The 115,343-nt window shown below is 51.4% G+C and carries 103 protein-coding genes, 2 pseudogenes and 1 riboswitch (2 of these 106 only partly in view); of the genes and pseudogenes, 23 read left to right on the top strand and 82 right to left on the bottom strand.

Going from position 1 to position 115,343, the window contains the following annotated elements; genetic code table 11:
* Positions 1-122: the final stretch of a winged helix-turn-helix transcriptional regulator gene (locus tag H581_RS34180; RefSeq protein ID WP_051250832.1), read on the top strand. 292 nt of this gene lie to the left of the window's left edge; 122 of the gene's 414 nt are visible here — the last part of the coding sequence; its start codon lies off the left edge, out of view; it ends in the stop codon at positions 120-122.
* 182 nt (positions 123-304) lie between these two features.
* Here the strand turns inward: H581_RS34180 and H581_RS37925 are convergent, their stop codons facing one another.
* From H581_RS37925 to H581_RS0115630, 3 genes are all read right to left on the bottom strand, one after another.
* Complete coding sequence (locus H581_RS37925; RefSeq protein WP_156889592.1) at positions 305-466, bottom strand: NUDIX hydrolase; 162 nt, start codon at positions 464-466, stop codon at positions 305-307.
* A gap of 129 nt (positions 467-595) precedes the next feature.
* Complete coding sequence (locus H581_RS0115635; RefSeq protein ID WP_028610833.1) at positions 596-1,513, bottom strand: NADP-dependent oxidoreductase; 918 nt, start codon at positions 1,511-1,513, stop codon at positions 596-598.
* Between the two features lie 88 nt (positions 1,514-1,601).
* Positions 1,602-2,972 (bottom strand): MFS transporter, encoded by a 1,371-nt coding sequence (locus tag H581_RS0115630; protein ID WP_028610832.1) that lies wholly within the window; start codon positions 2,970-2,972, stop codon positions 1,602-1,604.
* A gap of 183 nt (positions 2,973-3,155) precedes the next feature.
* On the opposite strand from H581_RS0115630, the gene H581_RS0115625 reads away from it, so the two are divergent.
* Positions 3,156-4,040: a LysR family transcriptional regulator gene (locus H581_RS0115625; protein ID WP_028610831.1), complete on the top strand. Its 885-nt coding sequence runs from the start codon at positions 3,156-3,158 to the stop codon at positions 4,038-4,040.
* A 77-nt stretch (positions 4,041-4,117) separates the two neighbouring features.
* Here the strand turns inward: H581_RS0115625 and H581_RS0115620 are convergent, their stop codons facing one another.
* From H581_RS0115620 to H581_RS0115610, 3 genes are all read right to left on the bottom strand, one after another.
* Entirely contained in the window at positions 4,118-4,447 is a 330-nt protein-coding gene (locus H581_RS0115620) for a hypothetical protein (RefSeq protein ID WP_028610830.1), read from the bottom strand.
* Position 4,448: 1 nt separating this feature from the next.
* Positions 4,449-6,683 (bottom strand): PrsW family glutamic-type intramembrane protease, encoded by a 2,235-nt coding sequence (locus H581_RS34175; protein WP_245600042.1) that lies wholly within the window; start codon positions 6,681-6,683, stop codon positions 4,449-4,451.
* A gap of 175 nt (positions 6,684-6,858) precedes the next feature.
* Positions 6,859-8,139, bottom strand: a complete 1,281-nt coding sequence (locus H581_RS0115610) for an adenylosuccinate synthase (RefSeq protein WP_028610829.1) — start codon at positions 8,137-8,139, stop codon at positions 6,859-6,861.
* 108 nt (positions 8,140-8,247) lie between these two features.
* Between H581_RS0115610 and H581_RS0115605 the strand changes: the two genes are divergently transcribed.
* Positions 8,248-9,132: a LysR family transcriptional regulator gene (locus H581_RS0115605; protein ID WP_028610828.1), complete on the top strand. Its 885-nt coding sequence runs from the start codon at positions 8,248-8,250 to the stop codon at positions 9,130-9,132.
* 92 nt (positions 9,133-9,224) lie between these two features.
* Positions 9,225-10,361, top strand: a complete 1,137-nt coding sequence (locus tag H581_RS0115600) for a copper amine oxidase N-terminal domain-containing protein (RefSeq protein ID WP_028610827.1) — start codon at positions 9,225-9,227, stop codon at positions 10,359-10,361.
* Between the two features lie 141 nt (positions 10,362-10,502).
* On the opposite strand, the gene gndA is transcribed toward H581_RS0115600, so the two are convergent.
* The 5 genes from gndA to zwf are packed head-to-tail and all read right to left on the bottom strand — an operon-like array spanning position 10,503 to position 17,538.
* A complete protein-coding gene (gene gndA / locus H581_RS0115595) occupies positions 10,503-11,921 on the bottom strand; it encodes an NADP-dependent phosphogluconate dehydrogenase (protein ID WP_028610826.1) in 1,419 nt (472 codons plus the stop codon).
* A 23-nt stretch (positions 11,922-11,944) separates the two neighbouring features.
* Complete coding sequence (locus tag H581_RS0115590; RefSeq protein ID WP_028610825.1) at positions 11,945-13,291, bottom strand: glucose-6-phosphate isomerase; 1,347 nt, start codon at positions 13,289-13,291, stop codon at positions 11,945-11,947.
* A 44-nt stretch (positions 13,292-13,335) separates the two neighbouring features.
* Entirely contained in the window at positions 13,336-14,001 is a 666-nt protein-coding gene (fsa, locus tag H581_RS0115585; protein ID WP_028610824.1) for a fructose-6-phosphate aldolase, read from the bottom strand.
* Positions 14,002-14,039: 38 nt separating this feature from the next.
* Positions 14,040-16,034, bottom strand: coding sequence for a transketolase (gene tkt / locus H581_RS0115580; protein WP_028610823.1), 1,995 nt, complete (start codon positions 16,032-16,034; stop codon positions 14,040-14,042).
* Positions 16,012-17,538 carry a glucose-6-phosphate dehydrogenase gene (zwf, locus tag H581_RS0115575; RefSeq protein WP_028610822.1) on the bottom strand — a complete coding sequence of 509 codons (1,527 nt, stop codon included), beginning with the start codon at positions 17,536-17,538 and terminating at the stop codon, positions 16,012-16,014. The genes tkt and zwf overlap by 23 nt, the downstream gene beginning before the upstream one ends.
* 185 nt (positions 17,539-17,723) lie before the next feature.
* Between zwf and H581_RS0115570 the strand changes: the two genes are divergently transcribed.
* Positions 17,724-18,602 (top strand): LysR family transcriptional regulator, encoded by an 879-nt coding sequence (locus H581_RS0115570; protein ID WP_028610821.1) that lies wholly within the window; start codon positions 17,724-17,726, stop codon positions 18,600-18,602.
* Between the two features lie 113 nt (positions 18,603-18,715).
* On the opposite strand, the gene H581_RS0115565 is transcribed toward H581_RS0115570, so the two are convergent.
* Positions 18,716-19,660 carry a helix-turn-helix transcriptional regulator gene (locus tag H581_RS0115565; RefSeq protein WP_028610820.1) on the bottom strand — a complete coding sequence of 315 codons (945 nt, stop codon included), beginning with the start codon at positions 19,658-19,660 and terminating at the stop codon, positions 18,716-18,718.
* 55 nt (positions 19,661-19,715) lie between these two features.
* Between H581_RS0115565 and H581_RS34170 the strand changes: the two genes are divergently transcribed.
* Complete coding sequence (locus tag H581_RS34170) at positions 19,716-20,306, top strand: imine reductase family protein (RefSeq protein ID WP_245600041.1); 591 nt, start codon at positions 19,716-19,718, stop codon at positions 20,304-20,306.
* A gap of 99 nt (positions 20,307-20,405) precedes the next feature.
* On the opposite strand, the gene H581_RS36485 is transcribed toward H581_RS34170, so the two are convergent.
* The 16 genes and pseudogenes from H581_RS36485 to H581_RS0115475 all read right to left on the bottom strand — a co-directional run bounded on the left by H581_RS36485 (position 20,406) and on the right by H581_RS0115475 (position 39,914).
* Positions 20,406-24,170 (bottom strand): OmpL47-type beta-barrel domain-containing protein, encoded by a 3,765-nt coding sequence (locus tag H581_RS36485; protein WP_156889591.1) that lies wholly within the window; start codon positions 24,168-24,170, stop codon positions 20,406-20,408.
* A 581-nt stretch (positions 24,171-24,751) separates the two neighbouring features.
* Positions 24,752-26,719, bottom strand: coding sequence for a hypothetical protein (locus tag H581_RS0115545; protein ID WP_028610819.1), 1,968 nt, complete (start codon positions 26,717-26,719; stop codon positions 24,752-24,754).
* Between the two features lie 154 nt (positions 26,720-26,873).
* Entirely contained in the window at positions 26,874-27,986 is a 1,113-nt protein-coding gene (locus H581_RS0115540; protein ID WP_028610818.1) for a sensor histidine kinase, read from the bottom strand.
* Entirely contained in the window at positions 27,979-28,677 is a 699-nt protein-coding gene (locus H581_RS0115535) for a response regulator transcription factor (protein WP_028610817.1), read from the bottom strand. Before H581_RS0115535 ends, H581_RS0115540 begins: the two co-directional genes overlap by 8 nt.
* 13 nt (positions 28,678-28,690) lie before the next feature.
* Positions 28,691-29,194: a VanZ family protein gene (locus tag H581_RS34160; protein WP_051250829.1), complete on the bottom strand. Its 504-nt coding sequence runs from the start codon at positions 29,192-29,194 to the stop codon at positions 28,691-28,693.
* Positions 29,195-29,237: 43 nt separating this feature from the next.
* A pseudogene (locus H581_RS37920) lies at positions 29,238-29,351 on the bottom strand (D-Ala-D-Ala carboxypeptidase VanY); the annotation flags it as partial.
* Between the two features lie 410 nt (positions 29,352-29,761).
* Positions 29,762-30,835 carry a Gfo/Idh/MocA family protein gene (locus H581_RS0115520; protein ID WP_028610816.1) on the bottom strand — a complete coding sequence of 358 codons (1,074 nt, stop codon included), beginning with the start codon at positions 30,833-30,835 and terminating at the stop codon, positions 29,762-29,764.
* Between the two features lie 4 nt (positions 30,836-30,839).
* Positions 30,840-31,838: a Gfo/Idh/MocA family protein gene (locus tag H581_RS0115515; RefSeq protein WP_028610815.1), complete on the bottom strand. Its 999-nt coding sequence runs from the start codon at positions 31,836-31,838 to the stop codon at positions 30,840-30,842.
* 50 nt (positions 31,839-31,888) lie between these two features.
* A complete protein-coding gene (locus H581_RS0115510; RefSeq protein WP_036718672.1) occupies positions 31,889-32,698 on the bottom strand; it encodes a phytanoyl-CoA dioxygenase family protein in 810 nt (269 codons plus the stop codon).
* A gap of 534 nt (positions 32,699-33,232) precedes the next feature.
* Entirely contained in the window at positions 33,233-33,556 is a 324-nt protein-coding gene (locus tag H581_RS0115505; RefSeq protein WP_028610813.1) for an ArsR/SmtB family transcription factor, read from the bottom strand.
* Positions 33,557-33,661: 105 nt separating this feature from the next.
* Positions 33,662-34,171: a GNAT family N-acetyltransferase gene (locus H581_RS0115500; RefSeq protein WP_028610812.1), complete on the bottom strand. Its 510-nt coding sequence runs from the start codon at positions 34,169-34,171 to the stop codon at positions 33,662-33,664.
* A 242-nt stretch (positions 34,172-34,413) separates the two neighbouring features.
* A complete protein-coding gene (locus tag H581_RS0115495; RefSeq protein ID WP_028610811.1) occupies positions 34,414-35,301 on the bottom strand; it encodes a TIGR01777 family oxidoreductase in 888 nt (295 codons plus the stop codon).
* Between the two features lie 317 nt (positions 35,302-35,618).
* On the bottom strand, positions 35,619-36,035 hold the full coding sequence (locus H581_RS0115490; RefSeq protein ID WP_028610810.1) for a VOC family protein: 417 nt from the start codon (positions 36,033-36,035) through the stop codon (positions 35,619-35,621).
* 102 nt (positions 36,036-36,137) lie between these two features.
* Complete coding sequence (locus H581_RS34155) at positions 36,138-36,413, bottom strand: hypothetical protein (protein WP_028610809.1); 276 nt, start codon at positions 36,411-36,413, stop codon at positions 36,138-36,140.
* 74 nt (positions 36,414-36,487) lie between these two features.
* A complete protein-coding gene (locus H581_RS0115480; RefSeq protein ID WP_028610808.1) occupies positions 36,488-38,044 on the bottom strand; it encodes an ABC-F family ATP-binding cassette domain-containing protein in 1,557 nt (518 codons plus the stop codon).
* Positions 38,045-38,132: 88 nt separating this feature from the next.
* Positions 38,133-39,914, bottom strand: coding sequence for an SgrR family transcriptional regulator (locus H581_RS0115475; RefSeq protein ID WP_028610807.1), 1,782 nt, complete (start codon positions 39,912-39,914; stop codon positions 38,133-38,135).
* A gap of 159 nt (positions 39,915-40,073) precedes the next feature.
* On the opposite strand from H581_RS0115475, the gene H581_RS37915 reads away from it, so the two are divergent.
* A complete protein-coding gene (locus tag H581_RS37915; protein WP_156889589.1) occupies positions 40,074-40,247 on the top strand; it encodes a hypothetical protein in 174 nt (57 codons plus the stop codon).
* Between the two features lie 63 nt (positions 40,248-40,310).
* Here the strand turns inward: H581_RS37915 and H581_RS0115465 are convergent, their stop codons facing one another.
* The gene (locus H581_RS0115465) at positions 40,311-40,718 is read right to left on the bottom strand and encodes a tellurite resistance TerB family protein (protein WP_028610806.1); all 408 of its coding nucleotides are present in this window, start codon (positions 40,716-40,718) and stop codon (positions 40,311-40,313) included.
* 181 nt (positions 40,719-40,899) lie between these two features.
* On the opposite strand from H581_RS0115465, the gene H581_RS0115460 reads away from it, so the two are divergent.
* Positions 40,900-41,751, top strand: coding sequence for an alpha/beta hydrolase (locus H581_RS0115460; RefSeq protein WP_084134594.1), 852 nt, complete (start codon positions 40,900-40,902; stop codon positions 41,749-41,751).
* A gap of 73 nt (positions 41,752-41,824) precedes the next feature.
* On the opposite strand, the gene H581_RS0115455 is transcribed toward H581_RS0115460, so the two are convergent.
* From H581_RS0115455 to H581_RS0115420, 8 genes are all read right to left on the bottom strand, one after another.
* Complete coding sequence (locus tag H581_RS0115455; protein ID WP_028610804.1) at positions 41,825-42,334, bottom strand: hypothetical protein; 510 nt, start codon at positions 42,332-42,334, stop codon at positions 41,825-41,827.
* A gap of 122 nt (positions 42,335-42,456) precedes the next feature.
* Positions 42,457-43,899 carry a bifunctional 2-methylcitrate dehydratase/aconitate hydratase gene (locus tag H581_RS0115450; RefSeq protein ID WP_028610803.1) on the bottom strand — a complete coding sequence of 481 codons (1,443 nt, stop codon included), beginning with the start codon at positions 43,897-43,899 and terminating at the stop codon, positions 42,457-42,459.
* Between the two features lie 23 nt (positions 43,900-43,922).
* The gene (prpC, locus tag H581_RS0115445; protein ID WP_028610802.1) at positions 43,923-45,044 is read right to left on the bottom strand and encodes a bifunctional 2-methylcitrate synthase/citrate synthase; all 1,122 of its coding nucleotides are present in this window, start codon (positions 45,042-45,044) and stop codon (positions 43,923-43,925) included.
* Positions 45,044-45,931, bottom strand: a complete 888-nt coding sequence (prpB, locus tag H581_RS0115440; RefSeq protein WP_028610801.1) for a methylisocitrate lyase — start codon at positions 45,929-45,931, stop codon at positions 45,044-45,046. The genes prpC and prpB overlap by 1 nt, the downstream gene beginning before the upstream one ends.
* A 27-nt stretch (positions 45,932-45,958) precedes the next feature.
* Positions 45,959-47,095 (bottom strand): acyl-CoA dehydrogenase family protein, encoded by a 1,137-nt coding sequence (locus tag H581_RS0115435; RefSeq protein WP_028610800.1) that lies wholly within the window; start codon positions 47,093-47,095, stop codon positions 45,959-45,961.
* A 25-nt stretch (positions 47,096-47,120) separates the two neighbouring features.
* On the bottom strand, positions 47,121-47,984 hold the full coding sequence (locus tag H581_RS0115430; protein ID WP_028610799.1) for a 3-hydroxybutyryl-CoA dehydrogenase: 864 nt from the start codon (positions 47,982-47,984) through the stop codon (positions 47,121-47,123).
* A gap of 16 nt (positions 47,985-48,000) precedes the next feature.
* Positions 48,001-49,170: an acetyl-CoA C-acetyltransferase gene (locus H581_RS0115425; RefSeq protein ID WP_028610798.1), complete on the bottom strand. Its 1,170-nt coding sequence runs from the start codon at positions 49,168-49,170 to the stop codon at positions 48,001-48,003.
* A 14-nt stretch (positions 49,171-49,184) separates the two neighbouring features.
* A complete protein-coding gene (locus tag H581_RS0115420; RefSeq protein ID WP_028610797.1) occupies positions 49,185-50,312 on the bottom strand; it encodes an acyl-CoA dehydrogenase family protein in 1,128 nt (375 codons plus the stop codon).
* Between the two features lie 253 nt (positions 50,313-50,565).
* Here H581_RS0115420 and H581_RS0115415 point away from each other — a divergent pair, with 253 nt between their 5' ends.
* Positions 50,566-52,335, top strand: a complete 1,770-nt coding sequence (locus tag H581_RS0115415; protein ID WP_028610796.1) for a glycoside hydrolase family 2 protein — start codon at positions 50,566-50,568, stop codon at positions 52,333-52,335.
* Positions 52,336-52,399: 64 nt separating this feature from the next.
* On the opposite strand, the gene H581_RS0115410 is transcribed toward H581_RS0115415, so the two are convergent.
* The 4 genes from H581_RS0115410 to nirB (H581_RS34150) form a co-directional block, all read right to left on the bottom strand.
* Entirely contained in the window at positions 52,400-53,308 is a 909-nt protein-coding gene (locus H581_RS0115410) for a TIGR03943 family putative permease subunit (RefSeq protein ID WP_028610795.1), read from the bottom strand.
* Positions 53,305-54,174 carry a permease gene (locus H581_RS0115405; protein WP_425414619.1) on the bottom strand — a complete coding sequence of 290 codons (870 nt, stop codon included), beginning with the start codon at positions 54,172-54,174 and terminating at the stop codon, positions 53,305-53,307. Before H581_RS0115405 ends, H581_RS0115410 begins: the two co-directional genes overlap by 4 nt.
* 157 nt (positions 54,175-54,331) lie before the next feature.
* Positions 54,332-56,464, bottom strand: coding sequence for an assimilatory nitrate reductase catalytic subunit NasC (nasC, locus tag H581_RS0115400; RefSeq protein WP_036718669.1), 2,133 nt, complete (start codon positions 56,462-56,464; stop codon positions 54,332-54,334).
* Complete coding sequence (nirB, locus tag H581_RS34150) at positions 56,445-58,601, bottom strand: nitrite reductase large subunit NirB (protein ID WP_051250827.1); 2,157 nt, start codon at positions 58,599-58,601, stop codon at positions 56,445-56,447. The genes nasC (H581_RS0115400) and nirB (H581_RS34150) overlap by 20 nt, the downstream gene beginning before the upstream one ends.
* 419 nt (positions 58,602-59,020) lie before the next feature.
* On the opposite strand from nirB (H581_RS34150), the gene H581_RS34145 reads away from it, so the two are divergent.
* Positions 59,021-60,256, top strand: a complete 1,236-nt coding sequence (locus tag H581_RS34145) for a nitrate/nitrite transporter (protein WP_051251028.1) — start codon at positions 59,021-59,023, stop codon at positions 60,254-60,256.
* 103 nt (positions 60,257-60,359) lie between these two features.
* Here the strand turns inward: H581_RS34145 and H581_RS0115385 are convergent, their stop codons facing one another.
* The 3 genes from H581_RS0115385 to H581_RS0115375 form a co-directional block, all read right to left on the bottom strand.
* A complete protein-coding gene (locus H581_RS0115385; RefSeq protein WP_028610792.1) occupies positions 60,360-60,914 on the bottom strand; it encodes a GrpB family protein in 555 nt (184 codons plus the stop codon).
* Between the two features lie 29 nt (positions 60,915-60,943).
* On the bottom strand, positions 60,944-61,477 hold the full coding sequence (locus H581_RS0115380; RefSeq protein WP_028610791.1) for a hypothetical protein: 534 nt from the start codon (positions 61,475-61,477) through the stop codon (positions 60,944-60,946).
* 104 nt (positions 61,478-61,581) lie between these two features.
* Positions 61,582-62,391 (bottom strand): alpha/beta fold hydrolase, encoded by an 810-nt coding sequence (locus tag H581_RS0115375; protein WP_028610790.1) that lies wholly within the window; start codon positions 62,389-62,391, stop codon positions 61,582-61,584.
* Between the two features lie 229 nt (positions 62,392-62,620).
* On the opposite strand from H581_RS0115375, the gene H581_RS0115370 reads away from it, so the two are divergent.
* A complete protein-coding gene (locus tag H581_RS0115370) occupies positions 62,621-62,911 on the top strand; it encodes a hypothetical protein (protein ID WP_028610789.1) in 291 nt (96 codons plus the stop codon).
* A gap of 52 nt (positions 62,912-62,963) precedes the next feature.
* Here H581_RS0115370 and modB read toward each other — a convergent pair whose 3' ends face one another.
* The 6 genes from modB to H581_RS0115340 form a co-directional block, all read right to left on the bottom strand.
* Complete coding sequence (modB, locus tag H581_RS0115365; protein WP_028610788.1) at positions 62,964-63,641, bottom strand: molybdate ABC transporter permease subunit; 678 nt, start codon at positions 63,639-63,641, stop codon at positions 62,964-62,966.
* On the bottom strand, positions 63,638-63,832 hold the full coding sequence (locus H581_RS0115360; protein ID WP_028610787.1) for a hypothetical protein: 195 nt from the start codon (positions 63,830-63,832) through the stop codon (positions 63,638-63,640). Before H581_RS0115360 ends, modB begins: the two co-directional genes overlap by 4 nt.
* 142 nt (positions 63,833-63,974) lie before the next feature.
* Complete coding sequence (locus H581_RS0115355; RefSeq protein WP_036718666.1) at positions 63,975-64,481, bottom strand: DUF1854 domain-containing protein; 507 nt, start codon at positions 64,479-64,481, stop codon at positions 63,975-63,977.
* On the bottom strand, positions 64,481-66,670 hold the full coding sequence (locus H581_RS0115350) for an ABC transporter ATP-binding protein (RefSeq protein ID WP_028610785.1): 2,190 nt from the start codon (positions 66,668-66,670) through the stop codon (positions 64,481-64,483). The genes H581_RS0115355 and H581_RS0115350 overlap by 1 nt, the downstream gene beginning before the upstream one ends.
* A 27-nt stretch (positions 66,671-66,697) precedes the next feature.
* Entirely contained in the window at positions 66,698-66,964 is a 267-nt protein-coding gene (locus H581_RS0115345) for a CD3324 family protein (RefSeq protein ID WP_028610784.1), read from the bottom strand.
* A 595-nt stretch (positions 66,965-67,559) separates the two neighbouring features.
* Entirely contained in the window at positions 67,560-68,294 is a 735-nt protein-coding gene (locus H581_RS0115340; protein ID WP_028610783.1) for a sigma-70 family RNA polymerase sigma factor, read from the bottom strand.
* A 199-nt stretch (positions 68,295-68,493) separates the two neighbouring features.
* On the opposite strand from H581_RS0115340, the gene clpP reads away from it, so the two are divergent.
* Positions 68,494-69,078: an ATP-dependent Clp endopeptidase proteolytic subunit ClpP gene (gene clpP, locus H581_RS0115335; protein ID WP_028610782.1), complete on the top strand. Its 585-nt coding sequence runs from the start codon at positions 68,494-68,496 to the stop codon at positions 69,076-69,078.
* Between the two features lie 32 nt (positions 69,079-69,110).
* On the opposite strand, the gene H581_RS0115330 is transcribed toward clpP, so the two are convergent.
* The 3 genes from H581_RS0115330 to H581_RS0115320 form a co-directional block, all read right to left on the bottom strand.
* The gene (locus H581_RS0115330) at positions 69,111-70,046 is read right to left on the bottom strand and encodes an NAD(P)/FAD-dependent oxidoreductase (protein ID WP_028610781.1); all 936 of its coding nucleotides are present in this window, start codon (positions 70,044-70,046) and stop codon (positions 69,111-69,113) included.
* 165 nt (positions 70,047-70,211) lie between these two features.
* Positions 70,212-71,150 (bottom strand): EamA family transporter, encoded by a 939-nt coding sequence (locus tag H581_RS0115325; protein WP_028610780.1) that lies wholly within the window; start codon positions 71,148-71,150, stop codon positions 70,212-70,214.
* 83 nt (positions 71,151-71,233) lie between these two features.
* A riboswitch (purine riboswitch) is annotated at positions 71,234-71,341 on the bottom strand.
* Between the two features lie 75 nt (positions 71,342-71,416).
* Positions 71,417-72,043 carry an SGNH/GDSL hydrolase family protein gene (locus H581_RS0115320; RefSeq protein WP_028610779.1) on the bottom strand — a complete coding sequence of 209 codons (627 nt, stop codon included), beginning with the start codon at positions 72,041-72,043 and terminating at the stop codon, positions 71,417-71,419.
* A gap of 202 nt (positions 72,044-72,245) precedes the next feature.
* On the opposite strand from H581_RS0115320, the gene H581_RS0115315 reads away from it, so the two are divergent.
* Positions 72,246-74,306, top strand: coding sequence for a molybdopterin-containing oxidoreductase family protein (locus H581_RS0115315; RefSeq protein WP_028610778.1), 2,061 nt, complete (start codon positions 72,246-72,248; stop codon positions 74,304-74,306).
* A 47-nt stretch (positions 74,307-74,353) separates the two neighbouring features.
* On the opposite strand, the gene H581_RS0115310 is transcribed toward H581_RS0115315, so the two are convergent.
* The 3 genes from H581_RS0115310 to H581_RS36480 form a co-directional block, all read right to left on the bottom strand.
* Positions 74,354-75,322, bottom strand: a complete 969-nt coding sequence (locus H581_RS0115310; protein WP_028610777.1) for a 2-hydroxyacid dehydrogenase — start codon at positions 75,320-75,322, stop codon at positions 74,354-74,356.
* Between the two features lie 119 nt (positions 75,323-75,441).
* A complete protein-coding gene (locus H581_RS34140) occupies positions 75,442-76,290 on the bottom strand; it encodes a hypothetical protein (RefSeq protein WP_028610776.1) in 849 nt (282 codons plus the stop codon).
* An 8-nt stretch (positions 76,291-76,298) separates the two neighbouring features.
* On the bottom strand, positions 76,299-77,336 hold the full coding sequence (locus tag H581_RS36480; RefSeq protein ID WP_051250824.1) for a hypothetical protein: 1,038 nt from the start codon (positions 77,334-77,336) through the stop codon (positions 76,299-76,301).
* A gap of 228 nt (positions 77,337-77,564) precedes the next feature.
* Here H581_RS36480 and trhO point away from each other — a divergent pair, with 228 nt between their 5' ends.
* Positions 77,565-78,455, top strand: coding sequence for an oxygen-dependent tRNA uridine(34) hydroxylase TrhO (trhO, locus tag H581_RS0115295; RefSeq protein ID WP_028610775.1), 891 nt, complete (start codon positions 77,565-77,567; stop codon positions 78,453-78,455).
* Positions 78,456-78,517: 62 nt separating this feature from the next.
* Here the strand turns inward: trhO and H581_RS36475 are convergent, their stop codons facing one another.
* The 3 genes from H581_RS36475 to H581_RS0115280 form a co-directional block, all read right to left on the bottom strand.
* A complete protein-coding gene (locus H581_RS36475) occupies positions 78,518-79,120 on the bottom strand; it encodes a hypothetical protein (RefSeq protein ID WP_028610774.1) in 603 nt (200 codons plus the stop codon).
* A 210-nt stretch (positions 79,121-79,330) separates the two neighbouring features.
* Complete coding sequence (locus tag H581_RS0115285) at positions 79,331-80,044, bottom strand: DUF4367 domain-containing protein (RefSeq protein WP_028610773.1); 714 nt, start codon at positions 80,042-80,044, stop codon at positions 79,331-79,333.
* Positions 80,041-80,673 (bottom strand): sigma-70 family RNA polymerase sigma factor, encoded by a 633-nt coding sequence (locus H581_RS0115280; protein WP_245600040.1) that lies wholly within the window; start codon positions 80,671-80,673, stop codon positions 80,041-80,043. Before H581_RS0115280 ends, H581_RS0115285 begins: the two co-directional genes overlap by 4 nt.
* A gap of 102 nt (positions 80,674-80,775) precedes the next feature.
* Between H581_RS0115280 and H581_RS38390 the strand changes: the two genes are divergently transcribed.
* Positions 80,776-80,922: a hypothetical protein gene (locus tag H581_RS38390; RefSeq protein WP_169507509.1), complete on the top strand. Its 147-nt coding sequence runs from the start codon at positions 80,776-80,778 to the stop codon at positions 80,920-80,922.
* A gap of 65 nt (positions 80,923-80,987) precedes the next feature.
* On the opposite strand, the gene H581_RS0115270 is transcribed toward H581_RS38390, so the two are convergent.
* The 5 genes from H581_RS0115270 to H581_RS0115250 all read right to left on the bottom strand — a co-directional run bounded on the left by H581_RS0115270 (position 80,988) and on the right by H581_RS0115250 (position 85,547).
* Positions 80,988-81,509: a hypothetical protein gene (locus H581_RS0115270; RefSeq protein ID WP_028610771.1), complete on the bottom strand. Its 522-nt coding sequence runs from the start codon at positions 81,507-81,509 to the stop codon at positions 80,988-80,990.
* Positions 81,510-81,555: 46 nt separating this feature from the next.
* Entirely contained in the window at positions 81,556-82,626 is a 1,071-nt protein-coding gene (locus H581_RS36470; RefSeq protein ID WP_051250822.1) for a glucosaminidase domain-containing protein, read from the bottom strand.
* A gap of 376 nt (positions 82,627-83,002) precedes the next feature.
* Entirely contained in the window at positions 83,003-83,473 is a 471-nt protein-coding gene (locus tag H581_RS0115260; protein ID WP_028610770.1) for a VOC family protein, read from the bottom strand.
* A complete protein-coding gene (locus tag H581_RS0115255; RefSeq protein WP_028610769.1) occupies positions 83,466-84,128 on the bottom strand; it encodes an FMN-dependent NADH-azoreductase in 663 nt (220 codons plus the stop codon). Before H581_RS0115255 ends, H581_RS0115260 begins: the two co-directional genes overlap by 8 nt.
* 411 nt (positions 84,129-84,539) lie before the next feature.
* Positions 84,540-85,547 carry an SDR family oxidoreductase gene (locus H581_RS0115250; RefSeq protein ID WP_028610768.1) on the bottom strand — a complete coding sequence of 336 codons (1,008 nt, stop codon included), beginning with the start codon at positions 85,545-85,547 and terminating at the stop codon, positions 84,540-84,542.
* Positions 85,548-85,678: 131 nt separating this feature from the next.
* On the opposite strand from H581_RS0115250, the gene H581_RS0115245 reads away from it, so the two are divergent.
* From H581_RS0115245 to modA, 5 genes are all read left to right on the top strand, one after another.
* Entirely contained in the window at positions 85,679-86,194 is a 516-nt protein-coding gene (locus H581_RS0115245; protein WP_028610767.1) for a PCYCGC motif-containing (lipo)protein, read from the top strand.
* Between the two features lie 152 nt (positions 86,195-86,346).
* Entirely contained in the window at positions 86,347-87,126 is a 780-nt protein-coding gene (locus tag H581_RS0115240; protein WP_028610766.1) for an SDR family NAD(P)-dependent oxidoreductase, read from the top strand.
* 21 nt (positions 87,127-87,147) lie between these two features.
* Positions 87,148-87,933 (top strand): SDR family NAD(P)-dependent oxidoreductase, encoded by a 786-nt coding sequence (locus H581_RS0115235; protein WP_028610765.1) that lies wholly within the window; start codon positions 87,148-87,150, stop codon positions 87,931-87,933.
* A gap of 46 nt (positions 87,934-87,979) precedes the next feature.
* Positions 87,980-89,371: a mandelate racemase/muconate lactonizing enzyme family protein gene (locus H581_RS0115230; protein WP_036718661.1), complete on the top strand. Its 1,392-nt coding sequence runs from the start codon at positions 87,980-87,982 to the stop codon at positions 89,369-89,371.
* A 202-nt stretch (positions 89,372-89,573) separates the two neighbouring features.
* A complete protein-coding gene (gene modA, locus H581_RS0115225; RefSeq protein WP_028610763.1) occupies positions 89,574-90,377 on the top strand; it encodes a molybdate ABC transporter substrate-binding protein in 804 nt (267 codons plus the stop codon).
* Between the two features lies 1 nt (position 90,378).
* Here the strand turns inward: modA and H581_RS38385 are convergent, their stop codons facing one another.
* The 5 genes from H581_RS38385 to H581_RS0115200 all read right to left on the bottom strand — a co-directional run bounded on the left by H581_RS38385 (position 90,379) and on the right by H581_RS0115200 (position 94,834).
* Positions 90,379-90,543 (bottom strand): hypothetical protein, encoded by a 165-nt coding sequence (locus H581_RS38385; protein ID WP_169507508.1) that lies wholly within the window; start codon positions 90,541-90,543, stop codon positions 90,379-90,381.
* A gap of 150 nt (positions 90,544-90,693) precedes the next feature.
* On the bottom strand, positions 90,694-91,689 hold the full coding sequence (locus tag H581_RS0115215; protein ID WP_028610762.1) for a mannonate dehydratase: 996 nt from the start codon (positions 91,687-91,689) through the stop codon (positions 90,694-90,696).
* 27 nt (positions 91,690-91,716) lie between these two features.
* Positions 91,717-93,054, bottom strand: coding sequence for an ABC transporter substrate-binding protein (locus tag H581_RS0115210; RefSeq protein WP_028610761.1), 1,338 nt, complete (start codon positions 93,052-93,054; stop codon positions 91,717-91,719).
* A 35-nt stretch (positions 93,055-93,089) separates the two neighbouring features.
* Complete coding sequence (locus H581_RS0115205) at positions 93,090-93,920, bottom strand: carbohydrate ABC transporter permease (RefSeq protein ID WP_028610760.1); 831 nt, start codon at positions 93,918-93,920, stop codon at positions 93,090-93,092.
* Entirely contained in the window at positions 93,917-94,834 is a 918-nt protein-coding gene (locus tag H581_RS0115200; RefSeq protein ID WP_028610759.1) for a carbohydrate ABC transporter permease, read from the bottom strand. The genes H581_RS0115205 and H581_RS0115200 overlap by 4 nt, the downstream gene beginning before the upstream one ends.
* A 327-nt stretch (positions 94,835-95,161) precedes the next feature.
* On the opposite strand from H581_RS0115200, the gene H581_RS0115195 reads away from it, so the two are divergent.
* On the top strand, positions 95,162-96,067 hold the full coding sequence (locus tag H581_RS0115195; RefSeq protein ID WP_028610758.1) for an RraA family protein: 906 nt from the start codon (positions 95,162-95,164) through the stop codon (positions 96,065-96,067).
* 65 nt (positions 96,068-96,132) lie between these two features.
* On the opposite strand, the gene H581_RS0115190 is transcribed toward H581_RS0115195, so the two are convergent.
* From H581_RS0115190 to H581_RS0115155, 7 genes and pseudogenes are all read right to left on the bottom strand, one after another.
* Positions 96,133-97,302, bottom strand: a complete 1,170-nt coding sequence (locus tag H581_RS0115190) for a helix-turn-helix domain-containing protein (RefSeq protein ID WP_028610757.1) — start codon at positions 97,300-97,302, stop codon at positions 96,133-96,135.
* A 42-nt stretch (positions 97,303-97,344) separates the two neighbouring features.
* Positions 97,345-97,992 (bottom strand): GntR family transcriptional regulator, encoded by a 648-nt coding sequence (locus H581_RS0115185; RefSeq protein ID WP_028610756.1) that lies wholly within the window; start codon positions 97,990-97,992, stop codon positions 97,345-97,347.
* A gap of 223 nt (positions 97,993-98,215) precedes the next feature.
* Complete coding sequence (locus tag H581_RS39470) at positions 98,216-98,599, bottom strand: zinc ribbon domain-containing protein (protein ID WP_169507507.1); 384 nt, start codon at positions 98,597-98,599, stop codon at positions 98,216-98,218.
* Between the two features lie 523 nt (positions 98,600-99,122).
* Positions 99,123-99,716 (bottom strand): annotated as a pseudogene (locus tag H581_RS0115170) (D-alanyl-D-alanine carboxypeptidase family protein); the annotation flags it as partial.
* Positions 99,717-99,853: 137 nt separating this feature from the next.
* The gene (gene alr, locus H581_RS34120) at positions 99,854-100,960 is read right to left on the bottom strand and encodes an alanine racemase (protein ID WP_036718658.1); all 1,107 of its coding nucleotides are present in this window, start codon (positions 100,958-100,960) and stop codon (positions 99,854-99,856) included.
* Positions 100,961-100,965: 5 nt separating this feature from the next.
* Entirely contained in the window at positions 100,966-102,042 is a 1,077-nt protein-coding gene (locus H581_RS0115160; protein WP_028610753.1) for a D-alanine--D-alanine ligase family protein, read from the bottom strand.
* 236 nt (positions 102,043-102,278) lie between these two features.
* Complete coding sequence (locus tag H581_RS0115155) at positions 102,279-102,701, bottom strand: GNAT family N-acetyltransferase (protein WP_028610752.1); 423 nt, start codon at positions 102,699-102,701, stop codon at positions 102,279-102,281.
* A gap of 188 nt (positions 102,702-102,889) precedes the next feature.
* On the opposite strand from H581_RS0115155, the gene H581_RS0115150 reads away from it, so the two are divergent.
* Together H581_RS0115150 and H581_RS36465 are read left to right on the top strand one after the other, a co-directional pair.
* Complete coding sequence (locus H581_RS0115150) at positions 102,890-103,729, top strand: sugar phosphate isomerase/epimerase family protein (RefSeq protein WP_028610751.1); 840 nt, start codon at positions 102,890-102,892, stop codon at positions 103,727-103,729.
* Between the two features lie 94 nt (positions 103,730-103,823).
* Positions 103,824-104,627, top strand: coding sequence for a hypothetical protein (locus H581_RS36465; protein ID WP_028610750.1), 804 nt, complete (start codon positions 103,824-103,826; stop codon positions 104,625-104,627).
* 298 nt (positions 104,628-104,925) lie between these two features.
* Here H581_RS36465 and nasC (H581_RS0115140) read toward each other — a convergent pair whose 3' ends face one another.
* The 6 genes from nasC (H581_RS0115140) to H581_RS0115115 form a co-directional block, all read right to left on the bottom strand.
* Positions 104,926-107,067 carry an assimilatory nitrate reductase catalytic subunit NasC gene (gene nasC / locus H581_RS0115140; protein ID WP_028610749.1) on the bottom strand — a complete coding sequence of 714 codons (2,142 nt, stop codon included), beginning with the start codon at positions 107,065-107,067 and terminating at the stop codon, positions 104,926-104,928.
* Positions 107,068-107,071: 4 nt separating this feature from the next.
* A complete protein-coding gene (gene nirB, locus H581_RS34110) occupies positions 107,072-109,441 on the bottom strand; it encodes a nitrite reductase large subunit NirB (RefSeq protein WP_051250820.1) in 2,370 nt (789 codons plus the stop codon).
* 103 nt (positions 109,442-109,544) lie between these two features.
* Positions 109,545-110,723 (bottom strand): MFS transporter, encoded by a 1,179-nt coding sequence (locus H581_RS0115130; protein WP_028610748.1) that lies wholly within the window; start codon positions 110,721-110,723, stop codon positions 109,545-109,547.
* A 33-nt stretch (positions 110,724-110,756) separates the two neighbouring features.
* Positions 110,757-111,092 (bottom strand): nitrite reductase small subunit NirD, encoded by a 336-nt coding sequence (nirD, locus tag H581_RS0115125; RefSeq protein WP_028610747.1) that lies wholly within the window; start codon positions 111,090-111,092, stop codon positions 110,757-110,759.
* Between the two features lie 16 nt (positions 111,093-111,108).
* Positions 111,109-113,526, bottom strand: a complete 2,418-nt coding sequence (nirB, locus tag H581_RS0115120) for a nitrite reductase large subunit NirB (protein ID WP_028610746.1) — start codon at positions 113,524-113,526, stop codon at positions 111,109-111,111.
* Positions 113,527-113,981: 455 nt separating this feature from the next.
* Positions 113,982-115,343: the 3' portion of an ATP-dependent DNA helicase gene (locus H581_RS0115115; protein ID WP_028610745.1), read on the bottom strand. Its footprint extends 582 nt past the window's final position; 1,362 of the gene's 1,944 nt are visible here — the last part of the coding sequence; the start codon falls outside the window, past its right edge; it ends in the stop codon at positions 113,982-113,984.

Below are 115,343 nucleotides of genomic sequence, written 5' to 3'. Positions count from 1 at the left end.
CAATCATTTTACTTATGAAGGACTGGGGGGAGAAGCATAAAAACAGAGTTAATGGGGTAGCGCCACATGCCCATCAAGCTAAGATGAATCTATATGCTTCCGAGGAACAGTCAACGACCTGACTGAGCTGGAGCTTTCCTATCCTGGGTTTTATGAAGATATTCAAGCTTGGGCACAAATGTCACGCAATCGAATGATTAAAGTTGGCAAGACTCAAAGCGGTATGATTGAAGCTTACTTAAGTAAAGGAAGCCCTTTTGTTCCTTCTGCATCTGATCCGGCAGCAACCCGTTCAGACGACAGCTCAATGGTTGTGTTCAGCGGCGATCTCGACAAAGCCATCACCAGGTAATGACCAACTTGAGGAGTGAATATTTCTAACGATTAATACCTTGTCTTGCTCCTCATTTGTAATTAATGAATATGCAACATCAACTCTATTAGTAATTTTATTCGCTAGATTCATGGATTCCTCCTTACAGCATTTCACTCATTGTACCATATATTGGCACAATGAGTGAAAGATAACTGCGCTATACTGCCCGATAATTGAGATAACGGCAGCAGGCCAAGCTGACCGGTTACATGAAATGCGTTAATCCATCTTAAGAACGATTTTCCCGCGGCCGTGCCTGGTTTCCAGAGCCCGGTGCGCATCTTCCGCACGTTCCAGCGGGAAGCTATCCCTGATGTGAATATGAAGTCTGCCCTTGGAATGAAGCTCCACCAGCTCCGCAAGGCGGGACGCCGAGCGTTCGCCGCGGACGACGCGAAGGCCAAGCTCCTCAATGAGATCGTAGGCGAAGAACGTGCAGATACGGTTTTTGTCTTGTACCAGCTCCACCGCCGCCTTAAGCCCTTCGCCCCCTGCCGTATCGAAAGCGGCGTCGACGCCGTCCGGTGCAAGCTTCCGCACTCGATTGGCCAAACCTTCCTCGTACGTAACCGGTATTGCTCCCAACGAACGGATATAATCGTGATTATTCACGCTGGCTGTGCCGATGACGGTCTTGGCCCCCCACTCCTTCGCCAGTTGGACAGCGAATGCGCCCAATGATCCGGCTGCGCCGTTGATCAAGACGGTATCGCCCGGCTTGATGCCGATCGCTTTCAAAGCGATATAAGCACCTTGACCGTTGCCGGTCAATCCGCCGGCTTCTTCCCAAGACATTGCACTGGGCTTGCTCACGATTTGGTCGGCGCCGATGACCACATATTCGGCGTAACAATTCAACAAAGCGAAGCCAAGCACTTCACTGCCTACGGAGATGCCGGTTACACCGTCTCCGACCTGATCCACGATCCCTGCGAATTCGTTGCCCGGAATTTGCGGAAGCTTCACCTCGATCCCATAGGCAGGCGTCCAGCCATTGCGCACCGCGCAGTCGAAATGCTGCACGCCGGCTGCTTTTACCCGGACACGAACTTGACCCGGACCGGCCTGTGGGTCCGGAAACTCCATCACCCTCATGACCTCAGGTCCTCCGAATGCTGTTATAGCAGCTGCTTTCATATAATATCCTCCTTCATTTCTGATTCATTGGTAAAATCTCAAAACTCCGCCTCGGTACGTCAAGTTCCCAATCGGGAAAGCATTGAAATCATGACGCCTTCCTCTTCCGCTCAGCTCTGCCGAATTGATAATAATAGAGCAGCAGAATCGCCGCATGCAGAATGGCAAGAACGAAATAAATATTGCTGTACACGAATGCGACAGGAAACGAATTCACCGCATTCCAATTCATACTCGTGCCTTGGTCAAGCGTCAAGCTGTAAACACTGGACGAAACGGCCGCTGCAATAAAGTTGATCATCGCCAGCAGTCCCATGCCGACTCCGGTCTGATCCTTCGGCAGCGTCCTGGAAATCGTATTCGATAAGGCAATCATGATGAACGATTGGCCCACATTGCCGAAGATCAGAAAGATGGCAATATAGACGGGAGACACTCCCGCAAAGGATGACAAGAGAACAAAACAAAGCATTAAGAGTACGGATGCCGTGCAAAAAAGATACGGATTCCCTTTTGCATCCGCAAGCTTGCCGGCTTTACGACCTAGAATCGCAGTGGTGACGGCTGCCGGTACCATAGCTAAGCCGACGAGTCCCGGAGCCAGATGATTAGCCTCCGTTAAGAGCTGCGGGATCAGAAACGCAATCGAGTAACCGATCCCGCTTGTCAGTAATGCAATAGTGAGCCCCAGGGTATAGTTTTTATTACGAAACAATCCAGGATGAATGAACGGTTTCGCCGCGGACCTGATTCTCATCACGAATAAGAGGAAGAACATCAGGCAGCCTGCAGCCGGTATCCATGCCTTGTTCGTAATGGCAAGCAGCAGCATCGCAACTGTTCCGGCTAGAAGACCGCCGCCCAACCAATCGATGTTCCCTGTATTGCCGCTTTCATCATCCAAATATTTGCGGTAATAGGGCAAGGTGAGCAAGGTTAAGATCGGAAAGCAGAACAGCCACCGCCAATGAACGGCACTAACCAGGAAAGAGGCGACGACAGGGCCGATTGCACCGCCGATCGCCAGACCGGTCATCGCAATCCCCAAAGCTCTTCCGCGGCTCTCCGGAGGAAAATAACGAACCGGTATTATACCGGCCGTTGCCGGAATTACCGCCGCTCCTGCTGCTTGCATTATTCGGCCGAGAAGAACCATCCAGAAAGCGTGGGCGACGAGACCGATCATGGAGCCGAAGGCAAAAAAGATCAGGCCGAACGTGATCAGATTTTTAAGCTTGTAGATGTCGGCCAGTTTCCCATAAATCACGGTACCGATAGCATAGATTAACAAAAAGGCGGACGTAACTGAGCTCACTTGCACGAAGGAAAGCTGGAATTCCGCGCGGATCTCGGGCAGCACGATATTGAACATCGTCGCGCTCATCACGGAGATGATCAGCGTGAATGCGAGAATTCGAATCAATTTTTCACTGGGTTGCTGTTGAACTTCGGCTTCCACTTCTTCATCCCGCTTTCACATGGTGGAGATCCCCCTCACACCAAATCGAATGGCAAGCCCCTTCTTCCAGGGAAGTTTATATTCCGCTTGCATAGATTTATTTTATATCGGATAATTGATAAATAAAAATACATCTTACTCTATAACATACATTCCGTTGAGTATATAAGAGGAGGAGCATCGATGGAGCTGCTGCAGCTGCAATATTTTCGCACGGTGGCCAGAATGGAGCATATGACGAAGGCGGCGCAAGAGCTGCGGATCGCGCAGCCCGCTCTCAGCAAGACGATCGCCCGGCTGGAGAAGGATGTGGGGGTTCCGCTGTTTGACCGAGACGGTAGGCAAATTCGACTCAATCCGTTCGGTAAAGCGTTCTTGAATAAAGTGGATGCGGCGCTTACCCTATTGGAGGAGGGCCAGAAAGAAGTATCCGATCTTGCGGGTTTGGAGCACGGGAGCATTCATTTGGCGACATCAACGCTGGATCGATTGTCGGAGCCTTTGAAAGCTTTCCTTTCCCTTCATCCGACAGTCAACTTTCGGATCACACAGGCTTCTTTAAGTGAGATGGCTCATCTCATGGAAGCCGGTGAAGTGGACATCTGTTTTACTCCTATGCCTATGGAAAGGCCGGATTTCAGTGCGGTGACCGTACTAAACGAAGAGGTGTATCTGGCTGTTCCCCCCTCGCATCGTTTGGCAGGCCATTCGAGCGTCCTCTTAAACGATATCGCGGATGAGCCTTTTATCGGATATAAAGAAGGGTTTCATTTTCAGAAAATGAATGAGGATTTCCTCTATAAGGCGGGGATATCGCCCAATTACGTCTGCAGAGTAGACGAACCCGGCGCGATTGCCAATTTAGTCTCCGCAGGTCTGGGCGTTGCGCTGGTCGGCAATTGCGGAGGACCGAATTCCCCCCTTCATCTGCTGAGCATCGAATATCCCGTTTGCCAGCGGAACTTCAAAATCGTATGGCATAACAAACGATACCTTTCCATGGCGGCTCGCAGTTTTAGGGATTTTGTCATTCAGTATTTAGATCAAAATCGCATACAAGGCAGTTAATAGAGCAATGAAAAATAACTCTCATCAACGAGAGTTATTTTTCTTTTTCATTTGCATGATCCGGCCTTAACCAACAGCTACCCGATATAGACGACCGCGGCTCCGCGCCGAAACGCTTTGGGAAGCTCGCTCTCCAGCAGATCCAGCCTCCGCAGCATATGCTCCTGTTCGTCTCCGTCCATCCTGGATCGCACCCAATCCTTCAACCGCGTGATCTCCTCCAGGACCGAAGGCACATCCTCTCTCTCCACATCCGTCCCGCCCTGGAACAGAGCGGTCCACTGCAGGCCAAGCTCTTCAATAGCCGGCTCCCAGTACTTTTTATAGAAGGACTCTGTCGCGATCGGCAGCATGAATGAGCGTTCGAATTCATCCTCGGGATCGATGATAATGGCGCTAATCGACATCTTACTTCACTCCAAATCTTATGGTAAATGTGTAATCCGGGAATTCCTGGCGCAGGCGGTTCAGACTATTCTCAGCCGCGGCGCGAAGCTCCGGCGAGTCGCCGTCCAGCTGGAACTGGAAGTTGCGGATCCCCTTGATCTCCTCCAAGCTCGGAATGTCCGATGTCCCATCAGGCGTTGTCCTCGTCCCTACCGCCTTTTCCATCAGGTTGTTGATGCGGGTCCGCGTTTTCTGGTAGAGCTGTTTATCCGTAAATTGCTGCGGCGTCTGCTGCGGCTTGCCGGTTTTGGGATGAATGCGATTCAACCCTTCGGCTGACTTGGCTTCATAGAAAATGCCGTTCTCGACATCGATACCGTCGAACTCTCCGAGCGCTCCATTACGGCTGTCGTACAGCTCAATACCTTTGTACTTTGCTTTACTCCAGTGTACATAATCGTCAGACTCTTTCGGCGGAGCTTGCTCTTCGGGATCGGGTTTCTTGTCCGGTTCGTCTATATCCGGCTTATGGGATACGTCCGGATCAGGCTTGGTCCTGCGCTTGAACAGCTTATCCAGCCAGTCCTTGAGCCGCTTTCCGCCTTTCTTGACGAACTCATCCGCCAGACGCCCGAAAGGAACGCGGCTTAGCGCCAGAGCCAGCAAAGCGGCGATGGCATTCTCGGGCGTGAGCAGCCGTTTGGGATCCCGGATGGTTTTAGCAATCTCGTGACCGCTCCCCGGGATGCTCGCGGCAGTCAACGCGATGCCCAGCGCCGGCCAGAAGCCGACAAACAGCAGGGATAGAGCGAACGCTCCAAGCACGATTGCCCCCTTCTCCCCGAAGCTGAGCCGGTCCCACCAATTCTGAAGCGAGTCGAACAAGCAGGAGAAGCATGCGCTGTCTGCAGGATGAACGGCTGCCTGCGAGTATGCGGCGAAGCCCGCGATCAGGCCTGCGACAAGCAAGATTGCGGTAAGGCCTGCCGCCATTCGGTAGTGGCGCTGCATACGAACGTTCAACTCTTCCCGGACGGACATTGCCTCGGCATTGCCGTACAGCAAGGAAAACCCCATCTCCCTGCGCTCTCTCGTCCAGGCCATTACGCTGGAGAAGCTTTCACGCCTCTGCGCGAAAGCAGCCGTCATATGCCACAGCTCACTAAGCGGATCAATGAACCGCTCGCCCGCCATCATCGGGAGCCGGCTCTTCACAAGGTAGAGCGCGATATAATCCAGGATAAGCCCCAGGATCAGCATCAGCAGGAAGAAACTCTTCGCCTGATAGCCGCTTCCGGTCCAATCGTTGAGCTTCATGATCCAGTCCGGCAAAGAGTTCTGCCCGTTGTATGCGGCATGCTCCAGAATCGACCAGGCCAGCAGCAGCGCAGGCAGGGCGTAGACAGCGTTCGTCAGCCGCTTACGGCTTCGAATGGCTAACCCAAGTCCAAGAGTGACCATCGCCGTATGTACCGGATGGCTGACCATCATGAGACTCGGCAGGAAGCTCTCCTCGAACCGGCCCGGAAAAAGCGTCCAAAAATCCCAGTGGATCGTCTCTCCTCCCAGCAGCGTCGTGCTGTAACCGTACGTCCGTCCAATCAATCCTGAGTTCAGCCATCTGCGGCTAAGCTCTTCCATGAGCTGGAAGCCGACGCCTGCGGCCGCTCCCGCCAACGTATAGTCGCTCAAGCTCATCGATGACGCCCTGCGCGAGAAGAGCAAATACATCCCCAGAGGGAGCAGCTTCCAAATCTCTTCGAAGATGGGAGTGAGCACCGCGACCGACCAGGTATTCGACGTCCGTCCGCCGAACAAACCGTGTGCCGTCAACAGCGTCCATGCCGTAACCGGGATCACGAGGAAGACTCCGAGCAGCATGAATGCCGCGGTTTTTTTCCATGTAAACGTCTTACTTCGGCATAACAGCCAGAACTGCAGCATCACATAAAACGACCATAGATACTGCACCAGCATAGTTCGCGAATCCCGGAACAGGAATAAGCCCGCGATGAACAGCAGCAGCGACAGCCAGCACCATATCGCGTAGATCGTTTTGAGCCACGGATAACGCTGCGGTATTTTCCGTACGAATAAGTAAGCTGCTTCCGCGTAGTCTCTGATTCCGTTTCGGATCCGCCATATCGTATTCGTATCGATCCCTCCCCAACCGAATTTCCATGTGAAAGCCGGGAAATCCATGATCGTTCCGGTTATCCATTTCGGAGTTAAGATCGTGGTGTCTCTACAAATCATACTCGATAATCCGGGCGTTGACCCATAAAATAGATCGATCGAACAAAAATTGGACTTTTTTCCCACCCCCATCGAACCATCATCGATATAAAAAAGGAGTTCTCCAAAGGTCACAGGGTCCATGACTTGGAGAAATCCTTGTTTGATCGATCCGCTTAACTATCGATGGGAGAGCTTATCTTCTATCAATTATCTGGTCTCGTTTAGGACCGACTGAAATTCGGCGAATCGGTAGGCCGATTTGCTCTTCAATGAATTGAACATATTTTCGGGCATTAACCGGCAGTGTGTCAAAGCTGCGAATTTCGGAAATATCCTCTCTCCACCCGGGAAGCTTTTTCCACACAGGTTTAGCGCGCTTCAACATAGACGATACGGGAAAATCCTCTGTTATCCTGCCATCGATTTCATATGCTGTGCACACCGGGATCTCATTTAGATACCCGAGTACGTCGAGGTTTGTAAGCGCCGCTTCCGTTGAACCCTGCAGCATGCACCCGTATCGGGTAGCGATGGCGTCGAACCATCCCAACCTTCTGGGACGTCCGGTCGTTGCGCCGTATTCGCCTGCATCCCCTCCCAGCTTGCGAAGCTCATCGCCGGGACCGCCTTCAATTTCCGATATGAACGGTCCTGCGCCGACGCAGCTCGAGTACGCTTTGACGACGGCTACGATCTCATGGATCGAATATGGGGGTACACCCGCGCCAACCGCCGCGAATCCCGCAAGCGTCGATGAAGAAGTGGAGTATGGATATATGCCGTGATCCGGGTCCCGCAATGCGCCAAGCTGACCTTCCAGAAGAATTTTCTCTCCGCGAGCCAATGCTTGGCGCAACAGAACGGTTGTGTCACAAATAAATGGCTTCAACCGCTCGGCACTCGACGTCAAATTCTCTAATAACGCATCGATTGAAATGATCGGCCTCTTATAAAGATGTGTCAGCAGCGTATTCTTCGGCGCCAGCGATGCTTCCAATCTCTGCCTAAGCCTCTCCGGATCATATAAATCCGCTACCTGTATGCCAAGCTTCAAATATTTATCCGCATAAAAGGGGGCAATTCCCGATTTCGTTGAACCGAATTGCCGCTCGCCCAGCCGCTCCTCCTCCAAGGCATCCAGCAGCTTGTGATAAGGCAGTACAACCTGTGCCCGGTCGGACACGCGGATAATCGGATTTGGCACCCCCCGGGAAATCAGCTCATCGTACTCGCGAAGCAAATCCTCGGCATTTAATGCGACTCCGGGGCCGATTACATTGACCACTTTCGGATAAAAAACGCCTGACGGCAGCAAATGAAGCGCGAATTTACCCATCGGATTAATAATCGTATGCCCTGCGTTGCTCCCGCCCTGATACCGCACCACATAATGGGCTTCCGCCGCCAGCACGTCCGTAATCTTGCCTTTTCCCTCATCGCCCCAATTCGCTCCGACAACAGCCGTAATTCCCATAATCACTGTCCTCTCACTTGAAATCGTTTCCTACAGCTAATTATAATGAGGATATAACTATAAATGAAATTAATATTGATAATACATGATATAAAGGAGATTGATGACATGGTCGAAAACATGGAGTGGTATCGCGTATTCTACTTCGCTGCTAAAGCGGGCAATTTGTCCAGAGCCGCGGAAGAACTGTACATCACACAGCCTGCAGTCACTCATTCCATTAAACAATTGGAATCGAGGCTTGGAGGGCAATTGTTCTTCCGGACCTCCAAAGGGGTCAAGTTGACGCATGAAGGTGAATTGCTTTTTAAATATATTGATCAAGCCTTCAATTTCATTAATACCGGAGAAAGAAAAATGGCCGAGTTACATCAGTTGTCGGGAGGCGAAATAAAAATCGGAGCCGGCGATACGTTATGCAAGCATTACCTGCTTTCCTATATGGAAGCTTTCCATCAGACATACCCGGCAATTAAATTTCAAGTGACCAACCGTACCACGCCCGAGACGATTAACCTTTTAAAACAAGGAAAAATCGATTTCGGTATCGTAAACCTGCCCGTACAGGATCCTAAAATCGACATCCGGGAAAGTATGCGAATTGAAGATTGTTTTATTGCAGGCGAAAAATTCAGACATCTGACGGAAGTGCCGGTTTCGATCGAAACATTGGCGGGTTACCCGATTCTACTGCTGGAGAAGGGCAGCAGTACGCGAGCATACATCGACGGGTTCACCAGCCGCAATGGCGTCACGATCAAGCCTGAAATCGAGCTTGGCAGCAACGACCTGCTCTTGGAGTTCACAAGGACCGGATTTGGTATCGCATGTGTCATCAAGGAATTTATTACAAAGGAGCTTGATCAATCGTTGGTTTATGAAATTAAACTGACCAATCCGATTCCTCCAAGAAAAATCGGCATCATCAAGCTGAAGGACGTCCCTCTAGCGAAAGCCGCGAGCCGTTTTATCGAGTTGCTGCCAGATGCCTGAAATGCGCAAGTAACCGTTTTGCAACCTTTTCAATCGGCTTGGCGTTAAGAATGCTGTACACACCACCAACGATATGAAAGCAGGTGCATCTAATGACAAACTTTAAGATGAAGAATAAAAGAAAAGGTATCGTTGCAATGGCTGCAGCTGCAGCTCTGACTGCGGTCCTTCCAATCACCACGGTGTTCGGCGCGGATGAGAACGACTTACCGTCCGTTCAATTTCAGATTGGCAGTCTGCAGGCTATCGGCAATAACGGAGCCATGAAGCTCGCCGTCGCGCCATATATGGAGAAAGGGACTGCAATGGTACCCGTGCGTGCTCTGGCTGAAGGCTTGGATGCGGCTATTGACTGGGATCCATTGGAGAAGACGATCCATCTGACTAGAGGCGGATTGACCGTCGCGCTTAAAGCGGGCGATGACACCGCAGCGGGCACTTTTGTGAAAAATACCAAGCTCCCGGCAAAAGTTACCGTTACACGCGGACATGCCTTCGTCCCTGCGAATAGCGTTGCGCAATTGCTTGGCTCAAGCACGAATTGGGAAGCGGCTACGAAAAAAGTAACCGTTAAAGTGAATGGCGAAGAAGCCGGCGTTATCTCGGAAAGCTATTCGTTCGATCGCGGCGATGAGGGCTGGTTGGGCGGATTTGCCGATCTGCCCGTAGAATACGACCCTTCGATTTATGAGCTTTCCTATGCCAGGGAGTTGATTGCAATTGAGGGTAACACAACCAATTATGCGCTGAAGCTGAACGGAATGAACCGCAGCGACGACTTGTTTATGTACACGACGCAAAAAATAAGCGGTTTAAAGCCCGACACCGTTTATGATGCCGCACTGTCGTTCAGCTTGTACACGAATCAAGCCGGCGACATGATGGGCGTAGGAGGCGCTCCCGGAGAAGCTGTCAGCATAAAAGCGGGCTTTGCTTCGAAAGAGCCGGAGGTTACGAAGGAACGTGATGGGGAAAATACGTACTTCAAGCTCAACCTGGATAAAGGAAACCAATCCACCGAGGGGGACGATTTGAAAATCGTCGGTAATATGGTTAAACCCGATAGCGATACGGAAGGTTTCCAGCAAAAGACGATGAGTCACGCAGCGACGCTAAAGACTAATGCTTCGGGAGAGCTGTTCGTCATTATCGGCAGTGACTCCGGTTATGAAGGTCTAACCACCTACTATGTTGATGATATTCAGGTCACCTTAACACCGGGAACCTAAACCTTCCATCTACTGATTTAATTACAGAAAAAGCACTTCTGCAATGGATAACAATGAAGGTTGATCCTTCATGGCCATACGCAGAAGTGCTTTATTCTTTTAATTCAGGATGAGGCTGCGTTAAAGCCCGCAACTATCCTGTTATTCGTTATTTTCCATCCATTGGAAGTGGAACGATCCTTCTTTATCGACGCGCTTGAACGTATGCGCGCCGAAATAGTCGCGCTGCGCTTGAAGCAGGTTGGCAGGCAGACGCTCCGTGCGGTAGCTGTCGAAATAAGCGAGCGCGCTTGAGAAAGCGGGCATCGGAACTCCGTTCGTGACGGCCGTCGCAACAACCTCGCGCCATGCGCCTTGATACGTTTCCACGATGTTTTGGAAGTAAGGGTCCAGCAGCAGGTTGCGCAAGTTAGGATCGCGGTCGTACGCGTCCTTGATGTTCTGCAGGAAGCGGGCGCGAATGATGCAGCCGCCGCGGAAGATCATCGCGATATCGCCATAGCGGAGATCCCAGTTATACTCCTCGGATGCCGCGCGCATTTGGGCGAAGCCTTGCGCATAGGAGCAAATTTTACTCGCGAACAACGCTTTGCGAACCGCTTCGATGAAAGCGGCCTTGTTGCCTTGGAAAGGAACTTTCGTCGGACCGTTAAGCACTTTGCTGGCAGCAACACGTTCTTCCTTCATGGCGGACAAGAAGCGGGTAAATACCGATTCGGTAATGATCGAGAGCGGCACGCCCAGGTCGAGCGAGCTTTGGCTTGTCCATTTGCCCGTGCCTTTCTGGCCCGCGGAGTCAAGAATCACGTCTACCATCGGCTTGCCGGTCTCCGGATCGTATTTGGAGAAGATGTCTCTCGTAATCTCGATCAGATAGCTGTCTAGCTCGCCTTTGTTCCATTCGGCGAAAATTTCGTGAAGCTCTTCCGTGCCTACGCCAAGCACGTTCTTCAGCAGGTCGTACGCTTCGCAGATCAGCTGCATGTCGCCGTATTCGATGCCGTTATGGACCATTTTGACATAATGGCCGGCGCCGTCCGGTCCGATGTACGTGCAGCAAGCGTCGTCGCCCACCTTCGCGGAGATCGCCGTCAGAATCGGCTCGACGAGCTCGTAAGCGGATTTTTGGCCGCCCGGCATGATGGAAGGACCTTTAAGCGCGCCCTCTTCGCCGCCGGAGACGCCCGTTCCGATGAAGCGGAAGCCTTTCGCCTCGAGATCCTTGCTGCGGCGAACCGTGTCCGGGAAATAAGCGTTGCCGCCGTCGATAATAATGTCGCCCTCGGACAAGTGAGGCACGAGCGAATCGATCGTCGCGTCGGTTCCCGCGCCGGCTTGGACCATGATCAAAATTTTGCGGGGCGTTTCAAGGGATTGCACGAACTCCTCAATCGAGTAAGCCGGAACGAGATTTTTGCCGGATGCTTCCTGCATAAGGTCGTCCGTTTTCTCGCGGGAACGGTTGTATACCGATACCGTGAAGCCTCTGCTTTCAATATTAAGAGCCAAATTTTTACCCATGACGGCTAAGCCGATCACGCCGATTTGTTGTTTTTCCATCGTCTCTCTCTCACTCCTAGTCTTTATTGTCCTTTTCCGGATAAACGCTTAATAAGCTCGGCCTTCTGCGCTTCAAAGCCAGGCTTGCCCAGCAGCGCGAACATATTGACCTTGTACGCCTCGACGCCCGGCTGATCGAACGGGTTCACCCCAAGCAGCAAGCCGCTGATGCCGCATGCCTTCTCGAAGAAGTACACCATTTCGCCGTACGTATATTCATTAAGCTCATCCAGCTCGACAATCAGATTCGGGACGCCGCCGTCAACATGGGCAAGCCGCGTGCCTTCGGCAGCTTTCTTGTTCACTTCGTCCATCGTCATGCCCGCGATAAAATTCAAGCCGTCCAGATTGCCCGCGTCCTCTTGAATCGTCAGCTCAATCCTCGGTTTTCCGATGGTTAGAACCGTCTCGATCAGGTCCCGGCGGCCTTCCTGCACATACTGCCCCATCGAATGCAAATCGGTCGTGAAATCAACGGAAGCGGGATAAAGTCCCTTCTGGTCCTTGCCTTCGCTTTCACCGAACAGCTGCTTCCACCATTCGGAGACATAGTGTAAGGACGGTTCGAAGTTAGCCAGCAGCTCGATCGTTTTTCCTTTGCGGTAAAGGGCATTGCGCACGGCCGCATATTGATAGCTCTCATTGGAGGCAAGATCGGGATTATTGTATTTCTTGGCGGCGGCAGCCGCTCCCGCCATCATTTGATCGATATCGAGTCCGGCAACGGCAATCGGCAGAAGTCCAACCGCCGTCAGAACGGAATAGCGTCCGCCTACGTCGTCGGGAATGACGAACGTTTCATACCCTTCTTCATCGGCAAGCTTCTTCAGAGCGCCTTTGGATGAATCGGTCGTTGCAAAAATACGTTTTTGCGCTTCCTCTTTGCCGTATTTCTTCTCCATGTAATCGCGCAAAATACGGAATGCGACGGCAGGCTCGGTCGTTGTGCCCGATTTTGAAATGACATTGAGGGAAATATCCTTACCTTCCAGCAGCTCCAGCAAATGCGTGATGTACGTTGAGCTTATATTTTGCCCGGCAAAATACACTTGGGTATTCCCGCTCATCTGATTGTGGAACGTATGGGACAAAGCTTCGATCGCCGATCTTGCGCCGAGATAGGAGCCTCCGATGCCGATGACGATCAAGGCTTCGGACTGGCTGCGAATACGCTTCGCAGCCTCCTTGATTCTCGCAAACTCTTCTTGATCATATTGAAGCGGCAAATCCACCCAGCCGAGATAATCGGATCCAGGGCCTTGCTTCTCGTGAAGCATGCGGTGAGCCGTATTCACAAACTCGCTGAAGTAATCCACTTCATGCTGCTGGATAAAAGATAGTGCATTCGAATAATCAAACCTAATCGCCATCTGTAAGATCTCCTTTATGCCCGCATCTTGTCAAAGGCTTCTTATTATTGAACGGTTTTTTTCCAATCGGCTGCGAATTTCTCCATGCCTTGATCCGTCAACGGGTGCTTGGAGATTTGTTCGATAACCGAGAACGGAACCGTTGCAATATGCGCGCCTGCCATCGCCACGCGCGTGACATGATCCGGATGGCGAACGGAGGCGGCGATAATTTGCGCATCCAGGTTATGCGTACGGAACAATTCTGCGACTTTCGCGACTAACAGCACGCCGTCTTCCGAAATGTCATCCAAGCGGCCAAGGAATGGCGATACGTAGGTAGCGCCTGCACGGGCGGCCAAGAGAGCTTGATTGACCGTAAAGATCAGCGTTACGTTTGTTTTTACGCCCTTCTTCGTCAAGTAACGGCATGCCTCAAGACCGGCAAGCGTCATCGGAAGCTTGATGGTGATGTTTTTATCATTATTATTGATTTTGATTAATTCGTTCGCTTGCGCGATCATCTCTTCGGCTGTGAGCGCATCCGGCGTTACTTCGGCAGAAACGGATTCAACCTCGGGCACTTCACGCAAAATCTCGGCAATGCGGTCCTCGAATTTCACGCCTTCTTTGGCAACCAAAGAAGGGTTTGTCGTAACGCCGGAAAGGACGCCGACTTTATACGCTTTTCTGATATCTTCCACATTTGCCGTATCGATAAAAAATTTCATAGTTATTACCTCCATTTATTTGGTTAAATTATAATTACTTACTTCAGTAATTCTTTCGCTATACGAACCACATTTCCTGTGGAGAAGCCAAAATACTCCATAACCTGATTTCCGGGTCCCGATGCGCCGAACGTATCGATCGACAATACTTTGCCGCCTAGTCCAGCGTAACGTTCCCAGCCAAGTGAAATGCCGGCTTCGATTGCCACCCGATTCTGTACGGAATCCGGAAGCACGCTTTGCTTGTAAGCTTCCGGCTGACGGTCGAACAGCTCTCTGCTTGGCATAGCCACGACGCGTACGGACACGTTATCTTGCTCCAGCTCCGCTTTCGCATTCACGGCGAGCGATACCTCGGAACCGGTAGCGATCAAGATGACATCCGGTTGGTTGTCGGTTTCCGTCAACACATAAGCGCCCTTCGCAACGCCATCGATATTCGCCTTAGTCGCTTCGTATATCGGCAGATTCTGTCTGCTCAGGATCAGCGCTACCGGACCTTCATTTTGCTGCAGCGCGTATGCCCATGCGTTTGCCGTCTCATTGGCATCGGTCGGCCTGATAACCGTAAGGCCCGGAATGGTGCGGAGCGCAGCCAGATGCTCGACGGGCTCATGCGTAGGTCCGTCTTCCCCGACGGCAATGGAATCATGGGTGAAGACATAGATGACAGGCAGCTTCTGCAGCGCAGCGAGTCGAATGGACGGGCGCAAATAATCGCTGAATACGAAGAAGGTGCTGACGAACGGTTTCACGCCTCCGTGAAGCGCCATGCCGTTGCCGGCGGCGCCCATCGCATGCTCGCGGACGCCGAAGTAAATATTGCGGCCGGCATAAGACTCGGTAGCGAAAATTTGTTCGCCTTTAATGTCCGTCATCGTCGAATGCGATAAGTCGGCGCTTCCTCCGAAGATCGAAGGAACGGTTTTCAAATAATGATTGATCGCTTCTCCGCTTGCCACGCGGGTCGAAACGGTTTTGGAAGCATCGAACGTCAGGATGTCTGCAGCATCAATCTTTACGGTGCCGTCGATAACTTGCGTAAATTCCTTACCTTGTTCAGGATATTGCGCCGCGTAGGAAGCGAGCAAATCTTTCCATGCTTCTTCTTTTGCCGCGCCTAGTTGTTTGAGCTGTTCGAAATGAGCTCTGACTTCGGCGGGAACGGTGAATTCTTCTTCGTAAGGCCAGCCATAAACTTCCTTCGTGGCCTTCGCTTCTTCTTTGCCCAGCGGATTGCCATGAACCTTGTTCGTTCCTGCCGCCTTGCTGCCGTAACCGATAATCGTCCGGATTTCGATGATCGTAGGCTGCGAATCATTGTGCTTGGCAGCAGCGATCGCTTCGGCAATTCGAGAAATATCATTGCCATCCTCGACCCTTAAATATTCCCAATTCGCCGATTCCGCTCTTTTCTTGATATTCTCCCCAAAGGAAAGGTTTAAATCTCCATCCAATGAAATGTCGTTCGAATCATATAATACGATTAATTTGCCAAGCTTCATATGTCCGGCCATGGACATGGCCTCATAAGAGATCCCTTCCATCAAACAGCCGTCACCGACTAGCGCATACGTGTAATGATCCACTACCGGGAAGCCGTCTTGGTTGAATTTCGCGGCCAGATGCGCTTCGGCCATCGCCATTCCGACCGCATTTGCAACGCCTTGCCCCAAAGGACCGGTTGTTGCATCTACGCCATCCGTGTGGCCGAATTCGGGATGTCCCGGCGTCTTGCTGTTGAGCTTCCGGAATTGCTTGAGATCGTCAATCGATACTTGGTAGCCTGACAAATGCAGGAGGCTGTATAGCAAAGCCGAACCGTGACCCGCCGACAATACGAAGCGGTCGCGGTTGAACCACTTGTGATGGCCGGGATTGTGGCTTAGAAATTGGGACCAGAGCGTGTATGCCATCGGCGCGGCGCCCATAGGCAGACCCGGATGGCCGGAATTGGCGCTGTTAATGGCATCGATGGACAAGGTTCTGATCGTATCGATCGCTAACTGTTCAATGGTTTGTGTTGTAGGCATAATGTTTTCCTTCCTTTTCTATAATTTCAAGTTCCGGCTTGGCATCGAACCACCAATGGAAGCCGTCCTGCGCAAGCAGAGCATCGGATTCGGCAGGTCCGTAAGTCCCCGCTTCATACAGATGCAGCGGAACCAGATTTTCTTTGAAGGCATCCAGGATCGGCTGGGCCCATGCCCACGATAATTCAACCTCGTCCCAATGGGCAAAGAACGTAGAGTCACCGCGCAAGGCGTCGTGAATCAAGTTCTCGTAAGCCTCAGGCTGCTCTTCCTGGTTAGGATGCAGATCGATCTGAATCGGCTTGAATTCCCCTTTTTGCTGGGAATCCTTCGTATTCAATTGGAGCATGATTCCTTCGTTGGGGCTCATTTCAATGACGAGCAGGTTAGGCGTCGCTTGATCCTCATTCCCCGATGGGGACTGCTTCGTCGGTTCCTTAAATTCAATGACGATCCTCGTCGATTTCTCCTTCATTCGTTTGCCCGTCCGGATATAGAACGGAACGCCGCGCCAGAAGTAATCATCGATCTGCAATTTGGCCGCTATAAACGTATCGTTCATGGATGTGGCCGCAATGCCCGGTTCGGAGGTATAGCCGGTGACCGGCTTGCCTTGGATGCTGCCCTCTTTGTACTGCCCGCGGATGACGCTCGCGCCGACATCTTGTTTTTGCAGCGGCTCAAGGGCTTCCATCACCATCTTCTTCTTAAAGCGCACCTTCTCGGAGTCGCTCCTGTTCGGAAGCTGAATAGCCGTCATCATCAGCAGCTGCAGCATATGGTTTTGGAACATGTCACGTACGGCTCCGACATGATCGTAATAACCGGCTCTCTCTTCCACGCCTACGGTTTCATTCGCGGTTATCTGCACGTTGGCGATGTATCGGTTGCTCCATAATGCCTGAATGACCGGGTTGGTCTGCTGCAAAGATTCCAGCCTCTGGACCATCGGCTTGCCGAGGTAATGATCGATACGGTAAATCTCTTCCTCCGCGAATGCATTGCTCAGCTTCTCGTTAAGATGCCGGGCGGATTGCAGGTCATGGCCGAAAGGCTTCTCGATCACGAAGCGTTTCCAGCCCGCCGCGGAACCAAGCCCGCTGTCCAGGATCCCCGCTGCGATCGTCTCGAAAAATTCAGGCCCTACAGATAGATAGAACAAACGATTCGGCGGAAGCTGAAGCGCCTCTTCCCGCTGTTCGATGATGAGCAGCAGCTTCCGGTAATCTTCCAAGCGGCCAATATCCAGCACGCTGTAACGGAATGCCCGCAGGAAGTCATTCACTAGAGCAGGATCCTTCGCTTGGCGTCTGGAGAAATCACGGAGCGATTTCTCGACATTCGCCCGAAAGGCTTCATCAGACAGTTCTCTTCGGCCAAGGCCGATCAATGAAAAGGATTTCGGCAGCTTGTTGTCGATGAATAAATTAAACAGGGCAGGGTAAATTTTTCTTTTGGCTAAATCCCCTGTCGCTCCAAACAAAACAAACGTGGTTGGCTCCATCCTCCCAATCTCCTTCCAACAAAGCCCGCTAGACCATCCGTTATGGTCGGCGACGCTGCCGTAATAGGCAGCTATGACCGTTTTCCGATCTGCAAGCTATGGTTTCTTTTTCTTATTTCCACTATAATACGTTTAGGAGTCATACAAGTAATTAATATATTTCACAGGAGCCATAGACCACATCTATGAACAATAACTACGAGCTGTATAAAGTTTTTTATTGGGCTGCGAAAACGGGAAGCTTGACCCAAGCGGCGAAGGCCTTGTATCTTACGCAACCGAGCGTCAGCCATGCCATCAAGCAGCTGGAGGACAGCTTCGGGATTACGTTGTTTTACCGGAATTCCAAAGGCGTCGCTCTCACGCAAGAAGGCGCCATTCTGTATTCGTATATTGAGCAGTCTCAGATTTTAATCTCGCGGGCCGAAGAGAAAATGGCCGCCCTCAAAAATCTGGACAGCGGCGAGCTGCGGATCGGCGGGAGCGATTCGCTGTTTAAGCATTACTTGCTTCCGTTCCTGGAAGAATTTCATCAGATCTATCCCGGCATCCGGCTGCATCTGAATCATGGCACGACGCCTGAAGTGATTTCCTTCCTGAAAGAAGGCAAAATCGACCTGGGCGTCGTCCGCATGCCGATCGTTGATCCCCAGCTGGAAGTGAAAGAAAGCATTCAGTTGAAGGATTGTTTCGTGGCGGGTGAGCATTACGCCGAGCTTAAGGACGAGATTCTAACCTTGGAGAGGCTGCTTCAGCATCCCGTCATCCTCTTCTCCCGGAATAGCCGGGCGCGAATGGCCATAACGGAGCTGTTTGAAAGCTACGGCTATAAATTGAAGCCTGAAATTGAGGTCGGAAGCGTCGATCTGCTCATTGAATTTGCGCGGAGAGGACTCGGGATTTCTTACGTGACGAGGGAATTCGTGACGAAGGAGCTGGAAGAAGGCTCCCTCTTCGAGATCCAATTAGACGTGCAGCTGCCTCCCTCCCATGTCGGCCTTATGATTATGCGGAACATGCCGCTTTCCAGCACGGCAAGCAGGTTTATCGAGCTGGTTCAATAATGATTTTCCCGTACCGAGATCATATTTAATGCGGCATGCCTTAAAGAAAGGGTTTTAGAAATCGCGGGTCTTAGAGGAATGCTGCTTTTGTTGTCGTCTCGAATGCACATCCTCTAACATTCGTATTGTCTCATGAGCTCACGGAGCTTTCCTTGTATTTGTTCGCGCACCACATCGGGACGTTTCACGTTCGCCTCTATGCCAAAGCCGAGGAAAAAATGTACCGCCCATGGCGCATACGATGCGCTCATCTTTGTACGAATCGTACCTGAGCCGTTCTCCCGCAAATCGATCCATCGGGATAACCATAAGTCCGATTGGCATCGTCTCACGCCCTCCGGCGTCAATTCCACCTCAAGATCCAATGCTTCACTCTCATCCATTCGCATGATCCATGTCTGAATGTGCTCCTCGTCTGTATTCAATTTCATGCTTTGGTTAGCCTCATGCGAGAAATCCTTCACTCGATCCACACGAAACACTCGATAATCATCTGCCAAGAAGCAGTAAGCTTGGCAGTACCACAATCCATTCATCGTATAGATCCCAAGCGGTTGAATCATTCTTTCTCGACGCGAAGATGCTTCGTAAATAATCGTGATAACTCGCTGCTCCAAAGCAGCCTCGAGCAGTTCCTTCAAGAAAGGAACTTCCAACTCATGCGGAGGTACCCAAAATACAAGCCTTTGCTGCATGCGTTCGATCTTTTTCTTTAACTCGCTCGACAAGTAATGAAAAAACTTGTGCAACGCTGCATCCGCTTCATTTTTGAAAGGGAGAGCTTTGTAATTGCGCAACGATTGGCAGGCAAAAAACAACGCGATCGCCTCATGTTCCGTAAAGCTGATGGGTGGCAGCACCTTTTCTCGCAGAACGCGATAACCGCCGCTAGGCCCTGCTTCGGAATAGAGCGGCACACCCAGTTCACTCAACTCCATCAAGTCGCGAACCATCGTTCGGCGCGAAACACCGCATTCGTCTGCCATCTCCTGTATCGTAAACTTCTTGCGTTCATTGACCTTCATAATAAGTTGAATGAGTCGCTGCGCTTTGTGCATGAACAGCTCCTCCTTTTAGGTTAAACTTGCCCTTTCCGGTCGTGTTCTTATCCAGTTGACCACTGGGAGCCCCCAGCAAGCACGCGACAATGAAGCATGGGCTCGCACACACAATGCGGAGTATCTCGACGGCGCAATAGCGGCATCACCAACCCAGATAGGTAACCCGGCAGCTACCATCTTCACATCAGGTTCCCTAACCGCTTTTCAACAAAGTGAACCGTTTCTTAAATATCTGGCCGGAAACTCACCTTATCTAGGTGAACAGGTTAGTGCAGCATCTTCGACGGAATTGGCGTTTCTTTCATACTTATTTGGATCGTATATCGGATTTTTTCATGCGGCACGCATCCTTGAATCCGATGGCCTACGCGTGGATGCTTTCGGGTCGATGATCTCTCATGTCTCGCAGGTTGTCGGTGATGTGATCAAATATGAGAGTGAAGTGATTCAATCCGAAACTTACGATAATCCGCAGAGTTCCGTAAATATGTGTATGACGACAGTGGATCTCCTCATGGAACAAGCTCGTGAAGCCGGCATTAACAAGGAATTTCCGATGTTTGCCCATGGGCTTTTTAAGAAGGCCTTGAATGCCGGTTATGGACATGAAGAACTAGGTGCCCTTATTAAAGTACTGAGATAGGACAGGGATGGGTACATTTCCTATTTATTGAACAAACGAAGCGGCTGTTTCCCATTTCATGCAATGGGGAACAGCCGCTTTCGGATTCGTTTTAAACCGTTATTGGCTTGCTTGCTCTTTCAGATACACGAGATCCGCCAGAAGATTTAGCGCGAAGTCGGAATCCAACTGTTTGCCTGCCTGTGCGGACATTTCGTTCTCTAGAGCATGCAATGCGCTAACGATTTTTGTTGCGTCGGTTTCATTCTGAATCAGGGTTACCTTCGCAAGCAAGCTGTTCAATATGCCTTGATTCGAGATTTTACCCTGGTCATACGCCCCTCTCAATGCTTCATCCAGGTAGCCGCGATCCATAATAACTTCAAATACGTATTGCTGAACCGAGACGTTGCCTGCATGATCCGCTGCCGTAATGACAATCGTATGCTCGCCGATCGATAAGGCGTAAGGCTCCGCCGTTACGGGTAAGCTTACCTCCTCGCCGTCCAGCGTCGCATCCACTTGGTCTATGCCGCTTAACGTATCCGTTGCTGCGAACGGGAAGCTCACGGCGTCCGGGCGGTATACCTTTTCCGTTATGGAGGGTGAAATTGCCGGCCCGGTGAAGTCGATGCTTATCGTTGTTGATTGGACCGCTTCCTTGTTCCCAACCGCATCTATACTGTAATACCGGAGCGTATGAACGCCTTCCTCGCTGAGAATCGCCTGATTGCCCGCTTTGAAAGGAGCATCATTAACGCTGTAATAGGTCGTTGTCATCGAGCCTTCCGCGTCATTTGCGCTCAGGTTAATAACTTGAGCCGTATTATGCCAGCCTGGCTCGGCATCGGTCTTCGTAACGGGAGGCGTTACGTCCTTAGGTGAATCGAGCGTTCGGACCGAGATGGAATTGGACGGTTCCGATTCTCCGCTGGCATTTAGGGCTTTGATATAGTAGGTGTATTCCACTCCCGGTTCTACTGTGCGGTCGTAGTAGGTATCGACCTTCGCGTACCCAACAAATTGGACCGGTTCGCCAGCGGATTCCCTGTAAACTTGGTATCGGGTGGCTCCGCCATGGGAGGTCCAGACGAGTCCGACGAACGATTCCCCAACCAATCCGGCAAAAAGATTCGTAGGGATTGCCGGTAACGGCATGGCAATGTCAATCGCTTCGGAAGGAGCGGACTCGCCCATCTCGTTCTCAGCCGTTACTTTATAGCTGTACCCGGTACGGTCTGCCCCTACGCTATCGTCAGAGTAGCGAGGTACAGTTGTGCTTCCGATCCGGGTATAATCATTATCGCCATTCCCTTTTCTGTAAATATGATAGCTTTCTGCATGGTCAACCGGATTCCACTCGATTTCGAAAACATTTGTCGCAACCGTTCCTGCGGACAAGCCTGCAGGCACATGCGGGATCGGCACCGGCGGTTTCGTCGTCGCGCCGACGCTGCCGGACGATGCGGATTCCCCGCCGACCGACGTTGCGGTCACATAATAGTGATACGTCATCGAAGGCTCCACATCCTTATCCGTATAGGATGCGGAAGATGTACTGCCTATCTTTGCATAAGGCCCATCGGCGGCAGCAGACCTATAGATCCCATAGCTGACGGCGTCGTCGGCAGGCGTCCATGCCAGCGTGACGGAAATGCTTTTTGCCGCAGTGACCTGCAATCCGATCGGTGCCGATAGTACCGGTTTCGATGGATCATAGGCCAGAACTTCCACTGGACCGGAGTGCGGGGATTCGCCTCCCGCATTCACTGCGGATATTTTGTACTGATAGGTAACGCCCATGACGGCGGCAGAATCCGTATACGTCGTGCTGTCTGCGCTTCCTATCACTTTAAAATAGGGATCCAATGACGTTGAACGGTAGATGAGATAAGCATCCACCCCGCTTACGGGCGCCCAGTTAAGCGATACCGCAGGACCGTCCGCGAGCTGCCCCGTCAATCCCGATGCGGCTTCCGCAGGAGGGGCCGTTTCCCGACTTGTCGGTTTCAGGATGACAAAATAATTCATTTTAGAGGTGCTGTTATTGGCCCCCATGACAACATGCGAGCCCGCGGAATAATGTTTCTTATAAAGTTTGAACTCCACCGGTTGGTTATCGGCGATGATCAGCCCCGTATCCTCGTAGGAGGATGCCAGCCACTGAGGCAGCTCCGTTATCCTCGAATCGTGGGCGACATACACGTCTGCGTCGGCTGCCAAGTAGAAAGAGAGCAAATCCGGACTGGTAGCGCTTCTGGAGCTCACCGCTGAGCGAATCCATTCCAGACCCTTCATTTCATCCGGGATTGAAACGAAGGTATACGCTTTGCTTCCGGTCATACGGTCTCCTGCCACGAAGTCCCCCGGCTGGAGATTCTTTTGTGCCGACCAGTTTGCCGCATTGACGCTTCCGCTGCCGCTGTCATCATTGATAACAACATTCCTGACGGCCTCTCCGTCCATACTGGGCACCGGCTCGAATTCAGGCTCCGGCGTCGGTACGACCGGCGGGATAAACGGCGATCCCGTCCATGCCGGAGGAGTAGTTGGATAATTCGAGGGAAAGCCCGGCTCCGCGAGCTCATTCAAGTATTCCTCGAGATTCGTGTAACCGTCTCCGTTTCGATCGCCGTTTCGGTCTTCCGGGTTGTCCGGGTTCAATTCTCTCGCCGTCTCCCATGCGTCGGGCATCCCGTCGAGGTCCGTATCAAGCGGCCCCTTTTCTTGCTTCAGCTGCGGAAATCCGCCGACGTCGTTCTCATGACCGATGATGACGCCGGTTTGATTACGCACGCTATCGATCACGCGCTGATCCACCTTATCCCGAAGGAGCGACGCGCCGGCGTAATCCAGAACATGCTCGTAGGCGGTCTCCGGTTCATGCGTATGAACAGGCGGGTATTCGAAACGTTCCGGAACCAAAAGGCTCGGTCTTTCTGCCTCCATCATTTCGGTTCCCGTATCCGTTCCGTCGAGAATGCCGTTTTTGTTGCCGTCGATGCGGTTGTTCGCAAGATATAGGCTATAGTTCTCGTTACCGCGAACGACCGCGTACTCGGGACTTGCCGAGTTCAAGCCCGCGACGAAATAATTGCCGACGACGTTTCCGTAGCCTTTGGTGCCCGATTCGCCGCCGGCCACGTAGGGATATCCGCCCCAGTTATAGACGATGTTGTTGACGAAATCAATTTGGCCTTTGGTTTTCGGATTGCGGTCATTGTTATGGGCGTACAGGTTATGATGCATGGTGATCGTATTCATTTCGATTAGACCGCCCATGGAGTGGGTAAGCAGCCCCTCTGAAATAACCGACCACTGCACCGTAATATTTTTAGACTCAGGATGGTCGTAGTCTTTGCTCTTGATCGATAACACTTCGTCGGTCCCCCATGAGAAGGAGGAGTGGTCAATGATCACATTCTGGCAATCTTCGAAATACATCGTGTCGTCATTAAAGTTCTGCACGCCCATACGGAAGCGCAAATAACGAATGACGATGTCGCTGCTATTGATAAATCGGATATTGTTGCCCCGGATCGTCACTCCGTCACCTGGCGCGGTCTGGCCCGCAATGGTGATCTTGGACTTGCCCTTCACCACGATCTTGGGAATCGTGATTTCACCCGAAATATCAAATACGATCGTTCGCGGCGTCGACCCTGCCGTTATGAGCGCATCATGGAAGGTTCCGGGACCGGTGAGCTCATAGCTGGTCACACGGTATACTTCGCCTCCCCGGCCGCCTGAGGCGGCATAACCGAAACCTTCCGCCCCCGGAAACGCCGGCAGCGCATCATAACTCGCATGCGCGGCAGGAATCGGCATTTGGAATACAGATAAACCAAGCACAAAACATAAAATGAGCGCGAACCTTTTCTTCATGTCGTACCTCCTCTTTTTCATAAACTCCTTCGCTTTATGCCCGCAAGCGTTTGTAAGTGCTTACAATTCTGCGGATGCGGTTCTTTCGTCACCTTGGTCATAATCCCTCCCTTGTCTGCGTGTAACGTTATCTTACTCAGCCAGGGTTCCTCATTCAATGGTTCAATCCTCTACTTCATGCACAAAAACGGGATGTTCCTTGCACCGCTTCAAATGGCGTTTCCATGGCAATAAAAACCAGAATGGTTCATGCGCTGGCGTATTTGTACATGACCAAATGAAAGCGATTCCCGCGTCCTCCTGCGTTAAATGAACCTTACGCAGCCCACAAAAAAACAAGCTGGAGCTCATGCCTCCGGCTTGTTTTCTGCAAAGTCGATTATCTTTATTTTCCCGTTAACAGTCTGATAGCACGAAAACAACCGCCAGCATCATGAATGCTAATCCTCTCACTGCATTTCCTCTCCTTTATACCATATGACGAACTGCAAAGGATTAAAGTTCCATGTCGTCTTCAGACCTCCGAACGCTCCTGCAAACAAAGAAGGCTGCCGCCGGCAGCCTTCCTACTTTGAATGGATCTAATCCTTCGTGAGTTCCTTTCTTCGCGCTTCGCCGATATCGTTCCAGATATAAGCCGGAATCTGCTCGCGCTTCAGCCGGGTTAGAACATTGTAGCCGCCCTCTGGCTTCAGATGAATATCCGAGGCGTTCGGAGAACCTACCTGGGCCTTCCCTGCTCCAGGATGCCCATGCACCACGAAAGTAGCAGCATTCATGCCGTTCCCGTTCACGGTGCATACGAGCTCCTTCGTATAAAGCTTACCGCTCAGGGTGGTAACATTGCCATAGCTAATTGTGTGATAGTTCTTCTCCAGGAGAACGGCCAGCATGTTGATCCACTTCGCAAATTGATTGTTTTTATTGACATTCGTCAACATTTGGCTTTGGATGGCAAGCTCCAGCGCTGCCGCGTTCGCGCCGTTTGGCCATGAAATTTGCTCCTGAAGGATCCGCGCCGCATCCCACTCCGCCTTTTCGCACAGCTTCAAAGCGGCAAGCAGATCATCCGCCGTATTCGCTTTAACGGATAGCGTAACCAGCAAATTCATCTTGTTCACGTCGGGAATTCTGCAAGGGGGAGCCGCATCCAGCAGTTTTACGATCTGGTCAACCGTATAGCCTTGAACGAGTGCAACAAAATGACCGACAGCCGCCTGGTTCGTGCAGTAAGCATGAAACTTTCCGATGCACTTGGCAAGCTCCAGCAGTCTGGCGCCGGGAACCTGAACGAAAAGCGTATGGAGAAACGTCATGTAGCTCTTATAGGTCATAAAAGGCGTTAGCCCGGTTATATTGAGCAATTGCAGAAGATGGCCGATCTGCCCTGGCGTGAAGGTATCCCTCAAATCTATAAGTTTATCGATCGGCTGACTCGATTTCATAACCAGCGCTTCCCCTTCGCTGCCCAGCATTACAATTTCCATTACCTTAACGGCCTGGTTGAACGAATTGGAAGCCATCGTCAATACCGATTCGGCATGGGGGTGGAAGCTGACCGCTTGATAATAGGCCGCATATTTATCTTTCAGTTCCCCGTAGACCTGCTGGTAGCTCGGTCCCTTTGCTTCTTCACGCAGCTTCTCCGCTGCCAGCGAAATCTCGTCCTGCTTCGGTTTTGCTCTTTTTTTCTGCTCTTCCTCCAGCATCTTATTTTTCTTGAACTCGGATTTTTCTTTCTTTATTTTAGGGACTTGGGAAGCAGCCTCCTTCTGATCGTCAAAGGTTTGATTTTTTTGTTTCGTTTCATCCGACTGGATAGCATACAGTGTGTCCTGCAAATCCGAATCCGCAACCTTCTTCACCGCTGTATCCACACGCTGTTCCAGCTTCTCATTGAAGTTGAACTTCTTGATCTGATCCAGCTTCTTCCGCGCGTCATCCAAATGATCCGATTTCGCAACGGTGGAGACCACAACCTTTAAATGACTCTTGTTCTCGCCGATCTCATCCGCATGGGAGCAAATAACATCGAACTGGGCAGCGGACAAAGCAATGGAGCCCGCTTCCGCCTGAGCGTTTAACAGCAGCTTGAGCAATTTCAGGTATCCTTCATTCTGCGCTCCCGCCTTCCGGTCGGCGATGGCTGCAAGCCCTAGGCTGGTTCCGGGCTGTTCGAGGAACTGCATGGTCATCTCGGCCCGATCCTCGCTGGCGAATGCTCCTTCCAGTTCCAATACGACAATCCTTACTTTAGACAGCCCGTATCTCTCTATCATCTTGCGCACAATATCCGCTCTGGCAGCATCGCCCTTGGCTAAATCGAGACTAACCGCTCCCATAGACATCAGACTATCCACCCGCTGGATCGGAGTTTGGGCAGGGCCGGCTACCTTCATCAGCTGTGCGACCGCTTGGTTGCCTGCCGTACGTTGCAGCGTGATGATCCCTTCCTGCGAACGAGTAAGATTCGATTGGGTAGTTACACGCTGCCTGGCTTGCGCCGCTGCCGGCTCTTTTATCTTAGACGCGGAGTCACTCTTCTTCATCCTATGTCCCCTTAATCTTTCATTTGCCTCTATCATAAGCGGTATGGTCGATCAATTCAATCCGCTTTACGCGTATAAAACTTTCTGCCGGAAACTGTGATTTTCAGCTAAAAGCCGGCTGTCCCGAAGCTTTTGAGGAAGCAGGACTGCATTCTCATGCCGAGACCCCTGCCGTGTTTTGCGTCGGCAAACGGACTTCGAAGAGCGTACGGATGACATCGCTTTGTGCCGTAATAACGCCTTCATGCTGAGCCACTATATTTTTGGCGATAAACAAACCAAGACCGGTACTGCCCTCGCGATGCGTGCGCGACCTGTCACCGGTGTAGAACATCTCAAAGAGATGCGGCAGCTCCTCCGGGGGAATGGCATCCCCGTAATTGACGATTTGAACGACCACATCATCTGACTCCATGTAACCGCAGATATCGACATACCGGCCGTCTTTGCCATAACGCGCAGCATTCGTCATCAGATTCTCAAATACGCGCGCCAACAGGTCTCCATCCCCCCAAGTCATCAAATGCGGAGCTATATCCACACGGGTCGTTAATTGGTTTTTCTCAAAAACCGGATAAAGCTCCTCGTTTAATTGGATGAGCAGCTCGTTCATATAGATGGGTTGTTTCTCCGCGATCGTCAGCTTTCCATAGTTCATTCGCGTGATTTCGAATAATTCGTCTATGAGCTTCTCCAGCCTTTGCGATTTCGTGTAAGCGATGCCTGCGTAGTGTTTCGTCTGTTCGGCCGTCAATTGTTCATCCTGAAGAATAAAATCCAAATAACCTAATACCGAAGTGAGCGGGGTGCGTAAATCATGCGCCAGGTTGAGGACCAGCTGATCCTTGCTGTTCTCTGCGAAATCCCCTCTCTCCACCGCCTGCTGAAGCTTCTCGCTTGCCATGTTGATGTCTCTGGCAATATCCTCGAATTCATCCCTGGAGCGGATCTTCACGAGGTGGTGAAACTCACCTTTGGCAAGCTGATTAATCCCTCTGGAAATTTCATTGAAATAAGCAACATAACGTTTGGTAAGCAGAAAGAAAAACAAGATGGAAAGCGGAATGAAAATAATCAAAAAAAAGTTGATATCCCCATTTTCTCTCATAAAGTAGCGTACTTTCGTCAATGGGTCTTCAACCTTCATTGTATGGTAATACATTTGAAGCGCTTTATAGAGCGAATAGGTAACCGTACCGGAGAACAGCATGCTCAAACCAAACAGAAGAACCATTTTAAACCGGAAGCTTCGAATCATTTTATCCATGGAAGGAATATCCCACTCCCCATACGGTCTTGATCAGTTTGTTTTTATTCTTATCGTCGCCAAGCTTTCTCCGCAAGGTACGGATATGGACCATAACCGTATTGCCGGAGCCTTCGTAATAAGCCTCGCTCCACACCTGCTCAAAAATATTTTCCGAGCTGTATACCCGCTTGGGGGAGCGGACCAGCAAACATAAAATATCAAATTCCTTGGGCGTTAGCTCAAGCGGCTCGCCGTAGAGAAAGGCGGTGCGGTCTTCGGGATAAATGACCAGTCCGCCCGCTTCCAGAGCAGGCTTGCTCGCTTGCGCCGGCTGATTGAACTGCAACGAACGCCTTAGCTGAGCATTCACGCGGGCAACCAATTCCATCGGATTGAACGGTTTAGTGACATAATCGTCTGCCCCTCTTATCAGTCCTTCAATCTTGTCCAGGTCGGACGCTCTGGCGCTCAAAAAAATAATCGGCATATGCTGCCCGTCCCGAATGTAATGAGTCACTTCATACCCGTTCAGCTTCGGCATCATAATATCTAAGATAACTAAATCAACGGTATTCTTCTTCACCGCGGCTACAGCTTCCTGTCCGTCATATACTTTCATGCAGCGATAGCCTTCTTTGGCCAAATGAAGCTCGACCAAATCGGCAATTTCCGGCTCATCGTCTGCGATCAGAATCGTAATTGTCCTCATATTCCCTCCTAGTTTAGTTAACTTTCGACGGTGCTGTCATAAATGAAGCACATAATAAGAATATAATGAAACCAAGCAAGCCGCCGCCGGAATTAAGGATCAGGTCATCGACGTCGAAGCGTCCGATCGCGAATATAGCCTGGGCGCTTTCCAAGATCAGGCTTAATCCGAATGAATACACAATAACGCTCATTCCGGATAACTTTTTATTTTTTGACATTAAACCACGAAAAAAACCGAACGGTATGAAAATTACAACATTTCCAATCAGGTTGAATAAGCTATGATTCGTTGCCTTCTGCATGGTTCTGGTTATTTCATAAAAAGGAATCAGGTTGCCTCCTTGTATTCGACTGACGACATCGGCGGGATGATCGAGACTTTGTTGAAACTGCTGCCCGAGAAAGGTGAAGTCGACCGAGCTGAATTTAAATAAAATAGCTTTGCATAATCCGTACATATAAAACGCAATTAACGCGTAAATGTGAATATTCTTCAGTATACTCTTCTGATTCATTGCCACTCCGCTCCTGACTAAAACTCATTTTCACCGATCAGCCCTATGAAGTCACGATGACTCCGTCCACATTGTTTCCTGAGATCTCATAGCGGCCGTTTGCCGGCACGCGGATATCCGTGTTTTTGGAAATGGGATAATAGGCGATTTCATAGGATTGATGATCCATCGTCCACGTCGTCTGATCCAATACTTCGAATCCTTGGGTTAACTCCTTAACTTATCATTCATCCTTAATAGGATAAGGAACACAATTTAAGTAAACGTTTGTTAAAGGTAAAGTTTTTCTTAAACTTTTTTGCAGCTGCTTCTTGGTGCAATGATCAAATAATCGGAAAAAGGGATTTTTTTGCGTGGTTATGCAGAACCAATGGATCATCCAACGCAATAATATCTCCGTCAAGAATATGAGTTTCATCGTCCGCATGAAACTGGGCTGCAAATATGATGGTAAAGGATTTCCACTTCGCGCATTATGATGTTATTTCAAATTAGCAATATCAAGCACAAAAAAACCCGCAATATCTGCAGGTTCTTTGTCTTTCGAATGCTTATCAAGCGGCATATTCAATCGAAGTATACGGGTTTGCCGGTTTCGGCAGATATGTAAACGGCCTCCAATATGGCCGATACCACCATCGCCTCTTTAGGCTTGACGAGCGGTTCCGTGTTATTTACGATACTGCCGATCCACTGCTTGGCTTCATACTCGAAATCGGACATATGTTCCCCCCGGAAGTGCTCGCGCGCGTTCGGGTCCACGTCTATGACATTCAAGTATAAGCTGCCGTCCCTCTCGCCGTTAATGCGCAGGCCGCCGTTAAAGTCGGCTCCGCCCTTGGTGCCGCACAAATACGAGCCTTCCGGCTTGGCAATATTAAGCGCCCAGCTTGTTTCAATCGAAACTACGGCACCGTTCTTGAACTTCACATAACCAAAGGCGGAATCTTCCACTTCGAACTGCTTGGGGTCCCAAGAACCCCATTCATTCGCGGCATTTTCCGTATCCTTCAACTTCTGAAAGACGCTTCCCACAACGCTCTCCGGTTCATAATTGTTCATCAGCCAAAGGATGAGGTCGAGCGAATGGGTGCCAATGTCGATCATGGGTCCTCCGCCCTGCTTCTCCTTATCGAGGAATTCTCCCCATGTGGGAACGCCTCTCCGTCTTACCGCAACCGCTTTGGCAAAATAGATCTCGCCGAGCTCGTCGTTCTCGATCATCTTTTTTAACAGCTGCGCCTGCGCTCTGCTCCGGTTCTGGTAACCGACCGTCAACTTCTTCCCGGTCTTGAGATGCGCTTCGTACATGGCTTTCGCTTCCGCGCCGGTCTTAGCCATCGGTTTCTCGCACATGACATGCTTGCCCGCCTCCATTGCGTTAATGGAAATGACGGCATGGGAAACATTCGGCGTCAGCACATGGACGACTTCAATTTCTTCCACGGCGAGCAGCTGCTTGTAATCTGTAACAACCAACGCATCGGGAACGCCGTATCTCTCGGCCGCTTCTTGCGCTCTTTCCTCGATGAGATCGCAGAAGGCAACCATTTCCACATTCCCTGCCTTCGCCAGGCTTGGCATATGTTTGCCGTTCGCAATCATTCCGCATCCGATAATTCCAACCTTGACTGTCCGCATCGGCTTATTTCCCTCCCGGCTGCTTGAAATCAACGGTTCTTTTCTCGCAATGAGCGATATATGCCGTCTCCAGCAGCTCCGTGAGCTTCGTGCCTTCCTCCAGCCCGAAAGGCATCGGCTGGTCGTTCAGAATGCCATCAACAAATTGCGTTAAAGGAAGCGGCTGCTCCTTCGGAAGCTGGCGGGGAGAAATCCAGCCCTGGAACGGCGAATTCGTATGCCTGGACGTGAATTTGACGCTGTCTCCGGAGATGATCAACGTTCCCTCCGTGCCGTACAGCTCGAACGCCGGCGGCGTCTGATAAGTGACCAGACTTGTTTCCAGCAGCGCGACTGCATGGTTCGCAAACTCAATGGAGCATTGCGCATTATCCTCTACGGTCCGGCCTGTAAAATAATTAAACATGGACGTGATCCGTTTCGGCTGCCCGAGCAGCCAGCTGGCCAGATACATCGGATGGCATCCAAGATCCATCATCGCTCCGCCGCCTGCTTGCTTCTCGTCATACCAGTACTCAGGCAGCCAGTTATTTAAGGCGCCGTCATGGCCGTTGCGAATGCGCAGCAGCGTGACGGCTCCGAGTAAGCCGTCATCCAGCAGCTGCTTGGCGAATAAGTGATGCGTTCTCGTCCGGGCGGGGAAAGAAATGCAAAACTTGACGCCCGCTTGCTGCACAGCCGCCGTTATTTGCTCGCATTCCGCCACGGTAAGCGCCATCGCTTTCTCCGTGAAAATATGTTTTCCCGCTTGCGCCGCGGCAATCATCACTCCGGCGTGCATGCTGGTAGGCGCATCGACCACGACGGCATCCACGTCATTTCTGCGGAGCAGCGTGTCCAGATCGGCTTCGAAGTCGGCTCCCAGCTCAGCCGCCCAGCCGCGGCCCCTGTCTGCTATTTCATCCCATACGGCTGTAATGTTTACGTTTCCAAGCGATTGCAGGTGTCTGGCGTACCCGTCGGCATGAACATGCCACTTGCTAATCATCGCGACATTCAACATTTGGGATAACCCTCCATATCGGTATAATGAGATTGGCTATAAGGGGTGTTCTATTCATCCTCGAAAACGACAGCCGGGTATCCGGCGCCGAACGGCGCGTCAGGCCGCTCGTATTCCCCCGCCAAATAACGGCGTACGGGAGTGGTGCGCATCAAATAGTCCTTGTCGTTCTCAAACCGGTCGGAGAATCGAACCCAAGGCGGACTGTATATATAATGTGCGGTATATCGATCGTAATCTCCGTCATGCATGTAAGTGCGGTGCCATACGGCGTTATGGAAGAGCAATACGGAACCGGCCGGCGCGCAAATAACGTGTCCGATCGGCAGATCGCTTTTGTCGCGCCGAATGTCATCCGGAAGCGGCGCCTGCGAGCGATGGCTGCCCGGTATCATTTCCATATTGCCCATCCTCGGCAGGGATTGGTCGGTGAGCAGATACGAGGCACGCAGCTGCAGCAGCGGAATCGGATAACCCAGATGCTTGAAATCATAGGCTCCGGAGCCGTCTTGATGCCAGCCGCCCACTCCTCCAAAAGCCGGCTGTTTCGTACACCAGGCGGATTGAAGGATGAAACGGTCACCATATAAGGCTCTTACCTTCGGCAGCACGGCCGGATGATCAATCAAATTGTCCAGTGCCTGCTCGGTCTCAAAACCCCGGCCAACCTGGGCCCATCCCGTTGTCCCCGCTTTCCCGTGAAGGCGCTTTGCCGCCTCCAGGCATTCTTGCGCCTCGTCCGCCGACAGCACATTCGGAATGATAAGATAACCCCACGATTCAAACATAAAACGGTCAAGCTCTGTGAATGCACCCGGATGGGAAATGGCATTTAATCCTTGGTATTGCTCAGCAGTCATCCGACAACCTCCTGACTTCATTCAGTCATTCGAAGCAATTGACGCCAATTCATAAAGAGTTCCGGCAAATCGTCATGACCAACCGCGTAACCGCGAATCCGTGTAACCCGAAGATCCTCACCTCCAAACTGTTACAATCGGCCTAAATATATCATACATATAAAATATGTGCAATCATAAATGTGCTAGCAAAATAGAGCTGGATTATTCTCTATAAGTGCAAAGCTTATTCCTTATTTTCATGTTAAAAAGCAGCATTTAAGCTTGAATCGGCAAATTTCTGTATGAAGTGGTCATTTATTCGTTTTAATAAAGATAAGCCCTTCATTTTAATATATATTCAATATATTTTAATTTCATACAACGGATGGCTGCTAACCGCTTCGCTATGATTGTAAGAGCCAAGCCATCGCGGTTATTGCTTCCGGAACGAATCTTCGGGCAAAAAAAAAGCTCCTGCATAAGCAGAAGCTTTCGTTGCTGAATATGGCGATCGGCTTGCGCGGGTATCTCCGAGTGTGTGTCGATGTCAAGCTATTGCTTTCCATCTTTCTGAATTTCCTTTAAATAATCGTCAAGCCGGTCGAAACGGTCTTCCCACAAGGCGCGAAACGCGTCCAGCCAGGAATCCATTTCTTGAAGAGGCTCAGGCCGCAGCCTGTAGAACCGGCGATTGGCATCCGGCCTCACTTCGACGATTTGGGCTTCATTAAGGACTTTCAAATGTTTGGAAACCTGCGGCTGCCGCACATGGAGCCTGTCTGCGATTTCCCCTACGGTCAACGGTCCGTCAAGAAGCAATTCGACCATTTGCAAACGGGTGGGTTCGGCAAGCGCACTCAAAGTTGTTGTATTCATATCTACCCCTCCGATCCTGTTTGCTTGCAAGCGACGGATGCCCTTCTAAACGTTTGATGAACAAAATGTACCATTCGGGGAATATTCCCGTCAAGGAACTTTTCCTTATTCTTGCTTTTTATAATAAATTACAGTAGCATGAAGCTCGCCGTTTGCGGATTTCGCATAGTCCGGGATCTGCCCTGCCTTCACATAATCCATGGAGGCATAAAGATGATTGGAAGGGTCGCCTTCCCTTGTATCCAGAACCAATAAAGACCGTCCTTCCTGCTTCGCCTTTTCTTCAGCCGTCTGCATTAATGCGCGTGCGATGCCATTGCGCCGGTATGACGGGTGTGTCATGAGCTTGGCGATTTCGGCCCGATGATCCCCGTTCTGCTTCATGCATAACTGTAGCTGCACGCTCCCGACGATTTGACCGTCTATGTAAGCCGCGAATAAGATTACCTCGGGGCTCAATACCTTTTCCCAATAACCGGCTGCCTCCGACCGGTTTAACGGCGGTATAAAACCAATCGACGCCCCGTCATCGACGACTTGAATCAACAGCTCCGACAGTTCATCAAGATGTTCGCTAATAGATGATAATTGATCGATTATGACATCGCTAGCCACTTAAATCCCCTCCAACAAATCTAAAGCAAATAAGAACATCTCCTATTTTATCCAATCCGAATCACTGATGCTAGTCTTCCTGTACATCAGTGACATTATCCGTCAAATATCGATCCTGCTTATCTATCCGTTCCTCCAGCGTGTTTTTGTCAAAGGCATCGTTCCATGTTCCGTCAAAGAGTAAAATGCAAAAAAAAGAAGCTGCGATCTCAGCTTCTTTCGTTATTTGCAAGTTTCTTACGTCAGACGATTAAATCTTGTAAAGCTGTGTCCAAATGTTCATAAACAAAAGTAAAGCCTTCGCGCTCTAGTCTCTCGGGAATGACCCATCGGCTCTTCAAAATCAATTCGGTCTCCGTGCGCAGCAGTACGGCGCCAATTTCAAGCATCCACCCGGCTGCGGGTAAGCCGGCCCTTACGTTCATGATAGTCCGCAGCTTCTGCATCAGCTCGCGATTCGTAACCGGATTTGGCGCCGAGCAGTTAAATATGCCGCTAAGGTCTTCTCTTTCCTGGAGAAATCGGATGATCCGAAAGAGGTCCTCCACATGAATCCAGCTGAACTTCTGGTTCCCCGTGCCTTGAACGCCGCCGAGTCCGAATTTGACCAGATTCCGGTATGGCGTCATTACCCCTCCATGCCCGCCTAAAGCGATTGCGATTCGCAGCGCAGCCTGCCTCGTATTCGGCAATTCGAAGGAGAAGAAGGCGTTCTCCCACGCTTTGGCTACGTCAACGGAGAAACCCGATCCGATATCGCCGCTTGCTTCTGTCATCGGGCGGTCGTCTGCTTGCCTGTAGATGGTTGCCGTGCTGGAATTGATCCATAGAGGCGGCGGATTATCGCAAGCCGATAGAGCTTCTCCAAGAATGGCGGTCGTATCCGTTCTTGATGTTATGATTTCTTCCTTATTCCTGCGATGGTAACGGCAGTTTACAGATTTTCCGGCCAAATTAATCAGCAGGTCGGCACGCTCCAGCGCATTTGTGATTTGACCGCGGTCATTCCAGCTCAAATGATTAGCTTGTCTGGAAATGATCATGACCTCATAATCAAGCGCATGATATTTCTTTGCTAGAAAGCTGCCTATGAACCCGGTTCCCCCGGCGATTACTATTTTTTTCTTCATGATGCTACCTCATTTCGGTTGATTGCGGCTTTTATCTATGGTGATCTTATCAAACCTTCATGGAGAGAGGCAGTTCTATCTTTTGTAGAACCTAAATTATTCACCTGCCACTTTTCTGAACAGATCGTGAAATACCTCATCCCGCCGAATGAATTGGACCACTCGGACGCCCAGCTCGGTAAGCGTCATCAGATGTGTCGCTAACGATTAGCGGCACGCCGCAATCGAATACGAGCCGGATCCCTCTCTATTATAAAAAAGCCGAACAAGATTTAGTGATCTTGTTCGGCTTCATTGATCAAGTAGGATTAAGACGTCTAGCCTTGCTCGACCGCGCTTTGATCCATATATATGATTTCCCACAGATGGCCGTCGGTGTCCTGGAAGCTGCCTGTATACATGAAGCCCTGATCGGAAGTTTCGTTCGACGGCTTTCCGCCCGCGGCAAGCGCCTTACTGACTACCTCGTCGACCTGCTCCTTGCTTTCGGCGGAGATGGACACGATCACCTCGGCGCTTCTTGTCGCGTCCGCTATTTCTTTCTTGATAAACGTTTGGAAAAACGGTTCAACGAGCAGCATAACAAAAATATTGTCGCCGACTACCATGCATGTCGCGTTCTCATCGGTGAATTGCGGATTAAACTCAAAGCCGATTTTCGAATAAAATTCGATGGATTTATTTAAATCCTTAACCGGTAAATTGACATAAATTTGTTTTGCCGTGAATGCCATGATCGATCACCTCAACGTTATATTTTGAAACAACCAAATTATAGCATGTTTAATAGGTGGAAACTTCTTCTCGATTGCTGTTTTGGACAAGCAAACCGGCTATTATAACGCGGTTGAAGCTTGATCCATGTCATATCGGTTGATGAGCTCCTTCGCCAGATCAGGCACGCCGTCCAAGGTACGGGCTTGGTGCATGAGCTGAAAGAATGGCGCACCTCCTTGATCAAGTATGTCTAATGCCAACATTCGAATACGCTCAAGCGGCGTGCCGCTCTTTCGATTGACGTCCTTCATCGCCTGCCGTGAACCGTCCACCGCCGCTTGAACGAGTGTAACAAATTGAACTTTTCCTATGATCAATATGTTTATACGCTGCACGGTTCAGCTGCTCCAAGCGGCAAAAAAAAAACGACCTAACCCTCAGGATTAGATCGTTTCTATCAGCTTCCTTCTTAAAACACCTTCGTCGTCCAGGATTCGCAATTCCATGTTTCCGTAACGACGTCGCGGTAAAACTCCGGTTCGTGGGAAATAAGCAGGATGCTGCCTTTGTAAGCCTTGAGCGCGCGCTTCAGCTCATCCTTCGCATCGACGTCCAAGTGATTCGTCGGCTCATCGAGCACGAGCAGATTCGTTTCGCGGTTGATCAGCTTGCAGAGGCGCACCTTTGCTTTCTCGCCGCCGCTGAGCACGGCAATTTTGCTCTCGATATGCTTTGTCGTGAGACCGCATTTGGCCAGCGCCGCGCGTACCTCGAACTGGGAATAGGACGGGAATTCATTCCATATCTCCTCGATGCAAGTATTATAGTTCGCATCCTTCATTTCCTGCTCGAAGTAACCGATGTTCAGGTTCTCCCCGCGTTGAACGGAACCGGCAAGCGGCTGAATCTCGCCAAGAATGCTGCGCAGCAGCGTCGTTTTCCCGATGCCGTTCGCGCCGACGAGCGCGATCTTCTGACCGCGTTCCATTCGGAGATCAAGCGCTTTGGACAGAGGGCTGTCGTAGCCGATGACGAGCTCCTTCGTCTCGAAGATCAGCTTGCCCGAAGCCCTTGCATCCCTGAAATTAAATTGCGGCTTCGGCTTCTCCTTCGCCAGCTCGATGACTTCCATCTTGTCGAGCTTCTTCTGTCTGGACATCGCCATATTGCGCGTCGCGACACTCGCTTTGTTCCGGGCAACGAAATCCTTCAGTTCGGAAATCTCTTGCTGTTGACGCTTAAAGGCAGATTCCAGCTGCTGCTTCTTCATCTCGTAGACCTGCTGGAAATGCTCGTAATCCCCTACATAGCGGGTTAATTCCTGGTTTTCCATATGATAAATCAGGTTAATGACGCTGTTCAGAAACGGAATATCGTGCGAGATCAGAATGAACGCATTCTCGTATTCCTGCAGGTAACGCCTCAACCATTCGATATGCTGCTCATCGAGATAGTTCGTCGGCTCGTCAAGGAGTAAAATATCCGGCTTCTCGAGGAGCAGCTTCGCTAATAGAACCTTCGTACGCTGCCCGCCGCTTAGATCATTTACGTCCTTATCCAAACCGATATCGGTAAGCCCCAGGCCGCGGGCGGTTTCTTCGATCTTGGCATCGATCAGGTAGAAGTCCTGATTCGTGAGCGTGTCCTGGATCGTTCCGACATCCTCGAGCAGCTGTTCCAGCTCCTCCGGCGTGACGTCGCCCATCCGGGCATACATGTCATTCATTTCCCGCTCCATGTCGAACAGGTACTGGAAGGCTCCCTTCAGGACATCGCGAATGGTCATCCCTTTGTTCAGCACCGCATGCTGATCGAGATAGCCGACGCGCATCCGTTTGGACCACTCCACCTTGCCGTCGTCCGGCTGAAGCTTGCCCGTAATGATATTCATGAAGGTTGACTTCCCTTCGCCGTTCGCGCCGATCAATCCGATATGCTCGCCCTTAAGCAGACGGAAGGATACGTCGTTGAAAATCGCGCGGTCGCCGAAGCCGTGGCTTAATCGTTCTACGTTTAAAATACTCATGTATGACACCTTTTCTCTCGTTTTTTCTCGTTTTATTATATAGGTTTGACGTGAACAACTCAATGCGGAATTCGGCCAAAACCGCTGCTTAATCGAGCCAAATGTCTTTGAAATCGATCCAGCCGAGCGAATTGACGCCCACTCCTTTAATGTTCGGGTTATAGAACGTGTTCAGCTTCTTGTGCAGAAGAAAAATAACATGCGTCTCATCCCTGATCTTATTCTCAATGTCAAAAAGCAGCTCCCACCGGTCCTCTGCCCGCTGGCAGGCTAACGCAGCATCGATTTTTTGCTTCACCCAATCTAGCAGGCGAGGATCCATGTGTTCTCTTAGAAAATTACCGGTTTGCTCATACATCTCGATCAGGCACACTTCATCTTCTGCGAACACGACGCAATAAATGAGGCAATCCGCGTTTTGACGCACGCCCGGTTCCCTGATGGTGTCCCAGGTTTCGATTTGCACTTGAATGTTGATGCCGAATGCCCTCAGCTTCCGCTGTATCCACAAAGCATCCTGCTCATGGATGCCATAGGTGCTTATTTGGACAGGCTCGCCTTTATAGCCCGATTGCTCAAGTAAGGAAAGGGCAAGCCCGGCTTCGCAGCTGTCCTGAAAGCGGCGCGAGGCTTCGCTCGGATGGAATCCAAGCGCCGGATATATCCGGTCTTCGCCGAGATCGCGGATCATTCGCGTGCGATCCATCAGCAAATCGACAGCCTTGCGAAATTCCGCCGACTGCTGCGGCCCCTCTTTTCTCATATTCCATGTGAGCATGCTGCAGCCGTTGCAGATCGACTCAATTTTTTTCCAGCCGTTTTCCGGTTGGATATCCCGCAAATCGTGATCAACGAGCAGCTGGTCCCAGCTTTTGGAATAAGCGATCGTATCCTCCGGCATGGTTACGATGACAACGCCGTCCAGGTGAGCGCGACCTTGAAAATAAGTCGGATTCGCATCCATCGTGAAGCGGTCAACCGTCCAATCCACGAACCGGAACGGACCCGTACCGACGGGATGCTGCCAGAAGAGCTCATCCTGCTCCACCAGATCATGAGGTACGACCGATAAGCCCGGCGAGCACATGAATCGGGCAAACAGCCAGTTCGGTTCGGCCAGCTTGATGTGGACCGTCCGCTTACCCATCGCTTCTATCTGAACGATCGAACGGACAAACCATCCCGATGCGCCGCTTCCTTTCAGACGCGTCAAGGAATAGACGACGTCATCTGCAACCAGCTCCCTGCCGTGATGGAACATGACTCCTTTGCGGAGATGAAACGTCCACTCCCTGCCTGTTTCATCATGCTCCCACGCATGCGCCAAGGAAGGAACGATCTTGCCGGCGTCCCGGTCGTAACGAAGCAGGCAGTCGAATATTTGCTTGATCATATGCGCGCTGAACGCGTAATACAGATCCTTGGGATCGAAGGACAGAATCGGCCTGTAAACGGGAAGGCGTAGAATATCCGCTTCGATATCGTTTAGTTGAACCGTCCGGTAGCCGAAGTGATCATTCAGCCATTCCACGAACATACTCCTTACCGTCGTTCCTTCCCCGTATTGCCGGATCAGCTCGAATGCGTATTTATATTCGCCTTTCAACGCGCATTGCTGCGCGAGCTCGAGCAGCTTCTTATCTAGAGCAACCTGGAACGTCAGCTTCGACCGGTTGCCGCGGCCGCGGCCGGCGCTCCACTTGATCAGTTTTTCTTCCTCCAGCTTCCGGATAATAAGCTTCACGTTCCGCGACGTGCAGAATAAGGCATCCGACAGTTGATCCAGCGATACTTCAATTGCATTCCCCGCCGCACCTGCGGATTCGCCAAACTTCGAGAATAACATCAAATACCGTTCATCCGTTAACAAAAAGCATTCCTCCTTACCGCCTAATCCGGCGTTTTGATAAAAGGGGAAATATATAAATCAGATTATACTCTTTTTATCCCCTTTTTGCGACCGCATAATGAAAACAAGAAATACAATTTATTGAAGTCGAGCGGAAAGCTCGCAAGGAGGAGTTTTATTATGTTATTCCATCCCTACGCAGCTGAGAAATTATGGGAAGACCGGCAGATCGAATGGGAAAGACGTGACCGTCGCGGTGATTTTGTCAAGCAAGAGCCGCCTGCGCGCAGCAATAAGAAATCGGCGCCTTCCCTGATGAAATGGATCAATAAAGTGAGAAAATACTCGCCTTAGCTGACATGAAAAATGGAGTGCTTAGCGGCAATAGCCGTTGCACTCCATTCGTTCACGTTTTTACTATATGTCTAATATCAGCTTAAGTCCTTCGATTTTGAGGGTATCCATACGAATGACCCAGTCTTTGAACGATTCGTAGGCTTCGTCCGAGAAGCCGAACTGCCGCTTCAACTCTCTTGCGATTTGCTTCTCCTCGTCGTTATAATCGCCGTCGGCGAATATGAGAAGCAGGATTTCGGCAAAAAAGATGTTTTTGACCTGCTCATCCTTCAAGCCTCCGATGATGTCAGACAACTGCCGGTCTGCAGATAAGGCAATCTCCGATTGCGTCATCCCCATCTCGTCCATAAAGGACTTTAAATATTGCTCTTCCTTCCGATTGACGAATCCGTCCGCGCGGGCAACGACATGCGCCAATTCCAGAAAAGCTAGCTTATGTTCTTTTGACTGCAGAAAATGCAAAAACAAAACGGTCCACTCCCCAAATGTTTGTGATGATTGTGCTCGTTACTTTTTCGACATCCGTTTGATTATTCCTTTCCCCGATACAGGAAATCATTCATTTAAACCGCGAATAACGCTGCGCGTTTAACCTCTTGAGCGATTAGGCATATGCTGAAGAATCTAATCTTGAGAGGAAAATGAATCGATGCGGCATTTCACAAATACGAATCCTTCCGGTTGGCGCTCACTTCCGGGGTACCTAAATTACAAGCTGCCCGTATGGCCGCAGCATACGATTTCGCATTGGATCGAGAAGCAGCTGCCGCTATCCTTTGTCCTAGTCCATGGAGCTTGGGCTGACGCAAGCTTCTGGGATGAAATCGCCGATGAATTGCGTAAAATGGGGCATATCGTCTATATCCCGGAGTATCCCGGACACGGCGCCGATCCGAATAAGGCGGTTACTCATGCCATGCTGACGAATGCTCTGACGGACTATATCCGTATGAGAAATTTGTATGATATCGTGCTTGTCGGCCACTGCTTTGGCGGCAGTCTGATCCAGAAGGCGGCCGAGCTCGTGCCCGACCGGATTAAGCGGCTTGTGTTTCTGAACGCGTTCGTCCTGAAGGACGGACAAAGCGTGGCGGACGAATTCGCTCCCGCTTCCCTGCGGCTGTTCAAGCAGCTGAGAGAAAGCTCGGTAGACGACACGATCATGCTGCCATTTACGCTGTTCCGTGAATCTTTCGTCAATCTGGCAAGCTTGGGGCTGGCGGAGCAATTGTATAACAACATAACGCCGGAGCCCGCGCGTCCGGCGTACGAGAAGCTTGATCTGAAAGCTTTTTACAGTTTGGATATTCCAAAGAGCTACGTATATCTAACGGAGGACAATGTGCTGCCGTTTGGCAGCAGCGAGTACGGCTGGCATCCGCAAATGTCCGGCAGGCTTGGTTTCTTCCGGTTTATCCAAGGCAGCGGCGACCACTTGTCAACGGCAAAGACGGAGCCTCGAATGGTGGCGCAGAAGCTGTACGCGGCAGGAAGAGATTAGAAAAAAATGTCCGCGAGCACGCGGTCTTTAGGCAGAAATAAAAAAGCCGCGGCAGCCGCGGCTTCTCATTCATTTATGGCACATATTGCTGCACGATACGGACGATCTCCCCGTCTTTCACCGTCAGGTGGTAAGGAAAGCCTTTTAATTGAAGATCATCCTCTATATTCAATAGCTCAATGAATTTATCTACCGTTATTTGTTCATCCCATTGGATTTCGGCTTCTTCGATGTTGCCGGTCCGATTATAGATCTGCATAAGCACGATCGCATCTTCCGCAATCGGCAGCTCACTCAGTTCTTCCTCGTCGTTTATGATGTAGTAGCCGTCCGGAGGCCCATCCATCCCGGCATCGCCTTCATGCTCCGCGAACTTTTGAACGGCCTGCTCCCCCTCGTACCAATGGATCGGATCGAAGGAGATGACGTAACGCTGCTCCTTCTTCCCGATATGATCGATGTAGCCTGTTTGCAGATCCGGCGTTACGGTTACCGGCACATATTCCCGGACGCCCGTCGGCGCAAAGTTGAAGGCGGTTAGACAGGCTATTGCAACGACAGCCACCATGGCGTATTTTTTCATCGCGCAGACGCTCCTTCTTAACTGGGAGTATATTCTTATTCTCTCTATGTATAGAATATAACGTCCGCTATGCCCGATAAGTTACAAAACGGCTACAAAATATTTTTGCAGCCGTTCAAGACTTAAATCATGAACAGATCCATAAATCGTTGAACCGGCATCCGCTCCAAGGCCGCTTGATCCTGAAGCTGCTCCACTATCGCACGGGCTTGCTTGCCGGGAAAACGGCTCCTAACGTTCGCTTCAAACTTTCGCTGCAGAAGCGGGACGGCTTCCGAGCGTCTGCGGCGATGCCCGATCGGGTACTCGATTTCCACTTTACCCGTCGCCGTCCCGTCTTTGAAAAAAATTTGAATCGCATTGGCGATCGATCTTTTCGCCGCATCCAAGTAATCCTTGGAATATCTGCGGTCTTCGACCGTGGCCATCTTCCGGCGAAGGCTGTCGATTCGCGGGTCTCGGGCGGCTTCATCCTCGTAATGATCGGCCGTCAGCGTTCCGTGCAGCAGTCCGATCGCCGTCATATACTGCAGGCAATGATCCCGGTCGGCGGGATTATGAAGCGGTCCGTTCTTATCGATGATGCGTAAAGCGGACTCATGCGTAGTCAGCACGATTTTATCGATATCGTCCACTCTGTCCTTGACGAGCGGGTGCAGCCGGATCGCGCATTCGACCGCGGTCTGCCCGTGAAATTCCGCCGGATATGAAATTTTGAACAAAATATTTTCCATGACATAACTTTCGAAAGGCCTCGAGAAGGAGAACGATCGGCCTTTGAAAAGCACGTCATAAAATCCCCAGGCAGGCGCCGATAAGGCGGACGGATACCCCATCTCGCCCATCATGGCCATCAGCGCCAGCCGGACGCCGCGGCTCGTCGCGTCGCCGGCAGCCCAGGATTTGCGCGTGCCCGTATTCGGCGAGTGGCGGTACGTCCGCAGCGGATGCCCGTCGATCCACGCATTGGATACCGCTTGAATGATTTCGTCCCGCGTTCCTCCGAGCAGCTTGGCAACGACGGCCGTCGTTGCAACCTTTACGAGAATCACATGGTCGAGACCAACGCGGTTAAAGCTGTTCTCAAGCGCGATAACGCCTTGAATTTCATGGGCCATAATCATGGCCGTAAGTACATCGCGCATCGTTAACGGCGGCTTTCCCTCGGATATATTTTTCCGGCTTATATAGTCGGCAACCGCAAGGATGCCGCCCAAATTATCGGAGGGGTGCCCCCATTCCGCCGCAAGCCAAGTATCGTTATAGTCCAGCCAGCGGATCATGCAGCCGATATTGAAAGCCGCCGTAACGGGATCGGTCTGGATGGATGTGCCCGGCACGCGCGAGCCGTTCGGGACAACGGTGCCGGGCACGATCGGGCCAAGCAGCTTCGCGCATTCGGGATAACGAAGCGCAAGCAGGCCGCAGCCGAGCGTATCCATCAGACATAACCGGGCCGTCGCATACGCTTCCCCGCTGTCAATATTGTAGTTCAATACATAATCGGCGATTTCGGCCAGTACCTGATCCGGCTCCGGCCGAATGTTATTGCCAGGCGCAGACATGAGCTTCCTCCTCTCGATTTTCGTCAAGAACGGCTGCTAATCGGTTCCCAAGGCAGCGGCTCGGGACCGGTGTATTCGGCGCTCGGACGAATGATACGGTTACCCGCCCGCTGCTCGATAATATGGGCGGACCAGCCGCTTAAGCGCGAGATGACAAAGATCGGCGTGAAGAAGACTGTCGGAATGCCTAACATCCGGTAGGCCGACGCGCTGTAAAAATCCAGGTTCGGAAACAGTTTTTTCTCCCGCTGCATGACCTGCTCGATCCGCTCGGAGATTTGATAGAGCGTCATGCCGCCGTTCTTCTCCGACAAGGTCTTCGACCATCCTTTAATAATGTCCGATCTCGGGTCCGAAACCGAATAGACGCGATGGCCGAAGCCCATGATCAGCTTTTTGTCAGCCAGCATTTGCAGAACGGCGGCCTCCGCTTCGTCAGGATCGCCAAAGCTTCCGATCAGCTCCATCGCCGCTTCGTTCGCCCCGCCATGCAGCGGCCCGCGGAGCGTGCCGATTCCGGTGACGACCGCCGAATAAAAATCGGATAAGGTGGAGGCCGTCACGCGGGAGGCGAAGGTGGAGGCGTTATATTCATGCTCCGCATACAGAATAAGCGAGGCGTCCAGCGCCCTCTCCTGCAGCTCGCTTGGCTTGTGCCCGTGCAGCAGCTGCAGGAAATGACCGGCGACGCTGCCGTTGTCCGTCACCGTCTCTATTCGGCTGCCGCTCGTATGATAATGATGCCAATACATAATGACCGATGCGCAGCATGCAATCAGCCTGTCGGCGATTTCGAACTGGCTCCGTCCTGCCGTTTCCGGCTCGAAGGAGGCAAGCGCGGACATTCCGGTCCGCAGAACGTCCATCGGATGCGCATCTCCGGGCAGCAGCTCCAGCAAGCCGCGAACGCCTTCCGGCAGCCGTCTCAGACCGGCGAGCCTGATCTTATACTGCCGTAATTCCGTTTCGCTCGGCAATTTACCGTAAATAAGCAAATAAGCGGTTTCCTCGAAGGTTCCGAATTCCGCCAGATCGTGAATGGAGTAACCTCGATAGGTTAATCCTTTGCCTTCCTTCCCTACCGTGGAGACCGCAGTCAGCCCGGCAATGACTTCGGCGAGCCCGCCCGTTTTTTTGACCGCCATCAGCTTTCTCCCCCTTCCTCTCCAAACAACTGATCCAACTTGCGTTCATAGTCGAAATAGTGAAGGAAATCATACAGCTCAGAGCGGGTCTGCATGCCGCTCACGACGGCCTGCTGCGTTCCCTCCCGGCGAACGGTCCGATAGACCTGCCATGCCGCGGCGCTCATGGCGCGAAAGGCCGAGAGCGGATACAGGGCAAGGCTGACGCCGGCGGAGCGCAGCTCCTCCACCGTGAAGAGAGGCGTCTGCCCGAATTCGGTGATATTGGCAAGGATCGGCACTTTGACCGCTTCGGCGAATTTCGCGTAATCTTCAAGCCGCTTGACCGCCTCCGGGAAAATCATATCCGCTCCTGCCTCGACGTATGCGCAAGCCCGCTCGATCGCGGCTTCCAGGCCTTCGGCGGCGATCGCGTCGGTTCGAGCCATCAGAACGAACCGCGCATCCGTCCGGGCATCCGCGGCCGCTTTCATTCGGTCAATCATTTCTTCCGGACTGACAATCGATTTATTCGGCCTGTGGCCGCATCTCTTGGCGGCAATCTGATCCTCGATATGGATGCCGGCCGCTCCCGCGCGAATCATTTCCTTCACGGTCCGCGCGATCTGGAAGGCGCCGCCGAAGCCCGTGTCCGCATCGACGAGCATCGGCAGCTCCGTTGCGCCCCCGATGCGGCGCACATCCTCAAGCACGTCGTTTAACGATGTCATCCCTAAGTCCGGCAGTCCGAATGAAGCGTTCGCCACTCCGGCTCCGGATACGTACAACGCGCGAAAGCCCGCACGTTCCGCCATCATCGCCGAATAGGCGTTGACCGCGCCGGCTACCTGCAGAGGCTTCTCCTTGCCCAGCGCCTTGCGCAGCCGTTTCCCGGGAGAGTCCCCCATTCGTTCCCCTCCTCTGCATGAGTCTTCTTATTTAAACAGCTGTCCGCTGATGACGATGCGGTGGATCTCGTTCGTTCCTTCATAGATTTGCGTCACCTTCGCATCGCGGAACATCCGCTCGGCCGGCTGTTCCCGGATCCACCCCTGCGTGCCAAGCAGCCTTACGGCAGCGCCCGCCGCTTCGACGGCCGTGTCGGACGCGAACATTTTCGCCATGGACGATTCCTTTGTGCAGGACCGCCCTTCCTGCCGCAAATAGGCGGCGCGGTAGACCAGAAGTCTGGCCGCTTCCGCTTTCGCGGCCAGTTCAGCCAGCTGAACATAATAAGGCGGCAGCTTGCCTTTCCGCTTGCCGCCGGAATCCTTCATAAACCGGCCTTCGAGCAAGCGGAGCGCGGCTTGCGCGATGCCGAGCGCTTGAGCGCCTATTCCGATTCTTCCCCCGTCCAGTGAAGCTTTGGCAATAGCGAAGCCCTCGCCTTCGCCCCCGAGCCGCCGGGCGGCCGGCACCTTCATCTGCTCAAAGATCAATTCGCAGGTGTTCGAGCCGTGAAGGCCCATCTTTTTCTCCTTTTTCCCGATATGCAAGCCTTCATTGCCGCTCTCGATAATAAAAGCCGTAATTCCTCCGGCGCCTTTGTCCGGGTCGGTAACGGCGAAAGTAATATAAACCTGCGCGGCTCCGGCGTTCGTAATGAATACCTTCGCTCCGTTCAATATATAATGGTCGCCGCGCCGCTCGGCCGATGTCCTGATCGATGCCGCATCCGAACCGGCATGGGGCTCCGTTAAGGCGAACGCCCCTAACCATTCCCCCGAAGCAAGTCTGCGGACGTATTTATCCCGTTGTACGTCCGTACCGTAATACCAGATCGGGAACGTGCCGACCGACGTATGGACCGACAGGATGACGCCCGCCGCCGCGCTAACCTTGGAAAGCTCATTGATCGCAATAATATAGGAGATGAAATCTCCCCCGGCTCCGCCCCATTGCTTCGGAATCGGGATCCCCATGAAGCCCAGCTGTCCCATTCTGTTCACCAACGCGGAGGGAAATTCGTCGGACCGTTCCATCCCAGGCACGGCCTGCGCAACTTCCGTCTCCGCAAAATGCCGGACCGCTCTCTGCAGCTCTTCCTGTTCTTTCGTAAACCGGAGCTCCACCGACAGGCACTCCTTTCAGGTTAACCTATCCCCGCTCTCCCTCATAAAGGTAAAAACCCCGGCCCGACTTCCGTCCCAGCCAGCCGGCCTGCACATATTGGCGCAGCAGCGGGCAAGGCCTGTATTTCGAATCGCCGAAGCCTTCATGGAGCGTCTCCATAATTGCCAGACACGTATCGAGTCCGATCATATCGGCCAAGGCGAGCGGTCCCATCGGATGGTTCATCCCGAGCTTCATGACCTGGTCGACCGCCTCCGGGTCGGCAACCCCCTCGAATACGGTATAGACCGCTTCATTGATCATCGGCATGAGAATGCGATTGGACACAAACCCCGGGCAATCGCGGACCGACACGGCGGTTTTGCCGATCGCTTGCGCCAGTCCGGTTACGGTGCTGTGCGTTTCATCCGACGTTCTTAATCCTCGTATAATTTCAACCAACGGCATGACGGGCACCGGATTCATAAAATGCATGCCAATGACGTTCTCCGCCCTCTTGGTCGCAGACGCAATTTCCGTTACCGGCAGCGATGAAGTATTCGTCGCCAGAATGGCTTCCGGCTTGCAGAGGCGGTCAAGCTCCATAAATATCGCTTTCTTCGTGCTCATCAACTCCGGGATGGCCTCCACGACAAAGTCCGAGCCGCAGACCGCAGCAAGAGACGTCGTGATCTTAACGCTGTCGACGATACGCCGGCTTTGTTCCGCGTTCATATATCCTTTATTCACGAAGCGGGCCAATGAAGCCTTGATCTGGTCCAAACCGCTCTCCGCACTCTCTTGGCTGATATCATACAAGGTGACGCCGTAACCGTGCTGAGCAAAAACCTGGGCGATGCCGCTCCCCATTTGACCGGCTCCCAGCACCGCAATTTCTCTGATTTCCATCGCTATCACCCCGGAATTAAGCCTCAACCTGAATCATGATCGCGTCCCCCTGCGCGCCGCCGCTGCATATTGCCGCAATCCCGATGCCGCCGCCCCTGCGGATAAGCGCGTTCATTAACGTGAGCACGATTCTTGCGCCGCTCGCGCCGATCGGATGGCCAAGAGCGATAGCCCCTCCGTTCACGTTCACCTTATCCGGATCCCATCCGAGCATTTGACCGCAGGTAAGCACAACGGCGGCGAAGGCTTCGTTCACTTCAAACAAATGCACATCCTTCAACGCGACGCCCGTTTGCTGCAGAAGCTTGCGGATGGCCAGCGCCGGGGTCGATGCCAGATACGGGGCTTCCGCGCCGACGCAGGCATGCCCGATAATATTGGCCAGCGGTTTATGGCCGCCGCGCAGCGCTTTGTCCTTCGACATGACGACCAAAGCGGCTGCTCCGTCGTTAACGCCGGGCGCATTGCCGGCCGTAATGGTCCCGTCAGCGTCAAAGACCGGACGCAGCAAGGCCAGCTTCGCGGCATTCGTATCAAGCCGGGGGCCTTCGTCGGTAGCAAGCGCAATCCCCGCGCGCTGGTACGTGACGATTTCTTCCGCGAATAGACCCTGCCGGCTTGCCGCCGACGCGCGTACATGGCTCCGCAGCGCCCATTGATCCTGTTCGGCCCTGCCGATCCCGTTCTCCGCGGCAGCCCGGCTGCCGTGAACGGCCATATGAACATTGGCGAAAGCGCATGATAACCCGTCGTGAATCATCAGATCGGTCAGCTCCGAGCTCCCCATCCGGGCTCCCCAGCGGGCGGAAAGCGCCGCATACGGCGCGCTGCTCATGCTCTCCATCCCGCCTGCAACCATAATGTCCGAATCGCCGGAGCGGATCATTTGATCGGCCATCGTAATCGCCCTCATGCCGGAGGCGCACACTTTATTGATCGTATCGGAAGGCACGCTCCAATCGAGTCCTGCCAGCCTGGCCGCCTGCCGCGATGGAACCTGCCCAGCCCCGGCCTGCAGCACCATGCCCATTATAACGCCGTCCACCTTCCGGGGATCGACGGCGGTTTTTTGCAGCGCTCCTTTGATGGCCGCCGCTCCCAGTTCAACGGCCTTTACGTCTTTGAACATGCCTCCGAATTTGCCGAACGCCGTTCTTGCGCCGCCGATGATGACGGTTTCGCCCATAGCGGCATCTCCCCCTATTTCATCAAAATGCGAGAGTGGATGTCCGTATCCATGCCTCCTGTTCCGATGCTCGTTTCCAAGCATTTGGCATCTCTTGAAAAACGCTCCATCCGATATTCCCTCATATAGCCGTATCCGCCAAACACCTGAATCGCCTCCAGGCAGGCGTTTATAGCCGTCTTCACCGCATATGAACTTGCAATCGCCGCATCTTTGGCGAAGGATAAACCCTCATCCTTGCGCCATGCCGCTTGATAAGCGAGCAAGCGCGCCGCCTCGATCCGGGTGGCCATGTCGGCCAATTTGAACGAGATGCCTTGGCGCCGTCCGATCAGCAGGCCGAACTGCTTGCGCTGCTTGGCGTATTCGGTAGCCGCTTCAAGGGCCCCCTGCGCGATGCCTAACGCCTGCGCCGCTGTTCCAAGCCTTGCGATGTCGACCAGCGATTCGGCGATCCTGCTTCCCTGCCCCGGTTTGCCGATTATGTTCCCGGCCGGAATCCGGCAGTTCTCGAGTACAACCTCGGCCGTCATCAACGAGCGCAAGCCGAGCTTTTGCACTTTATTTCCGGTTCGGAAGCCGGGAGTTCCGCTTTCGATCAGAAAAGCGGTCAAGTCCGCCTTGGATTGCCGCCGCTCTAAGGATGCGAACAATACATAATCATCGGCAGCGCCGGCGTTTAATACCAAGGGGTGTTTGCCGCTTAACACATATCCGTTTTCATCGGCAGCGGCGACAATTCCGTTATCTTGTTTGCCTTGTGAAGGCAGACCGCCGGCCGCCAGCCGCCTTCCGCCGGCAAGTACGGTCAGCGCTTTACGCTTCAGACTCTCGCTGCCGAATTGCAGAATAGGCCACGCGCTGAAGGCGGTGTGCGCAGCCAGAACGGCCGCCGTCGAAGCGCACACCCGCGCCAGCTCCTCTAAAGCGACGACGTAGGTTAAAAAACCACTGCCGGCCCCGTCATACCGCTCAGGTATGACAATGCCGCATAAGCCAAGCTCGCCCATCTGGGCGAACAGCCCCCGCTCAAATCGTTCCTCCGAATCACGTTTTACGGCATTCGGTCCGGCTTCCTTTTCGGCAAAATGCCGGACGGCCTCACGCGTCATTTCCAGCTCCTCGGACAATTGAAACCGCATCTCCCCCCTCCTCCCCACAATGTGGACAAAGTTCGACGCTATCTGCGTTTAATGTATTATATGAAGGGCCGCGAATGAAAAGTATCTCTTCTAATCAGTAATCCAAAAGTTAATTATTCCATGAATTGTTTTATGTTTATTTGCTTATTGACAATCGTTTATCTGTTTTTTATACTCTCATTGAAGCGAATAGATTTTCTTCGCTATTAATTATTAACTTTATACTTAACCTTATTGAAAGAGGTGGATGATGATGACAGCAGGTACACCGTCAATCCCGCGCCCGGAATACCCGCGCCCCCAAATGGTGCGCTCCGCGTGGATGAATTTGAACGGCCAATGGGAATTTGAGATCGATCACGGCCAGAGCGGCAAGCAACGCCGATTATTCGAGGCAGCCGCTTTAAGGGACAAGATTACGGTGCCGTTCTGTCCGGAGAGCGAGCTGTCGGGCATCGGGAACAAAGATTTCATGCAAGCGGTCTGGTACCGCAAAGAAGTCGATATTCCGTCCGACTGGGACGGAAGCCGCATCCTGCTTCACTTTGGCGCGGTTGATTACGCGGCGGAAGTGTGGGTTAACGGCAAGTCGGCCGGAACGCACCGCGGCGGCTATTCTTCCTTTTCCTTCGATATTACGAGCCTGCTCGAGCCTGGCGTTAATGTAGTCATCGTTTGCGCGGAAGACGATCTCCGCTCCGGACTGCAGCCCCGAGGCAAGCAGTCGGGCTTGTATCATTCGCACGGCTGCGACTACACCCGGACGACGGGCATTTGGCAGACCGTATGGCTGGAATCCGTCCCGCGGCAATATATCCGCTCCTTCAAGCTCACGCCGGACGCGGAGAACGATTGTCTTCATATCGAAGGCGAGCTCGTCGGTGCCGACGGATTAACCTTTACGGCGGAAGCGCAATTTAACGGTAGAATAACCGGATCGCATTCCGCTGTCGTATCGGGCAGTCAGGTCCGCATGACGGTCAACCTTTCCGAGCGCCATCTGTGGGAGGTCGGATCGCCGAAGCTGTACGATTTAACTCTTTCGCTCCAGAGCGGCGGGAATACCGTCGATACCGTCGAAAGCTACTTCGGCCTTCGCTCCGTCAAATGGGATAACCATGCGATTCTCATTAACGGCAAGCCGGTCTTTCAGCGCCTGGTGCTGGATCAAGGCTTCTACCCGGACGGCATTTATACCGCCCCATCGGATGAAGCGCTTCGGAGAGACATTGAATTGTCGATGGAGCTCGGTTTTAACGGCGCCCGCCTCCATGAGAAGGTGTTCGAGGCCCGGTTCTTATATTGGGCGGATCAACTCGGCTATATCGTTTGGGGAGAGCATGCGAACTGGGGACTGGATATTACAACCGCCCAAGGGCTGCAGCAGTTTTTGCCGGAATGGACCGAAATCGTCAAGAGAGATTATAACAGTCCGGCGTTAGTCGGCTGGTGTCCCTTCAACGAGACATGGAACAACGGCAAGGGAACCCGTCAAGATAATGAAGTGCTGCGCAATATCTACCATGTGACCAAATTACTGGACGCTACCCGGCCGGTCATTGATACAAGCGGAAATTTCCACGTCGTCACCGATATTTTCGATGTGCATGATTACGAGCAGAACCCCGAGAAGTTCGCGGAACATTATGCGGCGATGCGTAGCGGCGGCGAACGTTATGTCACCTTCCAGGACCGCCAAAAGTACGAAGGGCAGCCTTATTTCGTCAGCGAATACGGCGGCATCTGGTGGAATCCGGGGCAAGCCGATGAGAAAAGCTGGGGATACGGCGATCGTCCGAAGACCGAGGAGGAATTCCTGTCCCGCTATGAAGGCTTGACGCTTACGCTGCTGGAAAATCCTTATATTTGCGCGTTCTGCTATACGCAGCTCTACGATGTCGAACAGGAAGTGAACGGCCTGCTCACTTATGAGCGCAAGCATAAATTCAATCCGGATGCGATTCGCCGGGTTAATGCAACGTTCGCCGCAATCGAGAAGCAATACGCGAACGCGGAGAAATAATAAAGTCTAAGGAAAAGGGTTGCCTCGAAAGCAGATGGATCTGCATTTCGGGCAACCCTTTATTTTATAACGATCTGTACACATACGGATCTTCAGGCGCCTCGATCGGCTCCCACTTGTCCGCTTTTAGAACGGGTATCGTTTGCTTAAACGGCTGATAAAGCTCAAAGGTCAGCTTTCCTTCGACATGGACCCAGTCATCATCGCTTAAATGCGTATTTTGGGGAAACTCGACCAGCATGCCGAAGACGCCGGAATCCGCGACGCAATGAATGAAGCCGAACCGGAATACGAAATAATGGTTGCCGTCTACCTGCTGCCCCTTGTAGACGAACCCGTCAAAGCCAATTTTTCTCCCTGTAAACGAGCCCGGCGAATTATAGATGGCTTCCATTCCCATTAAGTAGTCGCGATCCGTCAGCATGACGGCCTGCCTATTCAGAAATTCCGCCAGCTCCCTGTCCTTTATATCCGAATAATCGTCAGGCCTATAAAAAACGCTGGAATCCGGCTTCAAAAACTGATGCGCGCCGGGATTGCTTTGAATATTCTCGTCAAATCCCGGGAAGGAGAAGCCCTTCGCCTTCACGAAGCTTGAATCAAGCGCCGCCGCCGGCAGGAAGAGTCCCGTTACAATCGGCACGAATAGAATCACGCAGCTTATAATGCGTTTAAGCTTGCTCTCCTTCCCATGCGAATGCCCGTGATCATGGAAATGCCCTGCGCCGTCATCATCATGCCGCGGACACCCGCACTCGTGTTGATCGGCCAATCCTGCAGCCTGCCGCTTCTCTTCGGCGATTTGCTGCCGCGAGACGCGTACGAACTCGAAGATGCTTAGCAGTCCCATAATGACGATGGCGCTTATCGATAAATAAGCGTATTTCATATTAATGTATTTCTTAATTTCTCCCGTATAGTGAAGCATGAAGAACATAAAAGAGAATCCGAACAGGATAAAGTAACGAATCAATCAAATAACCTCCCTACGATCAATGAACCCGTTAGCGTAAATACGGTAATAAGCCCGATCAGCACTATTACGAATTTGGCGCGAAATACGGCGAGCAGCATCAGCGTATTTTTAATATCGATCATGGGTCCGAATACGAGAAAAGCCGACAGCGAGCCTGTTGAGAACGTGCTTCTGAAAGAGGCCGCGATGAAAGCATCCGCTTCCGAGCATAAGGAAATAATAAAGGCGAGCGCGATCATGACAAGCGAGGCGGTTATCGGATTGCCGCCAATGTGCAGCAGATAGGATGTCGGCACAAAAGTCTGCATGCACGCCGCGATAAAAGCGCCTAGTACGAGATATTTGCCTACCGAGAAAAACTCCTCAATCGCATGGACGACGACATCGTAAAGCTTTCTGCCGGTAGAAATTCGTTTGGCCGGCAACTGAGCGCCATGCTCCAAACCGGCGGCATGCTGCGGCAGCGGAATCCGGAACGGAGGTTCCTTGACGAAAAGCGCAATCGTCATGGAAACGGCAAAGGCAACCGCCAAGGCCAGACCGGCCCGAATCGCCGTCATGCCCCAGTCATTGCCGAAGGCGATATAGGTCGAGAACAGAACGATCGGATTGATGATCGGTCCGGTCAGCATGAAGGCGATTCCGGCGTGAAGCGGCATGCCCTTGCCGATTAACCGCTTCGTGACGGGTACGATGCCGCATTCGCACGAAGGAAACAGCATGCCTATGCCGCAGCCGCATAGGGTTGACAGTACACGGTTTCTCGGCATTATGCGGGCGATCCAGCTCTCCTTTACAAAGATCTGGATCAAACCGGAAATAAGAACGCCGACCAGTACGAACGGTATGGCCTCCATGACCATGCTGATAAATATCGTATTTAATTGATAGATTGTCGTCACTCGGCTCATCCCCAGCCTTTATTTAATGATAGATTCGATATAAAAATGCTAATACTTAATATAGCACAAAAAAGAGCCGCAATTGAACGGCTCTTCATTACTTGCAGTTTTTGTCCTGCTATTGTAAGCGTAAAGGGATAATGGCTACCGTTGACGTTTTAAAGCCGGGCATTTTACAATTCGGATCCAGCTCCGGGCTCGTTGCCTTATTCACGTTCTGCGCCCCGCCCCAATGCATGGGTACGAACAGGCTGTCTTCTCTTATTTTATCCGTATAGCGGCTCTTCGCATGGAAGCTGCCTCTGCGGGAGCGGACCTCCACCCATTCGCCGTCTTCGATTTTATATTTCTTCGCCGTGAGAGGGTGCAGCTCGATAAAGTTATCCACGCTGCGCGCGGCTAATGAAGGGCTTCTCCGTGTCTGGACGCCGGTTAAATAATGCGAGAGCACCCTCCCGTTCGTCATCGTAAGCGGGTAATCATCGTCCGGCGTCTCCTGCGGCTGACCGCTTGGGACGGGGAAGAAAACAGCCCTGCCGTCCGCATGGGCGAAAGTCCGCTCGAACATCATTCCGTTCGATACGCTGCTGTCCGTCGAAGGACAAGGCCAGTAAACTCCGCCTTCCTTACGCAGCCTCTCGTACGTAATGCCGTAATAGTCGGCTAATCCGCCCCGGCTTGCTTCCCGCAGCTCGTTAAAGATGTCTTCCGCGGACCGGAAGGCGAAATAGGAGGATTTTCCAAGGCCGGCTGCAAGCTCGCATAAAATTTCCCAGTCGTGACGCGTCTCGCCGGGCGGAGTCAGCTTGGATTCTCTCAAGAGCACGCGGCCTTCCAGATTCGTCAGCGTCCCGTCATTTTCCAGATAGGCGGTTACCGGCAGAACGACGTCGGCCATCCTTGCCGTCTCCGACAGGAACATATCCGCTACCGCAAGGAAGTCAACCTTCGCCAGCCCTTCCTCTACCAAATCGGCATTCGGGTTCGAGACGACGGGATTTGATCCCATTACGAATAAGGAACGTATGGTTCCTTGATGGACAAGCTCCATCATTTCGTAGGCGGAGACGCCTTTCCCCGGCAGCTCGGCCGGATCGATCCCCCATACGCCTGCGACATAGGCGCGATCCTGTTCATTGTCGATGGATCGGTAACCCGGCAGTTGATCGCTCTTCTGACCGTGCTCCCTGCCGCCCTGCCCGTTCCCTTGACCGGTGACGGCGCCGTAACCGCAGCCGGGCTTGCCGATTTTCCCGGTTGCCAGCACCATGTTCAAGAAATTGCGCACGGCGACATGGCCGTCCGTCTGCTGCTCGACTCCCCTGGCCGTGAAAATGATTCCGGTATCCGCCTTTCCGTAAGCGACGGCCGCTTTCTGAATCGCTTCCTTAGCCAATCCGGTCATTTCCGCTATTTCATCCAATTGAATGGAGGACAGATGCTCCTCCAATTCAGCAAAGCCTTTCGTCCGCTTGGCTATAAAGTTCGGATCCATCAGCTTCTCATCCAGCAGCACCTTTAGCAGTCCATTGGACAAAGCCGCGTCCGTGCCCGGCCTAATTTGCAAATGAATGTCGGCCAGCGCCGCAGTCGCGGTCTCGCGCGGATCAATCACGATTATCGTAGCCCCGTTTTCCTTGGCTCTCGTAAAGTATGGCATCAAGGTAGGCTGGCATTCCGCAATATTCGTGCCCGCCAGAATGATGCAGCGGGCAAGCGGAATATCCGATAACCGGCACGTTAATCCGCGGTCTACCCCGAATGTTTTGTTTCCGGCGGAGGCTGCCGCCGACATGCAGAAACGCCCGTTGTAATCAATATATTTAGTGCCTAACGCCACTCTGGCGAATTTTCCGAGCAGATATGCGGATTCGTTCGTGAGCGAGCCGCCCCCGTATAAGCCGACGGCATCGGGACCATACTGCTGTTGGACAGTAATGAAATTGTCCCGGATTTTCCTCAGCGCTTCCTTCCAAGTCGCCGGAACAAGCTTCCCGTCCTTCTTTACCATCGGATGCAACAGCCGTTCGGCGCTTGTCAGATGCTGATGCGCGTTCATCCCCTTTACGCATAGCCGCCCTTCTGACGCGGCGTTTGGAATTCCTTCAACGGCATATGCAGGGCGCAAAGACTGGGAAGAGGCCGGCTGCTGAGTAATCCGAATTTTGCACTGAACGCTGCAGAACGGACATTGGGTATCGACTTGAAGACTTTCCTGCTCTGAAGACAACTTACTGGATAATAGCGGCATAGCTCTCACCGGGCCTTTCCTCGTTTTTCATCAATAGCTCCGAAGCCTTTGCTCTTATAAGCAGGTCGCGGCGGTAACCGGCATCGTACAGTGTCTCTCTTATCTCAACGATACCCGCTTTCTCCAGCCACTTCCACATCGCCTCTCCGAATTCGGCTCTTTCCCGGTACAGCTGCAGGCAAGAAACCGCAAGCGCCAACGCTTCCTCCTCGGTCTCGGCAAGTCCGACCAGCTGCCCCTGCTTTACCGGATGCTCTGCATGTCCTGCCGCATAGATCTCCCAGCCGGCCGGCGTTCCTGTAATGCCGATATCTCGAACAAGGATTCCGGCAGGCTGCCCTATTCCAGTCGTAACGGATGCATTTACGGGCGCTGGGAAGAATTGACCGTCCCAAACCTGATAGAGCGCCGTTCCGAGGGAACGCGAGTCGAATCGCTGAGTCCTCTCCGCCTTCTCGTCCGTCACAATCCCGACCGATAAGCCGAACTGCTCCTTGACCAAGCCGTGACCTGCTGTGCCGCCCGCCGTTTCCTTTCCGTTTAGAGCCAAATAATAAGCCACGGCCGGCAGGCAGCGGCTGCATCCGGCCGCATTGAACCATCCAAGCGCAAGCATCGTTTCTTGCGGTGTGGAGACCGCCGATTCGGCGATAGCGGATCTCAGCTGCTCATGGCTGAGGGTTGTGCAGCCGCATACTGCCGGTTCTTCCTTCACCATAGCCGTTTTTCCTTGGCGAATGGCATGCTTGACTACGGCCGCAACCATCTGGCGACAGCCCCCGCAGGAGCTGGATGCCTTCGTCCGGTCCCGGACCTGCTCCGCCGTTTGTAAGCCACCCTCGATAACGGCTTCCACAATGGCAGCTTTGCTGACAGCATTGCAAGCGCAGACCGATTCGCGGTCCGGCATTTTGGCGGCTGTATCGTCGAGCTCGCCGCTCTCGTTACCGCTAACGGCCGCCTGAAGCGCCGTGACGGGGGCTTCCCGTTTCACCAGCTCAAGCAGCTTCGTACCTTCAGCCGTATTGCCGTATAGAATGGCGCCTCGGACGGTTCCGGATTTCATCGTCACTTTCTTGTAGGTGCCGTTCACGCCGTCATACTGCTGCAGGGCGGTCTCGGCTTCCGTCTCGCGGATCTCTCCGGCCGAGAACACCTCGACGCCGGAAACCTTCAGCTGCGCATAAGGCACGGAGCCTGTATAAGGAGGCGTTTCCCTGCCGCAAATGACCGAGGCAAGAACCTTTCCTTGCTCGTAAAGCGGCGCTACAAGTCCATAAGCGATTCCGCGGTGCTCCGCGCATTCGCCCACGGCGTAAATGCCCGGCACGCTCGTACGCATATAATCGTCGACGAGAATCGCTCTATTCGTCTCGATGCCGCTTCTTCGCGCAAGCTCGGCATTCGGCCGGATGCCGACGGAAACAACGATCAGATCGGCCTCAAGCGTTGATCCGCCCGAGAATCGCACGCCTTTTGCCCGATTTAATCCTGTAATGCTTTCCGTCTCCTTGTTCAGCCAGAAACGCATCCCCTGCTGCTCCAGTTCCTTGCGCAGCAATTCGGCAGACATCCGGTCGAGCTGGCGGTTCATCAAGTAGGAAGCATTGTGGATGACATCCGTCTCCATCCCGAGATTAAGCAGCCCTCGCGCCGCTTCCAAACCGAGTAAACCTCCGCCGATGACAGCCGCTTTGCGGTATTTTTTCGCATAATTCATCATGGTCTTGCAATCTTCAATATTTCGGAACGAAATGACGCCGGATTTATGAATGCCTGCGATCGGCGGGATGAATGCGGATGATCCGGTCGCGATAATGAGGGCATCGTACTCGGCGCGTATGCCGGATTGCGTCTCGATTATACGCGAATCGGGATGAATGCGGACAACCGTCTCTCCGGTATACAACCGGATATCCCGCTCTGCGTACCACGACCAATCGTTAATCGTAATATCGTCGATCGAGGAATCTCCCTGAAGCACCTTCGACAGAAGAATCCGGTTATAATTCGGATGCGGCTCGCTTCCGAAAACAGTAATTTGGTAAAGACCCGGATCAAGCTTATAAATTTCTTCCACACATTTGATACCTGCCATGCCGTTGCCGATAACGACCAGTTTTTTTCTCTCCATCATGTCTCACATCCACTCTTGCTATTTCATATACCTCACTATTCATGTCACATTACCTCGAAAATAACCAGTAAAAGCCCTTTCCCTTTCGAGGGGAAAAGGCATCATTGCCGTAAGAATTAGCACGACGCTGTGCTGAACTCCATGTATATGTAAGATTAGTGCAAATTGCGAGTTATGTCAATATAGCTAACAAAAAATCATATTCGCATTATATAAATAATTTTGTGTCAGATATATTTACATGCACATTACGCCAATTTATAATTCGAGAGTGGATGACAATCCTGTATCCCCTTATACGTAAATGGATGCACAATGGCGTGCTTACGATGGCAATGCGGCCGCAATTCCTACCTTATTAAGGTTGGATTGCGGCCTTTTGGATTTGAGGTTAATCATAAAAAGGAGAGATTTGGATGATGGAGAAAAAAGGATTTTGGCAAAGCGGTCACAAGCCTACACTGTTCAGCGCATTTTTGTATTTCGACGTAAGCTTTATGATCTGGGTGTTAATCGGTCCCCTCGCCGTTATTATTGCGGCCGACTACCCAATGGATCCCGTGCAAAAAGCGAATTTGGTTGCACTGCCTATTCTTGGCGGATCTATTCTAAGACTGGTGCTGGGCTTTATGACCGATTACATCGGTCCGAAGAGAACGGCTCAGATCGGTATGCTCTTAACGCTGGTCCCTCTTATTATGGGATGGAAATTCGTTCATTCGCTCGACCAGCTGTACATCGTAGCACTCCTGCTCGGCTTCGCCGGCGCATCCTTTGCCGCGGCATTGCCTCTCGCCAGCCAATGGTATACAAAGGAACATCAAAGCTTAGCGATGGGGATAGCTGGAGCCGATAACAGCGGCACCGTCATATCAACGCTGTTCGCTAACCGTCTTGCGCAGCATTACGGCAGCTGGGAAGTTGTTTTTGGCCTTGCGATCATTCCGATCGCCGTCGTCTTTATTTTGTTCACGATTTTTGCCAAAAATAGTCCGAACCTTCCTGCTCCAAAGACACTCTCGCAATATGCGCGAGTATTGAGTCAGGGAGATGCCTGGGTGTTCTGCACTTTCTACTGCGTCACATTCGGCGGTTTTGTCGGACTCTCCAACTATTTAACGATCTTCTTCAACACGGAATACGGACTTGCTCCGGTTCGCGCAGCTGATTTCACTACATTCTGCGTTATAGCGGGCAGCTTCTTCCGCCCGGTCGGCGGCTATTTGTCAGACAAGATCGGCGGAACCCGGATGTTAACCATATTGTACGGCGGGGCCGGGATCATGCTGGCTGCAGTCGCGACAATCCCTCCGCTGCCTGTCGTCCTTATCATCTTATTCGTCGGCATGATGTGTCTGGGAGCCGGCAACGGTTCGGTATTCCAGCTTGTCCCTCAACGCTTCGGCAACGAGCTGGGACTGATGACCGGCATAATCGGTGCAGCCGGCGGTCTTGGCAGCTATGCGCTGCCGCTCGTTCTCGGTAAATTATATCAATCAACCGGCTCGTATGCGCCAGGCTTCCTGATCTTAAGCGGCGTTACGCTGTGCTCGCTTATCCTGCTGACCGTTATGCAGCTGAGCTGGCGCAACAAATGGATGGATAAAGGCGGCAAAGCCCGCTTGGAGCCGATTACAGAGCAATTAAACGTATAAACTTTAATTTTCAATAAGAACAAGAGCCCCGATGCAGAAGCGTGTCCGCTTTCGCATCGGGGCTCTTGTCAGCTTTCTTCACGTGTATGCCATTCGATCAGGTTTATGAACGTTTACCCGATTCTAAAACGTTTGTAATAAATTCGGATTTGGCCGCCGTATAAGCCTCCCGGTCCTCCTTGTAATCCGCAGCCAGCTTTTCCTTCAGCTCCGCATATCGCTTTGAGAGGTTTGGCTGTTCCCGCAGTATATTTCGGAACTGCAGCTGTTTCCCCCATCGTTCTTCCGTATCTAACATCAGATGAAGATGCGCAACTCTTTTGTCATTTTTCACTTTCACAAAAAACCTTCTCCACGGCTGTCCGTCAAGCTCGGGCGGAACGTAATGCCATTCGCTTCCGCTTAATTTGCGGGCGATGCGTTCGATATCCGAATAGGTTGCAATTTGAGCCATGAGGTCGATAATCGGCTTCGCGGCAAGAGCGGTAACCGAAGTGCTTCCTATATGCTCGATCTCCGTTACACCATACGAAGACAGAAGCCTCAGCAATTGCATGCGTTCAAGCTCCCCTTTTTCCAGCCACTTCGGATCATGCTCCACGATTTCTACCGCTTCCACCGCCCATTTGGGCCAATTTGGATTATGCTGATTGCTCATTGATCCACATCCTTACCCGTTATCGTATTTTATAAAAAACGGCCGATTGCCTCATCATCCCAAACCTGAGCTTCGATATACCGTTCGGGACCTTTGCTGCCGTCTTCGTTCCATTCCTGAGGCAAACCATAAACACGAATGACTTCCAGTATTTCTTGTTTGGTATATACCTGTTCCCGATAAGGCCTGCCATCGGCGTATCTCATGGTTGGGAATAAATCGCCATATGTAAAACTAACCGAATCTTCATGGAATTGGTCCAAATCGATGACAATTTCACCGCTTTGTTTGTACCAGCTGCGAAGCCAAACGCATTCTCCCATTGTCATATAGTGTGGATAGCGTTTCCGTGGACGCCCGCCCTTCGCAACAAATAACTCCCGCGCCCTTTGTTCCAAATCCCGCCGGATTTCTAAATAATCATCTGTCCGTTTGCCGGCAAACACCTGACCCTCTCTCCTCAATCGTGCCAGCAGTTGCGATGCGTCCTCTAAAGGGAGACTTGATAAATTTTTGAAAGGGCCTTGCTCCTTCTCGAAATAGTGAAACAATGAATAGGTCATCCGTCGCTCACCCCCACCTCCCATATTATATTAGCACGCCTTTTCGTTGCATACAAAAAAAGGAAGCGCAGAGGACTATTTCCCCTATTGGCGCTCCCTACATGCTAGCCGATAAAATGGGCGATTTGTTCATTCACCTCATCCTTCTGCTCCCAGAACAATCCGTGTCCGCTGCTGTCAAGCCATACCAGCTTGGATCCGGGAATGCTTTCATGGAGAACCATTGCCAACTGCGGCTTGACGATTTCATCATGGATGCCTTGAAGAATTAATGTGGGGACCATGATGCCGGCAATATCCGAGAATAAGGTTTCTTCCCGAAGGGATACAAGAACGGCGGAAGTAGAATAACCTGCCGCCAACAGGTTGATCTGGAAGAACCAATCCGCGAACGGCCCTCCGACATTTTGGAAGAAAAACGTATCATTCAGATCATGCAGCATTTTAGGGCGGTTATTCTCCGTCGCTTCAATGAGCTGGTCCACCTCTTCCTTGCGCAGGCCGTACGGGAAGTTTGGACGCTGGATAAAGCTTGGAGCCGCAGCCGCCAATAGAATAAGCTTGGATACGCCATGTCCGGCATGCCGCCCCATATACCGGATCGAGATCGCTCCACCGACCGAATGCCCGACTAGAATAAAACGATCAAGCTTAAGCGTATCCACGACGCTTCTCACATCATCCGCCAAGCAATCAAAAGAGAAACCGTCCCACGGCTTATCGGAATGGCCGAAGCCTCTAAGATCGATCGCGATGCAGCGGTAGCCTAATGCGGGAAGCACGTTGAATTGATACTCGAACAGCCGGTGGTCCGCCGGCCAGCCGTGAATAAACAAGAGTGTTTGCTTTCCGTCCGGGTTAACGTCCTCGACAAATATTTTCACGTCCTGCTCTACGGCAACATAATATCCCACGTGTATTCCTCCATTACGATGCATTGAATCCATAATCAGGATACTCATGCGGATTGAAATGGGTGAATACCCAGGAACCGCAGCCGGTATTCCGTGCTTTGTTAGACACGTATGCTTGGAGGTTATGTCGTTAATTATTTATTTTCTCACGGCATGTTCTGACAATCTTTACGTACAGCATCTGCTAATATGGAAAACAGGTTGTCCATCATAGAATAGGAGTGCTGCCATGAATACGATATCGAATGAGCATTTTACGAACGAAACGATTGCGTTTGACGGATTTAGCTTTATCGGCTGTACGTTTACGAACTGCGTTATTATTATTACGACCTTGCATTTCAACTTCGAACGATGCTCGTTTTATGAATCCACGCTGCATGTCAATCCGGAGCTGTCTATCTTTGAAATCTCGCACAGGCTCTCGCAATCAACTTATGACAGCGGTACCAATTGCTTCCGCGATGATTACAAGTTTCCAAGAACGATGCTGAAACTGCCCGCCGGTTCCGTTCATTAACGCAAAGAAGACCGCCAAGCTTGGCGGTCTTCTTGATTTGCAGGGAATTTCCTTATGTGTTCTGCTTTCTCCCGGTAAACAGCAGCATGACAAAGGAAATGACCACGATAACGATCGTCCAGGCCCATGCCATAACCTCATTGCCGGAATCAACGGCTACATAGATTGCGGTCGGAATCGTCTGTGTCCTGCCGGGAATATTCCCGGCAATCATGAGCGTTGCGCCGAATTCGCCAAGCGCCCGGGCAAAGCCTAACAAATAAGCTGTCACGATAAAGCGTTGCGCCAGCGGAATGGTAATATGCCGGAACACCTGCCATTCGCTCGCGCCCATGGAGCGCGCCGACTCCTCCAGATGTCTGTCGACCGATGCGAAGCCGGCCTTCATCGATTGATAGACGAGAGGAAAGGCGACGACAACGGCGGCAATGACTCCCGCTCCCCAAGAGAAAACGATCGGAGCGGAAAACAGCCATTCCGCGAGGCGGCCAATCCAGCTTCTGCGCCCCAGTAAAACCAGCAGCAGAAAGCCGACGACCGTCGGCGGCAGAACCATCGGCAGCATAAAGACGGTCTCGAGCAGCGTCTTCCCTTTGAACGTTTTTTTGGACATCATCCAGGCAGCGGCCATCCCGATGACGGCGGTTACGATACTGGCAATTAAAGCGATCTGCAGCGATAATCGGATAGGCGGCCACAGCTGCAGCCAATCCTGCCCAGCCATCATCATGACGGGATGGTGAAGCCAACGTCGAGGGCTTCTTCCGATCGGAGTAAGCTATAGTAATTCTCCGCGCCCTCGCGGAGCTTCGTTGCATTCATGATACCGACGGAGTAATCAACCGTGCTGCAAGCGGCTGAATCTACAATAAAAGCGATTTCCGCATGCACGGAGGATAAAGCAACCGTTGTTCGATTCAAGACTCGCCACCTCTATTTCGAATAAGACCACAAGTTATCTAAGACTTATTATAGAGGCGTTTTATCGGAAGTAAAGCATGCTTGTCCTATTGTTTGATAAAAAAAGGACAAGCAGCTATTTGCCGCCTGCCCTTCGTTTTTATTAGACAACATCCGTCAGCTGATTGCGGCTGTGGCCGTCAAGCTCCTTCCAGTCCGCGATCTCGCATCTTTTCCCGTTGATGTCTGTCAGGATAATGCGGTTCCCGCTTGGAAACTGTAAATGCTCATGTAAATTCCGCATGGCAAGCCGCGTTGGGCCCAGATTCGTTTGGAGCTCCCAGAGCCATAAATCGCTTTTTTGCTTTACGCTGTCCACCCGGGTCACCCTCGGCAAAAAATAACGAAATTGCAGCTCCCGCTCGATTTCTTTCAAGCTCTCTTCATCCAGCTCCGCAATATCCTCGACGATACACAACTCTTCGCCTTTGGCATCTCGAATCGAAATGAACTGCGTCGTATAGATGAAAGGAAAAGCCCGGTATACGATCAGCTCGTCATACGGCTTTCCGTTAACGATACCTTGGAATACACCGCCTGGACCCCGGCTGAAGATCAAGCGGTCCGGATCGGCAATCGTAATGTCATATTTGTCTTTATCGGCATTCATCAACCCTCGACCCCCTTGATCTTCGAAAGCTCCTGCTGCGCTTCCACGAGCTTATGGTAAGCGCCCTTGCGCTCCAATAGCTCCTCATGGGTGCCGACCTCGACGATTTTGCCCCGTTCCAGCACAACCAGCCGATCCGCGTTGCGAAGCGTCGACAGCCGGTGCGCAATGGCAAACGTTGTCCGCCCTTCGATCAGCCGGGTAATCGCCTCCTGGATCTGCCTCTCCGTCTCGGTATCTACGGATGCCGTCGCTTCGTCCAAAATAAGAATGCGGGGATCATGGATGATGGCGCGCGCAATCGATACGCGCTGCTTCTCGCCGCCGGATAAGCGATGTCCCCGCTCGCCAACGCGTGTGTCATAGCCGTCCGGCAGCCTGACAATGAAATCATGCGCATTCGCAATCTTGGCCGCCCGCATAATATCTACCGGGGTAGCGTCCGGCTTGGAATAGGCGATATTCTCGGCGATTGTGCCGTCGAAGAGGAAGGTCTCCTGCAGAACGACTCCGATTTGCTTGCGCAGGTCGGATTGGCTGATTCTCCGCAGATCAACGCCGTCAATGCTGATCGAGCCTTCATCGGTATCGTAGAACCGGCAAATCATATTAATAAAAGTCGATTTCCCCGCGCCGGAATGGCCGACTAGACCAATCATTTCCCCGGGCTTGACACGCAGGTTAATGTCCTTGATAACGGGATGATGCTTCTCATACCCGTACGTAACCTTGTCGAATGCGACCTCGCCCTTGATTTTGCCGATCGGGACGGGGTCACGGACATCCGGCACCTCCGAGGGGGTATCCATAATCTCGAATACGCGATCCGCCGCGGAGAGCGCATTGCTTGCCCAGTTAATCATCTGGCTCACCCATTGCAGCGGCCCGAACAGCATGGTCAAATAGGCGATAAGCGCCATTAAAGTACCGAGCTGCAGCTCATCCTGCAGTACCGACCGGCCGCCGTTATACCAAATTAGAAGCGTACCTAATCCGGCAATAAAGGAAAATAACGGGAACATCCCCTGCCATAAGCCTTCGATCCGAATGTTATGGCGGACGACCTCGCGGTTGGCTTCCGAGTAGCGGGACATTTCCGTCGCTTCCTGGCCGAACGCCTTCACGACGCGCACGCCTTGAAGGGAATCGCCCACCAGCACATTCAGCCGGAAGATCGACCGCCACTGCTGATACCAGCGCCTTCCGATCTTCGGCCACAGCTTCATGGAGACGATCACCATAAAAGGCATAGGAAGCAGCGCGAATAAGGTCAATTTCCAATCCAGGCTGAACATGATGACGAATATGGCGATCACCCGGAGCGACTCGCCGCTTACCCAGATGACCCCGTCGGTCATAAACTGCCGCATCGCTTCCGAGTCGCTGTTCACCCTGCCGATGAACTGCGAGGTTTGCCTTCGGTCGAAGAAAGCAAGCGACAGCCGCATAAGCGAGCTGTAAATATCCTTCCGCAAATCGCCCATTAATTTGGATCCGACCCAAACCCCGATTAACCCCCGTACCGTCTGCATAACCGTTAAAATAAGCGAGGTTACGCCTAAACCCGCCACGATCATGAGCAGCGTGCTCCCCATATCCTTCGGCTGCAGCACGTCGTCGATCATAACCTTGGTCAAATAAGGCGGAATGAGCTCAATTAACGTAGTTAATACGAGCAGGAAGCCCGCGCCAATCATTTGAAGCTTGTAGGGCTTCGCGTACTTCAGCATACGGGCAATGACCTTGCCGTTGTTTTTGCAGATCGGGCATACTTGGGTTCCTTCAGAGAGCGGATTATCGCAGGTTGGACAATACCGTGGAAACTCTTTCTCGGATACGGCCGGCCTATCCTCGCCCTTGGCTATTGCCGTTAACAACTTGGCGGCGAAACCGAACAGCGACGATAACGCTGCCGTATAACGCGCAAGCACGACCGGTCCTTGGCCGGTATCGGCAAGCAATGTGCCTCCGCCGACGCCGTTTACGGCTCGCGCTTCCTTTAAATCCTTCATGATTATCTTTAATAATTGTAATCCGTCACTCTCCCAGAGCGTTATTTCCTGCTCCGTGAAAGCCATCCACTGCTCACCGAAATGACCGTTGTTCCGAAGGTCCGACTTTGCGCTAAACAGCGGCTCTTGTTCGAATTGCGCCCGGATTGGATCCGGGAGCCTCTCTGCGATTGACATATCGATCCTCCATCAGCGGTTCATTGACTAACGCGCCTTCACGATAATTTTGCGTATACTCTCGCCCGACAGATGAAATTTGCGCTCCAGTTCGGCAACGGACTCTCCATTCGAATAACATTTGTAAATTTCCTTGTTTCGTTCGGCAAGCATCTTTCGAGTTCCGCTGACCTCCCCCCAATGAGCCCGCTGCTCCTTTGGCTTGGGGATATAGATCAGATCACCCTGGATATATTTCTGAAGCTCCATCAGCAAACTAGGGGGAAGCACGTCTCTTCCATTTTTGTAATTCACGGTATAAATCCTCCTCAAACAGGCTTAGCTTGGTTTGCAATTCGTTAACGGCATTAATTAACATTGTTGCATCCTCCTTTCGTTGGTTTAAATGTTTATTTCCCCATAAAAACAAAAATCCCGTGGATACGAATGCTTCCACAGGTACACTTGCGCAAATCATTCCTACCTGGTCGTGAGTTTATTAGGTTAATAGTTAACCACCTTAATTGTGTTCGACATATACTCGTCCTCCTTCCATGATTTTATGTAAAGACACTTCTAAAGTATAAAGAAAGCCTTTTCAAATGACAAGAAATTTTTAACAATAATCCCATCGGGATCGGGGTTGATTATGCCTTTCTAACAAATAGGAGGCCTCGCGGCCTCCCACCTAATCGGCGTCTCCGTTAAACGGAGACCACCTCAAAGTTTGTAATCAAAATCGATCAGCTCCTTTCCTTGGAATTCGTCGGCCCGACACCATCAGTATACGCCCTCAGGACCGTCTTGCGAAAGTGAAAGAATATCTATAAAAAAAACTTTACCAAAAAAGCAGTGATGACAAGCAGAAACGACTATCGGCGTCGGCTAAACTTATAAAGGTAAAGCTGCCCTAAGCGGCAGCTTGTCGTACAGTGTCGGGGCCAAAGCCCGCGCGTATGGTTCTTGAACGAGCCGGTTGCTGAAGCTGCGCGTTCTGCACCATAGCGGTCGCAATGGCCGGGTCAACCGCATCCTGAAGCGCCAGCTTAATGAGCAGTGCTGTATTGCCGGATTGAAAGGCCGCTGCGAAAGCGCTGAGAAATCCTTTCATCCCCTCATCCTGCGGCAAGGAAACGGTGCCTTCCTCCAGGTCCCTCTTCAACCCGCCAAGCGCTTCTCTCGCCCGGTGCAGCGCAGCCTTCACGGCTCCAATCGAGGTATGAAGCTGCTCCGCAGACTCCGCCGCCGAATAGCCGAGAACGTCCCTTAGAAGGAATACTGCCATTTGCAGCGGAGACAAGTGCGTCATCAAGCCGTAAAGGATTTCCTCCACTTCCTCAGTCGGCTCTTCCAGGCAAACCTCCGTTTGCTCCCAGCCGCTTAGTATCCGGTTCAACCTGCCATTCCTGCGCGTTTGATCGACCCATGTATTTTTGGCAATGCGCAGCAGCAGAGCTTCAAGATTGTTATGATTCACGAGGTTCGTCGTCTTCAATCCTTTATACAGCGTCTCTTGAGCTAGATCCTCTGCATCCCAGCTCGACTTGGTTAAGGATAGGCAGTAACGGTGAACGACGGATTGCAGCTGCTCGATGTTTTTGGATTCCACTTTCGTTTGATTGACCTTCCTGGAAGGCACGGGCATATTCTTAACCTCCTAACCGTATAACGAAGCGGTTCCCGCTTCTGAACGTATACCTCCGGCTTTGGCCTTTATCTATGTAAACGATTATAGCTTATGAAAGGATACGCCAAAAGCGTAAATATTTTTTCCGTACCTTTTTGGAGGATTCATTCGTTTACCGGGGGAAAGCGAATAAACAAGTAACGGGAGGATGATAAAAATGAGCAATTTCATTCCTTATGTCGTGGAGCAGTCCAGCCGCGGAGAAAGATCGTATGATATTTATTCAAGATTGCTGCGCGACCGCATTGTATTTCTGGGGGCAGCCATTGATGATAATGTCGCGAACAGCATCGTCGCGCAGCTTCTTTTTCTGGCGGCGGAAGATCCGGACAAAGAAATTTCTATGTACATTAACAGCCCGGGCGGCTCAACCTCGGCAGGCTTCGCCATTTACGATACGATGCAATTCGTGAAGCCCCCTGTCCATACGATATGTACGGGAATGGCCGCCTCCTTCGCTGCCGTTCTGCTGCTAGCGGGCGAGAAAGGCCACCGCTCGGCGCTGCCGAACAGCGAGATTATGATTCATCAGCCGCATGGAGGCGCACAGGGTCAAGCCAGCGATATTGCCATTAGCGCCAAGCGGATTCTGAATATTCGTTCAAAAATCAATCAGATCTCCGCCGAGCGAACCGGGCAGCCGCTGGAACGGATTGAAAAGGACATGGATCGCGACAATTTCATGTCTCCCGAGGAGGCGCTGGAGTACGGGATCATCGACAAAGTGATTACCTCACTTTAGGTCTGTGGCTTGATGCGGGCAGGCAGGCCTAGCTAATGAGTTGCCGTCATGTTGACGGAATTTGCAGGCATTGCCTGCTCCATCAGGCTCTTATGGATCCAAATCGCGGCTTGGCTGCCATCCCCCATTGCGATCGTTGCCATTTCGGAATGGACGGTAACGTCCCCTGCCGCCCATACATGCGGGATACTGGTCAATTTCGTACGCGGATCGACCATGATATGTTTATTATCCAGCAGCTTGGCGCCCAATTGCGCTCCGATGCCGGAAAGAACCTCATTGCCGCCGAGGGCGACGAAGCAGCGGCCGGCTTCAAGAACGGTCCCGTCATCCAGCGCAACGCCTTTGAAAACAGTGTCCTCCGTAATCACGGCGCTTACCTTCCGCTCGATATATGTAATTTGTCTGCGCTCGAGGTTTTCGCGAGTATGCTCATCTATCGCGGTTAGCTCATGATTGACATAAATAAGGTCGTCCGTCCAATGGGTAAGCGTTAGCGCCATCTCCGCACCTGCTTTGCCAGCTCCGAAAACAAGCGTTCGTTTGCCTGAGATTTCATAACCGTCGCAGTCCGGACAAACATAGACGCTTATACCCAGGCAGGGCCTGAGCTCTGAAAACGGCGGCAGCCTGTCCTTCACTCCTGTTGTAAGCAATAATCTGTCGCCGGCATAATGCTCATTCCCGTCCGTTTCAATAACGAATCCATCCTGCTCTTTGGCTGCCTTAACCGCCCTTGCATGAACCAGATGGACGCCCAGCCGTTCCGCTTGTTTTCTTCCCGATGCGAGCAGCTCAGAGCCGCTTACCCCTTCAGGCCAGCCAATCAGGTTATGATAGCAGCGGCACAGGTTCGATCTTCCGTCCCCTGCGTCAATAACGGCCACCCGATGGCGATACCTTCCAAGCTGAATGGCGGCTTGCAGTCCGGCAATCCCGCCGCCAACGATCACGCAGTCATATCGCATGAATATTCTTTCCTCTCTGACAAACGTTATAAAATGAACGACAGACACTATGGTTTTAGAAGTTCCCCATTTCGCCGAACCGTATCCCAATTGTAATTATTCAGAAGAAAAAGCCAGCTGTTTCTCCTTTTCGGGAACAGTCCGGCTTTTTCAATCTTTATACGATTAATGCTGAGCGCTCATCCGCCTTCTTTTCAATAGCTCCGGCAGCGCAATTCCGAACAAAACAACGATGACGCCGACCCATTGCAGCATGCTCACATGCTCGTTCAATACAAAGGACGACAACAGGACAGCAACCGGCAGTTCCGTAGCGCCAAGGATGCCGGCCATTCCTTCGCCAATATGCGGCACGCCGATCGCGAACAGCACGGGAGGAATAAATGCGCCGAACAAGCCGAGAAGAAATCCGTACAACAGCAGGTCCCCCCATAGAAGTCCGTTAAATAGAAACGCCGGCGGGAAAAGGAGGAATACGAGAATCATGCCGCCGGTGATCATCCATGCGCTGCGGGATGCGGGATGCACGGCCGGCACCGCCTTGCCGCTGAACAAAATAAACAGCGAGTAGCTGACCGCGGATAGAAGCCCCAGGATGACGCCCATCATATTAAATTGTCCTGTTCCCTGCTCTATAATACCTGCGGCCAGCAGCGTTCCGCCCAATAATACCGCAATGGTAAAAAACATGATCCCGTTCGGGCGTTTGCGCTGGCTTACCGCCTGGATGAGCACACCGATCCAGGTAAACTGGAACAATAAAATTATGGCTAGTGAAGCCGGAATGTAACGCAGCGATTCATAATACAGCAGTCCCGTCACAGCTGTCGGCGCGCCGGCTGCCATTAAGAGCAGCCTCTGCTTCCATGTCAGCTTCGTATGGAGCACTGCGGCTCCGGCTAGCACGCCAGCCTTTCCTGCAGCTTTCCGCCGGTCGCGAAGCTTCAACCAGAACGAAAGCAGCCAGGCCAGCACGAAACCGGTTAATAATTGGCTGCCGACCACTTCGCCAAGCGTATATCCTTCGGTATAGGCAAGCACGACAAACGTTGACAGAATGCCGTAGCTGGCAGCGCCAAGAAATACAGATATCAAATACTTCATTTGTTTGTTAAATCTCCTTTCCAGTCGATTACGACTTGATGTGCGCGCACAAAAAAATCCTAACCGCGAATACAGTATCATCTCGTTCATGATCCTGTATTCGTAGTTAGGAAGTTAAGGCTTCCCGTAGAAACCCTCACCCTAAATGATGCATGTTGTGAGGTTATACGAATGTATGAAATTGTGATTTCAATGTTACCAAAGATAAATCTTACATGACAAGTAAGCTGTTGTCAACAGGAAATACATGTGCCTCGCCGGAAGGATTAGGCATTCACCGCGTGCAGCCAGGCGTTCGCGATCAAAGCGTGGCCGGCAGGCGAAGGATGCACGCCGTCCCCGGCCCAGTAGGCCGGTCCGGTCAGGGCGCTCTGCGCCGCGAACAAACCGTCCAGCGGAACGTACGGCGTTTTAAATTCGAGCGCCAGCCCGCGTACGGCATGGATTTTTGGATCCAAATCCTCTCTCCATGTTTTGCGGTCTTCAGGCACCGGAACGACGAATGGTTCAATCAATACGATGGAGGCATCCAAGGTTTCCTTCGTATGTAAGATCAAGCGGCGGTAGCCTTCGTAATATTGCTCTGCCGATGTTGGATCGTTATTGTCATAGCGGCGCCAAGTATCGTTGACCCCGATATAGATCGATACCCAAGTCGGTTTCAAATCCAGGCAATCCGCCTGCCATCTCTTCTCCAAGTCGACAACCCGGTTGCCGCTGATTCCGCGGTTTAGAAACGTTACATTTTTCTCCGGATATTTGCGTCCGAACTCCGAGGCGATCAGATAAGCGTAGCCCGTTCCCAAGCTGTTGTAATCGGAATAATTGCGTCCCGCATCCGTAATGCTGTCGCCTTGGAATAAGACGACCGCATGGTCTTCGATCATTGTCATTCTCTCTTCCTCCCGATCAATGGAAACTCTATTCGTTCATGCATAATAAAAGACAAAAACTGCTAATTTCACTCTCATTGTAAGCAGTTACATAGTCTCTGTCAATTACCGACTGTCAACCGCCCATCTATTCTTCATGCAGCCGGATGTTATATAGTAAAGAAAGAGATAACAAAGCCAAGAGATGAAGCGGAGTGAAGCCATGAAGACCACAGCTGCCCCAATTACCGTCCGTTCCGTCTGTCCTTTCGATTGCCCGGACACATGCGGACTAAGCGTTACCTTGGAAGACGGAATGATTACGAAAATTACCGGGGACCAGGAACATCCGGTTACCCGCGGAGCGATCTGCAACAAAGTAAGACAGCTGACGGACAGATTCTACCATCCGGACCGTCTTCTCTACCCGATGAGACGAACAGGTCCTAAAGGATCATTCTCTTTCGAGCGGATCAGCTGGGAAGAAGCTTACGATGAAATAACGAACCGTATGAAGGACATCATCAATGCGCACGGCGCGGAAGCGATTCTGCCGTACAGCTTTTACGGCAATATGGGTGTGTTAAATGCGGAAGGAATGGACCGCCGTTTCTTCCACCGCCTCGGCGCGAGCCGGCTCGACAGGACGATATGCAATGCTGCCGGAGCGGCGGGCTATTCGTACACGATGGGCGGTTCAATCGGCATTGATCCGGAGGAAACGGTGCATACGAAGCTGTTCCTCATCTGGGGCTGCAACCTGGTCTCCACCAATATGCATCAGACGATGCTGGCAAGCGAAGCCCGCAAGAACGGCGCAACGATTATTCATATCGACGTCCATCGTAATAGAACCTCGGCATGGGCGGACCGTTTCGTCCATATCCGCCCGGGAACGGACGCAGCGCTTGCGCTTGGCATGATGCATGTGCTCATTCGGGATGGATTAACGGATGCCGCTTTTATCGGGCTGCATACAATCGGCTATGAAGAGCTGGCCGCACAGGCTGCCTCGTATACGCCGCAGCTTGTAGAAGGAATTACAGGCGTACCCGCCGCCGAGGTTGAAGAGCTGGCCAGGCTCTATGGCCAGTCCTCTCCTACCTTCATCCGGATCGGCAACGGCCTCCAGCACCATGACAATGGCGGGATGGCCGTTCGGACGATCTCATGCCTGCCGGCGCTGACCGGCCAATGGAACGTTCGCGGCGGCGGCGCGATGAAGGGAAACGGCTGGTACGCTCGCCTGAATGCCCGCAAGCTCGTGCGTCCGGATCTTATGCCCGATACGAATGTGCGAACGGTGAGTATGAATCAGCTGGGGGATGCGCTAAATGATTTGACTCCTCCGGTGAAGATGCTGTTCGTATACAACAGCAACCCCGCTATCGTGGCGCCTGATCAGAACCGCGTCCGCCAAGGCCTCATGCGCCGGGACCTCTTCACGGTTGCGCATGACCTGTTTCTGACGGACACGTGCAAATACGCGGACATCGTGCTGCCGGCGACGTCGCATTTTGAAAATCTGGATCTGTATTCTTCCTACTGGCATCTCTATTTGCAGCTGCATGAGCCTGTCATGGAGACGATGGGCGAATGCAAGTCGAATTTCACGCTTTTCAAGGAGCTTGGACTGCGGCTTGGTTTTGAGCGCGATGCCTTTGACATTAACGAGGAGCAGATGATTCGCGAGGCGCTCGACAGCAAGCATAACCCCTTACTTGAAGGAATTACGTTCGACGAACTGAAAGCGAACACGTGGATGAAAGCCGGCAGCGGCAGCCTCCCGCCTATTACGGAACGGATTCCGACGCCGTCCGGCAAAATCGAGCTCTATTCCGATTCGATGCGGCAGGCGGGCTTGCCTCCGGTGCCCGTTCATACGCCGCTCCGCGAACCGGAGACCTATCCTTTCCTGCTGACGACCGGCCCGAACCACAGCTTCATTAATTCCACGTTTGCCAACCAGGAGAAGCTGCAGAAGCTGGAGAAAGAACCGTTTCTTCACATGCATTCGGACGATGCGGCGGAGCTTGGCTTAACCGACGGCGAGCGGGTGAAGATCCGCAATGACCGCGGTGAAGCGGAACTTACGCTCCGTATTGGTCAAGACGTGCTTCCCGGCGTTCTTGTGACGCAAGGACTGTGGTGGGATGATTCGCGCCGCGGCCAGCAAGCCGTTAACGCGCTTACTCCGCAGCGGCTGGCCGACATGGGCGGCGGCGCTACCTTTTTCTCCAACCGGGTCGAGGTGTTGAAGCTCGGCACCGTTCAAGAGGAATAAAGGTAAAAACCCTGACTTCCAGATGAACCGGAAGTCAGGGTTTTCTCTTATCTCAGCTCTGCGACAATAGCAGAAGGCGTCCCGCCGGTTAAGGCGCTGACCAAATTTTGCGCGGCAAGCATCGCCATATCGAATCTCGTCTTCTCCGTAGCCGAACCGATATGCGGCAGCGTCAGCACGTTATCCATCTTCAGAAACGGATGATCGGCCGGGATCGGCTCTTTCTCGTATACGTCAAGGCCGGCTCCCGCAATCGTACCTTCCCGCAGCGCTTCGATCAATGCCGCTTCATCAATCGTCCGGCCGCGCGACACGTTTATGAAGATCGAGGCCGGCTTCATCAGCTTGAACTCCTCGCGTCCGATCATTCGGGTTGTCTCGGCCGACAACGGCGCCAGCATCACGACGAAATCCGACGCCGCGAGCAGCTCTTTCAGCCCGGCATACCGGACGCCCAGCTTCTGCTCGGCCTCCGGTTTTCTGCTGCGGTTATAATATAACACGTCCATCTCGAATCCAAACCGGGCTCGCCTCGCCACGGCTTCCCCGATCCGCCCCATGCCGATAATGCCGAGCGCGGCATGATGTACGTCGCGGCCAAATAATTTGACCCCGTCGCCGGATGTCCAGCGTCCCTCTTTGACATAACGGTCAAGCTCGGCTACCCTTCTGGCGGTTCCCAGCATCAAAGCCAACGCCAGGTCGGCAACCGTATCATCGAGCACATACGGCGTATGCGTGCCGATTATTCCCCTATCCTTCATCGCCTGCAGGTCAAAATGATTGTATCCGACGCTGATCGTGCTTACCGCCTTCAGATTTGGCGATCGTTCCAGCAATTCGGAGTCGATTCTGCGGCCGGATGTAAGCAAGCCGTCTGCTTTTGCCAGCTTATCCAGCAGCAACGGCCGCGGGATAGTGGTTTCATCCTCCCAACAGTCAATGCTGCAATGCTCGGCAATGTACGCTTTGACTTCTTCCGGAACTTTTCGGTCTATAAATACGGATGGCTTCAAGTACAGTCTCCTCTCCTCCTTCTAGTATTTCATTCCAATAAGCCCTTATGTACGACTTCGGCGGCTGACAGCTCTATTTTAACCATAGTTGATTCAAAATTTAAAGCAGGTGAGCTTATTTAGCTCACCTTCAAGGTATACGGCACCGTAACCGTCTCGCCCCCATACCGGAATTGGCCCCACAGCTTGTAGATTCCCTCCTCCGGAAAAACGGTATGGAACATAATATTGGCGCCGCCGCTCATTCCTTCGACAGCGTGGGCATGAACATAAAGATCCGCGCCGCTGTTCATGATGACGCAGTGACCGGACGTCCCGAGAAAAGGTTCAACCTCCTTGACCGGCTGCCCTGTCTCCCCGTCTGCAAGCCGGAACAGCAGCATGACGGTCTGCCCCGCTTTGATTTCGTTAACCGAGGGGCTTGCCGATAGCTTAATACGGAGGCTGCCCGCCGTTTTGACAAAACTATGATCCGGCTTCACCTCTTCGTCCGGATGGGCATCTCCGCTGACCGTTATCCATTGCCGGACGGTGGTTACGTCTTGCTTATCGGGCTTGAATTCCGCCGTCAGCAGGAAGCGGCCTCCGTATGGAAACGCAGCGCGCGCGCGAAATTCGCCATCGCCAACGTACTCCGGGTGCACATGCTGAAAGGAGGACAAATCGCTGCTAACGATAATAACATGCATTAGCTTGGTCATATCCTCCCGAAACTTCAATACCGGTTCTCCTCCTGTATTCGTTACGCGCAGCTGAACATCAGCATCTCCGGCTTGAAGAGGTCGATCGTTCATGACGGTTACTTGATAACCGCGTTCATCTTGGACGGACACAGGTTCCTGCTGCAGGGCGGCCAGCAACCCGCGGGTCGGCGGTTCGATATTCACATTTTTGATCGTGGCGGAAGAACAGCCGAGAACAAAACAGAGAAATACGGGAACCGTGACAAGCTTCGTTATCTGGTACAAAACCGCTCTCACCCCCTTCCCCGTTCCGGCGATATCGCAAGAATGCTGAGAACAAGTGACAGCATAGACGCTTTAACAATCGAACCTGCCCACAGCTCCGGCTCCCAGCCAATCCCTCCGTTAAGCGCAGTCCACCCAAAATAACCGCCCCACAGCATGACCGGCACGATAACCGCAATGATTCGGCTGCCGCGCCGGCGATTGGCGGTATTGCGGTAAACCCAGTTCAACAAATCCGCCGCTAGACCGGCTGCCAAAGCCAGCACGATGCCATGCACCTGATCGAACCCGTCGAGTACGGCCATCAGCACGCTTATTAACGTAAATAAAAAAGCGAAGGCGCCGAAAGGGACCTGCCATCTCTTAAGCAGCAGAAACACCGGATACATGAACACGATCGTATTTAACAAAATATAAGTCAAACCGCGAACCTGCGTATCCTCTAAAATAAGTTCTGTATTCTGAAAGCCGGAATGGTCGGCGTACCAAGCGATTACGTCAACAGCCGCAAGATTATAACGGAACATCCACACGTACATCAGAAAGAAACTGACGACGCCGATGGATAACGCAAGCGACAGCAAATACGGAAAGAAGGTCCGCCACTCCGCCTTGTCGCCATTCTCGCGCCATCCTGCCCGAAAAGGGCTCGTTAGAATGAGGATTCCGCCTGTCATCAGGGCAAGATGCGACGGACTAAGAAGGGCATCGAGGCTGACTTCTATGCCGAAGATGATATGCCAAATCATATCGAACAATCCGCCCGCCAAAAAAATGACGATGCCAAGCAAACCTAACCCATACCCGGCGGGAATCGCTTCCCTCCAGGTTGATCCGCTTCTACGCTTCGCGTAGACGATTAATGCGGCAATCCAAACCGCGCATGCCAGAAATCCGCTGTACAAAATAGCATGCCAAGGGGTGAAGAAGGTTTCGACCGCACCGTGATTATGCGCATAACCATCAATAAAGATCCCGATCACAAGCCATGTGCCAAACGCGATTGTTACGAAATGACTGCTCGTCGAAGCTTTGTTTAACGTCATCTTCATTACTCTCCTTTATGGTTAGGTATTGATCCATGCTATAACCGGTATGGCAACACTAATCCATCCTCTCCATCACATCCGGTTCCTCCCATTTTTTGCATGTCAAGTTAATATTGGCTGGGTATGGATAAAGGTTCGATTGAAGTACGGTTGAAATTATGTATACTGTCATTTATAATATAGAATGCTTTTATTTGTTCAAAAGAAAGGAAAAGGAATACTGCGATGAGTGAAAACAACAAGTACCGTGTTCTTTTATTCTATAAATTCGTAACCGTACCCGATGCGGAGCAATTCGCCGCCGAGCATCTTGCCTATTGCAGGGAATTGAACGTGAAGGGCCGCATCCTCATTGCGGATGAAGGCATCAACGGCACTCTCTCGGGAACCACCCTTCAGACCGACAAATATATGAACGATCTGAAAGCTAACCCTTTGTTCGCGGACATCGTGTTCAAAATCGACGAAGCCGATCAGCACGCTTTCAAGAAAATGTTCGTCCGTTACAAGAAGGAGCTCGTAACGCTGCGCTACGAGAAGCCGCTTGATCCGAATACGCTTAGCGGCACCCGGCTCTCGCCGAAGGAGTTTCATGAGTATTTGCAGAAAGAGGATGTCATCGTGTTAGACGGCAGAAGCGATTATGAATATGATCTCGGTCACTTCCGTAACGCGATCCGCCCCAACCTCGAGACGTTCAAGGAATTTCCGAAGTGGCTGCGCGAGAATATGAGCGAGCTGAAGGACAAGCCGATCATTACCTATTGCACCGGCGGCATCCGCTGCGAGAAGCTGACCGGCGTCATGCTGAACGAAGGCTTCAAGGATGTGTACCAACTAGAAGGCGGTATCGTGACTTACGGTCAAGATGAGGAAGTGCAAGGCAGGCTGTTCGACGGCAAATGTTATGTATTCGACGAGCGTACCGCCGTTACGATTAATCATACGGACGAATCCGTTATCGTCGGCAAATGCCATCACTGCGGCAACCCTGCGGAGACCTACATCAATTGCGCCGATGATTCCTGCCACCGCCAGCATCTCGTATGCCCCGAATGCGAAGAATCGCGCCGCGGCTTCTGCTCGGCAGAGTGCGAAGATCATGTCGTTGCCTAATCAAAGAAAAGGTTGATCTCCCCGACGGGGAGATCAACCTTTTGTTCTTTCCAACAATAAGTTTATTTCTTGGCAAGCTTCAGCTTACGGGCTGCGAATGCAATAGCCGCCAGCGCAGCAGCCGCGATGATGACGACCCAGCCTGTCATCGAGCCTGACGAAGAAGTTTGAACATCCGCTTCTGCGGCAGCAGTATCCGTGTCCGCTACCGTTGTAACTGCTATTTCCGCCGAATCGGCTGCCGGCACATCGATGCTCGTCGTGCTCATTTCATCATCGGTCCCCGCTTGCAGCGTGTTGTCCAGCGTTACGGCTTGGAAGCCTTCGACGACTTTCACAAGCTCCAAGCCAAATACCTCATTAAGATAAGCCGCTTTCTCTGCCGAGAAATCCTGAATGCCGATTTCAATAAAATCGCCAACCGGGCCGGTATTCGTCACATGAATCCCTTTCTCAGCCAGCTCATCGACATGGTCTTTGAATACATATGCGTCCACCTTCGCGTGCATTTCCTTCAGCTCGCTGCTGGCATAGCCATCCAGATTTTGCTCCGCTGCATATACGAATCCCGATGCCGGTCCTGCGGCAACCGGTACGAGGGCGATACTGGCGGCGATCACTAATTTTGCCGCCCATTTTGTTTTTACATTTACCATCAAATTCATTTTATATTCCTCCTAAAAGTTTTGTGAAGCATGGCTTCCCGAATGATGATCGCAACAAAACTCGCATCGGAAGCATACGCTTAGTTTTGTGAAGCATGGCTTCCCGAATGAAGATCGCAACAAAACTCGCATCGGAAGCATACGCTTAGTTTTGTGAAGCACAGCTTCCTGAATGAAAATCGCAACAAAACTCGCATCGGAAGCATACGCTTAATTAATTGTTTTTGATGCGGATCTGGCTACGCTGATCGTTTCCTCGCGGGTTAAATCTCCCATAATGGAGTAAAGCCTGCCTTCCATGACCCAATGGAGCACGGTATAGTCCTCCTTCATGGAGCCGATATACCCGTCTAAGTCGCCGATCTTGACGGTTTCTAAATCGGTGAACATGTCGGTGGCAGCATTTCTATCAACGGTATAATCAAAAGTTCCTTTGCTGCCCGTGTAAGTGAATTCAAGTCTGTCGATTGTCCCTTCGTTACCTACGAATGCGCCAATCTCTTTCTGCAGTTGAAACGACTGAGGGACTTCGGCCGGCATATGCAGCTTCTCTCCGAACAACGCTTCCGCTTCTGCGACGCTTTGCGGCTCGGGGGTTGAGAATATCGTTCCAGGATTCTCTTGTATAATTCCTGGATCAACTTCAACTACGATTTTAGGCGGATCCTCGGGGATCGTATTCGTCATTTGCTGCGAAGCGAGTACGACAAGAATAGCTGCTGCCGCCGTCATGAATCCGATCGTCCAACGTTTGCTTCGGCGAACCCGTTTTTTTGGAGTTAACGGCAAGGCTTGCTCTTGCTCGGAACGGATGCCGTTCCTCACCCGTTCCTTCAGCCTCTCGTCAAACTCCATGCCGGCAAATAACGTATCGTCGGCCTCTGTTTTATATTTATCTTTGAGCCCGGACTTCTCCTGATTCATGAATCGAGTCCCTCCTTTCGCAAATAATCCTCGAGCTGCTGCCTCGCCCGGTGCAGGCGTCCCCGAATGGTTCCCTCCGAGACCGCCGTGGCCTCGGCAATTTCCCTCGTGTTCATATCCAAATAGTAATACAAATATAGAACCTCTTGATTTTGCTGCGACAGCTTCAGGACATGCTTGAATATTAAGCTGTTGCTCAATCGCTTCAAAACTTCTTCCTCGACGCCGGCGGAAGGGCTCCTTTCCATCAAACCCGGATCTGTCGGCTGCTCGGAGAACATCTTCAGCCCTGTCTTGTCGCGGCACAGATTTAAGGTTATTCGGGTCAGCCACGTCTTCACGCTGCTCTCTCCCCGAAAGCTTGACCAGTTCCGGTATACCCGGATAAACACTTCCTGGCTTATATCTTCCGCCATATGTCGGTCTTTCATATAAAAATAAGCGGTGCGGAGCACGATATTCCCGTACGCGGACATCAATTGCTCCAATGCTTCCGAAGGTTCCATGGAGAAGCCTTCTCTGTCGATTCGGCCGGCCAGCTTCACCGTTGTACTCACCTCCACCCTATTAGACGGGTTCAGAATAAATTCCGCTGCACGGTGCCGCAAAAAAATTATCGTTTGCTTCAACTCATTCCCGCTCGTGAGACCGACGAGAGTAATTAATGCCTTGTTGGAGAACCTAATGATGCCTCGTTGCTGAGAGTAATCAACTTTATGGAGGTTCCAGGAATGGCGAACAACAAACATAAGTCGGTCAAAGCGAAAAACGAAGCTTTTATAACAAGCTCTAAAAATGCGGAAAATAATGTAGCCGAAACAACGGACCGGAACCGCCGCCAGAAAGGCCATGTCCCGAACAGCCCGCCAATCGGCTAAACGACGCCATCTGGTGAACAACGAAGAGCTGTCTCCAAGGGGGTCCTTGTAGAGACAGCTCTTCATTATGTGACCGGCTCCCACCGGTGACGATACCGGTCAAGCCGTGGATGCGGTTGTTTGGGCTCATCCAGGATGAGCATCCTTAGCTTGACAATCCATTCCTCGTACGAGGAAAAGGATGCAAACCGGTTTGCCATTTCGCCTGTTAAAAGCAGGAAGAGCGGTGAAGGATAGGTCTGCGACAAATGCCTCAGCGCAGAATCGATCGGCGTATATTTTTTCCGTTTCGCTTCCAGCCGTTCGAGGACGATCATTGGATCGTCCCGCTCCCTTTTCCACTCGAACAGCTTATCTTCTCTCTTATATAAAGCGCTGACCGGCTCATTCGATATCCGCTTGACGCTCTGCTCATGCAGCGGGTATAGAACAAGCCTCGCGAACGATCGTTCCTTCGCAATGGAAGCGGCCATATCCAGCTCGCGTCCGGTAATATGCTCAAATGAATCATAGAAGATCATCGTGCCTTTACGCTCATCCTTAGGCGGCTCGTAGCCGAAGGGCATTTTTTGAACCATATCGCTCATGGAATGGATTCTCCTAAAATTCGTTTGTTCTTCTTAGTCTGCCTCGCTATAGCTTTCGATAATCGCTTTTCATAATTTTTTTCACAAGACTCGACCAATTCGAATTGGCCGGACAATACTTCCTCGCGACCTTCTCGATCGTCTCCAGGCCTTTGCCTACGTAATGCTTGGATAATAGCTGTCCGAATCTTCTTACGCTGTCTGCTTTCGTTTCGAAGCTGAACGCCTTATTATACTTGTCTCCGTCTATCGCATTCAAGCCGAAGAGATTATTTTTCTTCTTGGCGAGCCGGCTTTTCCCGTTTCCGCTCTCCAGCTTCATAACCGCGATCGTGAAATAGGCGTTTATGCCGTACTCGTCCTCTATTTCCAGGATAGCTTCCTCCAGCTGATGCCCGGCCAGCTCCGTTCCGTCAAAAATTTGCGTAATATGCTCGACCGTTAAACCTGAATCGGAAGCGACAATCGAGGTCGGCTCGCTGGGCTCTTCCACTGGAAGTATCTTCTTCACTTGCGGAACGGCTGCCGCGACGGCTGTATCCGCAGTTGATTTTATTGAAACAGCAGCATCATCGTTGGAGCCGGAAAAGGACAGAATACTGACTTCATCTTTCTGCTTCTTGGCGTAGTAGCCGTGAACGTAACCTTCGCCCTTCAGCTCCAGCCAACCGTTATCGGTTTGTGCGGTAACTTGCAGCAGCGTATCTTTCTCTACGACTTTGATAATTTTTGATTTGGCGCTTGGTTCTGTACGGACATTTAAGTAATAAGCGGTAACCTCATATGTATGTACTGGCTCTTCAACAACCTCTATATTTATTTCTTCTATGTTTTCTTCCGGATTCGGAACCTGGGACGGCGTGGTCGCTTCGGCTTCCTCGCTGACGTTGACCGTTACGGGGATCTGCGCCGGGGGAACCGGCTCTGGAACTGGCTCAGGATTTGGAGATTGGGTCGGAATGGCTATCGGAAGCGGGACGGGGAGTAAAGCGGTGGCCGGAATCGGCGTTGCCGTTTGCTTGATCTCGTGTAAAGGCTGAACATTCATCCCCAGCGTGATGATGAGGGACATTATAAGCAAATAAACGAATAATTGTTGTTTCCACTTTTTTCGCATGTTTATACCTCTCCCTTATTGTTGATGTAGGAAACCCGGTTCAAACATAAGTTAGACGGAAGCACATGTGTAGGCGCGCTGAAATGTGGACGGTCTGTGTTGATTATATGTAAGACATTCCGTCAAAAGACGAGTTATCGAACGATTTTTTCCGAGAGAGGTTGTTTATGAGAAAATTTAAATATTTGGAACAAAGGACCGTTGTCAGCAGAAAATAAAGTTTTAGACTGACCTAAGAAATTGGAACAGCGACAGCTAAGGACGAGAAAATAAAGTCCTAGACTGTCGCTGTTCCATTGAACTAATGTTCCCGGAAGTTCAAAATTTGGGGTGTTACAGTGATTTTTGAAGAGAGACTATCCCACACTACGAACGATTAGTTCTCTAATTTATTTGACATTTGAATCCACTTATCTAGCTCTATGGTTTCGAAATATTCCTGAACATCAAGCTTGACCGGTGCAATCAATTCTAATAAGTTCCCATCAGGATCTTCAAAATAAACAGCCGCATGCACTTGCGGATAAAGAGGGGGGACTACAGGCTGCTGAAACGGCTCAAACTCATAGAAATTAACCACGTCGATGTTCCGCTCCTGTAACCATTCCTTGGCCTTATCTATATCTTCCAGCTCGATGAGAAAAGCGGTATGCCTGATGGAAACATGATAAAGAATGTTCACCTGTTCCGCAACCCATAAAGCCAGCCAACTTCGTCCCTTTTCAATCCAAAAGAAAGCGCGCCCTTCCGTTCTATGGGCAAGTTCTAAACCCAGGGATTCATAGAATCGTATAGAACGATCAAGATCGCTAACAGGTAAATGCGCCTCATACAACCCTTTAATCATTCGATCGCCCCTTTACATGATCCGCCCTTGCAAAGGAAGCAGCCGCAGACTCAGCTTCTTGAAAAGCCTTAGCTAATACTTCATCCCTTCTCAAGAAATAATTCCCTTGTGCACGGATGATTTGATAGTCGACTCCCATAAAGTTGAACATCGCTTTTAAATATTTGTGAGAATACTCAACTTCCGCGTACCAATCATTGTTCGTATAGATCCCGTCACTCGCTTGAATGACAAGGACGTTCCTGCCGTCGTTTAGAAGCCCGACCGACCCTTTATCCGTATAGGCAAAAGTCTCTTTAGCGATCAAAATGTTATCCATGTAGTCTTTTAGCTTGGATGGAACGTTAAAATTATGCAGCGGCATGGAAATGACATATTTTTTCGCACTTTTAAATTGTTGTAAAACTTCCGACATCCGGAAGTCGAGCGTCTGTTCTTCTTCAGTCAAGCGCTCATCTCTTCCCCTTTTTTCCTGTAGGCTCAGAAAGGTACGGTCAATGCAGGGAATGTGTTCCCGATATAAATCGACTTGTTCGATTGGCCCTTCTGGGTTCATTTTTTTGTAAGTCTCCAGAAATTGATGAAGCACTTGAAGACTTACCGATGAATTGGTATCTACTTTTGGATGTGCATTAATGACGAGCAGTTTTTCCAACTTCGATCTCTCCTTTGTTCTCACTTCTTATACGCATATAAAGACAAATAGCGGATATATTTTGTGACATTCGCTTAGGACTCCAAATGAAAAAACCGACCTCAGATTTAGGTCGGTTATTCCTCTGTTTCAAAAGTCGCAATTACCATCGATTCAGAGTGATATGTTTCAGCTTATCCGGATTCGTAACGATGAACAATCGGATAGGTCGCGAATTGTTGTCGAACTGGAAGGACAAGATCCCAAACAGTTCGCCGCCCCTTTTCAATAGAAGGCCCGGCTGACCGTTAACGTTGACAAGCAACTGATTCTCGGACCCAAGGCTTTTTAATGCAATCCCTTAAAAAAGCCCTTATTCCCGGGAGAACAAGAGCTCTATTCGAAGTATATGCGGCCTATGCCGGCGTTGTATTATTTCTTGAAACCCGCGGAATGAGCGGCAATGATCGCATCCACCTGAGCATTCCAAGCTTCGTCCTCCGTGCAGCGTTCCGGATGCGCCTCAAACCAACTGACCGTGCGCTTGATTCCTGCGCCGAATGTAACGGCTGCTTCAAACTCGGGTACCAGACTCTTGATTTTGCTGTTATCGAATACGCTCGTCACCGCTTTATCCCCGAGAAGGCCGCCTTCAAGATCAGGATCATGGGAAATGAGAAACGCCGAAGAGATATGGACAAGCTTAGGTTTAACGCCGGCCGCTTCGCCGATCGCTTCATAGATCCGGTTCCAGGTCAGCACCTCGTCGGAGGTTATATGATACGCTTCGCCAATCGCTTCCTCCCGGCCTAGCAATCCGACGAAGCCTTTCGCGAAATCGGTATTGTGCGTCATGGTCCACAGCGATGAGCCGTCACCGTGCACGATGACAGGCTGCCCCTTGCGCATGCGCGCAATAATCGACCAAGGATGAGGCCAGCTGTTTAATGCGGCGGGGATCATCGTATCTCCATAGGTAAACGACGGACGGACGATGGTGACCGGAAAGCCCGAGCGGTCCCGTTCGCTTTGCAGCAGCTTCTCGCACGCGATTTTGTCGCGCGAATATTGCCAATATTGATTTTCCAGAGGCGTCGCCTCTTCCGTGATTATATAATGCCGAGGCGGCTTCTGGTAGGCGGATGCGGAGCTGATGAAGATATACTGCTTCGTTCTGCCGCGGAACAGCTCGATATCGGTTCTTACATGCTCAGGGGTGAAAGCGATCCAATCTACGACAACATCGAAGTTTTGGCCTTCTAATGCAGCAGCGGCAGCATGCGGATCGCGGATATCGCCGTTAATGACTTTAGCGCCAGCCGGCACAAAATCATCTCTTTTGCCGCGGTTAAATAAATAAAGCTCATGCCCTTTCTCGGCTGTCAGCCTGGAAACGGCTTGGCTGATCAGCCCTGTCCCCCCGATAAATAAGACCTTCATGAAATGGACTCCCTTCCGATTAGAAGTATTTTCCAATCCCTGCAATGTTCAATTAATAGTACCATATATCAAATCTCTTAAAAAAAGAAGATGCTATAATAGAGCCACTACGCGATAAGGAGTCGACGATTATGGTTATAAGAACACAAACAACGCTGTGTGCGATCCTTCTCACCTCGATGCTGCTCGGCGCTTGCGGCAGCGGGAATCAAACAGGTGCCGGTCCGGAACATACGGATACCGATCATCATCAACATCAAACGGCTAACGGCGACCTCCAGGAGACGACGGCTTCGATCAAGGTACTGCCTTCGTTTCTGAAAGGAGCCGCGCCGGAAGTAATCGCCGGATACGAAACGGCGGCAACCGCAACGGATATTTTGCCCTATATCCCCTGCTATTGCGGATGCGGCGAGAGTGCCGGACACAAAAGCAATCTCAATTGCTTCATTGCGGAAATGCGCGAAGACGGATCCGTCGTATGGGATGATCACGGAACACGATGCGGCGTATGTCTCGAAATTGCGGTATCTTCCGCGGCGTTGAAGGCAAGCGGCATCGAACCGGAACGAATCCGGCATATCATTGATGAAACGTACAAGGAAGGTTACGCAAAGCCGACAATAACGGAAATGCCGCCTGCGTAATTGAAACTTCCTTCGCCGCTATGAACCTTTTACAGTTTGCAAAAAAACAAACGAAATCATAACTTTGCGGCATCGCCACGCGCAGGTCAAACTTACTAAGATTAAGCTGTGAGGGGTGGTCATATTCAATCATCGATTCTTGGAGGGGATCTATGAAACTGCATGATAAGGTTGTGTTCGTGACGGATGCCGATAACGACAGCGGCAGAGCCGTAACGAAGCGGTTGGCGGCAGCGGGAGCAAGCTTTATTCTGAACAGCGGCTCGGGAGGCAGCCTGCTAGCGGATGAGTTGCATTTATTACGGCAGGCGGGCTTGAAGACGCTCGTTGTCAATGTCGATCTAAGCAAGAGCTCCGAGACCGCTGCGATGCTGGACTATGCGGAGGAGCAGCTTGGCGCGGTAGATATTCTCGTATTTAATTCATCCTTCGTCCATCGCGCTTCCGTTGAAGACTGTGAAGAAGTTCCGTTTGTGGAGAGCTTGAGGGTTAATGCGAAGTCCGCCTTCATCTGCACGCAGGCTGTCGGCCGTCAAATGCAGCAGAGGCAGTCCGGCCGCATCATTTACATTTCTTCCATTCATGCGGAGAAACCGACCGGCTCCTCCTTCGCATTCAGCGTTTCGAAGGGCGCGGTCAAGATGCTTGCGAAGGAAGCGGCTATTGTGCTGGGGCGGAACGGCGTATGCGTGAACACGATCGAGCTCGGGCCATTGAAGGGTGACGACGAGATTTTCCAAAGCACATTCTCCACCTTGTATCGCGATTATGAATATAAGGTTCCGAACGCCGTCCTCGGCACGGCTGACGATCTGGCGGAGCTTGTCCTGTTTCTTTCCTCAGATGCCGCAAGGTATATCAACGGTTCGGATATCCGTCTGGACGGCGGCTTTCTGCTGCATTACATGAATTTCAAAATGAAACGTCCATAATCGCCGGCACGGAGGTGAGTCATGACTATTTCAGGCAAAATCGCACTTGTAACCGGTGCGGGCACGGGAATTGGCCAAGGAGTCGCTATCGAGCTGGCGCGGCGCGGCGTTAAGGTTGCCGTCCACTATAATCAGAGTGATGCCGGAGCGCTCCTCACAAAGCGGCAAATCGATGAAGCCGGCGGAGAAGCCTTTATCGTTCAGGCGAATGTCGCCGACAAACCCGAAATAGAGCGAATGGTTCATAGCACGGCCGACCGCTTCGGCGGCATCGACATTCTCGTCAATAATGCGGCGCTTCAGCTCAATTACGGCTTATTCGAGCATGACGAGGCCACCTTTGACCGGATGATGAGCATTAATTTGAAAGGCTACTGGCAGTGCATGCAAGCGGTCGTTCCTTATATGAAAGCGAAGCAAGCAGGCCGGATTATTCTGATCTCCTCCGTTCACAGCAAGAGACCGACCGATTTCGATACCGTGTACGCGATGACGAAGGGCGGTATTCGGATGCTCGCTAGAGAAAGCGCGATCGAGCTGGCCAAGTACGGCATTACGGTCAATACCATCGAGCCCGGCGCCGTCGATGTCGGGAAGCAAAGCGCCAGGGATTCCAAGCCGATCGTTACGGCTGAGGATATGGAGAAGCATCAAAGAACGAAGTACAACATTCGCGACAAGTTTCCGCTCGGACGGGTCGGCAAGCCGCTGGACGTCGCGAATCTCGTTTCTTATATCGCCTCGGATGAAAGCGAATTCATGACAGGCTCCTCGATCAGGCTTGACGGAGGAAGCATGCATCTTTAATGAAGGTTGTCCATGTCCGTAACATTACGAGATCAGGGAGTGAATTATGTTGTCCAACAATCCATCCTTTGAACAAACGCTTGCGCATGTGAACACCCAATCCAAACCTTCCGAGCTTCGAATCACCGATATTCGTTTCACCGATATTGTCGGCGCGCCTTTCCATAGCAGCTTAATTAAGGTGTACACGAATCAGGGTCTTATCGGCTTCGGCGAGGTCCGCGACGGCGCCGATAAGGTATATGCGCAAATGCTGAAGAGCCGGCTTCTGGGCGAGAATCCATGCAGCATCGATAAGCTGTTCCGTCGTATTAAACAGTTCGGAGGCCATGCCCGCCAAGGCGGCGGCGTCAGCGGACTTGAGATCGCATTGTGGGATTTGGCGGGCAAAGCGTACGGCATCCCGATCTATCAGATGCTGGGCGGCAAGTTTCGGGAAAAAATCCGCATGTATTGCGATACGGACGTCGACGGCAAGAATACGGGCACGGCTATGGGTTTGGCGCTGCAGAAACGGATGGAGCAAGGCTTCACCTTCTTGAAGATGGATTTAGGGATCGGGCAGATTATAAACGAGCCCGGCACGTTAAGCGCGCCGATCGGGTTTCTGGAGGAAATGCGCGACATCTCCAAGAAGCGGTACCGCTCGCATAACGAGAATTTGAGCGAGGACGAAATTCGGGACATTCGCAATAGGCATTACGACATCCACAACATCCCCCACCCTTTCACGGCGATCCATGTGACGGAGAAGGGCTTCGATATGCTGGAGCAGTACGTGGCTGACGTTCGCGCCGTCATCGGTTATGAAGTGCCGCTGGCCGTGGATCACTTCGGCCATATCGGCCTTGAGGATTGCATCAAGCTCGGACGCCGCGTGGATAAGTACAATCTCGCATGGATGGAGGATATGCTTCCGTGGCAGTACACCGCGCAGTATGCCAAGCTGTCACGTTCGGTTACTACCCCGATCTGCACAGGCGAGGACATTTATTTGAAGGAAAATTTCAAGCCGCTACTTGAAGCGGGCGGCGTATCGGTCATCCATCCCGATGTGCTTACGACGGGCGGCATTCTGGAAACGAAAAAAATCGGCGATATGGCCCAGGAATACGGCGTTGCTATGGCGATCCATATGGCGGAAAGCCCGATTGCCTGCCTAGCGGCCGCGCATGTGGCTGCTGCAACCGAAAATTTTCTGGCGCTGGAATACCATTCCTGCGAGGTGCCCTGGTGGGATGACATCATTATAAGCAGCAAGCTTCCGAAGAAGCTGGTACAGAACGGATTCATTCACATAACGGATGCGCCGGGCCTTGGCATCGATGATCTGAACGATGAGGTGCTTGCGCAGCATCTTCACCCTAAAATTCCAGGCCTGTGGGAGTCCACCGACAGCTGGAACCATTTTCAGTCCAACGATCGGCTTTGGAGCTGATTCCTATCTGATCGGCAAGCAAGTTCTCTACACTTCACATGCCAAGCAATAGTGTGATGAAAAAAAAGGTTCGTTCAGGCTGTTTTCCCTGGACGACCTTTTTTTATTGTCCGAATGTTTAAGTTTCTATCAAAACTTATGTATAATCATATCGTATTATTATTATTTAATTATAACGAAATAGAATTTAGGAGTGGAAAGAATGCAACGACTTATTAAAGGTAATGTGATTTTGTTATTCGTCTTAGCGGCAATTTTCTTTTTTTCAGGGTGCAGTACGGAGCAAACCCCGGAAACTGCATCTGATACTGTTGAATTGACGATTTCCGCAGCTGCGAGTTTAACGGATGCGCTTGGTGAAATCCGGAATAGATATGAATCAAAGAATAAATCGGTCAAATTGTACTTTAACTTCGGCGCATCCGGTGCTCTGCAGCAGCAAATCGAACAAGGAGCCCCGGCAGACTTATTTCTGTCCGCAGCGCCTAAAAATATGAAGGCACTCGTTGATAAAGAGTTAATCGATGCGGATAAACAAAAAACATTGCTGACTAACGAGCTGGTTGTCGTTATTCCATCGGACGGGAAATCTGTGATCGGCAGTATGGCTGAGCTGACGAATAAGAAAGTAAACAATGTTGCGATCGGTATTCCCGAAAGCGTCCCTGCCGGCAGCTATGCCAAAGAAGCGCTCTTAAATGCCAATCTGTGGGAAGCTTTGCAGACTAAAATGGTTCAAGGAAAAGATGTTAGACAAGTTCTTCAATATGTGGAAACTGGAAATGCCGATGCAGGCTTCGTTTATAGAACGGATGCATTGACCTCGCAGAAGGTAACGACCGCTTTTGCCGTCGATCCCACAACATATGCTCCAGTCGAATATCCAATCGGGATTGTTAAAGCAACGAATCATAGTCTAGAAGCTGAACGCTTTTACAGGTTTCTTCAATCGAAAGAGGCGCTGGCTGTATTTCTCAAATACGGTTTTTCCATACCTAACGGATAGGCTATTTCAAGGGCTCTGTGGCATTCTGCCCCTTGCCGGCCTGCTCAGGCTCGGAACAATCGAAGCACACGATGCTTTTGTCTTCTAACACGATACCGTTAAGAAATCCGTCGAGGCAATAGATGTCCTTTCCGCATTCCTTACAGCTGCCTACAAGCTCCCTCATGTCTATCGCCTCCTAAACAGATCCCTTTGTTACACACATCCGATGAGCAATTACCTCTTCTTTCTATTATAAGTCGATTGCATCCCATAAAAAACAAGGAGCTGTTCGCAAAGGTTAATAACCTTCGTGAACAGCTCTGCATGCCTAGCTTTACTTGGAAGTCTCTTCTGCGAATCGAACCGCTTTGCCTGCCGCAGCCGCTTCCATCAACCCGCGAATGTATCCGATTCCGTATAAGCGGCCAAGCGTCTCGTAACCCGGGTTGGTATTGTCCTCGCCTTCCATCGTCGGCACGTGATCCGGTCTCGCCGGTCCGTTAAAGTCAACCTCGTAATACGTTTGCATCGATTCAAGCATATTCGTTTTGCCGTCGTCATGGAACGTTTCTTCAAATTTCTCAGGCGTTCCCTTCACGTCTCGGAAGTGGACGAAAAACAATTTTTCCTGCTTGGCGAACTGCCGGATTACGCTCGGAATATCGTCCCCAGCCGTTGCCAGCGTCCCCTGGCACAGCGTAATGCCGTTATATGCGCTCGGTACAAGATCAATCGCCCGCTGCAGCGCGGCTGCGCTTGTAAGAATCCGCGACACGCCGCGGATCGGCGTTATCGGCGGATCGTCCGGGTGCAGCGCCAGCTTCACCTTCGCCTGCTCCGCGACCGGAACGATCTGCTCCATAAAATAGTGGAGGTTCTCCCAAAGCTGCGCTTCCGTTACAATGCCTGCTTCCGTGAGAGGCGCATCCTTCATCAGACTGTGATCATAGCTGGATACGAGCGCCCCGCCGCGCGTGCGGGTCGTCGTCGAGGTGCGGAACCAATTGAACTGGGCCATGAAGTTGTAGCAAAGCACCGGAATGCCCGCGGCGCCCATATTCAAAATAAAGTTCTGAAACTGTTCGATCTCCGCATCGCGTCCGGCCGTCCCCAGCTTGATTTCGTTGCTGGGCGGCATCGATTCAATAACGGTAAGCTCAAGGCCAAAATCGGCGAACCGCTGCTTCATGCGGATAAGCGGCATCAGCTCCCACGGCTTCTCCTGCTTCTCCTCCCACGGAAGCCCCCCGACGGCATGATCTACGCCAAGCTGCTTGGCCAAATGCCACAGCCGGTTAGGCTGTGATGGGAACACTTCTGCTAACTTCATGTGATAACCGCCTTTCTTCTCCGTTGGTCAGCCTCCAGCCTTAGCCGCAAGCTCCTTGCCCATCTTCTCGATTTTGTTGAATGCCTCTTCAATCGATTGTTGACCGAACGTAACCGCGTCCATTTCCTTCCTGTAGGTATCGACCCACTCGGAGAAGCCCGCTGCCGGCGAGTAGAATGGCAGCGCTTTGTCGAGCGAAAGATCGTATATCTCCTTTCCCAGCTTATCCTTCGCCTCAAGCGTCGGCTCAAGCTCGCTATAAATGTCCGGGTTGATCGGGATGCCGCGGGTTAAGGCCAGAGCCTTCCCGGCTTCCTTGTCGGAAATAAACCATTTGACGAATTTTTTCGCTTCGTCTTTGTTTTTGGAAGTCGCGCTTACGCTCAGGAAGATCGTCGATTGCGCCCAGCCGCCTCCGGCCGGTCCGGTCGGAAGGTTCACGACGCCGACCTTGCCAGGCATCAGCTGCTCCAGCGCGCTGACCGAACCGGTCGTTGCTCCACGCGTCATGACGACGCCGGAAGCCATCGGGTCGGCCTGCGGATCATTTTCAAGGAAGGATGCCGCCTTCTCCGCAGGAGGAACGATCTTCGATTTACGGAACTCCTCATAGGTCTGATAAAATTCCATAAACAAATCTTTATCGAGCGTGAACGTTTTGCCCCCGTCGGACATGACCGGCGGCTTGCCCATTGCCGTCTGGTAGTAGTTGAAGCCGTCCCACGTCGTTGTATCTCCGATCGGGTACTTCCCTTCCGGCAGCTTCGCCCGAGCGTCCCGGGCCCATTGGAAGAACTCATCGTAAGTCCAATCCTTATGCGGATGCGGAATACCGAACTCGTCCAGCTCGGTTTTGTTAAAGGCGATGCCCTGCGCGTTCTGGCTGAGCGGGATGCCGTACAATTTGCCGTCGATGGACAAATTCTCGATCACATTCGGATCAACGATGCCGCTTAGGTCAATATCCGATAAATCTTCCAGCTGCCCTCTGGCTACGTATTCTTGAATAAAAGCCGCGTCCATCTGCAGCACATCCGTAATCGTCTTCGAGGCAGCCAGCGTCGGCAGCTTCTGCCAGAAAGCATCCCAAGCCATAAATTCCGGCTTAAAGGTAACTGCCGGATTTTGTTTCGTGTAAATGTCAAGCGCCTTCTGCGTGGCTTCATGCCTCGCATCCGTTCCCCACCACATAATACTTAACGTCGTCTTGCCTGCGGGAGCTTCATTCCCCTTGTTGTCTGCGCCGGCGTCCGTCTCCTCCCCCGCCTTGTTGCCGCCGTTTCCGCCGCCGCTGCAAGCGGACAATACCAGCATGACGGCCATCATAAGCATACCCAATCTCTTCGTCCAACCTTTGTTCGCCATTAGACATCCCCTTCTCCATGTTTAATGTGAAGCCGTTAACCCTTTAAGCCTGTTGTCGCTATTCCTTCGACGAAGTGCTTCTGCGCGAAGAAAAAGATGATGACCGAAGGAAAAATCGACAGCAAGGACATCGCGAGCAATTGTCCCCACTGAATGTCGAACTGATCAATGAACATTCGCAGCGCCAGGCCGACCGTAAATTTGTCAACCGAGCTTAAGTACAGCACTTGTGCGAAGAAATCATCCCAGCTCCAAATGAACGTGAAGATAGCGACCGTCACCAGAGCCGGCTTGAGCAATGGTAAAATAACTCTCCAGAAAATACCGTAAACGCTAGCGCCGTCGATCGTAGCCGCCTCATCCAGATCCTTCGGAATGCCGCGGATAAACTGCACGAGCAGGAAGATAAAAAACGCGCCGCCGCCGAAAAAATGCGGAAGAACCAGCGGCACATAGCTGTCTGTAAATCCGAACTTGTTGAACAAAATGTACTGCGGCACAACCGTAACCTGACCGGGAAGCATCATCGTCAGCAGCAGGATCGAGAACCAGAAGCCGCGCAGCTTGAAGCTTAGTCTGCCGAAGCCGTATGCAACGATCGCCGCAGTCGCGACCCCGCCGATCACATTGCCGACTTCCATCAGCAGCGTATTGCCGAAGAAATGCGCAAAGGTATAATCTGCCGAGAAATTCCAGCCCTTCGAGTAATTCTCCCACATCGGCGTCGACGGCCACAGCGTAGGAAGACTAAGCTCCTCCGTTTTTTTGAGCGAAGCGCCCGCCCACCAGATAACCGGGTACAGCATAAGCAAGGAAAACGCTGTCAATAGCAAATGGTTCGACAGCTTGGAACGAATCGCGGTCATTTCGTTTTCCCCCCATCCGACTCATAAAATACCCAGTAACGCGAAGCCATGAAGTTAAGGAGGGTTAACAGGGCGACAATGGATAACAGAATCCACGCAAGCGCGGAAGCATACCCCATCTGGTAATGCTTGAACGCCTTCTCATACAGGAACATCGCGTACATATAGGTCGAATTGATCGGTCCGCCCTTCGTAATGATAAACGCGGAGGTGAATGTCTGAAAGGAACCGATAATGCCGAGAACGAGGTTGAAAAACATAACCGGCGACAGCAGCGGAAGCGTTATGCTGAAGAACTTTCTCACCTTGCCCGCCCCGTCTACGGAGGCCGATTCGTACAGCTCCTGAGGGACCTGCTTCAAGCCGGCCAGAAAAATAACCATCGTTGACCCGAACTGCCATGTATTCAGCAGGATCAGCGTGCCTAGCGACGTATCCGGGTTCGAAATCCAGCCAACGCCTTCGATGCCGAACCAGGCGAGCACGTTATTGATATAGCCGTCTATGCCGAACATATTCCGCCAGAGCGCCGCGACCGCGATGCTGCCGCCGATCAGGGACGGAAAATAAATGGCGGTCCGGTACAAATTCATTCCTCTAAGGTTTTTGTTAAGCGCGAGCGCAACCATCAAGGAGAAAAACAGCTTAAGCGGTACGGAGAACAGAACAAACATAAAGGTGACGCTGAGCGATTTCGTAAAGGTCGAATCGTCCGTGAAGATTTTGGTGTAATTGTTCGTCCCCGTCCATACCGGATCTTCAAGCAATGAATAGTCGGTAAAGGACAGATAAAAGGATTGCGCGATTGGCCAAAGCGTGAGCAATAAAAACCCGATTAACCATGGAGATATAAACACGTAACCCGCCAGCTGATTTCCTTTCGTTCGCGTCCGTTTCCGTGCAGCGGGCTCCATCTCCGTTCCCGTTCTTGTTGCCGTATCAGCAGTCACTCCGATAGATTCCTCCTCCTTAACGTTTTGCGGCGCAAAAAGCGTATCGTAGCAATTTGCATTTCATTAGTTGATTGCATGGTGTTTCCTTACTTTAAACGAAAGCGGTTTCATGATTGAAGGAGACATTTTTATGAAATGGTTTGATTTTATATTGTGTGAAAAATTCATACACGACTTAGAAAAGGCCTTAAGAAAGTCGCATCGACAAAACCTCCGCCTTCCTTAACAATAGTCGTATGACGGTGACCGCTTTAACGATTGCCAAAATTAACGGAAGAGGTGCTTCAGATGAAATTTGACAATCCGGAAGACATCATTCAGCTTACGCCGCTTTGGGAGGGAGAACGATTTCCGAATGGACGCCCGAAGGTAAGCGGGGATATTCTTCGCCGTATGCGCAAGATCACGCTGGAGGAGGCATGGGGTCCTCTCTGGCATAGAGGCTATCATTTTCAGTTTGAAGGCGATTTCAAAATCATTCATCCCCATAAAACGATGGTTGGCCGGGCGGTCACGGCCGTGATGGTTCCGAAGCGTCCGGATCTGCATGAGACGCTGCTGAAATACGGACACGAGCAAGAGGAACGGAAAGGCTTCTTTAATCAATGGGTCATCGACACGCTCGGTGAGGACGATGTCGTAGTTGTGGACATGTTCGATAAGATTCATCTGGGCACCTATGTCGGCGGCAATCTATCCACTGCTATATCCACCCGCACGAAGCGCGGCGGCGCCGTTATTTGGGGCGGTATTCGAGACAACCAGCAGGTCGTGGAGATCGAGAACATTAACGTGTTCTACCGCGGCAGCGATCCGACCGCTATTGCGGACGTCACGATGGTCGGGATGAATACGCCTACAAGGATCGGCAAAGCGATCTGCATGCCGGGCGACGTCGTGCTTGGCACGCCTTCAGGCGTTATATTCATCCCGCCGCATCTCGCCGAGCTTACGGTCGTACAGGCGGAGAAAGCGCAGGTGCGCGATGTATTCGGCTTCGTCCGGCTGCGTGACAGCGTCTATACGACGGCCCAGATCGATGCGGCTTGGGATATGAACCTTTGGACGGATTTCGTGAACTGGTTCGAGAATGACGCTGCGGCAGCAGAGTACCGTCATCTGACCTGGTCGAATGAGCTGGAGGAAGCGCGCAAGGCGGAACGTAACGGCCCGCAAAGCGATGTCCGCTTATAATTAAGCCTATTACTAAAGGGACTCCGCGGGGCATAACCGATGCCTGCAGAGTCCCTTTTCTTCGTCTAATTACCCGCCGATTCCCGATATTCGCTTGGCGATAGTCCCACTTTTTTCTTGAAGATCTGGCTGAAATAACGAGGATCCTGATAGCCGACTTTTTCCGCGACCTCGTAATTTTTATAATGCGTGCTTCTAAGCATTTCCTTCGCTTTATTGATCCTTATATCCGTCAAGTGTTCAATAAACGTTTTCCCTGTATTCGTCTTGAACAGCAGGCTCAAATAAGTCGGCGTCATATATACCTTCTGCGCTACGCTTTGCAGCGAAGCGCTTTGACATTCCTGCTCCATATGATGGATCGTTTTCTTAATAATGCTGCGGTGGCTTTCCTTTTGGTTTTGGGAGAGGACGTCCCTCATCCCTGCAAGAAAACGGGTCACGTACTGCTTGATCTCCTCAAGCGTCGCAAGCTTGACGATAGAAATAACGTCAAATCGTTCATAAGAACTAATGTTTTGCGTTTCGCTAATAACTCTCTTCTCCACGCTGACAAGCAGCCGTACGGTTATGTCATAAACGCATTGAATATCGACAGGTCCCTTCTCCAGCACCCACTCATAGAAGCTATGTACCGATTGCTCGATCTCGGCCGGGCTTTCCGACGCTTTATAGGCATCGAACAGCTCCTTCTCTTTATCCAACGGGTATTGCTGAACCGATTCATACCGGCTGAGCTCGCTGTAGAAGATGATTTGACCCGTACCGCGATAAAACTTATATTGCAAAGCGCTCGAAGCTTGCCGGTAGGAATGATAGATATCGTACAAATGGCTGCAAGGCTTTCCTACGCCAATATTAATCGGCTGCTGGCAATGCCGGTTCAGCTTGGCTTGTATCTTGGGCAGCTGCTCCTTTGAAACCCAGGAGAACAACAGGCCGAGTCTTCCTTCCTCATCAAGAAATACGATGCTGCCGTCCGTAGCTTGGAGCTGCAAGAAATCCCGCATTTGTTCCAAATATATAATTCGCTCATGTTCGTTGGTAAATTGAATGTTAGGCTCTAATAACGCGAGTGCTGGAAAGGTATAGTACGGGTTAAGCTTCAATCGCGACAAGTTTTCCTTCAAATCCGATTTGGCGCTGCGTTTCTCCGAAACCAGATTTCGAAGAAAGCGATCCCTCATCCAAGTAAGAATGACATCCTCTTTGAATAACAGTCCTTCGTTTAGCATGCTCCATTTCTCCTTTTATAAGGATAAGTGATGAGATGCGAACTAGTTGAGGTGAATCATTTTATAGGAATGCATATGCTCGATAAACGCTTCCTCGACGGCATTCGCGTCTCCAGACTTCAGCACGTCAACAAGGCGCAAATGCCAGTCTGCAAGCTCGTCCGTGTTAAAGTGCCGATTTGAAATAGCCATGAAACGCATCACCTTCATTTTCATTTGGTTCCACAGCTCGAGAATCAGATGATTATCGCAGCGCTTGTAGAAGAAACCGTGAAAGGCCATATCCAGCTCCAATATAGCCAGAAGATCGTTTTGCAGATGCGCCTCATGCATACGCCTGATGAGATCTTCCAGGTACTTGTAATCCGCATCCGTCATCCCCGGCATCGCCTGCCTGGCCGCGTAACCTTCGATGATTTCGCGAAGCACAAAAATATCTTTAATTTCCTTGGCGGTAATATTGGAGACGACGGAGCCTTTGTTCGGAATGCCCGTAATGAAGCCGGACTGCTTCAACCGCTCCAACGCTTCTCGAACAGGAGCCTGACTGATTTGAAATTTTTTGGCGATATCGAGAACGAGCAAGCGAGTACCCGGCGCAAGCTCGCCTGCTAATATTTCCTTCTTCAACGATATAAACACCTGTTCGCTAATCGAGTTGATTGCCGCAATCGGCGATTTCTCCTGCATCGTACCACGTCTCCATTTCCATTATCGATTATCGATAATATCAATTAAAAAAAAGAAAGCGTTATCATATACCTTCTTAAAAAATTTCGTTATCGATCCTCCTTCCGTTCAAATTATCGATTATCGATTATCGATAATCCTCTTCTCTGTTACATTATAGATCGCTCCGCGCCGGATGACAACGACGGATTTTGTCGAATAATGGGAATGTATTTTTGTGAGGCTAACCGCCAAATAAGAGGTCAATCACCGAGCTAAGCTCTCCTGCTTTCTTGCCCTGAAGAATAGAAGGATTATAGATCTCCACAAATCCGCATTGCAGACAGGAAACAAACAAATAATGATGATGCTGGATATCAAATAATTTACTCAGCCCCGTGCCGGTCATCGCAGTTTCCTGAATATCGCACTCCTCATGACCGCATTTGGAGCATTTGAACCGGTTCGCAATCAACATTTCGATATGGCTTCCCTCATGCGCCGCCAATGCCGGTTCGTGCATGCCGTCGCCAGACTCCAAATGCTCCGGCAAAATCTCATGCTTGCAATCTGGACAAATTTCATGAACAAGCTCGATTTCGCTGCCGCACCATGGACATTCGATCATCTTATCATCTCCCCCTGATCCCAATCATACCCTATTCTGTTAGAAAAAAAGACAAAACACCCGATTTCGGTGTTTTGTCTCTCCAAGCCTTAGGAATCCTTCGATCGATTGGCCAGCTCGACGATCATTACAATAAGCACGAGCAGTTGAATGAGCAATTCCGCACTCATCCGAATCCCTCCCTGCCGCAGGTAATGCTCCTTCGCCCAAGGCCTCTCCTCTCGTACATCTAAAATACGTCTCCCATTACCATCTATATGAACGCTGCTTCCCGGTTATGCCCAAAAAATCACGTAACGGCCATGACCGTCAACTCCGCATTAAAATCCCTGCCGGCTTAGCCCTTCTCATGAAAGGCCGTTACGATAAATCCATCCACGTTATTGCCGGATAGGCGGTAAGCTTCGCCATTCACGATCGGCACGTTAGTTACAGCGCCGTTGTCTGCCGGAACGAAATAGATTTCCGCTGCAGCGCAGCCGTATCCAGTCGTCAAATAAGGTCCATCGTGCTTATAAGCCTTCAAGAAATCGATATATTCCTCTAAACAAAAGTCATACTGATCGATAAGCCTGGCATGCGGGCATCCGACATAACGAAAATGCCAGGGCTCGCATGCAATTCCAGTAATCGGTCTCTTCCCTTCCTTATACCGCTGGATAAAACCATAATCCGCGGCAAGCTCCTTGAAGGCCCGGCATTCCCCGCTGTCCGGAAAAGAAGGAGCGATAAAATCGACGTCTCGTCTCATCTTGCCGACATCGACCGCAAGTCCGGTCTGATGCTCGCTATGATTGGGAAGCGCGACATAGCTCGCCGTGTAAGCAGCTCCGTTGTCGACTAAAGATTGCTCATAAATGCTCCGCTGCTCCTCTTCTGTACGGTAACCGCTGACAACGACGATCTCGTCCATTCCCCCGGAAGCCTCAAGTAATGCAGTCAGCTGCCGGAAGCATGTTTTTTCTAACTGAATTCCGTCATGCCATTCCCGGATTTCCGGATGAAGGCTAAGCGGCGCGAGAGGCTCGGAACCTTCCTTCTGCCTTACCGGATAGCCGGTATTAATTAAGATCAAATGCCCGGAATGGATTTCTTCGTTCCGCACTTGTACGGTCATTTTTCGGCCTTTGCCGCCGAAAGCTGCCAATGATTGATCATTTATTATTTGTTCCACATGGACGACCTCCTCCAAAATTTTGTGGAGCTTCGCTTCCTGAATTAGATCGCAACAAAACTCGTATTGCATGCGAAAGCCTATTCTTTGTAAATCCTCGTTACCCGCGATGAAATCGCGGTCGAAATCTCCTGCGGCACGCTGCCGAGATGTGCGGCTAGTTCCGCGAATGTGATGCAGTCTTCCCCCTGCGCTCCGATTAACGCAACTTCCGTTCCGGGTTCGCATGGACCGGGCAGTCGGACCATCAGCTGATCCATGCATATTTTGCCTACCACGGGCACCCGCTGCCCATTCACCAGCATCTCCGTCCCTTGAAGGCTCTGGGACCAGCCGTCGGCATAGCCGATCGGTACGGTGCCGATCCACTCGTCCTCTTTCGCTTGATAGGAGTTGTCATAACCGATGCATTCCCCTTTGCGCAGCAGCTTCACCTGCATAAGGCTGCTGTACAAGCTTAACGCGGGCTCAAGCCGCACCGAAGAAACAAGCCGCTCCGGGTAGAAGCCGAACATCGCCGCCCCGATCCGCACCATGTCCATCGCAAGCTCGGGAAACCGCAGCGCCGCAGCGCTGCCCGCGCAGTGATAGAGATTCACGTGAACGCCGGAATCTTCGCACCAGCCCATCATATCGAGAAAACGGCTGTACTGCCGCTTCATAAACGTTGTGTCTTCCTTGCCTGCCGTAGCAAAATGCGTATAAAACCCGTCGACGATCACATCGTCCGCCTTAAGCCATGGCACGAGCTCCTCCCATTCCTCCCTGGTCTTCATGCCGAGTCTGCCGAGACCCGTGTCCAGCTTCACATGCACCTTTAACGGTTTCCCGCAGGAATGGTGCCTATAGGCGCGCATTTCCTTGAACCATTCCGCGCTTGTCACGGTGAGCATTAGATCATGCTCTAATGCAAACATAATTTCCTGCGGATAAATCGGCGTCAGAATCAAGATCGGCAGCGTAATCCCTTTTGACCTTAAACGCAAGGCTTCATTCAGATAGGCGACAGCCAAGACATCTGCGCCTGCCTGCTCCGCCATACGGGCCGCTTCCGCGTCGCCGTGCCCGTACCCGTCGGCCTTTACGACAGCCATGAGCTTGACTGTTTCCGGCAGGGTATGGCGAATTTTCACCATATTGTTGCGGATTTTACTCAAACGAACCTCGGCTCGAGTAGCTCTGAACATGCTTGTCACCTCGTGTATTGAATCGTTTGCTTCTCTGCGTGCCTCATGAAAGCATAATCGATCAGCTTCTCAATAAGCTCCGAATACCGCGTACCGTCCGTCTTCTCCCACATTACCGGATACATGCTGCTGCTGGTAAAGCCGGGCAGAGCATTAATTTCATTCAAATACAGTTGTCCTTCCCCGTTCAGGAAGAAGTCGACGCGGGCAAGCCCTGAGCAGCATAACGTTTGATAAGCCCGAAGGGCGGTCCTCCGGATTTCCTCAATGAAGTTTTCCGGAATTTGGGCCGGAATCGACATCGCCAGCTGCTTGTCCAAATATTTCGATTCAAAATCGAAAAAAATATGATCATGAATGAATTCGCCGGGCAGCGAGACGAGCGGCTTCTCGTTTCCCATGACGGCCACTTGGATTTCACGTCCGGCCACCTCGCGCTCAATGACGATCTTGTTGTCATATCGGTATGCTTCCTTCATGCCTTTAGCGAGCTGCCGACTATTCCCGCATCTGCTAATGCCAATGCTGGATCCAAGCGAAGCCGGCTTCACGTAGCAGGGAAAGCCAAGCTCCTCCTGTACCTGATCCAACACGCCCGTTTCGTCATCGAGCCATTGCTCAAGGCGGAAGATGCGGTATTCGGTCTGGCGGATGCCCGCCTCGGCAAGCACCTGCTTGGACACCGCCTTATCCAGCGTAAGCGCAGACGAGAGGACGCCGTTTCCGACATAAGGAATGTTTAACAGCTCCAGCAGCCCCTGCACCGTTCCGTCTTCGCCGTTCGAGCCGTGAAGCAGCGGCAGCACTACCTTTTTACCTTCGGCGGACAGCTGATTGACCAATACATCCCCGATCGATTGCGCCGCGCTTGTCAAGCCAGGCTCAACGATTAAGTTCGAAATTTGAAGAGCAGGGCGAGAAAGCTTGACGGGACTGCACCATAAGCCTTCACGCGTAATATAAATCGGAATAACTTCAAATTTGCTTGCATCTATCGATTGAATGACCGTTAGGGCCGTTTTCAAGGATACCTCGTGCTCGACGGACTTGCCGCCGTACAGGACAAACAGCTTTATTCTCAAAAGAAAAACCTCCTAAAGTTGACTCGTTATCTATGACTAAAGATAACCGTCAATATTTAAGAGGCTTGTAAGTAATGTTTAAAAAAAGCTTAAGAAAACATAAATTGTTCGAATGATTTAAGTGATCAAGGAATGTCTCCGTTAGTGGGCAGTGTGCATAACAACATCGATTTCCTGCAATTTCTTCGCCGCCGAACTATCGGATGAACGAAAGTCAGCGCTTGATATATTTAACGCTATAAATTTTTAACCATCTTAACATGAGGAATGTTCTCTTCCATGAATACGGTCGAAGCGATCTCGTAACCCAGCTTTTCGTAAAAAGGAGCGGCTTGTACCTGCCCGTGCAGCTTGGCCTTCGTTACTCCTCTATCGATTGCGATCGATTCCAGCTCCTTCATGATCGCTTTCCCTAAACTGTGCTTCCGATAATCAGCCAGCACGCAGATCCGCTCGAGCTTGGCCATATGATCAACGATCCGGACCCTGCCGGTTCCGACCGGCTCATTGTCCGTATAGGCGAGAACATGATCGGCGACGTCATCATATTCATCCAGCTCCACCTCTTCGGCAACGCCCTGCTCCTTCACGAATACCATTTTGCGTACGCGAAACGCATCGTCCAATTGTTCATCCGTTGTAACCCGTATGACGTTAATCATCTTCACTTTCCTTTCGACTGCTTGTTCTTCATTAATTATAATACGTCAAAGCCAATATGCAAAAACGATGCCGGGCCGATCACTAATAAGAGGAATAATTCGCCAATATGGATGCAATCTTTTCCGAGGCTTGAGTGCTATTCTAGAGATAGGCTCGAACAATTTTGATTAAAAGGCGGGATTTCATGTCATATCTATCGGTCAGCACCTGGAGCTTGCATCGTATTCTCGGTCCTCTCCGCTTGACGGTCTGGGACGAAGCAGCAAGCACTCATCTTACGCGCGAGGAAGATCAACCGCAAATTCTCACTCTGCTTGAGCTTCCGAAAGAAGCCGCGGCTAGAGGATATAAAGCGATTGAGGTTTGCCACTTCCACTTCCCTTCCTTAAACAGCGAATATTTCAAGCAGCTTCGTCAATCTTTTGAAGCAGCCGGCGTCTCCTTTGATACCTTGCTGCTGGATTACGGCGATATTACGAATGTGGATGAGAAGAGAAGATCCGCTGATCTTGCGCTCATTCGCACATGGATCGGCATCGCCTCCGAGTGCGGGGCGAAGCAAATCCGCGTCGTCGCTGGAGAAGCCTCTCCTGCCGATACGGCTGCGATTGAAATGTCGGCTGACTACTTGGCGGAGCTTGCTGACTACGCTTCTACTGCCGGCGTTCGGGTCGTAACGGAAAACTTCAAGCCGCTTACGTCCACCGGCGACAGCTCGCTCAAGCTGCTCGAGAGAGCAGGCAAACAGGTCGGCTTCATTACGGATTTCGGCAATTATCACGGCGAAGCGAAGCTGGAAGAAATTGCGGCTACTGCTCCGTTCAGCGTCTCCATCCATGCCAAACCGACCTTCGACGCTGCCGGTTATCCGGATAAAGAGCAGCTGCAGTCGTATCTGAATCGGGTTCAATCGGTCGGCTTTAACGGCGCTTACGTTCTCATTTACGACGGTCCGGGCGATATGTGGGAAGGACTCGAACGAATTAAAACGATTGTCGAGCCTTTTATATTGACAGCCCGCTAGTCACGCTCCTATACTTGAAATAGCAGCGTGAATGATAATCATTATCGTATGAAAACCATTCATTCTTCTATTACAGGTTCAGAGGAGAATCGCGATGACGTTGGATATCGATTTTACGATTATAGATACTTTCTTTCATATCTCGCCCAAAGGCGTGGCTGCACCCGTGTTCGAAATGGCTGCACCGGATTTTCTACATACCGAGCAAGCGTATGCCGCGCTCGTAAAAGGCGGTGAAATGGTTCAAGCTACAGATACGAGGCTGGCCGCCTCCTTCGTCGGCATGTCGTTCTTCAATCTTTGCGTCACGAAGCTTATTATTGCCGCTCAGTATAACCGGCTGCTGGAGCTTCCGTTGAATAAACTGACCTTCCAGCTTGAACTTCACGGCGATCATGCCCATCTCGGCTATAAGATAAACGAATTACGATGGACGAATTTGCCGGTGAACGGGCAAGCGCGCAACCAGCTCCTCCTTCAAGATCTAACAGCTTACTTCCAAGCAGAGCTCAATTCCGCCATAGAATCCGTTGCTGACAGCGCCGGAGTGAAATCCGCAATGATCTGGAACCAGTTTGGCGGTCAAATCCACCTTATACGCGATTATTTTCAGCTATACGAGAAGCGGCAATCCGTGTTGGATCAATTCGATCTGGATTTCAACCTGCTGATGGAGCTCTCGCCTGATGTATTCAATCGGAAGAAGAACCCTTTCATCCATAAACCGCGTTACATAGATAATCCATGGTCGCCGCCGGACGGACAAACCATCCTGCGTTCCTCCTGCTGCATGTACGATTGCCGGGTTGACGGTCAAAAATGCTATAATTGTCCCGGGATGCTTCCGGAGGAGCGCGAGGAAAGGCGCAAGGAAGTGCTTACGGCGAACGCCGGATAGTAAAAAAGGCTGAAGATTGCGAACGTTTCGCTTTCTTCGGCCTTTTTTCAATTCTTACTTAGATATGTTTACATAATAATTATTATGTAGATAAATCAATCCATCACTCCTTAATCTTCAATCATACCCGCGTAGCTAAAACCACCTGCAAACATCTGGTATATATTGATTGATTTTCGAGTGATACCGTTTTTTCTGCCATATTTAAATTTCCTCCTGCTTTTGGACACGAAAAAACCCCAAAGGACATCATCCTCCGGGGCTTCAGCTATTTCATATTCAATATATAGAGCTAAGTTTATATGGATTCCACAAGCGGTTTTGCGTTAACAGCACATACTTTAAAGCCAGGCATTCTGCATGTTGGATCGAGCGCTTGATTCGTAATTTTGTTAACATTCTGGATATCGCCCCAATGCATGGGAACAAATACCGTATCCTCCCGAATCTCGCTTGTCAGCTTGCTGCGGACGACAATGCTTCCGCGTTTCGATTCCAGCCGTATTAACGAATCTTCCTCGATCCGGTACTTTTGAGCCGTCTTTGGGTGAATTTCCATGAAGGATTCGAAGCTGCGTGCCGCCAGCGTATGACTTCTTCGGGTTTGAACGCCGGTCAAATAATGCGAGAGCACGCGGCCGGTTGTTAAATACAGCGGAAACTCCCCGCTTATCTGCTCATCAGGGAAATGATTGTCCACTGCAATCAACTCTGCCTTGCCATCCGGATGCGCGAACGCCGTCTCGAACAATCGTTTTTCTCCAGGGTGATCCTCGCTGGGACATGGCCAATAAACCCCTTCTTCTCGCCGCAGCCGATCATAGGTAATGCCATAGTAATCGGCAATCCCTCCGCGGCTCGCAACGCGAAGCTCCTCGAAGATTTGTTCAGCAGCCGTGTAAGAGAAATACGACTCTCTTCCAAGGGTATGGGCAATGCCGCACAGGATCTCCCAATCATGCTTAACTTCACCCGTAACCGCTCGGCTTGCCTCTCTCAAGAGAACACGGCCTTCCAAGTTGGTTAATGTGCCTTCATTTTCTAAATAAGAGGAAGTAGGCAAAATTAAATCCGCCATCCGCGCCGTTTCCGAGAGGAACATATCGGCTACCACAAGGAACTGCAGTTTCCGTAATCCCTCTTCCACGAAGTTGGCATTCGGATTGGATACAATCGGGTTGGAGCCCATAACGAACAGCGCACGAATCTCTTCTTCATGGACTTTTTCCATCATCTCATAGGCAGAGACGCCTTTTCCCGGCAATTCTTCGGGTTGAACGCCCCAAACCTCTGCGATATAGGAACGATCAGCAGGATTTTCTATCGAACGGTATCCCGGAAGCTGATCGGCCTTTTGCCCGTGTTCTCTGCCCCCTTGACCGTTTCCTTGGCCGGTAATCGCCCCATAACCGCAGCCTTCTTTGCCGATCTTTCCGGTAATCAGCACCATATTGAGGAAATTGCGCACGGCCATATAGCCGTCCGTCTGCTGCTCTACTCCCCTTGCGGTAAATACCATACCGGTTGCCGCTTTGCCGAATGCTTCGGCCGCTTGGCGTATTTGTGCGAGCGGAACGCCCGTAATTTCCGCGATATCGTTCAAGTCGACAGCCGCAAGATGCTCCTTCAGCTCGTTATAGCCTTTAGTACGGTCCCTGGCAAACGATTCATCAACAAAACCTTCATCCACTAACGCTTTCAACATGCCGTTGACTAAAGCGGCGTCCATCCCCGGCTTTACCTTCAAATGCAGGTCCGCCATCTCGGTCGTGCCCGTATTTCTCGGGTCGATGGCAATAATGAAAGCACCGTTCTCCTTCGCCCTCGTAAAATAAGGCATGAGCGTAGGCTGGCATTCCGCAATATTCGTACCCGCCAAAATAATGCACTGTGCCAACGGAATTTCAGACAGCCGGTTTGTCAAGCCCCGGTCTATTCCGAATGCCTTATTGCCGGCCGACGCCGCCGCGGACATGCAAAACCGTCCGTTATAATCGATATATTTGGTCTTCAGCGCTACTCGAGCGAACTTCCCCAGCAAATAAGCGGATTCATTGGTCAAAGATCCGCCTCCGTATACGCCAATCGCATGGTCGCCGAACTGCTGCCCGATCTGCGTAAAGTTCGATTGAATCAGCCGGTATGCCTCCTCCCAGCTGACCCTGACGAATTCACCATCCACTTTGGCCATCGGATAAGTTAGACGCTCGCTGCTGAGAGCGTGCTGGTATGCGTTCATCCCTTTGATGCACAACCGTCCTTCCGAAGCGGCATTAGGCTTCGGAAGAACGGTATACGTATTCCGCTCTTCGCCAGGATGCTCGACGATCTGCATTTTACATTGCACGCTGCAAAAAGGACATTGCGTATCCATGACATGATCGTGTTCGGCAGCAGCTTCGAATTCCGGTTTATTAGTTAATACCGTTAATGGTTTCATCTGATCACCTTGTCACTGCAGTCGACTGCTGCTGATTTGCTTGCTCTGGCGAAGCCGCAAGCACCTTATCCATACGGCTTCCTAATATTTGCAAGAGAAACGGATCGAATAACGCTTCTCTAACTTGCAGCAGACCCATTCGTTCTATCCACTGCGACACCCGTTCCGCGTAATGCCCCGTCTCCCTGTAATGCTGCAGGAAGCCAGCCGCAAGCGTCTGCAGCTCCTCATCCGTTGCGGCCGTACAAAGCAGTTTTCCCGGTTTTACCTGCCGATCGCCGCTGCCGCCTACATACATCTCCCAGCCGCCCGGCGCCCCAACGATTCCGATATCCTTCGTAAGCGATGCAGCCCGGTTGTGCGGGCTGGCCGATACGCCAATCTTTATTTCATTTGGCAGCTGCAACCGTTCTAACTTCTTCTCCAAAGCTATCCCGATCGCAATGGAATCCTGCATCGCATCTGCGGCGTATTTAATACCGCTGCAGGTTCCAACCGTGCCCACCGTTTTTCCATATACTGCTCCATGAATCGGTAAATTCAGCTCTGTCATAACGTTCGAGACGTCTGCCGCCGCAATACCGAACAGACCAACCTGCGGTCCTTCCAGCAGCTTCACAAGCGGAATCCCATATTTCTCTACAATGTCCGCGATTTGCCTCAGCTGCTCCGGAGTCGTTACGCCCCCGTACATTCTAGGCATAACCGCAAAGGTACCGTCAGCCTGAATGTCTTTCGGTCCGTCCGCATGGATCAGCGTTGCAGCAGCCCCATGGACGCTTAAATAATAATGCAGTGCGGGACGGCAAACCGCACACCCGGACTCCGTTTGCCAGTCCAATGCGGACATGATTTCTGCCGAATCGCTAAAGCGCCGGTTCTGAATCTCCAACATGAGTTCATCATGGCTAAATGTCGTGCAGGCGCAGACGGTTTCTTTCTCCGCCGTCTGATTGAAGCCGTGACGGTGCACATAATCCAAAATGCTGCTGACCATCGTTTTGCAGCTGCCGCAGGAGCTGGACGCTTTTGTACACTTTTTCACTTCATCGACCGTTTGCAATCCTTGTTCCCCAATGGCCTTCATGATCGTCCCTTTGGAAACCCCGTTGCAGGAGCACACCAGCTCCGCATCGGACATGCCCGCGATTGCGGCTTCTCCTGCTTCCCTGCCGCTTGCTCCAGCGCCATTCATTTCCTTCTCATAGACGGAGATATCCGTCTTCTGCTTGATCATGCTCAGGAGCTTCGTCCCCTCGCTAATGTCGCCAAACAGAACAGCGCCGACAATTTTATTGTCGCGAATGACAATTTTTTTGTACGTGCTGCGGATACCGTCAATCCATTTCAACGACTTTACCTCGTCACTGTCCATAAATTCGCCGGCGGAGAATACGTCCACGCCCGAAACCTTCAGTTGGGTCGCCAGCACCGAACCATGATAACCATCATTTTCTATACCGCACAAGGTTTTTGCGAGTACCTTCCCTTGCTCATAGAGCGGTGCCACCAACCCATACACAATGCCTCGATGTTCCGCGCATTCTCCAACCGCATATACATTCGGTGTATTCGTCTGCATATAATCGTTGACGACAATCGCCCGGTTTGTTTCGATCTTGCCATCCTTAGCCAGCTGTACGTTAGGTCTAACTCCCACCGCCATAACAAGGAGGTCGGCATCGGTTCTGGTTCCGTCTTTGAACTTCAGCCCCACCACGCGGCTCCGTCCGATAATCTCTTCCGATTGCTTCTCGAGCAAGAAACGCATCCCCTGCTTTTCGAGCTCAGCCTGCAGCATTTTGGCTGCCGTACGGTCGAGCTGTCTTTCCATAATACTGTCAAAAATATGAACGACATCTACCTTCATGCCGAGGTTCAACAAGCCGCGCGCCGCCTCGAGCCCTAGCAATCCTCCGCCGATGACAACGGCCTTCTCGTATTTTTTGGACGTTTCCACCATCGTTTCGCAATCGCGGATATCCCGAAAGGCGGTAACGCCTCGTTTATTCGCACCCGGCAGCGGCAGCATAAAAGGCAAAGAGCCCGTAGCAAAAATGAGTTCATCGTAATTAACGCTCTTCCCTGATTCCGTAACGATTCTCTTGTGTTCGGTATCTACATTAATGACCGTTTCATTCGTAAATAGTCGGATATGATTATCTTCGTACCACTGCCAGTCATTGATCGTGATGTCCTGTATCGTCGTATCGCCCTGCAGCACCTTCGACAACAAAATACGGTTATAATTGGGGTGAGGTTCTTTGCCGAAAATAGTGATTTCAAAAGCATCCCGATCGATGTTTACTATTTCTTCGACACAGCGTACGCCCGCCATACCGTTTCCGATCACAACTAACTTTCTTTTCGCCATCATTAGACCTCCAATTAGGTAGAAACGGCTGCACCTTCCATCTAAATAAGCAGACCCGTACGCATCTCCAGCGATCCCGGCACGCGCTGCCCGCACCAGGCGTCTATGCCGTAAACTCCATACCCTTCCGAGCTTCCGATTGCTTCGGCCTCTGGGCAGAATAATTCAATATCAAACATGCCAAGGCAAATACCACCATGAAAATAAATCCCAAATTGTATTGTCCTGTCGTGTCTTTGACGATACCGAGTACAATCGGCGGAAAAAATCCGCCAATGCCTCCTGCCGCTCCGACAATTCCCGTAACCGCTCCCGTATTGCCGGAAGATACTTCAGGAACCATTTTGAACACGGCGCCATTGCCTAAACCAAGCAGTAAGGAAATCAACAAGCATAGGAAGCTGAAATAGACGAAATGATCAAGCATGAAGGACAAGACAAGCGCGGCAGCCAATATCCCGATAAAGACAACGGATAATACATTCTTGCTGCCGTACCGGTCCGCCAAATAGCCGCCGGCCGGCCGGATCAACGTAGCGGCCAAGACAAAACCCGCTGTTCTAAGTCCCGCATCGAATGCGCTTAGCTGAAACAGATCTTTAAGAAATGTCGGCAGGTAAACGCTGAAAGCGACAAAGCCTCCAAACGTCAGAAAATAAAAGATGGACAAATGCCAAGTCGCTTTGCTCTTCAAAACGGACAACGATTGTTTCAAGGTTTTGGGCTCAGCCGGCTTCGGAGGATCCTTGGTAAACGCATGGAAAACCAATGCCATAACCGCTATCCCGATAGCCAAGCTAAAAAACACCCAAGAAATGCCATACGAAGTTGAAATAGAGGGAATCAGAAAATTCGCTGCCGCTCCCCCCAGATTTCCAAGGCCGGCAATGCCCAGAATAAACCCCTGACTTTGCGGCGGATACCACCTGGATACGAAAGTTAAAGAGATAGCAAACGTGGTGCCCGCCATACCAATAAATAAAGCGCAGACCAACATCCATATATAAGAATCAGCGAAGCCGGCCGCTACCATCGGAAGGATCAAAAACAGCATCGTGAGCGTGAACACTTTCCTGCCGCCATATCGGTCAGTCAGAATTCCCATCGGAATCCGCATAATCGACCCAAGCAAAACGGGAGTTGCGATCAGTATGCTCTTCTCAAGGGTACTCAGGTTGAAAAGTACCTGAATCTGCCCTGCAATAGGCGGAAACACCGACCAGATCATGAATGATACGGTCATCGCGACCGTTGAATATATAAGTGCTTTTGTCTGATTCATTGCCATTGGTCCTTTTCTCCCCGAATGCTTCCCTTAGGATGCTTTATAAGCTTCATCTGCCAGATGTAGAATTAAATCTCCGCTTTCAGAATCCACTTCCACGTGGAAGGAGACCACACATCCTTCGTCCGGATCTTGTACCTGTCCGTCATTCAAATCGATCTTCCAATCGTGCAGCGGACAAAAAACGTGATGATCGCATACGATTCCTTCGGATAGCTTCCCGGCTTTATGCGGACATTTATTTTCAATCGCTTTTATTTCGCCGTTAGACAACTTGAATAATGCAATTTCCAAATCTCCTATGAAGATTACCCGAGACCTCTTATTCTCGATATCCGTGATATTTCCGATTTTAATTTGTTTCATTCTGGTGACACCCCTTCTAGTTTGCTGCCGGAACAGGAAGATTTTCGAATGTAGTGCGCAATTTATCGGTTTCCGCAATTTCTTTCCACGGATCTTGCGTCAGGCTGAGCGCATGTTCGATGCGTGCGACAAGCGCCAAACGGTCTTCTTTGTTCTCCAATGCGGCCTTAATGGTATCCAGGCCTACCCTTTGAAGCCATTCCGCCGTACGTTCGTTGTATTTGCCGGTTTCCCGGTAATACTGCATGTACGCCCCCGTCCATTCCAGAACCTCTTCCTCCGTCTTCACCTTAACGAGCAGGTCGGTGACTCTTACTTTCGTACCGCCGTTTCCGCCGACATGAATTTCCCATCCGCCGTCGATCGCAACGACGCCCAAATCCTTGATCGTCGCTTCCGCACAGTTACGAGGGCAGCCGGATACGGCCATCTTAAATTTCGCCGGTGTGCTCAAACGTTCGAAGCGCTTCTCCATTTCGATACCCATGGCCATCGAATCCTGCGTTCCGAATCTGCAAAATGTCGATCCTACGCATGTTTTAACCGTACGAAGCGTTTTACCGTAGGCGTAACCCGACGGCATGTCGAGATCCGTCCACATCGAAGGCAGGTCTTCCTTCTTAACGCCCAGAAGGTCGATCCTCTGTCCGCCTGTAATTTTTACTAGCGGCACTTCATATTTCACCGCTACATCGGCAATTTTCTTCAGATCCTGCGGTGTCGTTACCCCGCCGTAAATTCTCGGAACAACAGAGTACGTGCCGTCCTTCTGGATATTGGCATGGTTTCTTTCGTTAACGAACCTTGATTCACGCTCATCCTCGTGCTCTTCCGGCCATACCATTCCGAGGTAGTAGTTCAAAGCCGGACGGCATTTGGAACAGCCTTCTGAATTGTTCCAGCCCATTACGTTCATGACTTCCTTCGAAGTCGTCAGCTTCATCTGGCGAATACCGTCAACCACTTCATCGCGGCTAAGTGTCGTGCAGCCGCAAATGCCTTCCTTGACGGTCTTCACGCCGTCCGCGCCAAGCACATAGGTCAGCACATCAGCAACAAGCGGCTTACAGCCGCCGCAGGAAGCGGAAGCCTTCGTGCAAGCTTTAATATCATTGACGCTTGAGCATCCTTTTTCATTGATCGCATTTACGATTGCGCCTTTGGATACGCCATTGCATCCGCAAACAATTTCATCGTCGCTCATCGAGGCAATCAGATCAGCGTTAGAAGGTGCCGATCCGCCCGAGCCGAGTAAAATTTCTCTTTCTTTCCCCGTTACATCCTCGCCGCTGCGGATCATGGCGAACAGGCGCGCTCCGTCGCTGATATCGCCGAACAATACAGAGCCGACAACCTTGCCGTCCCGAATGACGACTTTCTTGTATACGCCGCCGAACTCATCCTGCACGCGAACAGCGCGTGTATCGACATCATCCACGAATTGACCCGCCGAAAACACATCCACACCCGATACCTTCAGCTTCGTAGAAACGACGGAACCGTGATAGCCGTCCGTTTCCAGGCCCGCCAGTTTCTTGGCAAGCACGGCGCCTTGCTCGTACAACGGGGCGACTAGTCCGTACGAAATGCCGCGGTGCTCCACGCATTCGCCAACCGAGTAAACATCCCGAATGTTTGTTTCCATGAAATCGTTGACGAGAATACCGCGGTTAACTTCAATGCCGCTCTTCTTGGCCATTGCCATGTTAGGTTTAATGCCGACTGCCATGACGACCAGATCCGCAGACTCTTCGGAGCCGTCCGTAAATCTAAGACCCGTTACCCGCTCTTTTCCTAAAATCTTCTCCGTGTTTTTTCCGAGAAGGAATTTCATACCTTGCTGCTGAAGTTCCTTCTGCAGCATGATCCCAGCCGTTTCGTCCAGCTGTCTGTTCATCAGAATTTTGTTGTTATGAACGACGGATACTTCCATATTCAGATTCAGCAGCCCCCGCGCCGCCTCCAATCCGAGCAAGCCGCCGCCGATAACAACCGCTTTTTTGTACTTTTTTGCCGTCTCCATCATCGTTTCGCAATCTTTAATGTCGCGGAATGCGATAACGCCTTTTTTGTCCGCACCTGGCAGCGGAAGCATGAAAGGCAGCGAGCCGGTAGCGATAATGACTTCATCGTACGGTGCTTGAATGCCGCTTTCCGTGCTGACGATCTTGCGTTTCGTGTCTATAGCTTTTACCGTATGCCCCGCATGGAGAATAATGTTGTTCTCTGTATACCAATCCCAGCTATTGATAACAATATCATTCATATCCGCATCGCCCGCCAGAACGGAGGACAGCATAATTCGATTATAGTTCGGATGAGGCTCACTACCGAAGATGGTAATGTCATAACGGTTCGGGGCCAGCTTTAATATCTGTTCAATACAATTCACACCCGCCATACCGTTACCTATCAAGACCAGCTTCTTCTTCATCGCATCCACACTCCCATTTTGTTAAACATTCTCTAGAAAGACTCTCGTCCTTACTGGCAAGCTACCAAATTGCGTCACATATGCTAACAAGAAAATCTATATGAATAACTTACCGCATTTCCACGTATATTTCAATAATTTTTTGTGAGGTAATTTAACATTTACAACAAATTGACGTATGAAATGACAGGTAATCATTTGATTGTTCGCTTTTACTCCCGAAATGGTGACTGTAAACGTTCACAAGATGAGGCCGGTTTCAGTAAATATGGAAATGTGATTGAGCTGTTTTTTTGACGAGTTACTTAACTTCACATAAAAAAGGCGTTTCCTTGTGAAGGAAACGCCTTTTTTATGGTACCCTATTCTAACTTATGCAAAATGAGCAATCGAATTCCAGTGACGCTCGCTGCCAACAAAAGCTTCATTAAGCTTGCTTAAGACACGATCGCCGATTACAAAGCCTCTATCGTTACGCCCTCCGGCAGCACTTGACTTACGCGCTCTCGTACGGCTGTTTCATTCATTTTCTCCCCGAAAATGACGACCGTTCCGCGATCATCGCTGGTCCGGATAAGCCGGCCGATTCCCTGCCTTAAGCGCAGCAGCATATACGGAAGATCCACCTGCTCGAACGGCAATGCCGCATCCTTCCGTCTGGCCGCGAACAAAGGATCGTTCGGAGGAAACGGCAGCTCCCACACGATGACCTGAGACAACGACGGACCCGGTATGTCCAGACCTTCCCATAACGTCACTGCGCACATGACGCTCGTCTCATCCTTCTGGAATTGCCCGATCAGGCTGCTGATCTCCCCAGTGCCTTCGAATATATACGCAAAACCGGCCGCCTCCGTATCCCGCTCGGCTTCAGCCTTGAACTGCTCCAATTGTTCCAGGGATGGGAACAGGATCAGCGTCCTGCCGCCGGTTTGCTCCAGCAATCGTCTTACCGCCGAATATTTTTCATTTAATCCCATTACATTTCCGGGCTGCGGCGCCAACACCCGCATTTGTTCCGCATAATGATAAGGAGACGGAACCGAGAACGATAATGCGCCTCCGATTCCGAGGAGTTCCATCATGTAGTCGAAGGATCCGTTGACGGAAAGCGTCGCCGAAGAAAATACGATCGGCATTTTGCGGGAGAAAACATGCTCCTTTAATACTTCCTTCACCCACTTCGGCATTATGACAAGGGAAATGCCTTCCTGATCCCGGGATACCCAGCAGATCGGCTTTTCTTCTTGTTTAAATAAGTTCAACGCGAATTGAATCATTTCCAGATGCTCTTCTACAATTTTCAGTTGGTAAGCGTCGATCGTATATAAACCGCTTTCGAAAACAAGCTCTTCTTCGATAACCGACAGCATGTCCTGCAGACGGTTAATTTCCCGCAGCAGCTCCCCGCTCCACATGATTTCCTTCCGGGACGAGCCGGGGACCTTCATGCTTTGCTTATTCATTAACCGGAACAAAAACTCGCTTTGCGTAATCGCATCCTCTACGGCAAGCGCCAGCGATTCGCGGATATCGTCCTGTAGAAGGCGCGTGATGATGCTTTCAAAAACGGCGTGATTCAGCTTATACGTCAGCGCCTGCTGGGCCGCCGTTTCGAGCAAATGCCCCTCATCGAAGACGACCGAGCTGTGCTCAGGCAGCAGCGGAAGCTGGCCTTCCCGTTTTCTGGCCTCATAGGTCCACACATGCTCCATGTAGAAATCATGCGAGCAAATGATCACATCCGCCGCCTTGCGGTAATGATCCCGGGATAACGTCTGGCCGCAGCGATGCCTTCTGTCGCATACGAGGCAATC

The sequence above is a fragment of the Paenibacillus harenae DSM 16969 genome, from assembly GCF_000422465.1.
Classification (GTDB): domain Bacteria; phylum Bacillota; class Bacilli; order Paenibacillales; family Paenibacillaceae; genus Pristimantibacillus; species Pristimantibacillus harenae.
This window is presented reverse-complemented; position numbering and strand designations above follow the sequence as displayed.

Coding starts and splice junctions, on each gene's coding strand:
- H581_RS37925 (WP_156889592.1), bottom strand. CDS start 466: ATGAATCTAGCGAATAAAATTACTAATAGAGTTGATGTTGCATATTCA.
- H581_RS0115635 (WP_028610833.1), bottom strand. CDS start 1,513: ATGAAAGCAGCTGCTATAACAGCATTCGGAGGACCTGAGGTCATGAGG.
- H581_RS0115625 (WP_028610831.1), top strand. CDS start 3,156: ATGGAGCTGCTGCAGCTGCAATATTTTCGCACGGTGGCCAGAATGGAG.
- H581_RS0115620 (WP_028610830.1), bottom strand. CDS start 4,447: ATGTCGATTAGCGCCATTATCATCGATCCCGAGGATGAATTCGAACGC.
- H581_RS34175 (WP_245600042.1), bottom strand. CDS start 6,683: ATGATTTGTAGAGACACCACGATCTTAACTCCGAAATGGATAACCGGA.
- H581_RS0115610 (WP_028610829.1), bottom strand. CDS start 8,139: ATGGGAATTACGGCTGTTGTCGGAGCGAATTGGGGCGATGAGGGAAAA.
- H581_RS0115605 (WP_028610828.1), top strand. CDS start 8,248: ATGGTCGAAAACATGGAGTGGTATCGCGTATTCTACTTCGCTGCTAAA.
- H581_RS0115600 (WP_028610827.1), top strand. CDS start 9,225: ATGACAAACTTTAAGATGAAGAATAAAAGAAAAGGTATCGTTGCAATG.
- gndA (WP_028610826.1), bottom strand. CDS start 11,921: ATGGAAAAACAACAAATCGGCGTGATCGGCTTAGCCGTCATGGGTAAA.
- H581_RS0115590 (WP_028610825.1), bottom strand. CDS start 13,291: ATGGCGATTAGGTTTGATTATTCGAATGCACTATCTTTTATCCAGCAG.
- fsa (WP_028610824.1), bottom strand. CDS start 14,001: ATGAAATTTTTTATCGATACGGCAAATGTGGAAGATATCAGAAAAGCG.
- tkt (WP_028610823.1), bottom strand. CDS start 16,034: ATGCCTACAACACAAACCATTGAACAGTTAGCGATCGATACGATCAGA.
- zwf (WP_028610822.1), bottom strand. CDS start 17,538: ATGGAGCCAACCACGTTTGTTTTGTTTGGAGCGACAGGGGATTTAGCC.
- H581_RS0115570 (WP_028610821.1), top strand. CDS start 17,724: ATGAACAATAACTACGAGCTGTATAAAGTTTTTTATTGGGCTGCGAAA.
- H581_RS0115565 (WP_028610820.1), bottom strand. CDS start 19,660: ATGCACAAAGCGCAGCGACTCATTCAACTTATTATGAAGGTCAATGAA.
- H581_RS36485 (WP_156889591.1), bottom strand. CDS start 24,170: ATGAAGAAAAGGTTCGCGCTCATTTTATGTTTTGTGCTTGGTTTATCT.
- H581_RS0115545 (WP_028610819.1), bottom strand. CDS start 26,719: ATGAAGAAGAGTGACTCCGCGTCTAAGATAAAAGAGCCGGCAGCGGCG.
- H581_RS0115540 (WP_028610818.1), bottom strand. CDS start 27,986: ATGGATAAAATGATTCGAAGCTTCCGGTTTAAAATGGTTCTTCTGTTT.
- H581_RS0115535 (WP_028610817.1), bottom strand. CDS start 28,677: ATGAGGACAATTACGATTCTGATCGCAGACGATGAGCCGGAAATTGCC.
- H581_RS34160 (WP_051250829.1), bottom strand. CDS start 29,194: ATGAATCAGAAGAGTATACTGAAGAATATTCACATTTACGCGTTAATT.
- H581_RS0115520 (WP_028610816.1), bottom strand. CDS start 30,835: ATGCGGACAGTCAAGGTTGGAATTATCGGATGCGGAATGATTGCGAAC.
- H581_RS0115515 (WP_028610815.1), bottom strand. CDS start 31,838: ATGTTGAATGTCGCGATGATTAGCAAGTGGCATGTTCATGCCGACGGG.
- H581_RS0115510 (WP_036718672.1), bottom strand. CDS start 32,698: ATGACTGCTGAGCAATACCAAGGATTAAATGCCATTTCCCATCCGGGT.
- H581_RS0115505 (WP_028610813.1), bottom strand. CDS start 33,556: ATGAATACAACAACTTTGAGTGCGCTTGCCGAACCCACCCGTTTGCAA.
- H581_RS0115495 (WP_028610811.1), bottom strand. CDS start 35,301: ATGAAGAAAAAAATAGTAATCGCCGGGGGAACCGGGTTCATAGGCAGC.
- H581_RS0115490 (WP_028610810.1), bottom strand. CDS start 36,035: ATGGCATTCACGGCAAAACAAATTTATGTCAATTTACCGGTTAAGGAT.
- H581_RS0115480 (WP_028610808.1), bottom strand. CDS start 38,044: ATGAGTATTTTAAACGTAGAACGATTAAGCCACGGCTTCGGCGACCGC.
- H581_RS37915 (WP_156889589.1), top strand. CDS start 40,074: ATGTTATTCCATCCCTACGCAGCTGAGAAATTATGGGAAGACCGGCAG.
- H581_RS0115460 (WP_084134594.1), top strand. CDS start 40,900: ATGCGGCATTTCACAAATACGAATCCTTCCGGTTGGCGCTCACTTCCG.
- H581_RS0115455 (WP_028610804.1), bottom strand. CDS start 42,334: ATGAAAAAATACGCCATGGTGGCTGTCGTTGCAATAGCCTGTCTAACC.
- H581_RS0115450 (WP_028610803.1), bottom strand. CDS start 43,899: ATGTCTGCGCCTGGCAATAACATTCGGCCGGAGCCGGATCAGGTACTG.
- prpC (WP_028610802.1), bottom strand. CDS start 45,044: ATGGCGGTCAAAAAAACGGGCGGGCTCGCCGAAGTCATTGCCGGGCTG.
- prpB (WP_028610801.1), bottom strand. CDS start 45,931: ATGGGGGACTCTCCCGGGAAACGGCTGCGCAAGGCGCTGGGCAAGGAG.
- H581_RS0115430 (WP_028610799.1), bottom strand. CDS start 47,984: ATGGAAATCAGAGAAATTGCGGTGCTGGGAGCCGGTCAAATGGGGAGC.
- H581_RS0115425 (WP_028610798.1), bottom strand. CDS start 49,170: ATGGGCGAAACCGTCATCATCGGCGGCGCAAGAACGGCGTTCGGCAAA.
- H581_RS0115420 (WP_028610797.1), bottom strand. CDS start 50,312: ATGCGGTTTCAATTGTCCGAGGAGCTGGAAATGACGCGTGAGGCCGTC.
- H581_RS0115415 (WP_028610796.1), top strand. CDS start 50,566: ATGACAGCAGGTACACCGTCAATCCCGCGCCCGGAATACCCGCGCCCC.
- H581_RS0115405 (WP_425414619.1), bottom strand. CDS start 54,174: ATGGTCATGGAGGCCATACCGTTCGTACTGGTCGGCGTTCTTATTTCC.
- nasC (WP_036718669.1), bottom strand. CDS start 56,464: ATGCCGCTATTATCCAGTAAGTTGTCTTCAGAGCAGGAAAGTCTTCAA.
- nirB (WP_051250827.1), bottom strand. CDS start 58,601: ATGATGGAGAGAAAAAAACTGGTCGTTATCGGCAACGGCATGGCAGGT.
- H581_RS34145 (WP_051251028.1), top strand. CDS start 59,021: ATGGAGAAAAAAGGATTTTGGCAAAGCGGTCACAAGCCTACACTGTTC.
- H581_RS0115385 (WP_028610792.1), bottom strand. CDS start 60,914: ATGAGCAATCAGCATAATCCAAATTGGCCCAAATGGGCGGTGGAAGCG.
- H581_RS0115380 (WP_028610791.1), bottom strand. CDS start 61,477: ATGACCTATTCATTGTTTCACTATTTCGAGAAGGAGCAAGGCCCTTTC.
- H581_RS0115370 (WP_028610789.1), top strand. CDS start 62,621: ATGAATACGATATCGAATGAGCATTTTACGAACGAAACGATTGCGTTT.
- modB (WP_028610788.1), bottom strand. CDS start 63,641: ATGATGATGGCTGGGCAGGATTGGCTGCAGCTGTGGCCGCCTATCCGA.
- H581_RS0115355 (WP_036718666.1), bottom strand. CDS start 64,481: ATGAATGCCGATAAAGACAAATATGACATTACGATTGCCGATCCGGAC.
- H581_RS0115350 (WP_028610785.1), bottom strand. CDS start 66,670: ATGTCAATCGCAGAGAGGCTCCCGGATCCAATCCGGGCGCAATTCGAA.
- H581_RS0115340 (WP_028610783.1), bottom strand. CDS start 68,294: ATGCCCGTGCCTTCCAGGAAGGTCAATCAAACGAAAGTGGAATCCAAA.
- clpP (WP_028610782.1), top strand. CDS start 68,494: ATGAGCAATTTCATTCCTTATGTCGTGGAGCAGTCCAGCCGCGGAGAA.
- H581_RS0115330 (WP_028610781.1), bottom strand. CDS start 70,046: ATGCGATATGACTGCGTGATCGTTGGCGGCGGGATTGCCGGACTGCAA.
- H581_RS0115325 (WP_028610780.1), bottom strand. CDS start 71,150: ATGAAGTATTTGATATCTGTATTTCTTGGCGCTGCCAGCTACGGCATT.
- H581_RS0115320 (WP_028610779.1), bottom strand. CDS start 72,043: ATGACAATGATCGAAGACCATGCGGTCGTCTTATTCCAAGGCGACAGC.
- H581_RS0115315 (WP_028610778.1), top strand. CDS start 72,246: ATGAAGACCACAGCTGCCCCAATTACCGTCCGTTCCGTCTGTCCTTTC.
- H581_RS36480 (WP_051250824.1), bottom strand. CDS start 77,336: ATGACGTTAAACAAAGCTTCGACGAGCAGTCATTTCGTAACAATCGCG.
- trhO (WP_028610775.1), top strand. CDS start 77,565: ATGAGTGAAAACAACAAGTACCGTGTTCTTTTATTCTATAAATTCGTA.
- H581_RS36475 (WP_028610774.1), bottom strand. CDS start 79,120: ATGAATTTGATGGTAAATGTAAAAACAAAATGGGCGGCAAAATTAGTG.
- H581_RS0115285 (WP_028610773.1), bottom strand. CDS start 80,044: ATGAATCAGGAGAAGTCCGGGCTCAAAGATAAATATAAAACAGAGGCC.
- H581_RS38390 (WP_169507509.1), top strand. CDS start 80,776: ATGGCGAACAACAAACATAAGTCGGTCAAAGCGAAAAACGAAGCTTTT.
- H581_RS0115270 (WP_028610771.1), bottom strand. CDS start 81,509: ATGAGCGATATGGTTCAAAAAATGCCCTTCGGCTACGAGCCGCCTAAG.
- H581_RS36470 (WP_051250822.1), bottom strand. CDS start 82,626: ATGCGAAAAAAGTGGAAACAACAATTATTCGTTTATTTGCTTATAATG.
- H581_RS0115260 (WP_028610770.1), bottom strand. CDS start 83,473: ATGATTAAAGGGTTGTATGAGGCGCATTTACCTGTTAGCGATCTTGAT.
- H581_RS0115250 (WP_028610768.1), bottom strand. CDS start 85,547: ATGAAGGTCTTATTTATCGGGGGGACAGGGCTGATCAGCCAAGCCGTT.
- H581_RS0115245 (WP_028610767.1), top strand. CDS start 85,679: ATGGTTATAAGAACACAAACAACGCTGTGTGCGATCCTTCTCACCTCG.
- H581_RS0115240 (WP_028610766.1), top strand. CDS start 86,347: ATGAAACTGCATGATAAGGTTGTGTTCGTGACGGATGCCGATAACGAC.
- H581_RS0115235 (WP_028610765.1), top strand. CDS start 87,148: ATGACTATTTCAGGCAAAATCGCACTTGTAACCGGTGCGGGCACGGGA.
- H581_RS0115230 (WP_036718661.1), top strand. CDS start 87,980: ATGTTGTCCAACAATCCATCCTTTGAACAAACGCTTGCGCATGTGAAC.
- modA (WP_028610763.1), top strand. CDS start 89,574: ATGCAACGACTTATTAAAGGTAATGTGATTTTGTTATTCGTCTTAGCG.
- H581_RS38385 (WP_169507508.1), bottom strand. CDS start 90,543: ATGAGGGAGCTTGTAGGCAGCTGTAAGGAATGCGGAAAGGACATCTAT.
- H581_RS0115215 (WP_028610762.1), bottom strand. CDS start 91,689: ATGAAGTTAGCAGAAGTGTTCCCATCACAGCCTAACCGGCTGTGGCAT.
- H581_RS0115210 (WP_028610761.1), bottom strand. CDS start 93,054: ATGGCGAACAAAGGTTGGACGAAGAGATTGGGTATGCTTATGATGGCC.
- H581_RS0115205 (WP_028610760.1), bottom strand. CDS start 93,920: ATGACCGCGATTCGTTCCAAGCTGTCGAACCATTTGCTATTGACAGCG.
- H581_RS0115200 (WP_028610759.1), bottom strand. CDS start 94,834: ATGGAGCCCGCTGCACGGAAACGGACGCGAACGAAAGGAAATCAGCTG.
- H581_RS0115195 (WP_028610758.1), top strand. CDS start 95,162: ATGAAATTTGACAATCCGGAAGACATCATTCAGCTTACGCCGCTTTGG.
- H581_RS0115190 (WP_028610757.1), bottom strand. CDS start 97,302: ATGCTAAACGAAGGACTGTTATTCAAAGAGGATGTCATTCTTACTTGG.
- H581_RS0115185 (WP_028610756.1), bottom strand. CDS start 97,992: ATGCAGGAGAAATCGCCGATTGCGGCAATCAACTCGATTAGCGAACAG.
- H581_RS39470 (WP_169507507.1), bottom strand. CDS start 98,599: ATGATCGAATGTCCATGGTGCGGCAGCGAAATCGAGCTTGTTCATGAA.
- alr (WP_036718658.1), bottom strand. CDS start 100,960: ATGTTCAGAGCTACTCGAGCCGAGGTTCGTTTGAGTAAAATCCGCAAC.
- H581_RS0115150 (WP_028610751.1), top strand. CDS start 102,890: ATGTCATATCTATCGGTCAGCACCTGGAGCTTGCATCGTATTCTCGGT.
- H581_RS36465 (WP_028610750.1), top strand. CDS start 103,824: ATGACGTTGGATATCGATTTTACGATTATAGATACTTTCTTTCATATC.
- nasC (WP_028610749.1), bottom strand. CDS start 107,067: ATGAAACCATTAACGGTATTAACTAATAAACCGGAATTCGAAGCTGCT.
- nirB (WP_051250820.1), bottom strand. CDS start 109,441: ATGGCGAAAAGAAAGTTAGTTGTGATCGGAAACGGTATGGCGGGCGTA.
- H581_RS0115130 (WP_028610748.1), bottom strand. CDS start 110,723: ATGAATCAGACAAAAGCACTTATATATTCAACGGTCGCGATGACCGTA.
- nirD (WP_028610747.1), bottom strand. CDS start 111,092: ATGAAACAAATTAAAATCGGAAATATCACGGATATCGAGAATAAGAGG.
- nirB (WP_028610746.1), bottom strand. CDS start 113,526: ATGAAGAAGAAGCTGGTCTTGATAGGTAACGGTATGGCGGGTGTGAAT.